A 115,343-nucleotide genomic window follows, 5' to 3' on the forward strand; every position below is an offset into this window, starting at 1 on the left:
AAATTAAGCCTGCATTTATGCAGGCTTTTTTATAGCTCTGTTAAAATGACACCGATCTCTTCATTCGAAATAAGTCATGCAAGACCAATGGAAAACTAACGCACATAACAGACAGTCAATTGTCTCCTTTAGTGGAGGTAAAGACAGCTCTCTTGCACTTTATCATGCCATGCAAACCGGTAACGTAATTGGTTTAATCGTTATGCTGGAAGAGCAAGGACAACGCTCCCGTTCACATGCTATGCCACTTGATATTATCCGGGCGCAAGCTCAAGCAATTGGCTTACCTGTATTTATGGCATCATCTAGCTGGAATGACTATGAAAATAAATTCATCAACTTACTAAATGAAGCCAAACAAAAAGGTGCTGAGGTACTGGTTACAGGTGATTTAGATATGCCGGAACATGGTTGTTGGCATGATCGTGTTACTCAAACAGTGGGCCTTAAATTAGGAATGCCGCTCTGGCTACGGCCCCATCGTGAAGTTGTTGAAGAATTTATTCAACTTGGATTTCAGAGTGTAGTTGTGACTGTAAACCTTAAACTCGGGATGAAGGTGGAAGATTTAGGTCAAGTGTTATCGTTAGAATATATACAGGAACTTGAAAACCGTGGAATTGATCCATGTGGAGAAGGTGGTGAATTTCATACCACTGTGATTGATGGTCCAATTTTTAACAAAGCTATTCCTGTAAGAAAGCTCGATATTGTTTATCATGAAGAATATGCTTTTTTACCACTTGAATTAGATCAAATTTAACTTTTAAAGGATAAGAAATGTCTGAGAATATTCAACTGCCAAATCAGGTTTTCCCAACCACACACGGCGAAGTTAATTTGGCTGAAGTCGATAATGAATGGCTGATTATTTACTTCTACCCTAAAGACTCAACGCCAGGCTGTACAACACAAGCTGTCGGCTTTTCTTGTTTAAAAGATAAATTTGATGCTTTAGGTGCTCGTATTTTTGGAGTATCACGCGACTCGGTAAAAGCCCACCAAAACTTTACAGAAAAGCAGGCACTAACAATCGATTTAATTAGTGACAAAGAAGAAGTACTTTGCAAACACTTTGATGTGATTAAAGAAAAGAATATGTATGGGAAAAAAGTAATGGGGATCGAACGCTCTACTTTTATTTTCCATAATAAAACCTTAGTTAAAAGTTACCGTAAGGTGAAAGCGGCCGGCCATGCTGAACAGGTTTTAGAAGATTTAAAAGCATTACAAACAGCTTAATTAATAAGCTTGGGTAACAAAAAAGCGAGTTGAATACTCGCTTTTTTACACGCACATAAATTGCTCAGCTATTTTAATTTGGCGTATGATAAAAATATTAAAATAACTCGAACTCAGGCATTGCTATGAATCTACTAAAAGTTTGTACTTTATTGCCTTGTAGCCTTGTTATTGCTGCCTGCTCCGTTAATTCATCAAGCACTCCTCCTACACTGAGCTCTTCTACACCACAAGTTCAAAAATCATCGATAGAAATAAGCTGCCAAGACTTACAAAATCCTGCTTACCGACAAGCTATGCTTAATGCAATTAATGAAATTCGACAACATCCTCGTCAATGTGGTCAGCAGTATTTTTCTGCAGCTAAACCTTTAAGCTGGAATAATAATTTATATCAAGGTGCAAGTGCTCACTCTAAAGATATGGCAAATAACAACTTTCTTGGACATGTTGGCTCAACAGGTTTAGATTTAAGAGCGAGATTAAAAAAATATCATATGCTGAGTAAAGCCAATGGTGAGAATGTCGCGAGTGGACAAAAAACTTTAAATGAGGTCATGGCTAAATGGATCGCCAGTCCTCTGCATTGCAGTAATATCATGAACCCTAGATATACCGAATATGCCATTGCATGTGCTTCTGACCAGTCTGCTAAACAAAGAAGTTACTGGACACAACAATTTGCAGGTTTTTAAAGTAGACTAAAAAGGCATCAAACAATTCAATCTACTTTAAAAAACAGGGATTCTTTAGTTAAATCGACTCATTCTTTATGAGATGACACGGTTTCCTCAATATTTGAATGGTCTGCCTGTAAAAACTTTTGCTGTAGCTGTAAATATAACGGTGTATTTTGGAATTCTTCCAAAAATTGAATGGTGCCTTTGGGAAATGCATCCGTTTTAATTTTGCCCTGATAGTAGGCTTCACGCATTGGAGTGGCAGAAATCGAATCTTTCAAGCTATCAAGTTCGACCATCACCCATTCTGGAAATAGTCGTAAATAATAAGATGACTCATCTTTGAAGTGGCCAATCAAACCAACTTTTGAGTTCGGTTCTATTACACCATTTACTAATGATTTAACCTGTTTTACCCACTTCTCATCATTATAAACATCAACCACATGTACAAAACGAATGCGCTTTTGCTCATCTAATGAAAAATTAGATAAAATCATTTGTTCTCGTTCAATTGCAAGAAACGGATTTTTTATATTACGTTCTATTTGGGCAGAACCTAAAGCCAAAATCACATAGCGACTTTGTTGCAGTGCAATTTCAATCGTTTGCATATGTGCCAAATGAAATGGCTGAAAACGACCTATAAAAACGAGATAGTCAAATGTATACATAATTAGTTTTTCACTTTTTATGAACTCACCAGTTACGCTCATTACAAAAAATATGCGCCATAATGAGAACCTAAAAATCAACAACGTGGTTTAAAGCAAGGATAGTACGATGACACTTAGCTGTATTCAACAACCTCATCAACATTTACAAGCAAATTTAGAAGGTGGCGTACTCACCTTAGCCATAAATCGCCCAGAAGCAAAAAATGCATTATATGGCGAACTTTACTTATGGATTGCCAAAGCACTTGATGAAGCCGACCAAAATAAAGATGTACGAGTAATCGTTCTACGTGGTGCCGAACATGACTTTACCGCTGGTAATGACATGAAAGATTTTATGGGTTTTGTACAAAATCCGAATGCTGGTCCAGCAGGTCAAGTTCCTCCATTTGTACTCCTTAAATCTGCTGCCAGATTATCGAAGCCGCTTATTATTGCAGTAAAAGGCGTGGCAATTGGTATTGGTGTTACGATTTTATTACAGGCAGACCTCGTTTTTGCCGACAATACGGCCCTCTTTCAAATTCCTTTTGTTAGCCTTGGGCTTTCTCCTGAAGGTGGTGCAAGTCAATTATTGGTTAAACAAGCTGGTTATCACAAAGCAGCTGAACTACTGCTTACTGCCAAAAAGTTCAATGCAGAAACTGCTGTACAAGCTGGTTTAGTTAATGAAATCGTTGAAGATGCTTATGCCACTGCTCAGGCAACTGCCCAACACTTAACAGCTTTACCGCTTGCTTCATTAAAACAAACCAAAGCATTAATGAAACATGATTTAGATCAGATTATTGAATGTATTGACCATGAAGCAGAAATCTTTATGCAACGCGTTCAATCACCAGAAATGCTAGAAGCTGTGCAGGCATTTATGCAAAAACGTAAACCGGACTTTTCACAGTTTAATTAAAAATCAACTTCTATGATTTGAATAAACTCAAAGGCAGGCTCTTCGTAAGGATGGCTTGCCTTTAATGCTTTTGCCACTGCACTTGCCTTTTCTTCAAGCACAATCGTTTCAACACGCCATTCGTCAACTTGCTCAAGTTCACCTAGCTCTCCTATATAAGGGTCAGCTCCTTTAACTGGCTTGAATTGCCCTATTCCTTTAACTTGCCAAGCACATTGTTCATAGTTCCCTATCCCACCTGCTCCGGCCGCAAATATAGACTGTTTAGTCGACTCAAGATGTGACTCAGGTACGTAATAAATCAGCTTTAACATGAATAGAATGACTCAAAACTAGTAAATTTGCTTTAAATCATACCCTTTAAGAAGACTCCGAATCAAAGTCAGCTCATCATTGCTAAATAATTTGCTCCAATAAAAAGTATTTGTATGGCAAGCGCCAAGCCAAATAAGCGCCAACCTTTATCTCTTGTGTACATCGTTCTTATGTGATTTTTGTTTTTCATCATTTTGATCTCCGATTTTTATCGTTGTTACAGAGAAAGCAAAAATTGAACCAACAGCAATCCAAGCATAAGGGGTTAAATATACTTATGTCTATACTCTTATAGATTTTCTTAAAGTACTTAAAAAAACGTATTTTCTTACCTTTACTTTAAGTTTAAAGAAAATTTTTCTAATTCAGTGAGCTATCATTATTCTGGATCATTTTAAACATTCGATTTCTTTAAATATCTGTTCTCATATACGGTCATCATAAATGCTAAACCACATAAAATGACAAAACCGCAAGTCATTGGAATTAGTGTGCCGTTATATAATTGCCCAATAATAGAGGCAAGAATAAGTGACAATACGGACGAAGCTGCACCAATAATAGCTGATGCCATACCAGCTACATGTCCCATAGTTTCCATTGCAATCGCGTTTAAATTACCAAATAAAGTTCCAAATAATAAAAATAAAATACAGGCATAAAGCATAAACATCCAAAATGCTACAGTCACACCTATAAGTTGAATCCCTAAGAAAATTAATGAAATTAAGCACAGACCGAGAAAGCCATAAATACAGATTGGACGCATACCAAACTTCATGACAATTTTAGAATTGGTAAATGAAGCAATGCCCATTACACCAGCAAGCACAGCAAAATAAGCACTAAACTCTTGCCCTGTTTTACCAAACTGCTGCATAAAAATTTGCTGAGAAGTACCTAAGTAACCAATAAATCCCCCAAAGCAAAAGCCTGCACATAACAAATAGCTCATGGTGGTTTTATTACTTACAACTTCTTTGAAACCCTCTTGAAATGCTTGTAAACGCATAGGTAAACGATTTTCAGGAAGTAACGTCTCTTCTAAACGTAAAGCGACCCACGCTCCAATGAATGTGGCATAGATCATGTATAAGACAAAAATATCACGCCAACCAAAGAAGTGAATAATGAGTTGTCCCAGACTTGGTGCAATCGCGGGAGCGACCATAAATACCATCATGATTAAGGACATAATACGGGCCATCTGAGCGCCGCTGTATTTATCTCGCACAATGGAAATTGAGGCGACATAAGGACCTGAAACCCCAATACCTTGAATAAAGCGACCTACTAAAAACCATTCAAAACTTTGTGTGGTAAAGCACAATAAACTTCCCAAAAAGTAGATGATAATACCGGTAAATAAAATACGTTTTCGTCCAATCGCATCGGAAAGTGGACCTGCAATCAACTGCCCTATTGTCATGCCGGAGAAAATACCAATAATGACCCACTGGGTCTGATTATTATTCTTTAATTCAAAAACTCGTCCAACCTCACCTAAAGCAGGCAACACTGCATCTATCGAAAAAGACACGATAGACATGAGTAATGCCATCAACAGTGCAAACTCACGGAAATGGATTTTTGACTTCATTTTTCTTCTCTACTATTTATTCTATTCACATTGTACTACATACAAATAAGCCACCTTACGGTGGCTTATTTCAATTTTTATATTAACCAATAAACTTACGTGCGTTACGGAACATACGTAACCAAGCACCGTCTTCAGTCCACTCTTCTGGTTTCCAAGAATGCTGGATAGCACGGAAAGTACGCTCAGGGTGCGGCATCATAATCGTTGCACGACCATCTTTAGACGTTACGCCCGTAATCGCTTCCGGTGAACCATTTGGGTTCAATGGATAATGTTGAGTCGGGTTACCATGGCTGTCAACATAACGCAATGCAACTTGATTCGCTGCATTTAAGCTTGCAATATCAGCTTCGCTAGCAACCGCACGGCCTTCACCATGTGCTACTGCAATCGGTAAAATCGAACCTTCCATACCATCAAGTAATACAGAAACTGATTTTTCAACACGAACGTTTACGCTACGTGCCTCAAAAACTTCTGACATATTGCGGTGGAAACGTGGCCAGTGTTCAGCACCCGGAATAAGCGGTGCTAATTGTGACAACATTTGGCAACCATTACAGATACCTAAGCTAAACGTACCTTCACGATGGAAGAATTGTTCAAACTGATCACGTAACTTCGCATTGAACAGAACTGATTTTGCCCAGCCACCGCCTGCACCCATTACGTCACCGTAAGAGAAACCGCCACAAGTCACTAAACCTTCGAAATCACTTAAGCTCACACGACCAGCAAGTAAATCGCTCATGTGTACGTCAATTGTGTTAAAGCCAACTTTATCGAAAGCTGCTGCCATTTCAATATGACCATTTACACCCTGCTCACGCAAGATTGCCATATTCGGACGACGGCTATTAATAAACGGTGCTTCGATAGGTTCATTTAAATCAAATGTAGGTTTAGCAATCAAACCTTGATGTGATTTATCAGTAATTAAAGCAAATTCTTGGTCAGCAGTTTCAACGTTATCACGTAAACGTTGGATCTGATGAGATACTTCAGACCAAGCCTGTTGTAACTCTGCACGCTCTAAAGTTAAGCCATTTACAGATAATTGATCCGTATTATTTACGCGACCAACTACAGCAATTGCATCTTTTAAGCTAGAAGCAGCTACTTCTGCTTGTAAAGCTTCCCAATCAGCTGCTTTGATTTGAACTACTGCACCAATTTCTTCTGCAAATAAACCAGCAGTAGTCTGATCTTCTAATGCTACACCTAAACGCGAAGCGAACATCATTTCAGCTACAGTTGCGAGTAAACCACCATCCCCAATGTCATGGTAAGCCTGAATCAAGCCACGGTTATTCCAGTCTTGAATTAAAGCAAAGAACGCTTTGAAGTCATCAAAACTATCAACATCTGGAGTGACTGAACCAATTGCTTTATATACTTGCGCAAGAATCGAACCACCTAAACGGAATTGTCCTTTAGATAAATCAATACGGACAAGTACTGAGTCTTCTAAATTCTTAAGTTCAGGTGTTAAAGTCTTACGAACATCAGCTACTGGAGCAAATGCAGTAATTACACCAGTCATTGGAGATGTTACAGCTTTATCCTCACCGTTATCATTCCAAGTCGTACGCATTGAAAGTGAGTCTTTACCTACAGGAATCGCAATTCCTAAAGCAGGACACATTTCCATACCAATCGCTTTCACACCTTCAAACAATGCTTGGTCTTCACCTTTTTGACCAGCAGCAGCCATCCAGTTTGCAGAAAGTTTGATATCGCTAATTTGTTCAATGTTTGCACATGCAATATTGGTAATTGCTTCAGCAACTGCCAAGCGAGCAGACGCTGCTGGATTTAACAATGCAACTGGTGGACGTTCACCCATTGCCATTGCTTCACCAGTGAAGCCTTGTAAGCTGGTAGTCGTTACTGCTGCATCTGCAACAGGAATCTGCCAACGACCAACCATTTGGTCACGTGCAACCATACCTGTAATTGAACGGTCACCAATGGTGATCAAGAATGATTTAGACGCAACTGTAGGATTTTTCAATACACGGAAAATCGCATCTTTCAAATCAACTTTTGAAGCGTCAAATTCGTTGCCTTTACGTTCAATTGTTTCATAAGAACGTTGCATACGCGGTGTACCACCAAGCATCACTTGCATTGGGATATCAACTGCGTTGTTTTGGAACAATGGATCTTCAACAGTTAAGTGACGAGCTTCAGTTGCTTCACCTAACACGGCAAATGGACAACGTTCACGAGCACAGATTGATTCGAACTGTTCTAAAGACTCTGGACGAATTGCAAGAACATAACGCTCTTGTGCTTCATTTGACCAGATTTCCATTGGGCTCATGCCCGGCTCTAATGAAGGAATCTTACGAAGGTTAAGAACTGCACCTAACTCATGATCGTTTACAAGCTCAGGCATTGCATTTGATAAACCACCAGCTCCTACGTCATGAATAGACACGATTGGGTTGAAGTCTTCTAAACGCCAGCAAGTATCAATCACTTCCTGACAACGGCGTTCCATTTCTGGGTTTTCACGTTGTACAGATGCGAAATCAAGGCTTTCACCCATTGTGCCGCTGTCTACAGAAGAAGCAGCACCACCACCAAGACCGATTAACATTGCAGGGCCACCCAATACAATGAGCAAGTCACCCGGTTGAATCGCATCTTTTTCTACATGGTCAGGACGAATGTTACCGTAACCACCCGCGATCATGATTGGCTTATGGAAGCCCTTCACTTCACCATTTACGTTTTGTTCGAAAGTACGGAAATAGCCATTTAATGCAGGACGGCCGAATTCATTGTTAAATGCCGCGCCACCTAATGGACCTTCAATCATAATTTGTAATGGCGATGCCATACGTGAAGGTTTACCGTAGTTTTCTTCCCAAGGTTGTTCAAAACCAGGAATATTTAAGTTAGAAACTGTAAAGCCTGTTAAACCTGCTTTCGGTTTACCACCACGACCAGTTGCACCTTCATCACGGATTTCACCGCCTGAACCTGTTGCTGCACCAGCAAATGGAGAAATTGCTGTTGGATGGTTGTGAGTTTCAACCTTCATTAAAATGTGAGCAGCTTGGCTCTTATATTTGTAAACAAAATGACCGTTTTCATCTGCTTTCGGATAAAAACGCATCGTGTCATAACCAACAATTACAGATGCGTTATCTTTATATGCTGATAACACGTCAGTTGGAGATTCTTTATAAGTGTTTTTAATCATTTGGAACAATGATAATGGTTGTTTTTCACCATCAATTGTCCATTCAGAACCGAAGATTTTATGACGACAGTGTTCAGAGTTTGCTTGTGCAAACATCATCAACTCGATGTCATTTGGGTTACGACCAAGTCGAGTAAATGCTTCAGTTAAATAATCAATTTCTTGTTCAGATAACGCAAAACCAAATTCGTTGTTGGCTTTTACTAATGCTTCTTTACCTTGACCTAAAATATCAATTGAATTTAAAGGTTTTGGTGCTGTTTCTGAAAACAGTGCTTTTGCATCTTCAATTTGTGCAAAAACAGTTTCAGTCATACGGTCATGAAGTACTTGTTTTACTTCATTAGAAATTTCAGAAACACCTTTTAAGGTAAATAAAAGACCACGTTCTAAACGGTGAACTGGAGTATTACAGTTTTTGAAAATGTCAGTCGCTTTAGATGACCAAGGTGAAATCGTACCCACACGTGGTGTTACTAAAATCTGAATCTCATCACTTGCAGGTTGACGAAGTTCAAAAGACTCACCGTCATTTAATAATTGCAAAGCAGATTGATGTTGCTGCTCGTTGAGCGCTTGATCAAACAAATAGACCCATTGGCTGTCAAAAGATTGAACAGAACTAATTGACGATAAACGTGTTAATAGTTGAGCTTTCTTAAAAGAAGAATGTGCTGCTGCACCGGCCACGATAAACATGTTGATTTTGGCTCCACGGGCAGGTCTTGTGAACCTTACCGCAATGTGACTTTAGAGAGAGCGCATATTCTACTGTGTCTTGCTAAAATCAGCTAGATGTAGAATCAGTATTCTGTAACCTAATTCTGCAAGAAGTGATGTGTTTTTTGTTCAAAATCATTTTTTTAATCATTCTCGCTCAAAATAAATTGTTTCATGTTTATTCAATAACATAATAAAACCTGAACTAAGACAAACTATGTCGCACCAAGCTAGTGCTTTTAGCATTTTTTTGGCATGATCAGGCTTTATAGTTTTGAATAATGATAAATGGAACAAATGCGTTGGTTAGAACTGCTATCTGCAGTTCGTTTAGGTAGTAAAAAAAGCAGTACAGAGCTGGCTCGAAGCCCATTTCATAAAGATTATGACCGCATTATATTTTCACAAAGTTTTCGTCAGTTAAACCGCAAGACTCAAGTTCATCCTTTAGCACAGCATGATGGCATTCATACCCGTTTAACTCACTCGCTTGAAGTTTCCTGTATTGGCCGTTCCATGGGCATGCTGGCAGCCGAAAAAATTAAAGATGAATTGCCTGTCTGGATTTCTCCCGCCGATGTCGGCGCAATTATTCAAGCGGCCTGCCTTGCTCATGATATTGGCAACCCACCCTTCGGGCATGCAGGTGAATATGCAATTCGTGAATGGTTTGACGATGCCTCACATAATGATTTTTTAAAAAAATTAACTCCCGAAGAAGAAGCCGATGTCCGTCAGTTTGAAGGCAACGCCCAAGGATTACGCCTATTAACCCGTATTGACTATCATCCAGATGATGGAGGCATGCGTTTAACTTACGCAACCTTAGGCGCTTATTTAAAATATCCTTGGCTTTCAAAAACAATCGCGTCTCAAGGTGATCGTCCATCACACCAACGAGCGAAATTTGGTTGTTATCAATCTGAAAAAGAAATTTTAAAACAAATTGCTGAGCAGCTCGGACTTATTCAATTAGGTGAATATCACTACTGCCGTCATCCACTTACCTATTTGTTAGAAGCTGCCGATGATATTTGCTATGCTCTCATCGATTTAGAAGATGGCATTATTCTAAATATGCTGAATTACCAAGAGGTTGAACCGATTTTTCTCAACTTGATTGCAGATTATGGTCAACCTGAAGAGCTATCACTTCCAAGCAGTACATGGCAACAAAAAATTTCGGCATTGCGTGGTCGTGTTATGAAGCGTCTGGTTGATGAAGTCACTACAGCTTTTGCCAAACATCATTATGAAATTATTACTGGTCAGCTCAAAGGTAGTCTTTTACAGTACTGTTCGCCTGATATTGCGGCAGGTATTGAAACAGCCAAAAATCTGGCACGTGAAAAAATCTTCGAACACCCACAAAAGTCTGGTTTAGAAATTATTGCTCACCAAAGTTTGCAAACTATTCTTGATGCATTTGTTCCCTTAACGATGCCGCATAAATCTTTAAGCTTTAAAGAACAGCGCTTGATGTCTATTCTTAACTTGTACGGTGCTCGCTTTAGTAATAACCACTACAGCAATATCATGCAGGTACTCGATATTATCAGTAAGTTTTCAGATCATCAGGCTTATAGCTTGGCTCAAGAGCTACAAGGTAATAAAATCGGCTTGTTTTAAGCTGCCTTAATATAGAAAGAAATACAGCTAGTGTCGTTTTAATACATTTAAAACGACCAGATTTACAGTTATGAATAAGTGAAATTACGCTATGATCGGATGTTTAATTGGCGAAGTGTTTGCCCTAGAAGCCCCAACTGTCTTACTGAATGTAAATGGTGTGGGCTATGAAATTGATACACCGCTTTCAACATTTTGCCAATTACAAAAAGGCCAGAAAGTTACGCTATGGACGCATTTGGTCGTCCGTGAAGATGCTCAGCAGCTTTATGGTTTTAGTGATGCTCAAGAGAAAACTATTTTCCGCACCTTACTAAAAGTAAATGGTGTTGGCCCGAAAATGGCACTAGGTATTCTTTCTACGTTAAGTGTTGAATTGCTGGTACACACAATTGAACATGACGATGTGAATACTTTGGTTAAAGTTCCGGGTGTAGGCAAAAAAACAGCTGAACGTTTAATGATTGAACTTCGTGACCGTTTTAAAACTTTGGCACAAGGAACTTCTAGCGCTGCCGCCCTGCCTCAGATTCAATTTGTTTCGAACTCACCTGTTGCAGAAGCAGAAGCAGCCTTACAGTCACTAGGTTATAAACCTCTTGAGGCACAAAAAGCTGTTGCGGCGGTTAAAGCCGATTACACTGAATCAGCCGATATTATTCGTGCTGCACTTAAATCAATGATGAAGTAAACACACCTATGCAAGACCGTCTAATCAGTGGAACAGAAAAACCTGAAGATCATTTTGATCGGGCTATTCGACCGACTTCACTTGCCGATTATATCGGGCAACCAGTCGTACGCGAGCAAATGGAAATTTTCATCGGTGCGGCTCGTGGTCGTGGTGAAGCACTCGATCACACACTGATTTTCGGTCCACCGGGCTTAGGAAAAACCACGCTTGCCAATATTATTGCGCGTGAAATGGGTGGCAATCTCAAATCCACTTCAGGGCCTGTTTTAGAGCGTGCGGGTGATTTGGCTGCAATGCTGACTAACCTTGAAGAAGGCGATGTTTTATTTATTGATGAAATTCACCGTCTTTCACCAGTGATTGAAGAAATTCTTTATCCGGCAATGGAAGATTACCAACTTGATATCATGATTGGTGAAGGTCCTGCTGCTCGTTCAATTAAACTCGATTTACCACCTTTTACGCTCGTTGCTGCGACCACACGTGCCGGCTTACTCACCTCGCCTCTACGTGACCGTTTCGGTATTGTGCAACGTCTTGAATTCTATTCTGTAGAAGACTTAACTCACATCGTGTCACGATCTGCAAACCTCATGGATGTACCCATTACAGTTGAGGGTGCAGAAGAAGTTGCACGCCGTTCACGCGGAACACCGCGTATTGCCAATCGTTTATTACGCCGTGTACGTGACTATGCACAAGTAAAAGGTACAGGCGAAGTTAACCATGAAATGGCACAACGTGCGCTTGATATGCTTAATGTCGATAAAGCTGGTTTAGATACCTTAGACCGACGTTATTTAAGTATGTTGTTAGAACGTTTTGATGGTGGACCTGCTGGTGTTGAAGCCCTTGCAGCTGCTATGGCTGAAGATAGCGGAACACTTGAAGATGTTATTGAACCTTATTTAATTCAGCAAGGTTATGTTATGCGTACTGCACGAGGTCGCATTGCAACCAACCAATCTTATTTGCAGTTTGGCATGACGCCACCTGAGCCTAAAAACTAATCAAAGGAAGAGAATTTTCTCTTCCTTTTTTTATTTAACTATTCTTTTTAACTCAAATAAAAATTGTCTTATCAACAAATTAGCCACTCTATACCTTTTAAGTCTTTCTTTATACCTTATTGATTTTTTAATATTTTTAAAAACTGAATTATAAGAAATCTAGATATTAAATCTTCTGAACAATAATATTTTTAGGATAAGGATATGTACAAAAAAGCCGCTTTAATTTTTCCACTTGCCCTAATAAGTCAATTGAGCCTAGCGGATTGGGTAAAAGATGCTACACAACAAAATGAAAATCAGGTCATTCAATTAAGACAGCACATTCATGAGTACCCTGAACTAGGCAATATGGAATTTAAAACATCTGCATTGGTTCAAAAAGAATTAAAGTCTTATGGCATTCAAGTCAAAACAGGTTATGCAAAAACAGGGGTAATCGGCATTTTAAAAGGGAATAACCCCGGCCCTATTATTGCGCTTAGAGCAGATATGGATGCGCTACCTATGGAAGAAAAAAGTGGTGTGCCATTTGCTAGTAAACAAAAGGCAATTTATCAAGGTAAAGAAACTTATGTGATGCATGCTTGTGGACACGATGCGCACACTGCAATGTTATTAGGTGCAGCAAAGATATTGGCGGCCAATAAAGATAAAATATCAGGCACTGTAGTTTTTGTATTTCAGCCAGCTGAAGAAGGTGGAGCAGATATCGATAACTTCACGCATGGTGATCAAATCGGCTCAAGAAAAATGATTGCGGATGGTGCATTTAAAGCCTACAAACCAGAAGCTATTTTTGGCATGCATGTCATGTCCGGCATGAAAAGCGGACATCTATATTATAAAGATGGTGCTATTTTAAACAGTGCCGATCACTTACGGATTCAAGTTAACGGCAAACAGGTTCATGGCTCAACTCCTTGGTTAGGCAGAGATCCAATTTATGCATCAGCTCAAATGATTAATAATTTACAAAGTCTTATTAGCCGAAGAACCGACCTAACCCAAGGTATGGGCGTTATTAGTATTGGCAATATTCAAGGCGGTACAGCTGGAAATGTGATTCCTGAACAGGTCAATATGATCGGTACTATTCGATCCAATAACGAACAGATCCGAGAAAATATCCTAAAGAGCTTACCAACTCTGGTGGAACATAACGCTCAAGCTAATGAGGTAACAGCAAAAGTTGAAATTGCGCCTTATGCTCCAGTAACCATGAATAATAAAGCTCTTACTCAACTTATCCAGCCAACATTAGCCAAAACTGTTGGAGATTCGAATCTTCATGTTTTGGACCATAATGCAAGTGCAAGTGAAGATTTTGCCTATTATGGGAAATTAATGCCCTCTTTCTTCGTTTTCTTAGGAGCAACACCTGAAAATCAGGACTTAAGTCAAGCTGCACCGAATCATAACCCTTCTTTTATAGTAGATGATAAGGCCTTAAAGACAGGAACCGAGCTACATATAAGATTCGTTTTAGACTATCCGAATATCGCTAAACAAGTTCAGGCTGCATGGAAACAGTCTTAACTTAACAATATGCTCACCATAGAGTGTTCCGTTTTAAAGAAGAAAGACAGCAGTCGCGATTGAAAGGTTGTGCCATAGGACTTAGTATGCAATCTGCTAAACTGCCCCGTATTTAAAAGCAGATGTATGGCTTTGGATAGAACTGATATTTTATTCAACAGTCATATTTTAAATATAAAGCTCTATAGTGAACTAAAACGGAATACTCTCATGGCGAATCATTTTGAATTCAACATTCGTGTTTATATTGAAGATACGGACGCAGGTGGTATTGTTTACCATGCCAACCACATTCGCTATATGGAACGTACCCGTACAGAATGGCTCCGCGCTGCTGGCGTTGACCATTACTGGCATCAAAAAGACTACAACTTTGTAGTATATAAAATTGACGTAAAATATATGCGTCCTATTTTAATGGATGACTTAATTACTGTTACAGCACGTGTAGTTTCATGTAAAGCTGCGTCATTTGTGTTGCAACAAAATATTTATCGTGGTGAAATCTTGCTTGCTTCTGGTGAGGTTGAGTTGGCATGTTTAAGTAAAGATCTAATGCCACGTCGTCTTCCGGAAGAAATACGTGATCTTATTCGTAAAGAATTGGAACAAGACTAAAAAAACAACCGGCATATGTAACTATGGCAACAAACATTGAATCAACCCTGCATATTTCTGACCTTATTTTACAAGCAAGTCCAGTCGTCCAGTTGGTCATGCTGATTTTATTGTTAGCATCAATTTTTAGTTGGTACCTGATTGCCAAGTTACATATGAGTTATAAAAAAGCACGCCAAGATGATGAACATTTCCAAAAAATGTTCTGGTCTGGTGCTGAACTCAATACGCTTTACAACAACGCACAACTCAATTCAAAACGCTCAGGCCTTGAAGATATCTTTTATCAAGGATTGAGTGAGTTTTTTAAACTCAAAAAACGCCAAGCTCCTACCTCACAAATGATCGAAGGAACAGAACGTATTTTACGTGTAGGTTTAAGTCGTGATCAGGGTAGTCTGGAATATGGTTTAGGTACTTTAGCAAGTATCGGTTCGGTTGCCCCATATATCGGTTTATTCGGTACTGTTTGGGGAATCATGAATGCTTTTATTGGTTTGGCTGCTGTTGACCAAGTGACGTTAGCGACAGTTGCGCCAGGTATTGCCGAGGCCCTTATTGCAACTGCAATTGGTCTATTTGCTGCAATTCCTGCGGTATTGGCTTTTAACCACTTTACAGCTAAAAGCGAAAGTGTCTACTCTGATCGTGCATTATTTGCCGAAGAGATGATTGCTTTATTGCAACGTCAATCTGTGGGTTCGTCACAGGAAGATGCATAATGGCCATTCAACGTTCAGGGCGCTTTGAGCGCATAAAAAAACCATTAAAAAGTGACATGAACGTCGTGCCTTATATCGATGTAATGCTGGTACTTTTAGTGATTTTCATGGTGACTGCTCCCATGATTACCAGTGGTATTAAAGTCGATTTACCTCAGGCAAATAATCATCCAATTGAATCAAAAGATATGCCAGCCATGGTCACGATTGGTAAAGATGGCAATATTTATCTTCAATATGAAGATTACAAAGATAATGAGCCACTTTCTCTTGAAAAACTTGAGTCTGTTTTAAGTGAAGCACAAAAACAAGCTGAGCAGGAAAACAAACAACTTACAGTTTTAGTGAATGGTGATAAGACTCGCCCTTATGGAGAAGTCGTATCATTGATGGCAAGTTTACAAGAAGCAGGTTTAACTCAAGTTGGCCTTCTGACAGAGCCTTTAAAATAAGCTATGAATAAAAATCAAAAGCCTCCTTTTAAACAAAATGCAATAGCATTGAGCTTCACCCTTGGAGTTCATGCAATTGCCATTGTTGGCTTGCTTTTTTTAGGCTTGAGTAAACCACCTGAACAACCAAAAAAGCTGACCACTGTTTTAGTTAAACCAGAAGATTTACCACCACCTTTGGCAAAAGAAGTTGAGCAACCAACCGTAGCAGAAAATCAGGCTGAAGAAGCTCTAAGCCCGATTGTGGATGAAACTCTTCCTCAAAATCTTCCAGCTGCCCCTCCTCCTCCAACAGCACAACAACTTGCTGCTCAAAAGCAAAAAGCTGAGCAGGCACAACAAGCAAAATTAGCTGAGGAAAAGCGTAAAGCTGAAGAAGCTGCTAAAGCAAAGCAAGCTGCAGAGCAACAACGTTTAGAGGAAGCACAAAAGCAACAGGCTGAAGCTAAGCGTCAAGCGGAGGCTAAAGCGAGAGCTGAGGCCGATGCGAAAGCTAGACAAAAAGCAACTGAGGAAGCTAAACGTAAAGCGGAGACTGAAGCAAGACTAAAACGTGAAGCTCAAAAGGCTGAAAACGCTAAACTTCAAGCACAACAAGAAGCTAAACGAAAAGCCGAAGCAGATGCGAAAGCCAAACAGCAAAAAGCAGCAGAAGACGCCAAACGTAAAGCTGAATCAGATGCTAAGGCTAAGCAACAAGCAGCTGATAACGCGAAACGTAAAGCCGAGGCCGATGCGAAAGCTAAACAGCAAAAAGCAGCTGAAGATGCTAAACGTAAAGCTGAGGCTGATGCAAAAGCCAAGCAGCAAAAAGCAGCTGAAGATGCTAAGCGCAAAGCTGAGGCCGATGCGAAAGCTAAACAGCAAAAAGCGGCTGAAGATGCTAAACGCAAAGCTGAGGCCGATGCGAAAGCTAAACAGCAAAAAGCAGCAGAAGACGCTAAACGTAAAGCTGAGGCTGATGCAAAAGCCAAACAACAAAAAGCAGCAGAAGATGCTAGACGTAAAGCCGAAATTGAGGCCGAAGAAAAAGCTGCATCTGCTAAAAAAGCTCAAGAAGAAGCTGCCCAGAAAAAAGGTGAAGCTAAAAAAATTGCATCTTCGGCTAAACGTGATTTTGAGCAGAAAATTCGTCGTGCTTGGGATGTTCCTACAGGAAGCAGTGGTAAAACTGTTAGCGTTAGATTTACCCTGTCTGACTCAGGTAGTGTTAGCTCGATTGTTATTACACGGTCAAGTGGAGATGATGCATTGGATGCAAGTATCAAAGCTGCAATTCAGGCATCTGCTCCCTACCCAATGCCATCGGATCCTGATGCAAGACGAGAAGCGCGAAGCGTTACCTCTACTTTCAGAGCACAATAATTTTGTAAGAGTTACATGCTTTAAATAGTTTGAAGCATGTAACTATGCTACAAAATCACCAGTCACAAAAAATACCTTCAATGACTTTAAACCTATGAAAACGAGCCGCAAACACCTTCTAGCCTTAACGCTACTTACAGCATTAAGTCCTCTTGCACCAACAGCTGCCTTTGCTCAATTACATTTAGAGATTGCAAAAGCACCTGATCAGGCGCCTAAAATCGCTATTGTGCCTTTTAATAACGACAATGGACTTTATCCTATTGTTGAAACTGACTTGAACCGCTCAGGACGTTTCACAAGTTCATCAAAAAATTTACCTGCGAATGCCGCTATTAACCAGATTCAAGCATCTGATTGGCAAGCTGCGGGTATTCCTTATGTTGTTACTGGACAAATTAAGCAAACAGCTGACGGGTTTGAAGTCCATTACCAACTTTATGATGTACAAAAACAGCAATATCTTCTGAATGAGTTGTTAAATGTTCCTGCTTCACGCATACGTCAAGCAGGACATATGGTAAGTGACGCTATTTATCAGGCCTTAACCGGAATTCCAGGCGATTTTAGTGGCCGTATCGCTTATGTATTACGTAATCCTGCCACTCCTGCTGAACGTTATACCTTACAAATCGCCGATACAGATGGTGAACAACCGAAAACTGTTCTCTCTTCACGTGACCCGATTTTGTCTCCGGCATGGACTCCTGACGCTAAAAAAATTGCTTATGTTTCTTTTGAAACTAAACGTCCAGCCATTTATTTACAAGATCTCTCTACTGGAACACGTGAAGTACTTACGAGTTTTAAAGGCTTAAATGGTGCACCAAGCTTTTCACCAGATGGCAAATCAATGCTATTTACAGCATCGATGAATGGTAACCCTGAAATTTATCAAATGGATTTATCAACTCGCCAAGTCAAACGCATGACAAATGACTCGGGAATTGATACTGAAGCGCGTTACACACCAGATGGAAAAGCTTTTATTTTTACATCTGACCGTGGAGGCTCTCCTCAAATTTATCGCTATGATTTTGGGAATGGCTCAGTAAAACGCTTAACATTTAAAGGGTCATTTAATGCTCGTGGCACTTTAAGTGCAGATGGTAAAAAAATTGCACTCGTGCATCGACCAAGTGGTAGTAACTATAAAGTTGCGATCCAAGATATTAATACAGGCATTGTCAATATTCTTACCCCAACCAGTTTAGATGAATCACCAAGTTTCTCACCAAATGGGCAAATGGTGGTTTATGCAACTCGTGAAGGGAACCGTGGTTTACTGTCTATCATGTCCACTGATGGTCGTTTCCGTATGAATTTACCGAGTGAGCAAGGTGAAGTACGTGAACCAGCCTGGGCACCTAAATAACTTTTTATTCCATTGATGGAGATGATGATGAAATCAATTAAATATTTGGCCTTTCCTCTACTTAGTGCAGCACTTGTCATGACAGGTTGCGCAAGTCGTAAGCCAGCAACAACGGCAACTACAGGTACAACTAACCCAAGCACAGTAAATACGACAGGCTTAAGTGAAGATGCTGCATTAAATGCTCAAAATCTAGCAGGTGCTTCTTCAAAAGGTGTAACTGAGGCAAACAAGGCTGCCCTAGCGAAACGCGTCGTTCACTTCGATTATGACAGTAGTGATTTATCTACTGAAGATTACCAAACACTTCAAGCTCATGCTCAGTTCCTCATGGCAAATGCAAATTCAAAAGTTGCATTAACTGGTCATACAGACGAGCGCGGTACACGCGAATACAACATGGCCTTGGGTGAGCGTCGTGCAAAAGCAGTTCAGAATTACCTCATTACCAGTGGTGTAAATCCTCAGCAACTTGAAGCTGTAAGTTATGGTAAAGAAGCGCCTGTTAATCCTGGCCATGATGAATCAGCTTGGAAAGAAAACCGCCGCGTTGAAATTAACTATGAAGCGGTTCCTCCTCTATTAAAATAAAACATCCCAAAAAATAAACGCCCAAATATGGGCGTTTATTTTTACATTCTTACTTTAAGAAGATTTGTTTTGCTCTTCTTCTGAATGTTGCATTGACTCAATCAAATCATGCTTATTAAAAGCTTTATATTCAGGTTTTGCCTCATAATCTTTCCAAGCTTCCTGAACACTTTCTTTCGAAATTTCTTCTAAATTGATTGGTTCACCTGCTGTTGGGGTCGCATCAAACTTCTTAGTTGTCATTTCGATTCTCCTAAATCTACATTCCTTTGTTATGCAAACAACATACCACGTAAAATGGGGCTTGTAAGCATAAATGCAACACAAATAAAGTAAGATAATTTTTATTTTTCGGCATTCTCATCTAGAATATGCCACGTATTTATCTGACTCATTTTGATGCTTGCGCACAGGAGCGTTTTTTTATGTCCAACCTCACATTGTCCCAATTTTTACAACAAGAAAAAGGGAATCTTACACCTGAGTTGGCTCAAGTCATCGACACAATTGCTGCGACTTGTAAAACTATTGATCAAGCCTTACAAAAAGGTGCCTTGGCTGGAATTTTGGGTAGCGCAGGTAACGAAAATGTTCAAGGTGAAACACAGAAAAAACTTGATGTGATTTCTAATGACTATTTAATCGATGCTTTAAAAGTCCATCCTCACGTCGGTGGTCTTGCATCTGAAGAACTTGATGATTTTACACCAGCACAAGAAAACGGTGAATACTTGGTTCTATTTGATCCATTAGATGGTTCAAGCAACATTGATATCAACATGTGTGTCGGAACAATCTTCTCGATTCTTCCTGCCAAAAATGCGGTTACACAAGCACAAGATTTCATGCAGGCAGGTACTCAACAAGTTGCTGCTGGCTATGTGTTATATGGCCCATCAACTATGATGGCTTTAACAGTTGGAAACGGTGTAGCTTTCTTTACGTTAGATCCAGAAACTCAAACATTCTTACTTACTACAGAGAATGTTCAAGTATCAGCAGATACTCAAGAATTTGCTATTAATGCATCTAACCAACGCCATTGGGAACAACCAGTAAAACAATATATTGAAGAGTTACTTGCAGGTAAAACATCTGTACGTGAAAAAGACTTCAATATGCGTTGGGTCGCATGTATGGTGGGTGATGTTCACCGTATTTTATGCCGTGGCGGTATTTTCCTTTATCCATATGACTTGAAAGACCCGAAAAAAGCTGGTCGTTTACGTTTAATGTATGAAGCTAACCCAATGAGTATGCTCATTGAACAAGCAGGCGGCGCATCAACTACTGGCCGTGTACGCATTCTAGAGATTGAACCTACAGAACTTCATCAACGTGTTCCTGTGATTATCGGTTCTAAGAATGAAGTTGAACGTGTAACAAGCTATCATTAATAATTTAAATTACACAGGGCGTCATAGTATGATGACGCCCTTTTGGATATTTCCTTATGGCGGTTATTTTTTTAGAATCAAAAGACAATGCAAAAATTAAACATTTGCGTGGTTTAATTGAACTCAATAGCGCCCGAAAAAAGCATCAACAAACAGTTCTTGAAGGTACCCACCTTTGTTTAGCTTGGCTACAACAACAGAAAAAACTCTTTTCATTGTTTACGACTGAACAAGCCTTAGAACATCCCGATTTAAAGAAAATCATTGAACTTCACCAAGGTCATGTCTTTATTATTAGCGAAGTTTTATATAAAGACTTAAGTACTTTAGGTAATACTCTTCCTTGCTTGGGTATTATCGATTTACCGAAAACTGCATCAACCATTGACTATAGCGTAGATACGTTAATTCTAGAAAATGTACAAGATCCGGGTAACGTAGGTACATTGTTACGTTCAGCGGCAGCAGCAAATATAAAACAGATTATTTGCACACAAGGCTCTGCCTCACTTTGGTCTCCACGAGTTTTAAGAGCAGGTATGGGGGCACATTTTAGCCTGTCTTGTTTTGAAAACTTTCAATTGACCGATATTCTTCCTAAATTCGATATTCCTGTTTTTGTTACAAGCTCTCATCGCTCGACTAGTCTTTATTCAAAAGACCTTTCAAAACCATGTGTTTGGATTTTAGGCAATGAAGGACAAGGTGCAAGTGATTATGCTTTAGAACATGCACAATCAGTGACTATACCGCAGCCAGGTGGTCAAGAGTCATTAAATGTAGCCATTGCAGGATCAATTTGTTTTTTTGAAATGGTTCGCCAACGCCAATAAAACGTTAATTTATTTTACATCGCTCATATTTGTGAAAAAAATCATTTACACTACTAAAAAATAGCCGATTGTTGTCAACCTCCTACCTCTTTTCAACGTTATATAAGAGATATATTGAAGATAAGGTGGGTACGTCCAATGACAGGATTTTCCATCTCCATGGATTTAGCACCGAAAAAGTCTCGATCGGAAGCATCTAGTGCTCATGCCAGCACGGCTGAGCAACGCCTAAAGGTTTTCATGCAAGATGTTACTGGTCGTGCTTTAGTGATGATGGAAAGTGCTACCCAAGGTCAACAAGGCATTGCTATGGACTTGGTTCAAGAAGCATTTATTGCTTTACACAAGTCTTACGCCGATCGAAGTACTGAAGAATGGTATCCTCTATTTTATACTATTCTGAATAACAAGCTTCAGGATTGGCGCCGTAAAGAAGCGCGTCGGGCAAACCCATTTTCATTCTTCAAAAAAGTTAGTCTAGACAATGATGATGATGAAATCATTGATATTGTCGATGAAAAAGCAATCAATCCAGCAGATTTTCTAGATCAAGCAGTGACCATAGAAGAGATCCAGGAAGCGATTGCAAAACTACCTGTTCGTCAACAACAAGCTTTTATGTTACGTGCGTGGGAAGGTTTTGATACCCATACTACAGCGCAAATTATGAACTGCACCGAAGGTAGTGTAAAAACCCATTATCATCGAGCAATTCAGGGACTTAGAGAGTATTTAGCGCATTTAAATCCCATGGGAGGTTCCAATGAATCATGATGATTTCACTAAAAAGGTGACATCCAAACTCGATAGTTTGGCTCATCACCATAAAAATAAAACAGTGGTGATGAATCATGTGCTTGACCATATCCAACAAAAACCGGCCTCTTATTATAGTGTCTGGAAAATGACTGGTTTTGCACTTGCAGCAGCCATTACTGGTTTTGTTATTTTACCAAATTCAGTAGATATGCTTGATAAGCCACAAAATCAAGTCGTTGTAAATCCTAAATTATCGCCACAAATGGTAGAAGATTTAGAAATGCTCATGGTGTTGGGTGAGGATAAAGTTCAACATGGTAGCTAAAAAGTTAGCACTTATCCTTTGTTCATTAAGTTTCTTGCAAACAAGTTTTGCAGGTTTCGAACGTTTCTGGATTTTTTCGAAAGATGCCAATACGCAAGTAGATGATACTTGGAATGCTCTATCTGAAGAAGAGCAACGAGCTGTAATTAAACGTTATCAAAGCTTAAAGGAATTACCATCTAACCAAAGTGCTAACTTGCAACAACGTATGGATTGGTTTAACCAGCTTCCAGATGCAGAAAAGCAAAAAATGCGTGAAGCCTGGCAAAAAATGAGTACACAAGAGCGTAATGATTTACGTCAACGGATGCTCAAAGCAAGTGCTGATGAAAAAACTGCTATACGCGAAGAATATATAAATAAATATTTAGAGCACTAAACCCGTATTTAACATTTATCTATTTAAAAATAAAAAAGTTACTAACAAATAAAAAGCCTCCTAGTGGGGGCTTTTTATTTTTTTCATCACTTACGATAACGTCTATAAGCAATTAAACTTAGTAGTGATACGATAGAAAGAATTCCAATACTTCCGCCACCTCCACCACCACGTGAATCATCAGTTGTGGTTGCTGTACTTACCAACTTAATAGTACCCTCATTTGAGATTTTACCATCAGCATCATATACATAATAAGTTAAGGTATCATTGAAGGTATTAAATACATTACTAGCTTGAATATAAATATTACCACCATAACAGATATTACCACTATCTTCTTTAGGACATGGGCCTTCACGATCTGCTTTAACTACCTTAAAAATACCATCCGTTGAAGTTTTATTTGGTATATAAATTGGTAACTCCACACCTTGATCATTTACCCAAAATTGAGATTTATTCGATTTTGTCCTAAGAGTATTAGTAGGTCCATCCCCTTCATCATTCGCAAATTGTAATAGATTTAAAGGAATGATCTCATTTGCTAAATATTTAAAAGTTACAGTACCCTCACCAGCTACTGGTGGAATATTATCAAATCGAGCTTCTAATAAACCAGATGTTTGCGTAATTCCATCCTTACTACTAATTGTATATTTACAATAGTTGTAGTCACCAGCTTGGGTAATAATATCATCTGAACGATAGAAGATTATTTGTTGGAGAGCAGGGTTCCATTCACAAAATAATCCATCGTCTTTTTTAATGCTTGTAGTTTTATCATCAATCAATCCTGTGCCAACAACTTCAAGGTTAATATTATAATCAGTAGTATTAAAGAACTTTAATAAATGGTTACTATCTTCATTCGGCAAAGGTAAGCCATTAGCTTTCAAATCTATATAGATAGCTCTGTATTTTGCATTTGCTTTGGTTTGATCAAAAAGATTTTTATAATTTGCAGAATCGATTTTTAATACATTTAATAAATATGCATAATCTGGATTTAATATATTTTTCTGAACCGTATCATATTGGGATTGATATTTTGCAAGTAGATCTGTAAGGGAAGTATTCCCTAAACCTTTTATATCACCAGCAGTCAGTTTCATTAGTTCAATTGAACCAATATCACAACTATTACGGTTATTTGGTTGATAGTAGAGCTTACTATCAGCAAGTCGTGATAGGCCTCGTTGATCTATAGAAGTACATGTATCTCTACCTTCTGGGTCTACATCGTAAGCGTCCGCTGAATCCCATACCTATTTTTTAATTCGATTTAGGTTTCCAGCAGTGCGGCAGTAACTCTTCAATCTGGGTCACTTTATGTGTCGGTAACCTTTTCAGCACATCACTTAAATAGGCATACGGATCCAGCCCATTCAGCTTTGCTGACTGGATTAAAGTCATGATGTTTGCCGCTCGCTGACCACTGCGCAGCGAACCTGCAAACAGCCAGTTCTTGCGCCCCAACGCCCAGGGACGCATCTGATTCTCTACCCAATTGTTGCATATCGGTAGATTGCCATCATCCAGATAGCGGCTTAAGGCTGGCCAACGCTTCAGAGTGTAATTGATGGCCTTGGCGGTGGGAGAACTCGATGGCACTGTCAGATGATGTTGGTTGAGCCATTCATATAGTTGTTGCATCACTGGTTGACTATGCTGTTGTCGGTATTCGCGGCGGTCTTCCGCTGTACCATCGGTCTTTTTCCTGAGTTCTGCTTCTATCGCATACAGTTTCTGAATCAGCACCAATGCCTGTTCAGCGACCTGACTTTTCCCGGTCACATGCAGTTCATGGAATTTACGACGTGCATGGGCCATGCAGCCGACCTCTATGACCTGGCCTGATTTAAAGCGTGCTTTATAACCACTGTAATCATCACAGACTAGATTGCCCTGCCAGCCTTTCAAGAACTCTGCAGCATGCTGGCCTGAACGACTATCCTGAAAGTCATAGATCACCGCCTGAACTGGATTGTACTGTGTGGTGGCATAGGCCCAGACATAACCTTTCTTCGGTTTTTTCTCATTCTCACCCATCCGCATGATGGTGACCGGTGTTTCATCTGCATGCAGCACCCGCTGTTGCAGCACCACCTCTTTTAAGGCATTGGCCAGAGGTTCCAGTTCTACACCGCAGCGACCTATCCAGTCAGATAAAGTTGATCTAGAAAGTTCGATTCCCGCCCGCTGATAGATCAGACGTTGACGGTACAGCGGCAAATGATCGGCATACTTCGATACCAGCACATGGCTGAGCAATTCAGGTGAAGCAATGCCTTTATCAATCACATAGGCGGGCATCGCTTGCTGAGTCAGAGTGTCACACTGATCACAGACCCATTTACCACGCACATGCTGTTCCTTATAGAACTGTGCCGGTCTGAAATGCAGTTTCTCACTGACATCTTCGCCGATACGACGGAGTTGGCATCCACAAGTGCATTGGGTTGATGCAGGTTCATGCTCAATACGGATGGTGTGTAGATGATCTGGCAGTGGTCGACGTTTAGGTTTATTGGTTTTGGCTTTCTGTGTCGCTGCATCGGTTTTATCTGCATTTAATCGTTCTAATTCCAGATCAACAGCAGCAATATCTTCTTCAACCGCTTCATCCCATAGGTGGATTTGTTTTGCCGTTAAGTGTTCATTCTTTTGGGCGAATTTGTGCTTTTTAAACAGCGCCAGTTCATGCTCGTATTTTTGATTGAGAATAGAAAGATGTTGAACTTTGGCATCCAATTGTTGGTTTGATTGTGCTAGAGACTGATGCTGCATCGCCAACTGTCTGGTGAATTCCAGCAGTTGTTCATGGGTCAGTTGGCTTAAGTCAGGCAGCGTATTCATGACCGCAGTATGCCTGAGGTCATGAAGAGAATGAAATAGAACGTTTGGAGGATGGCAGAATGGTCGAGCTTGGTTTAGAGCATATTCACCACTTGCTGCAATCCAATTCTCTGCCAGGGCAAACCTTGGATTAATGCCTGTAACTGTTCCGGGCTGAGGGCCACGGTTTCACCTTGGTGAACTTGAGCCCAGTGAAATTTACCCTGTTCCAAACGCCGGGCACACAGCCAGATGCCCAGTCCATCATGTACCAACACTTTCATACGATGACCACGTTTATTACAGAACAGGTAGGCGCAATGCGGTTTGATGTAGCCAAAGGCTCTCACCACCTGAGCCATGACAGTATCCATTCCTGCTCGCATATCCATGGGCTGGGTAGAGAGCCAAATTTCATTGATACGGATCATGTTGCCAGTGCCTTGAGTAATTCTGCCAAGGCAGGTATTTCTGATGTCTGCCATTTTAGCTGAATATCATTATTCGTATGAGGCACGGTGATACACAACGTGATCCTCTCATCAATAGGTTGGCTGATTGCAGCAGTGTAAGGCAAAGCAATAAATGCTGGATTCACATGAGTAGGATCCTGCACGGCACCCTCATGATGGCTGAAGATCCTGATCCAACGACTGACAAGGTTGGCATTAATACTATGTTGCAGTGCGACCGAAGCGATCGAGGTATTAGGATTTTTACAGGCATTGACAATACTGAGTTTGAATTCTTTGCTGTATGTTCTGCGTTTTTTAGCAACAGGAGGTGTTGCTGAATATATATCCATGTTCATGGATTAAGTCCCCACTTGTTTTTAGGTGGGAACTAAATTAAGGCTTATAGGACCGCTTGGTAAGGCTGTGTTAGCCGGATGCTTACTCTACATCTACTAAATTCTTACCACCAATATTATTCTTTGGATAGTAAATTGGTAAAAAGCCAGTTTCTGGGGCAGATGCATGTAAAGGTTCAAGCAATAAATTAAAAGCCTGTCCCGCTATATCAACCGTTCGATGCGTAGATGTAAGAGCTTCCGCCGGCAAATCACATTTTCCAGCATCATTCGTTAAATTTAATGCATTAAAGGATAGTATGAAACCAGCATTTTTTAAATCAGTGGCCGGCCCTATAAAATAATGACACGCATAAATTCCAGAATTATAACCAATTAAGTTAAATCTTAATTCTTTACTTCCTAATGTGTCATATAAAAACGTGGTATAAGCATTATTTTCAACAATAGTATTATTCTTTAAGGTTAAACTACTGTTAGAACTAAGTATGGTCGAAGGATTAGGTGTCCCGTTAGGAGTAGCATCACCAGTAAATTTCAAAATGCTACCATTTACTGTATTTGCAATATTTCGAGCAATTGTATTAATTGTAAAGGTTGCTTTCGGCTCTCCACAGAACTCAAAAGTACTATTGGAACTATTTGAACCATTATTCATAATACTAGAAGAGGTAAATGTTACTTCCCGTTTTGCATAGGCTGTACCATTCCAACAACTCATTGAAAGTACACTTCCTGCTGTTGCAGTATTACCTTGAATCAAAGAGTGAGTTGCAGATAAATTAACATTATCGCCGCCCAGGAAAATGGCACCGCCTTTAGATGCTTGTGAATTCAAAATTTGGCTATTTAATAAGGTAACATTACCACCTGCATAAATAGCGCCACCAAAATCTGGAGCTGAACCATTTTCCAAAATAATGTTTTGAAGGAATAAGGGTTGTTTATTTACTGCCGTATTAAAGATACGTGATTTACCAGCAGCATTAATTCTCGTCTGTAACGGTTGTAATGCTGGATAATCATTGGTTAAAACACTCTTCTCTGACCAATTTTTATCTTGATCTTTTTCACCAAATCCATAAATCGCTATATCTGCATTTGGAGCTAGTTCTTTATTTAAGTTATAAGTTCCTGCTTTTAGCTGGATGACCTGACTTTTAGAAGTGTTATAAACTGTACATCCGTAATCAGATCTTCGTGTTTCAGCAACTTTTATCGCCTCCCTTAACGAACAAGCATTAGGGTTTTCACCATCTTCATCTGCAAAAGTTGTTACTTCGATTCTTTGATTTGCTGTATCGGCAAAAAGAGGCATAGCCGCTAGTACAGCTAATGCTAATACTGCTTTTTTATAATTTTTCATAGTCCACATCCCTGATTATGACTTGAAACGGCGTAATGCAATTAATCCAAATAACCCTAAAATTAATCCACCACCGACACTTCCCCCACCACCCGTACTCACAGATTTATCTTCAATACCAGATACAGGTTCCTGGACTACAGTTGCTGGAATCGAGATATATTGAAAATCTGAACCATCGTTAAATCTCGATACACTTGTAACGACTTGAATACTAAAAATATCTGCACCATGCCAATTACCATTTGGTGTATAAATTACATTTCCATTTTGGTCTATAGTTACACTGCCTTTAGAAAATGGTGTATCCGTACTTTGTTTTATTTTCAAACAGCCGGGTTGCCATTCTTTACCATCAGGACGTTCACCGAATAAACGCTTACACGTGGCAGGTGTAACCAAGTCTGCTTCACTTAAAGAGTTTAAAATATTAAATCTTGCGACTTGTCCATATTTAATATCCTGCCCCACTGTACCAATTTCATTATTTAAAATATATTCAATCGCCCCTAGATCACATAACTCATCATAACCACTGCGATTTTTTCCACGTTGGTCAAGTCTCTCACAACTTGCTAAACCAACTGAGGAACCATCACTATATAAACGCCCTTTATTAATAATTAAAGAGTCGGCTAAAGTATTATAGCTCTCAAGTAACCTTGGCTTAAAGAAACCAAGAAAACTATCTTTTGGTATATTAAATGGGCATAACAAGCCATCTTTTGCTGTTACATCACATATACCTTCATCATTATCGCCAGCAATTAATTTTTCATCTGCAGGAAAGAGTATATTAGGAAGCTTTGAGGTAGCATTCCGATTACAGTCGGATATAACCAGATTACTTTGAATAATTGCTTTATCAGTTGAGCTAGCCTGACAATTAATAGTATTTCCTACTAATATACTATTTGAAACTGAGGCATTACCTTGTGGAGCTTCAAGGAATAATCCTTTGTCATTTTTAATCATCGTAATATTATTAACAAACATCCCATCCCGAACATTTGCAATAAAACCGCCTTTATTATGAAAAATTGTACTATTACTTATACCGATAGCCCGTGAAGTTAAATACCCTCCAGTACTTTCATCGGAAAACTTAGTCTGTGTATAAAATAAAGCATTATCTGCTGTTGTGACTTCATTATCACGTAAAACTGATTGAGTAATAAAATAAAGTGGCATTTCACTATATAAAATTCCCCCTTCAGCAGCTTTATTATTTTGAATTAAATTATTGACAAGAGTAACTGTGCCCGCTGTATTGAGTGTGTTAGATAAATTACCTGCATTATAAATTGCACCTCCTCGTGTTGCATAACCATTTATCAAACGAGAATTTCGAATGGTGAGTTGTTCATGGTTATAAATCAATCCACCTTCTAATATGGTATTACTAGACCGAGCTCCTTGTAAGTTAAGGTCACTCAACGTCACAGCAAAAGAAAGTTTTTCAACACTCTCATCATCAATTTTAAATAGCTGATCTGTACCTGCCATTTTGATAGTTGCATTATGAGAACCGGGCTGATCAGTATCAACTAATGTAGAATCGTTTTTTGCTGTACTAATTGTAAGGGGTGCTGTAATCGTTATTCTGCTATTTAACGTATATTCTTTATCGCGCTGTAAAATAATATTTGATGAACTATCTTTATTTCCACAGCCATGATACCCATCTTTTACTGAGGCAACCACGGTAGAATCACTTGAATTACGCTTATTTATTAGTTCTACAGCCTCACGTAATGAGCATACTGTATTATCGACATCTTCATCAATTGTAGTTGTGACTTCAATATCAGCAGAATAAGCGTGCCCAGCAGCAGCCAATAATGCAAAAGCAATGCTCCGTTTGAGCATACCCTTCTCCTTACCTATTTTTTTCATTTTTCTTTGTCAATATTGCAAAGTTTCCACTTTTGCAACCGCATCCTTTGTGCGTACTTTGTCACAGGAATCAGAATTTCTCAAGATGTTTTGATCGGTCTATAGCGTCATTTTCGATAGGGAACTTTCTAAATATTTGTACAATTAAAGATCTATTGATATATGAAAATTTTACTTATAAAAATTTAAAAGTATTTTTCAAGGTTAAAAGAATAAGTAGCTCATGATTTTTATAGTAGGGAAAGTCTACTTAGGCTAATAAATTAAAAGTCCAGAAGCTAGAAAATTATTATTGTTGATATTCATCAATTAAAGCATAGATTTGTCTTAACGTTGCATTTGAAAGTTTAGTCTTCTCACCTTTAAGGAGTTTTTCTAATTGTGCTACGGTTTGCAATAGAACAGAAGCTTGATGAGGCCCATGTAAAAGTAAATAGTCTACAATCTGCTGATCAAAATGGATCCCACGTCTAGCCATTACAGAAGTGACTAAAGCATAGCGGTCAGCATATAAACTTCCGCTCGGCACTTTTACACTCACTGCTTGTGTAAGTCGCGATTGTAAATCTGGTAACTCTAGTTTTAATTCAATCGGTGCAACACGTGAAGAGAAAACAAGTTGTCCTTCATGGTTATTCATTAAATGAAAAACAGCTTTTTGCCAGTGAGGCACCCCACTAATCGACTCAATATCATCTAAAGCCACCAGATCATAGTGCTCTAAGCAAGTAATTGCCTCAATTGGAGCATCGAGAAGTTCAAGCAAAGAAACTTTAATTGCAGATTTACCGACCTCTAAATAAGAATCACAAATCGCTGAAAGCAAATGGCTCTTGCCTGTTCCTGCGCCACCATAGATATAAAATCTATTTACTAGACCCGCATGTAGTTGTCGCACTGCATCCACTACATGCCCCCAACCTGGTCCCGAAAAATCACTGATTCGGGCATCAAGTTGAGGTTCTATATCCAGTTGGAGTTGACGCATATAATGAATTGGCCTTGAAATTATTTCTGATCTGAAAGATTCGGGGTATCTGTATCTTGCTGTTTTTTAACTTCAAGATCAAGTTTAGTATTTTCAGTTTCTACATGAAGTTGCTCAATATTACCCTCTTGGATTAATAATGTAGAAGATGGAGCATAGAATGAACTCCGTTCGTAATTTTCTCTGAGGTGTTTTAAGAGCACCACAATGACAGCCGCTACAGGTAATGCAATTAACATTCCTAAAAAGCCAGCCAATTGAGCCCCAGCTAAAACAGCAAATACAACTGCAACAGGTGAAAGACCAATTTTATCACCGAGTAGGAATGGCTGCAGAATATAGCCCTCTACTGCCTGCCCAATCATAAAGACTACGCCAACAAGTAATAAGTGTGTCCAGTCCATTCCAAATTGGAACAAACTTGCAATAACCGCTGCAATAATCCCGACTGCAAATCCTAGATAAGGAATAATACTGGCAAGACCTGCCACCATACCAATAATTAGGCCGACCTCTAGTCCAATTAATTGTAAGCCTACTGCATAAACTACACCGAGCAAAAGCATAACAAGGAACTGACCTTTAACAAATGCTCCTAACACGCTATGGCATTCACGGACGATTTGTAAGGTCGTAGCCTCATATGGCCGTGGAATGAGACGACGTAAGTTTTGTAACATACGGTCCCAGTCTAATAAGAAGTAAAAAGCAATAATTGGGATTAAAACAACTGTTCCACCAATTTGAATAAAATTAAGTCCTGATTGTGCAAGCTTTAATAAAACTGCTTGAATACTATCAGCACTGTAATTGGTCTGAACATAATCCATCACAGCTTTGGACATTTGATCGGTATCAATTTCCATTTGCTGGACATGGAAGGTCGAAGAAATCCATGGTAATAGCTCTGCATTAATCCAATGAATCCCTGCTGGAATACTATCTCGAGCGTAAACAAGTTGTTTCCAGATCAGTGGAACCAGATACCATAATGCAACGGTTAAAGTTACACCTATACCAATAAAAACAATACTAATTGCCAACCAGCGAGGTATCTTAATTTTTACTAGAACTTCGACTAGTGGACTAAATAAATAAGCCAGGAAAAAAGCACCAATAAATGGGATGACCACAGGCTTGAGCAAGTATAATACCCATACCAGCAATACAATACCTGCGAGTAAGAAAATACGGCGCAGTATACGATCTTGCATAAAATCTAGCCTTTTTTGATTTAATCGTTATAAATGGAAAAATATTTTTATTAAAGATAGCATTTTCGAGCATAAATAACATAAGAGTTTCGTATATTCAGGTTATAATCTGCCGCCAATGCGGAGACTTCATTTATGAGCAACTCAACTTCTACCCCAAATACCGGTTTAAGCTACAAAGATGCGGGTGTTGACATTGAAGCGGGCGACGCACTGGTCGATCGTATCAAGTCAGTCGCTAAACGTACAACTCGTCCAGAAGTAATGGGCGGACTTGGTGGCTTTGGTGCACTATGCAAAATTCCTAAAGGTTACGAAGAACCTGTTTTGGTTTCTGGAACTGACGGTGTAGGTACTAAATTACGTTTAGCACTTAACCTTAATCGTCATGACACAATCGGCCAAGATCTTGTCGCTATGTGTGTAAACGATCTTTTGGTTTGTGGTGCAGAACCACTATTCTTCCTCGACTATTATGCGACTGGTCACTTAAATGTCGATGTAGCTGCAAACGTAGTTACTGGTATCGGTAAAGGTTGTGAACTTGCAGGTTGCGCACTTGTAGGTGGTGAAACAGCTGAAATGCCTGGCATGTATGAAGGCGAAGATTACGATCTTGCTGGTTTTGCCGTAGGTGTAGTTGAGCAAAGCAAAATTATTGATGGCTCTAAAGTAAAATCTGGTGATGTACTTATTGGTGTTGCATCAAGCGGTGCTCACTCAAATGGTTATTCATTACTACGTAAAATCTTAGATGTTAAGAATGTAGACTTAACTCAAGTAATTGATGGTCGCCCTCTTGCAGATGTAGCAATGGAGCCAACACGTATTTATGTAAAACCAGTTCTAGAGCTTTGCAAACAAGTTGATGTACACGCGATGGCACACATCACTGGTGGCGGCTTACCAGGTAACTTACCACGTGTATTACCAAATGGTGCTCAAGCTGTAATTAATGAAGCTTCTTGGGAATGGCCAGAATTATTCAAACTTTTACAACGCGAAGGCAATGTAGAACGTTTTGAAATGTACCGTACCTTTAACTGTGGTGTAGGTATGGTCATTGCTGTTGATGCAAATGATGCAGAAAAAGCAATTGAAGTGCTTAATGCTCAAGGTGAAAAAGCTTGGAAAATCGGACATATCCAAGAAAATGCTGAATCAGTGGAAGGTGCAGACGAAAAAATTCGTGTGATCTTTGAATGATGAAAATTGCTGTTCTAGTCTCTGGGAACGGCAGCAACTTACAAGCCTTGATAGATGCAAATCTATCAGGGCAAATTGTAGGTGTACTGTCTAATAAAGCCGATGCTTATGCCCTAGAGCGTGCTCAAAATGCCAATATCGCGACAGCCGTAATCTCTCACAAAGACTTTCCTAGTCGTGAAGATTTTGATGAAGCTATGCATCAGCAACTTATCGCATGGCAAGCTGACGTGGTTATTTTAGCTGGCTTTATGCGTATTTTAACTGCTGACTTTGTCAACAAATGGCAAGGTAAAATGCTTAATATCCATCCTTCATTATTACCTGCCTATAAAGGCATTAATACACATCAACGTGTATTAAATACGGGGGATCGATTACATGGCTGTACCGTTCACTTTGTGACTTCTGAACTTGATGCTGGTCAAGCAATTGCTCAATCTGCCATTGAAGTAAAAGAACATGACAATGTTGCATCCTTGGCCGAACGTGTACATAAACTTGAGCATTTTATTTATCTCAGTTGCAGAGTGGTTATGTAATGCCAGCTCACATGGAAAATGACAAGCCTATTTCCGCATCAATTCTTGAACATTCGTTTGCATCTGTATTCTCGTCTTAATGATCATCATTTGAGGCAAACTGCTATTTTAGGGCACTGCTGACTTTGTCACAATGCATAAATGCTAATATCATTATTACTGCTATAAAGCATTAATACACATCAACGTGTATAATACGGGATCGATTACATGCTGTACGTTCACTTTGTGACTTCTGAACTTGATGCTGGTCAAGCAATTGCTCAATCTGCCATTGAAGTAAAAGAACATGACAATGTTGCATCCTTGGCCGAACGTGTACATAAACTTGAGCATTTTATTTATCCTCAAGTTGCAGAGTGGTTATGTAATGGCCAGCTCACATGGAAAAATGGACAAGCCTATTTCCGCAATCAAATTCTTGAACACCCTATTCGTTTTGCATCTTGGTAAAAGTTTGCTTAACGTCAATTAAAAAAGGACATGCATGCATGTCCTTTTTTTGCGAAAGCTTTATTAGCGTGAATTACGGTGAATAAGTTCCTTAATATAATTCACTGTATCAATCGGATGCTCTAGAGGGAACATATGCCCTCCTTCAACTACACTAAATGGAATCCCCATTTTACGTTTTGCCATTTGAGGAAAACCTCTTTTTAAGAAGGCACTCTCTTTTCCTACAACTAAATGTACTGGCATTTTCGGTTTTGGCATGGGTAACCACCACCAAGAAGGGTTTTTACGGAAAATCGCAACTTCATCTTCACGGGAAATAGTTAACGTTACACCACCACGTACCGAGTCTTCTTTCAAAGCATAGTCAATGTAGGCTTGAAAGCAATCTTCATCAAAGTCTTTATAAAAACCTTTTGGACGTAACAATGCAGCTGCTTGCTCACGTGATTCCCAATGCTCGCGACGACGTGCAGATAAACCCGCTGGTGTCATATCATCAACTATTTTGGGTTTAAATAATTTTGCCATATGAAAAGCAAAAGAATATCTACCCAAAATAAGAGGCGGATCTAACATGATCACTTGTGAGAACAGCTCAGGCCGTCTAAAAGAAGCCATTAAAGTTAAAACTGAACCGAGCGAATGGCCCAGTCCAATCACTTTTCGCCCCTTCGCTTGACGTACAATACTATCAATTACCTGATCAACCAAAAAAGGCCAATGATTGGTAATCGGATAACGTTTGTCAGGTCCAATGAGTGGAACATAAATTACGTCATACTCATCTTTTAATTGATCAAACAATTTTTGATACACCATAGATGGCACGCCGTTGGCATGCGCAAAGTGTATAACCGGTTTTACTGACATACCGTTATCCTGCTTAAATTATTGTAGTTTTGCGTCCTGACTTGTTTGTAAGCGTTCAGCAACCGACTCACTTAAACCTTTCCCCATTTCTGATCCCATTCGCCCTAGAATGGATTGTAATGGGTTACGTTCAATCGTGTAGTCAACTTTATTATCAAGCTTCAGTTCACGCATCAAGCTTGTAATGTTACCTGAACGGTCAGCTACGCCTAACTGAATTGCTTGCTCGCCAGTCCAGAAAAGACCAGAGAAAATAGCAGGATCATTAGTTTTTAAGCGTTTCCCACGTCCTTCTTTAACTGCGTTAATAAAGTGAGTATGAACATTATCGAGTACAGATTGGATATGTTGTCTTTGTACAGGATTAATCGGTTTTGTCATACTTAAAATGTCTTTATTCGTCCCCGCTGTAAGAGTTCGGTCTTCAATTCCTAGTTTTTGAGCTAAACCAGTAATGCCATAGTTTGGCATAATGACACCAATTGAACCTACCAAACTTGATGGATTCACAATAATTTCATCGGCAGCAGAAGCAATATAATAAGCACCCGAAGCACCCATATCGCCAATTACCGCATAGACTTTCTTGTCAGGATGCTCTTTTTTCAAATAGCGAATTTCCTGCCAGATTTCATCTGACTGAACAGGTGAACCACCAGGAGAATTAATATTAAGGGCAATTGCTTTACTATTCGATGCCTCAAAAGCACGTTTAAGCGCTTTGTTTGTATCTTCACTATTCACAGCCTGATTGCTTGAAGCATCAATAGTTCCAATAATATCAACTACTGCAAGGTGAGCACTGCTACTACTTGCTGTAGAGCCATCTTTAGTGGTCGAACAGCCTTTGCCCATTAAGACGATAATGAACAATAGATAAATAAAAGTAAGTGTTTTAAAGAATATACCCCAGCGACGACTACGGCGTTGTTCTTCTACAGAAGCCAGTACAGCTTTCTCAAGGATTTGCCATTCCGGTCCGTTCTGTTTAGGGGTTATAGGTTCATTTTGTGGTTTTGGTGGCCAATCGGACATAAAATTCCAATCCAAATCAATCGAAATGATGTCATTATATACGTTGATTTGATAAAAACTGTCTAAATAATATGATTTCATTTATAATATTTTTGTCTTTTTTTACTTGTTGTTTCTTCCTTACTTACTGCTATAGATGACTAGACCAGATTCAAAAAGCATGAACTATCAATTACTCAAAACATTTAGCCGCCAACCCATTCAATTTGGGCGTTTTCTTGCTCGTCTGTTAGCAGGACTTGTAAATACTCTAAAAATTACTAGAACATCAAAAAGTATTGAGCTTAACTTAAGAATTGCGCTTCCGTATTTAACACCTCAGCAGCGTATAGCGATTACAGAAAAAGCTGTAAGAAACGAATTAACTTCATATTTTGAGTTTCTAAGTATTTGGGGCTCATCAAATAGTAAAAATATCTCACGCATTCACCGTATTGAAGGTGAACATTTTTTTCATGAAGCATTGGCTGCAAAAAAAGGTGTAGTTCTTATTGTTCCACATTTTGGTACGTGGGAAGTCATGAATGCATGGTGTGCTCAATTCACATCAATGACCATTTTATATAAACCCGTTAAAAATGCTGATGCAGACCGTTTTGTGCGAGAAGCCCGTAGCCGTGAACAAGCGAATCTCGTCCCTACCGATGAAAGCGGTGTAAGACAAATTTTTAAAGCATTAAAACAAGGTGAAACGACAGTAATTTTGCCGGATCATACCCCTAATGTGGGTGGAGATATGGTGAACTATTTTGGTGTTCCACTTGCTTCAAGTAATTTAAGCGCAAAACTCATCCAGAAAACTAAAGCAAAAGCTCTGTTTCTTTATGCAATCCGTAATGAAAACGATGGCTTTACCATGCATATCGAGCCAATGGATGAGAAAATTTATGAGGGCACTGCGGACGATGGAACGTATGTCATCCATCAAGCGATTGAGCAACTCATTTATCAATATCCAGAACATTATCACTGGAGCTATAAACGTTTTAAAGCGAACCCTGCTTTAGACAATATCTATAATATCGATCCGACAGAAGCACTTAAAATTGTGGATAGGCTCAAAGCAGAAGCTTTAAAAACCTCTACTCAACCAGAGCCTATCCAAACGTCGGTCATGTAAAACTAATTTGTGGTTTTCCAGCACAAAACTTAAGGTCCCTTGTTCCAAAGTACTTTTTAGCGGAATATGCAGAGCTTTTAAACGTGCTATAACTTGTTGGCTAGGATGGCCATAACGGTTATCAAACCCTGCCGATGCAATGGCCAGTTTAGGTTTTAAGGTCGCCAAGAAATCATAAGCCGAACTGTGCTTACTTCCATGATGTCCTAGCACCAACACATCTATCTTCAAGTTAGGATAATCTTTTAATAACTCGTATTCAGCTTCCCATCCTGCATCGCCCATAATAAGAAAATTTTGGTAACCACCAACTTTTTTAAATTGAAGATATACAACACAAGAATATTGATTCTGGTTAGAAGTAACAAAAGCCAGATCTTTTTCTTTAGGCCATAAAATTTGAATATCTAACTCAGGATAATGCCATTGTTGCCCTTGATGGCAATATTGGAATGGTTGCTTTAAATCATTTGGCAATTGTTCATTCGAAATAAGCTGCTTTACAGGAATCTCTTGTTGAATAATAGGAAACGCGCCACTATGGTCTTGATCAAGATGAGATAGCACAACATGATCTAATCGTCTTACGCCTTGCTGACGTAGAAAAGGCACTACAACATTTTGTCCAATACTAAATATTTTTTCATCGTAAGAACCGCCTGTGTCAATTAACCAGTTTTGTTGGGGATGTTGTAAAAAAATGGCCTGCCCCTGTCCAACATCTAAAATATTAAGCTGAATTTGCTGACTCGTTTTGTTCATAATAACTAAGGGTAAACAGCATAATATTCCCCAAGTTTTAGGCAGAATTCCTTTAGGTAAAAATAAAATAATAATGGCACAGCTAATCGCTAATAAAGACAGTGGCGTCAAGCTTATACCTTGTAATGGTAAAGAGAGTTTTTCTAATAAGCCCAAACAACTCAGCAATATGCTGAGCAACATATCATTGAAATGAAAAAGCATATTTCCAAACGGTTTTACTATAAACCATGCGCAAGCAGCCATAATGTTTAAAGGGACAATAACACCACCAACAATAGGCACGGCAATAATATTGGTTAATGGAGCAACCCAAGAAATTTGTTGAAAGAAAAGTAAGGTTAAGGGACTCAATGCAATAAATATTTTGCCTTGAGACTCAATTAACACCTTACCCATAAAAATCATTTTTGAGCTCAGACTTAAAAAATGTTGCTCAGGTAGCTGCGCTATAGTTTGGTAAATTCTTAATAAAATAAAGCATGCCCCATAAGACAGCCAAAAACCTGCAGAAAGCACACTAAACGGGTCAATTAGCAACAGTAGACTTGCGCTATATACGAGTAATGTAAAAGGTTTAATAGGTTGTTTTAATAATAGAAATCCAATAAATATAAGGGCTGATAATAATGTTCGTAGTGCAGGAATTTCGAAACCTACAAATGCAGTATAAATTAAAACACCAAGGCAGCATGGTACAGTCATCAAAACCTGTTTCGGTTTCCATAAGTAAATTTGAGGATAATAACGACTGATAAATTGATGACATGCCCAAGATAACATAATGGCAAAAATGAGCACATGTGGGCCTGAGATCGCCAATAAATGACTAATTCCTAATTGTTTGAACTGTAGTTGAGTTTCATCTGATAAAAGGCTTTCATCACCTGTCAGCAAAGCTAAAATTAAACCCTTTTGCTGTAGAGATGAGCTGTTTAATATTTGCCTAAAAGTTAAGCGAAGTTTTTCTATATTTAAACGAAAACTATTGGAAAAAGACTGTTGTTCTTTTAAATGTTGCTGATAGCCCAATCGATAGATTTCATCGAGACTTAAAGGCTCAATATATCTCACATTAAAACCAGACATAATATTTCGCTGAATAAACCATTTTTCCTGATCAAAAGCTCCTGGGGTGGCATAACTATGCGCAGGTCTTGTTTTTCCAGATATTCGATAATAGTGACCTAATTCAAGATTCTGATTATTCTTTAATAAATTTTGATTATTACTTTTTAAATATAGCAACCAATTCACCGGTTCTTTAGAAAAATTTAGAACTTGTGCAGTTTGTTGAACCTTATTATCTTTTTCTTCACTTAAACGGTTTATATAGACAATAATGTCGAGATTTCGGGTATCCGTTTCTCTTTGTTCTAATCGTTCAATCAGTGCTTTTTCAGCATAGTGGTAACCAACCATAAAAAGACTTGTTGTACATAATAAGCAAAACACTGCCTTTAAAAATGGTCGATCAACGAACATTGGTCGTTTATAAAGATAAAAAATAAAGGCAAGTAACAGTAGAGCCTCGCCCACTTTTTCATATTGCATGATTAAAGGGAAATCTATTCCCATCAATGCAATACCGCCAATCCACCCCAATAGAATAATCTTAAACATTTAAAATTCTAGTCATTATCATTTTAGGGGCAAAATTAAAGCCCAACTCAGTGGGCTTTAACAATGTGATTTAATGACAATTTTTTAAGAACCGTTTACCCACAGCCCATCTTCCATATGCAAGATTGAATCTGCTGCCTGAGCTAATTGCTCATCATGGGTCACAATTAACATTGCCATGTTGAGTTCTTTCTTAAGATCGGTGAGCAACTCGAAAATACCTACTGCTGTTTTACGATCTAGGTTACCCGTAGGCTCATCAGCTAGTACTACCGCAGGCTTAGTCACTAATGCACGAGCAAGTGCAACACGTTGACGCTCACCACCTGAAAGTTCACCTGGTTTATGGTCCATACGATGAGATAGCCCAACTCGATCTAGCAAATATTCAGCCTGTGCCTTTACCGACTTATATTGACTGTCTGCTCGAAGCATTAAAGGCATTGCTACATTTTCAAGAGCAGTAAATTCAGGTAATAAATGGTGGAACTGGTAAACAAAACCTAAGTATTGGTTACGTTGAAAGCCACGTTCCGCTTCACCTAAATTATCAAAGCGCTGACCATTCAAAAATACCTGTCCTTTAGTCGGCTGATCTAAGCCACCAAGTACATGCAACAAAGTACTTTTACCTGAACCACTTGCCCCGACAATAGATACAAACTGCCCTGCTTCCACTTGCAAAGAGAGACCTTTAATGACTTCAACCTTAGATTTACCGTCATCAAAATGTTTATAAATATCTTTTGCTTCTAAAACGACTTTACTCATAACGCAATGCCTCGGCAGGTTGAACTTTGGCTGCACGAAGCGCCGGATAAATAGTTGCCAAGAAACTTAAGAGTAAAGAAACAATCACAATAATTGTCACGTCTTGCCATCTTAAGTAAGAAGGTAAGTAATGTACAAAATAGGCATCGAACAGATTAAGTCCGAGAACATTATTAAACCAAGAAATAATATCGCTGATCGTAAGTGCCAGAATAACCCCTAAAACCGTACCCGCAACTGTACCGATCACACCAATAACCGTACCTTGCACCATAAAGATTTTAGTAATCATAGATGGCATGTGTATAAGTCCAGTTGGTTGCGTAGAAATTGCTTGGCAAATTTTTCACAATGTCATCGGCAACTTGAGGAGCGGCAAAAATGTCATCTAATTTTAGACGAACGCCTTGAGCGCCATCAGGTAAACGCAATAAAGTTGAAGCATCATATAAAGCAATGTATCCAACCATCGAGTCAACTTCAGCACCTACACTGAAAATACCCACCACTTTAAAGCGCTTAAAACGAGGTACAACACCAGCTGGAGATGGAGTCGCTTCAGGTAAAACCAATGTCACGCTATCGTTTAAACGTAAGCCAAGCGAATCGGCCATGTCTTTACCAAGTACGATACCGAATTCACCTTTTTTAAGTGAGTCGAGACTACCGGCAACAATATGATTTTGAATGATAGAGACATTCTTTTCATATTTAGGGTCAATACCCGTCACCATAATACCTGCCACTTGCCCTTGAGCAGTTAACATACCTTGCAATTGGGTAAAAGGTGCAACTCCAGTCACGTGGGGATGATTTTCAACTCGTTTAACCAGTTCAGGCCAATCCGTAAGGATTTGCGTCGATGAAACTGTCGCTTGCGGTACCATTCCCAAAACACGATTTTTTAATTCGCGGTCGAAACCGTTCATTACAGAAAGTACCGTAATTAGTACAGCGACACCAAGTGTCAAACCGACCATCGAAACCAATGCAATAAAAGAAATAAAATGATTACTGCGTCGAGCGCGAGTATATCTCAACCCTATATACAGTGAGATTGGTTTAAACATACCTTCTAAATCCAAGGTCATTGATGGAAAAAGAGAAGTGTTCATTCACACTTCTTATTTAGCCATATCGTTAGATGCTGTATTAAGGCTTAAAAATCAGTAAGTTCTGATCTATCCTTAACAATCCTAATATTATATTGCTGCGCTATTTTCTACTACTTAAGATATGAGATCAATTTGATCATGCATTTAGCTACGAATTAGAACAATTTAATGAATAAGCTCAACAAATTACCCTCATCTTCTCCTACTTAGACTTAATATGTTGAGCAAAATTACGATTTGCTTGAATGTCTTTATAAAAATATAGAAATAGACCAAATAAGATAATGAAAGCTCCCACAAAAACCATAATCGACAATTGTTCATGGTTTAAAACAGCTCCAATGATCATTGCTAGCATTGGTGTAATTACTGTTGTAAGCGATAAAGTGGTTGGTTTTATATTCTGAACCTCTGTACACGATAAAAATAGATAACTCATTGAAATAATGTCATAATAATTGTTTTCTAACGACGAATACTATGACACATCTCAATGAGTTATATCTTATCTTAAACAAATATCTAAAATGGAACAAGTCACATTTAAAGTGCTTTGCGCTCATCATGCTTGTGATTATTTTAAAGCAAACATGTAATCTTTCTTCTGCATCTAAAGCCTTGCCCATCAAGTGCTTACCACAATCATTTTATCGACGTATGCAGCGCTTCTTTGCAGGTCAGTATTTTGATTATCGTCAAATTTCTCAGTTGATTTTCAATATGTTTTCATTCGACCAAGTGCAACTGACTTTAGATAGAACCAATTGGAAATGGGGAAAACGAAATATTAATATCCTGATGCTCGCAATCGTTTATCGTGGAATAGCGATACCTATCCTTTGGACATTGCTTAATAAACGTGGAAATTCAGATACGAAAGAGCGTATTGCTTTGATTCAACGCTTTATAGCCATTTTTGGTAAAGACCGTATTGTGAATGTGTTCGCAGACAGAGAGTTTATCGGTGAGCAGTGGTTTACATGGTTAATTGAACAAGACATCAACTTCTGCATTCGTGTTAAAAAAACTTCATTGTCACCAATCATTTAGGAAAGAATCATAAAATTAGTGATTTATTTCGCCATCTTAAAGTTGGTCAAATTGAATGTCGTAAACGACGGATTTTGGTTGGTCGGGTGAAACTATATATAAGTGCACTACAGTTAGAAAATGGAGAGCTTTTACTCGTCGTTTCTCCTCAGTTTAATGCCAATGCTATTCAGGATTATGCATTACGCTGGGAAATTGAAACCTTATTCAGTTGTCTCAAAGGACGCGGGTTTAATCTTGAAAATACGCGCTTGACAGACCCTAGACGAGTGAAAAAATTGATTGCGGTGTTAGCTATAAGCTTCTGTTGGTGTTACTTAACGGGTGAATGGCAACATGATCAAAAAAAAGCGATAAAAATAAAGAAGCATGGACGACTCTCAATGAGTTTATTTCGCTATGGTTTAGACTATGTTCAAATGGCGATTCAGCGTTTAATTGGTTTTGGGAAAAAAGAAGAGTTTAAGGAAATTTTGGCAATTTTAAGAAGGCAGAACCCTGATAGGATAAGGGTTCTGTGAAATTTGTCGTGTACAGAGATTCTGAACAAGTTTGAAGTAACAGAACATAGCCACAAGTGAAGCCATCAGAACTGTATAAATTAATGCAAATAAAGATTTAGCTTGTGGTAAATGAGTCGGTGCATATTGCCAAATAAATGGAATAAGGCAGCTTGCCAAAATTGAAGAAACCAAGATCGAACCAGTCGCCTGAGCCATTGGCTGAATTTTGGCATTCACTTTCTTTACCCAAAATATAGAAAATGAATAAACAAAAACGCTGACCAACATTAAGACAATACCAAATGGATGCATATGTTGATTTGAACCATTTAAACAAATGATCGCTAGTCCACAAACAGCAACAGCCATACCTAGCCACTGCAATTTAAAAAGATGCTGACCAAAAGCAAAACGACCAATCAACCCAGCCATAATGGGTGCTAGACCAAACATCAAGGCAATCATGCCAGAACTTAAATATTGGGTCGCAGCATAGGTAAAAATTTGCGAGCCGATTAAACTAAAAGACCCTGCAAAATAACTATGTAAAGCTTGCTTATGAGTTGGAAAAGAAGTTTTTAGAACAAGTAAAACAATAACCGACAGAGGCAAAGCTATATAAAACCGTAACAGTAAGGCCCACATGACATGTAAGTCAGATACGCTCCATACAATGGCTAAAGGTGTCGTTGCCCAGATAAATACAAGCAAGACATAAGTTGAAGCCAAGTTGGTTTGGGATGGCATAAGAGGCTCACTAAGCAGTTTTACGTTTTTGCTTTAAAATCGTTTGGTCGAGTGCACTAGAAAATTCGCGCTTATCACGTTCTGAAATAGGTGGTGGACCACCCGTCTGTACACCAGCGCCGCGCAACGTATCCATAAAATCACGTAAGTGCAAACGTGCTTTTACGTTCGCTGTGGTATACACCTCACCACGTGGGTGAATCGCAATGCCACCTTTCTCAATAACTTGAGCTGCGAGTGGAATATCTTGCGTAATGACAATGTCATTTTCAGACATACGATTCACAATTTCCCGATCGGCTTGATCGGCTCCACTTAAAACTTGCAGAGATTTAATACGCACTGAAGGGGTAATACCGACATTTTGATTGGCTACAAAAATCACTTCTAATTGATAACGATCCGAAGCTCTTAAAATGACTTCACGCAAAATTTTAGGTAATGCATCTGCGTCTACCCACAACTTGAATGGCAGCACGTTATTCTCTATTTCCACTAAAAATATAAGTCTAACAGATGCATTTCATTAGAGAATAGCGCTAAATATAAAACTTGTTTTCTAAATTTAATTTGAACAATACGTTAATGATTATTTATATGCACTCTTAACAATACATGTTTTGCTAGATGGAGAGCTTTTTGATAACTAAATACGTGCTTTTACAAGAGAATTTACATATGTTGACTTGAAAAATAGCAATTACCCTCGATTTAATATATCAAGTGAGATAAACCCAACATCAATCGTACCTATGAAAAATCAAAACAGTCCAGAAGTTATTACGGTAAACGACCAAAATTTTGGTAGTCATGGAGAGCATTGGAATCTACTGACTTCCCATCCAGAGACAGATGTACCAAAATGGCTTGGACTGGCGCTTGATGCTCCTGTAATGCCAATGGGTTTATGTCAAAATGAAGACGAAATGGATCAATCTTTTTGGCTCATTCAAGGTCCACAAGGTCAGAAGGTCACCATTAATCAAATTATTGCAGTTGAAAATCAAAAACCTCGCGCTTTAAAAACTGCCTTCCCGAGTTTTGATAGTCCATATCAATATAATGCCCAAATTGAGCGCATCATTACTTGTGACTCTGCTACTCAAGCGGTATTAAGTTTAAAATTAAATAAAAGTACAACGATTTATGCATTTGATAATTTATTTAGCGTTAATCGTTGCCAATATGACAAAACCCAAACTTACCAAGTCCAATTTAATGCATGGGCCTATGAATTAGAATCAGTGCCTAAGGGAGAAACAATTGTCGTAGATGATCCAGCTTCAATTAAACATCACCGTGCATTAAATGCGATTTTAACTGAACATAATGGGATTGCACCCGAAAACCTACAAGAACTGATTAATGAATGGCAACCAAAAACTAAAGAAGATCAAGAACCTGTAACGGTTGATTTTTCTAAAATGGTTGCATATTTATATGGAGAAAATCTTGGTCAAGAAGATGAAGCTTGGTTCCAAGGTAATATTGTCGGTAAAACTTCAATGTCATTTATGGGTGCAGAATATACCCTTTATGATGTCACTTTAGTTTTAGAAGACAACCTTCCTGCCATATTAGTGCGCATTGCTACAAAAAATGATTTGTACAAAAACTTTAATATTGGCGAATATATTCGTGGCAATATCTGGATTCAGGCGAATATTTATGCTAAAAATAGTGAAACTAATTGAATTTCACTAATATTTTAAAAATTAGGCTATTGAATGAAGATTATACCTGAACAAACCACCAGCCTCATTCAAACTAGTAACCCACGTATAAGGGTCGATACTGGTGCGTTTTGCTTTTTCGTTTTGGGTATGTTCTTAGCCGCAATGATGATACATCAATTTGGTTTTATGCCTTTTTAATTGATCATTTATATAAAAATAAAGCCCTCTTTTTGAGGGCTTTATTCATTTTATGACTTAACCATTACGTTTAGCAAAATCATCCATAAAGCGGATAAGCGCCTGAACGCCTTCTAATGGTACAGCGTTATAAATACTTGCACGCATACCACCTACTGAGCGGTGACCTGCTAAGTTCAATAAGTGATTTGCTTCAGCTTCTTTCAAGAATTGCTTTTCTAAAGCTTCATCTGCCAAAGTAAATGGTACATTCATAATTGAACGATTTGGAATGGCAATCGGGTTATTATAAAATTCGCTTGAATCGATATAACCATAGAGTAACTGAGCTTTTTCAAGGTTAACTTTATGGATAGCATCTACCCCACCCTGCTCTAGTAACCATTCAAATACTAAACCAGACAAGTACCAAGCATAAGTCGATGGTGTATTTACCATAGAGCCATTCTTGGCTTGATCAGCATATTTTAAAATGCTTGGAATCTCTGCTTTAGCTTGATCCAGTAAGTCATCACGGATAATAACAATTGTTAAACCAGCAGGACCAATATTTTTTTGCGCACCTGCATAGATGAGACCAAATTTCGAAACATCAAGTGGAGCAGATAAAATGCTTGATGAGAAGTCACATACCAGTGGTGCTTTAACATCAGGAACACCAGCAAACTGTAAACCGCCAATTGTTTCGTTATCAGCATAATGGACATAAGCTGCATCGTCAGACAAGTTCCATTCGCTTTGCTCAGAAATGGCGAACTTACCGTCTACTTTAATACCAGCTTCTACAACATTAATATCGCCATAACGTTTTGCTTCTTTTAAAGCTTTTTCAGACCAAATTCCAGTATGGATATAATCTGCTTTGTTATTTTTTCCAAGCAGGTTTAAAGGAATTGCTGAAAATTGTAATGACGCGCCACCTTGTAAAAATAGCACTTTATAGTTTTCAGGAATATTCATGAGCTTACGCAAATCTGCTTCAGCTTTTTCCGCAACAGCAACATAGTCAGCACTACGGTGACTCATTTCCATGATGGATAGACCCTTACCTTGCCAATCCAACAATTCTTGTTGAGCTTTTTCTAAAACGGCAGTAGGTAATGCAGCAGGACCAGCACAGAAATTGTACGCGCGCATGATTTTTCCCTTGTAAAAGTGAAACACAATAAAAAAAGGCATTTAACCACAGATTGCTTAAGGTTGCAGCAGCTTCTCTAGTAAATATTTCAATGCTAGGGCGTGTTTATGCCTATTTTTTCAATAACTATTTTATTTATTTCATTGCTTTCACTTATTTTTTTATAAGTTTTATTAAATAAAGTTCAACTTGACTTGTGAATATAGTTTCCCATACTGTGATGAACATATAAAAACTTGCTGTATGATTTTCCATCAAGCAAAAATAACCTCAAAATCATTTTGTGCTTTTATACAATTGTATAATAAACAATATGATAATTGAATTTAATAACAAGAAATTTAAACTATAAGGGATGATCAAAAATTGTTATATAAAATGCCAACACATCAATATCGACAGTCTAAACGTCCTTTTTTGTTTAAACCCAATTACCTTGCGTTGGTATTGGGAGTATTAATTGCAACGCCTATTTATGCGCAAAGTTTAAGTTATGCTGAAGCAGAACAACAGGCTTTAAAAAGCTCATACAGCACTCAAGCCAACCAAGCATTACAACAAGCCTCTCAGTTAGAAGCCGAAGCGGTAAAAGGTTTAGGACTCCCCAGAGTTGATTTAAATGTGAGGGCATATGCTTTTCATAGTGAAACAGATGTACCCTTAGGCTCTTTTAAACAAAAACTTGAAAATGATTTAAGCCAAGGACTCAATGATAAATTATCCCAGTGGAACAATGTCATTCCATCAGATGTTTTAGGTCAAGTTCAGGAAGGCTCAAACCAAATCATACATGACGGTATAAACCGTTTTCCTGACTACGCTAATTTGACTGTAGAAGACCAAGTAGTCCGACCATCTATTTCAGTGGTGATGCCGCTCTACACAGGTGGGTTAACAACTAGTGCAAAAAAAATAGCTAACATTCAGGCTCAACGCTCCGAGCTTTCAAGCCAACAACAACAAGATATCCAGCGCTTCGAAGTCGTACAAAGTTATTTTAATGTGCAATTACAACAACAACTGGTCGCAAGTAGTCTATTTAACTTTAATGCAATGCAAAAACATTACAGCAATGCGTTAAAGCTCGAACAGCAAGGTTTTATTAGTAAAGGGCAACGTATGCAGTTTGAAGTTGCTCGTAACAATGCCGAACGAACTCTACAAAATGCGCAGGCAAATCTAAATGCTAGCCAATTTAATTTAAACAATCTTTTGCACCAGCAAAATAATGCTGATTTAAGTACTCCTCTTTTTGTAAATACTGTTCGTAGCCAATCGTTAGAATCTCTTTTAAGCAGTTACTCTCAAAAATCTAGCCTTGTGCAAAAAATGCAGTTAGACACTCAATTGGCAAATGCAAATATTCAGGCTCAACAAGCAGCAAAAAAACCGAGTCTTTTCGCTTTTGGTGAGTATTCACTCGATGAAAATGAAAACTGGATTGTAGGTGTTATGGCAAAATACAATCTGTTTTCTGGCGTAGATAAAAATAAGAATATTCATGCTGCCGAGTTAAAACGTTATGCTTCAGAACTCATGACTGAACGAACTAAACAAGAGATTGAAGCATTATTGAATAAGTCTTATAACGAGCTCAATTCAGCACAGCAAAGTCATACGCTATTACAAAGGAATATCAGCGCAGCTCAAGAAAACTTACGTATTCAGGAACTTTCTTTCAGAGAAGGCATGGGTACAGCGACTCAAGTGATTGATGCACAAAATGCATTAAGTGCTTTAAAAACAGAAATGGCTTTAAATGCTTATAAATATGTCATGTCGCTCGCAACGCTATTACAAAGCCATGGTTCTATGGACCAGTTTAAAGCTTATGTGACTCAACCACACACTGACTATATCCGCTAATGGGGACATAACATGAATCAAGACTCAGCTCATTCAGAACAAAATTCTCCAGTTGCGGATACGGCAGAAACTAACCAAAATCAGCAAAATACTCAAACCGACAATACTCAAAAAGTAAAAACGAGTAAAAGTGATTCTCAACCTCCTAAAAATTCGAAAATTAAACTAATTATTGCGGTCGTGGTTATTGCTCTATTAGGTTTAATCATTTTCGGTTTGTGGAAAAGCTATCAACCTAAGCCTATTGAATTACAAGGCCGAGTTGAGGCTGAAACAGTTCATGTCAGTACTAAGGTTCCGAGCCGTATTGAAGAAATTTATGTGCAAGAGGGCCAGAAAATTTCCAAAGGTCAGCCCCTTGTTCGTTTAGTCAGCCCTGAAATAGAAGCTAAAAAACAACAAGCTTTAGCCACCCTACAATCAGCTTTGGCATTTCAATCTACGGTAGACCGAGGCTCTCAACAGGAAAATATTGATACTCTTTATGCCAATTGGCAGAGTATGAAAGCACAGGCAAACCTTGCTAAAACCACTTATCAACGTGGAGAAAATTTATATAGACAAGGTGTTATTTCTCGTCAAAGAAGAGATGAGATGTTAGCCGCACAAACTTCTGCTCAAGAGTTAAGTGAAGCAGCTTATCAACAATATGCTCGAGCAAAGCGCGGAAGTACCAGTCAGCAGAAATCTACAGCGGATGCACAAGTTGAGATTGCAAAAGCCGCGGTAAGTGAAGCTCAAGCACTTGAGGCAGAAACTCGTTTACTCGCTCCTATTTCAGGTACAGTTTCAAAAACTTATGGCAAACCTTCTGAACTCGTTGCTATGGGTGTACCTGTTGTTAGCATTTTAGAAGATGATGATTTGTGGGTCAGTTTAAATGTCGGTGAAAACCAATACGCTTCTGTTTATAAAAACAAAACGCTAGAAGGTTTCATTCCTGCGCTGAATCAAACTGTGATGTTTAAAGTGAAAAATATTGATGCCGAAGGCGAATTTGCCACCATTAAAACCACACGTCAGACCGGTGGTTATGACATTCGTAGTTTTAAATTACATTTGGTGCCTGAGCGTCCTGTCAAAGACTTAAAAGTTGGCATGAGTGTTCTATTTAAAATTAAAGAAGAAAAATAAAACATGTTTGCCAGCATATTACGTGAACTAAACTATTTAAGAAGCAATAAATGGGATTTGTGTATGGTGACACTCATCCCTGCTTTTATCATTTTTTTGTTTAGCAGCATGTTTTATGCAGGTAAAGCTGAACATTTACCCATTGCCATTATTGATCAAGACCAGAGTGAACTAAGCCGTAATATTGGAAAGTATCTTTCGCTAAATCATACAGTCGATGTAAAAACAATTACTACAAGCTCAAGTGAAGCCGAGAGATTACTCAATGAAACCAAAATATGGGGTTATATTTTTATTCCGGATGGTGCCGAAAAACGTTTTGTGAAAGCTCAAGATGCGCAAATCAGTATTGCTTTTAACCAATCTTTTTTTAGTGTCGGGAACACGATTTCCTCGGCGATGTTAGTCAGCACTCTCAATGCTTTAGCAGACTATGCTGGCCAGAATTATCTTGCAAATAATATTCCCTATTTAGATGTACCTACAGCACACGTCAAAATTTCAACGCTTTATAACCCAAGCATGAGCTATGAGTTCTATTTAGAACCCTTCATGGTTCCAGCCGTATTACATTTATTACTATGTTGCTGTGTGGCATTTGCCATTGGACAAGAAATTAAACGCGGCACACTAACACAGTGGGTGAACCGAGAAAGTTTTATTCAAGGCTTATTGGCTAAAAATTTGCTGTATAGCTTTATTTTCTGTTTCTGGACTTGGTTATGGATGTTTTGGCTGGTTGAAATTCGAGGCTGGTTTGTAGCAGGTTCACTAAGTTTCTTATTAGCTGCTCAGTTCTTACTTTATTTTTCTTATGCTTTAATTAGTAGTACCGTCATTCTCGCGACCAAAAATTTAAGTAAAACTTTTGGTTTTATTGCAGTATATGGCGGATCTTCTTTAAGTTTTGCAGGCGTTACTCTACCTTTAAATAATGCACCGATTTTCACTAAATTTTGGTCACTGATTATTCCGTACACCCCTTATGCAAAGCTCCAGACCGAACAATGGGTGATTGGAAGTCCACTTTTCATTTCGATGTCTCCCTTCTTAATACTTATTGGCTACTGCCTTATTTATTTCTTTTTAAGTTGTTTGCTGCTTAAAAAACTGGTTCAAGGAGCAACATCATGAAGGAATTTTTAAAGGCTTACGTTCAAACATTTAAAGATATTGTTAGTAACAGTTCAGTTTTCACAACACTTATTTTATCCGTCATTCTTTATAGCTTTTTTTATCCGACAGCCTATAAAGCTGAGCGCGCAGAATCAATTCCAATTGTCATTGTTGATGAAGAACAAAGTCTTTTAACTTCTCAAGTCATTGGTCAAACAGCCAATAGCCCGCACGTTAAAATTGTTGATGTCACTGGTAATTTTCTTGAAGCTGAACAAATGGTTCGCGAACAAAAAGCCGATGGTATTTTACTTTTACCAAGCAATTTAACGCAGAGCTTACGCCGCGGAGAAACTGGCGGAATCGGCTTATACTTAAGCACAACCAACTTTTTAAAAACTAAAGAAATTGGGTTAGGTCTGGCCACCTCTATTGAAGCAACTTTAAAGGAATATATTGAAAGGTTTGGACAACGTACACACTTCCAGCCTGCTCTTTCTATTCATCAAATGCCTTTATTTAATACGCTTTCAGGCTACGGTAGTTATATTTTTCCTGCAGTTGCATCACTTATTATTCACCAAACAATTGTGTTAGGTCTGGCCATGCTGGTTGCAAGTTACCGCGAACAACATGAAAAAATTACCCCTATTCGTTTTGCAGGAATTTTTGCCAGTATCTTTACAATTGGTTGTTTAGGAAGTTTTTATCTTTTTGGTTTTACCTTGTGGTTCAATGGCTATCCACACGGTGGAAACTTTGTCGGTTTGCTAGTCGCTGTTCCTATTTTCATTAGCTGTGTAATTGGATTAGGTATGCTGATTGGCTCACTTTTAGATATGCCGGAACGTGCCGGACATATTATTGTATTTAGCTCAGTTCCTCTTTTCTTATTAACTGGCGCCGCCTGGCCTCATCAAGCCATGCCTGAATGGTTGCAATGGTTTGCTTGGTGTTTACCCTCTACACACGGCGTACAGATGTTTGTACAACTTAATCAAATGGGCGTTCCTTTAAATGTCGTGGTCCCGAAATTAATTTTTCTTGCGACTATTGGGGTTATATTTTTAATTACTGCCTATTCACGTTTAAAAGTATCTAAATAAACTTATTTATAGGCTAATTAAAGTGTACAGATTATATTTTTATTTACTATAAAATCTTATAGTTAAAGCTTATTTCTTAAAAAAGTAAGCATCCGGCTAACACAGCCTTACCAAGCGGTCCTATAAGCCTTAATTTAGTTCCCACCTAAAAACAAGTGGGGACTTAATCCATGAACATGGATATATATTCAGCAACACCTCCTGTTGCTAAAAAACGCAGAACATACAGCAAAGAATTCAAACTCAGTATTGTCAATGCCTGTAAAAATCCTAATACCTCGATCGCTTCGGTCGCACTGCAACATAGTATTAATGCCAACCTTGTCAGTCGTTGGATCAGGATCTTCAGCCATCATGAGGGTGCCGTGCAGGATCCTACTCATGTGAATCCAGCATTTATTGCTTTGCCTTACACTGCTGCAATCAGCCAACCTATTGATGAGAGGATCACGTTGTGTATCACCGTGCCTCATACGAATAATGATATTCAGCTAAAATGGCAGACATCAGAAATACCTGCCTTGGCAGAATTACTCAAGGCACTGGCAACATGATCCGTATCAATGAAATTTGGCTCTCTACCCAGCCCATGGATATGCGAGCAGGAATGGATACTGTCATGGCTCAGGTGGTGAGAGCCTTTGGCTACATCAAACCGCATTGCGCCTACCTGTTCTGTAATAAACGTGGTCATCGTATGAAAGTGTTGGTACATGATGGACTGGGCATCTGGCTGTGTGCCCGGCGTTTGGAACAGGGTAAATTTCACTGGGCTCAAGTTCACCAAGGTGAAACCGTGGCCCTCAGCCCGGAACAGTTACAGGCATTAATCCAAGGTTTGCCCTGGCAGAGAATTGGATTGCAGCAAGTGGTGAATATGCTCTAAACCAAGCTCGACCATTCTGCCATCCTCCAAACGTTCTATTTCATTCTCTTCATGACCTCAGGCATACTGCGGTCATGAATACGCTGCCTGACTTAAGCCAACTGACCCATGAACAACTGCTGGAATTCACCAGACAGTTGGCGATGCAGCATCAGTCTCTAGCACAATCAAACCAACAATTGGATGCCAAAGTTCAACATCTTTCTATTCTCAATCAAAAATACGAGCATGAACTGGCGCTGTTTAAAAAGCACAAATTCGCCCAAAAGAATGAACACTTAACGGCAAAACAAATCCACCTATGGGATGAAGCGGTTGAAGAAGATATTGCTGCTGTTGATCTGGAATTAGAACGATTAAATGCAGATAAAACCGATGCAGCGACACAGAAAGCCAAAACCAATAAACCTAAACGTCGACCACTGCCAGATCATCTACACACCATCCGTATTGAGCATGAACCTGCATCAACCCAATGCACTTGTGGATGCCAACTCCGTCGTATCGGCGAAGATGTCAGTGAGAAACTGCATTTCAGACCGGCACAGTTCTATAAGGAACAGCATGTGCGTGGTAAATGGGTCTGTGATCAGTGTGACACTCTGACTCAGCAAGCGATGCCCGCCTATGTGATTGATAAAGGCATTGCTTCACCTGAATTGCTCAGCCATGTGCTGGTATCGAAGTATGCCGATCATTTGCCGCTGTACCGTCAACGTCTGATCTATCAGCGGGCGGGAATCGAACTTTCTAGATCAACTTTATCTGACTGGATAGGTCGCTGCGGTGTAGAACTGGAACCTCTGGCCAATGCCTTAAAAGAGGTGGTGCTGCAACAGCGGGTGCTGCATGCAGATGAAACACCGGTCACCATCATGCGGATGGGTGAGAATGAGAAAAAACCGAAGAAAGGTTATGTCTGGGCCTATGCCACCACACAGTACAATCCAGTTCAGGCGGTGATCTATGACTTTCAGGATAGTCGTTCAGGCCAGCATGCTGCAGAGTTCTTGAAAGGCTGGCAGGGCAATCTAGTCTGTGATGATTACAGTGGTTATAAAGCACGCTTTAAATCAGGCCAGGTCATAGAGGTCGGCTGCATGGCCCATGCACGTCGTAAATTCCATGAACTGCATGTGACCGGGAAAAGTCAGGTCGCTGAACAGGCATTGGTGCTGATTCAGAAACTGTATGCGATAGAAGCAGAACTCAGGAAAAAGACCGATGGTACAGCGGAAGACCGCCGCGAATACCGACAACAGCATAGTCAACCAGTGATGCAACAACTATATGAATGGCTCAACCAACATCATCTGACAGTGCCATCGAGTTCTCCCACCGCCAAGGCCATCAATTACACTCTGAAGCGTTGGCCAGCCTTAAGCCGCTATCTGGATGATGGCAATCTACCGATATGCAACAATTGGGTAGAGAATCAGATGCGTCCCTGGGCGTTGGGGCGCAAGAACTGGCTGTTTGCAGGTTCGCTGCGCAGTGGTCAGCGAGCGGCAAACATCATGACTTTAATCCAGTCAGCAAAGCTGAATGGGCTGGATCCGTATGCCTATTTAAGTGATGTGCTGAAAAGGTTACCGACACATAAAGTGACCCAGATTGAAGAGTTACTGCCGCACTGCTGGAAACCTAAATCGAATTAAAAAATAGGTATGGGATTCAGCGGACGCTTACTTAAAAAAATTGACTTAAATTTTATAAAAAATCAAATAAATTCAATAAATTAATTTACATCAATTGTCATAAAACCTTAAGAAAACTTTAAGTTGGAATTAAGGAAATTTCTCCATATTAAAAACGTATAGTTTTTCAGCAGCTAAGCAGAATAATTCTGTAACCCTGCCCTATGGTGGAATTTAGATATGGCAAAGGTGTGCTATTGCGCAGATGACTTTGCAATGAATGCAGAAATATCTGACGCAATTATTCAACTTATTGAACAAGGTGCGCTTCAAGCCACCTCATGTATGACCCAATCTGATTTATGGGAAACTGCTGCTGCCAAATTAAAACCGTTTAGTGATCGAGTTGATATCGGTTTACATTTAAATCTTACCCATACTTTCGCTTCGGGTAATCTGGTTTTTCCCTTACCTATGCTTATAGTCCGAGCATGGTCTGCAAGTCTTAATCGCGAATTAATCACTCAATGTATTGAGGAGCAATGGGACTTATTTGTTTCAGTATTAGGAAAACAACCTGACTTTATAGATGGTCATCAACACATTCATCAATTTCCATTTATACGTGATATTTTGCTGCAATTACTAAAAGAGAAAAAATTTACGGGTTGGATTCGAAATTTACAACAGCCGATCAATCCCCCTCCTTACCGTTTTAAAACTCGTATGCTCTCAGCATTAGGTTCTAACTCTTTAGCAAAAGCTTGCCAGACATATCACTTTAATCAAAATGGCCAATTTGCTGGCATCTATGATTTCAAACTGACCAATTATGGCCAACTCAATCAATATTGGCTTGCGAATGCAAAAGACCATTTACTGATTATGTGCCATCCAGCACTTGCACAATCAAAGGATCAAGATCCAATTCAACACGCCCGAATTCAAGAATATCAATACTTCAGTTCGGATCAGTTCCAACTTGATTGTCAACAATACGGTATCCAGCTCACCAGACTAGGGGCAATGCAATGAATATAAAACCCTTTTTATCCTGCGTTGTTCCAGCCTACAACGAAGCAGAGAATTTAAAAACCTTTATTCCTGCTTTGGCAAATAGTCTAAAACAGCAAAATCTTAGCTATGAAATTATTGTGGTAGATGATGGAAGTAAAGACGATACCATTCCAATTTTACAAACAATGATTAAGGATTATCCTTTAGTTGTGCTGGAGCTTTCACGGAACTTTGGCAAAGAAGCAGCTTTAAGTGCCGGTTTAGACCATGTGACTGGTGAAGTTGCTCTACTGATTGATGCTGATTTTCAACATCCATTTGAAGCAATTCCAACCATGATTAATCTTTGGAAAAATGGTTATGACATGGTCTATGGTATTCGTAATCGTACAACCGAATCATGGCTTAAACGTGTTTTAACCCAAGCTTATTACCGTATTTTAAACTTAAGTTCACCTATTGATATTCCAGAAAGTGCTGGAGATTTCCGACTTCTTGATGCAAGAGTTGTTGAAGCCATCAAACAGTTACCAGAAAAAAATCGTTATATGAAAGGCCTATATGCTTGGGTTGGCTTTAAAAGTATAGGCATTAATTTTTCTGAGCAAGAACGTCAACATGGCCGTTCTAGCTTCAACTTAAAATCTCTTTTTAACTTAGCCATGTCAGGTTTAACGGGTTTTTCTGATTTACCTTTACGCGTATGTATTTACTTAGGTGCAATTCTAGCCTTAGGTGCGATGAGCTACGGAGTGTGGATTATCATTAAAACTTTGATTGAGGGAATTTCCATTCCGGGCTGGGCAACACTTGCGGCAGGTATGACGCTATTAGGTGGCATTCAATTGTTATTCATTGGAATTTTAGGTGAATACATTGGCCGCATTTATGCTGAAGTTAAAAACCGCCCAAAATATATTATTTCTACCGAACATTCTCGTACTAAGCAGGAACATTCAATCGCCCACCAAGAAAATACGTTCTCTAGTTTCTAATGTTTGCTCATATTCTTCAGCTTGCGCGGTTTACTACTACAGGGACCGCAGCAGCACTTACTCATTATAGTGTAGCCATGCTTCTATTTAAGAAACATGTTGCACTGCAATATGCCAATTTATGCGCTTTTCTACTCGCCTATTGGGTGAGCTATTTTGGGCACCGCGTTTTTACGTTTAAAGCGCAACATCTTACGCATCGGCAGACTCTCCCGAAATTCACGTTGGTTGCGGGCTTAGGTTTTTTATTTAATGAAAGTTTTCTTTTACTTTCAAACCTCTATTTTAACGTACCTGTTTCAACCTTAGTGTGTACTGCAATTGTTCTGACATCTATGGTGACTTTTTTACTTAACCGTTTTTTTGCATTCCAACATTAAGGATTATGTATGCAGCAATGGCTTCGTAGTTCCAAATTTTTATTAATATTCTTACCAATTTGGCTATTTGTTTTGTCTTGGATTAGACCTTTATCTGTACCAGACGAAGGTCGCTACGGAGATATTAGCCGTACTATGTTCGAATCTGGAGACTGGTTAACTCCACGAATCGATGGCTTACCTTTCATGCATAAGCCTCCTTTACTACATTGGTTAAGTTCTATGTTTATGGAGCTTTTTGGTGTGCATGTATGGGTGTTACGTTTAGTACCCGTTTTAGCCGCTACACTCATGCTAGTCGGCCTATTTTTATTCGTAAAAAAGCATATTTCAGAAAGCGTTGCACAACTTACCGTTATTATTTTAGCCACGAACCTGCTTTTTTTTGGTAGTAGCCAATACATTAACCATGATTTACTGCTCGCCTCTTGGATCACCATTAGTGTTTTATGTTTTGTTGACTTCACCATTTCTGCACGGAAATCTATTTTATTTTTAGGTTATATCGCTGGTGCAGCAGCCTTCTTAAGCAAAGGTTTAATTGGAATTTTAATTCCCGGGATGATTCTTTTACCATGGTTAATTTACACCAAGCAATGGAGGAAAATACCTTCTCTTCTTAATCCATTGGCTATCTTGTTATTTTTACTCATCGTTAGTCCGTGGCTCTACTTAGTACAAAGTAAATATCCTCAATTTTTACACTATTTTTTTATTGATCAACAATTTAATCGTTTTAGTTCAAAAGAGTTTAATAACAAACAGCCATGGTGCTTTTATCTGATGATTTTATTTGTCAGTTTTTTACCATGGCTTTTTGCGAGTAGATTTACGTCTATAAAAACCATTTTTAAAGATTATAAATCATGCTCTTTACTTGCCCTATTTGTATGGTGGTTTGTTTCTGTTACGGTTTTCTTCTCTATTCCGCCTTCTAAGCTAGCAGGCTATATTTTACCTGCTGTTCCGCCTCTTGCCATTTTCTTCGCGCTTGTGATGAATAAGGTTCTTGAAAGCAGTAATAAAACCAGATTGCAGACTTGGGGTATTCCTGTATTTACTGTACTTGTTGGAATTGGGGTTAGTGCAACACCATATTTTATTCGTGTACATCAGCCCTTTTTCCAAAACCAAGCCATATTTATTTATCTCATTGGTGCCTTATTAATTGTGCTTCCACTTGTGTTAGTGGGGCTATATAAAAAACAGAAATTGAACTATTTGACCTATATTTTTATAAGTTTAATTGTTCTATGTAGTGCAGTCCCATTTGCTGTTCGTATTTTAGATACCAAAAACAATGTAGGCCAAACAGATTTTGCTGAGTACATTGCCCCATCTACAAAAATCGTTTTCTACAATTATTATTTCTATGATGTTCCATTCCTTTTAAAACTTAAGCAGCCCGTTTATATCGTAAATCAATGGGATACTGTGCATTCAGATAGTGCCTCTTTAGAAATTAAAGATGGTTTGTTATTTGAACCGCAACTCAAAAAGTACTTGTGGAGCGAACAGCAACTTCAAGATGCTCTAATGCAAAAACAAGATCTGATCGTGGTAAGTCAACCTCATAATTTTGCAACTAAAGACCCGTCAGTAAAAACTTTGCATTACAGAAACTATGATGTTTTTATTTTCCATCCCTCGAAATAAACCAGAAATAAAAAAAGGAAGCCGAAGCTTCCTTTTTTTTATTTTAAAACGTTTTACTCTTCAGAAGTATCTTCATTATTAGATACAGCTTCTTCGCTATCAGTTTCAGTCGTATCTACTTCACCTTCAAGAAGTTCTTCTTCGTCTTCTACAGCTTCAATTGAAACTACGCCAACAAGTGTTTCTTCTTCGCTTAAACGGATCAGACGAACACCTTGAGCATTACGGCCTGTCATTGCAACTTCTGCAGCACGCGTACGAACAAGCGTACCACCATCAGAAATTAATAATAACTCTTTGGTTTCATCAATAGAAACTGCACCAACTAGCTCACCGTTACGTTCACTTGTCTTGATCGCAATAACACCCTTACCACCACGTTTCTTGGTCGGGAAGTCATTTACTGGAGTACGTTTACCATAACCGTTGGCACTCGCACACAGTACTTCACCTGTTTCAGGTACAACAACAAGCGATACGATGCGACTTACTAGACTTGAATCTGCTGAGTCATCATTATCATCTGAATCATCATTTTCTACATCTGCATCTTCTTCACTTAAGGTGCTGCTTGCAAAGCTTACACGCATACCACGTACACCTTTCGCTGTACGACCCATTGCACGTACGTCAGTTTCAGCAAAACGAATTGCTTTACCTTCGTTAGAGAACAACATGATTTGCTGATTACCATCAGTAATCGCAACACCAATTAAGGTATCTTCTTCATTAAGTTCAATAGCACGTAGACCATTTGAACGAATGTTTGCAAATTGTTCTAACTCAACACGCTTAACCGTACCAGAAGCTGTCGCCATAAACACATAGTGGTTTTCCGGGAACTCGGTTAACGGCAAGATTGCGGTTACGGTTTCTGTTGCATCTAGAGGTAACAAGTTCACGATTGGACGGCCTTTTGCCCCACGTGATGCTTGGGGAACTTCAAATACTTTCAGACGATACACTTTACCCACGTTGGTAAAGCAAAGTACGGTCGCGTGGTTCGATGCCACAATCAGATGTTGAATAAAGTCATCATCTTTCATTGAAGTCGCAGACTTACCTCGTCCACCACGGCGCTGTGCCTGATAGTCTGAAAGTGGTTGAGTTTTTGCATAACCCGTTTGCGAAACCGTTAATACCACTTGTTCTTCTGGAATTAAATCTTCACGGCAGAAATCCACACGAGATTCAACAATTTCGGTACGACGTGCATCACCATATTGTTGTAAAACTTGTGCCAACTCTTCGCGAATAACACCCATTAACAAGTTGAAGTCATTTAAAATCGCAGTAAGTTCAGCAATTTGACCTAAAATTTCAGTATATTCCGCATGTAACTTGTCTTGTTCAAGACCAGTTAAACGATGTAAACGTAATTCTAAAATTGCGCCTACTTGTGTTGGTGACAGGCGGTAAATTGAATCACTTAAACCAAATGGACGATTTGGATCTTCACCTTCAATTTCATCTGGGCGAACAGAAATTGCACCAGCTTTTTCAAGTAGTGCAACAACGCCACCACCTGCCCACTCACCCGCAAGTAAACGCTCACGCGCTTCAGCAGGGTTTGCAGAAGTTTTGATGGTTTCAATAATTTCATCAATATTGGCTAAGGCAACTGTCAAGCCTTCCAAGATATGACCACGTTCACGTGCTTTACGTAATTCGAACATGGTACGGCGTGTCACAACTTCTTGGCGGTGACGAATAAATGCCGCAATAATATCTTTTAGATTCATCAATTTTGGTTGTCCATTGTCTAGACAAACCATGTTGATGCTAAATGAGTTTTCAAGCTGGGTATTTAAGAATAAGTTATTTACAACGACTTCTGCGTTTTCACCGCGTTTCAAGTCAATTGCAATACGCATACCTTCTTTATCAGACTCATCACGAAGTTCTGAAATACCTTCAAGCTTTTTCTCTTTTACTAACTCGGCAATACGTTCAATAACTCTTGCTTTGTTTACTTGATATGGAATTTCAGTAAAGACGATGGTTGTACGACCTGTCTTTTCATCTTCTTCGAAATGGTATTTACCACGAATGTGTAAACGGCCTTTACCGGTACGGTAGGCATCAACAATACCTGATTTACCGTAAATAATACCGCCTGTAGGGAAGTCAGGACCGGTAATGTATTCCATCAATCCTTCAATCGAGATATTCGGATTGTCAGCATAAGCCAAACATGCATTCACAACTTCTGTCATGTTGTGTGGTGCCATGTTAGTTGCCATACCTACAGCAATACCAGCAGCACCGTTAATTAACAAGTTTGGAACACGTGTCGGAAGTACTTCAGGGATACGTTCCGAACCGTCGTAGTTATCTTCCCAGTCAACTGTGTCTTTTTCTAAATCTGCAAGAAGCTCATGTGCCAGCTTGGTCATACGGACTTCGGTATAACGCATTGCCGCGGCGCTATCACCATCGATCGAACCGAAGTTACCCTGACCATCAACCAATAAATAACGTAAGCTAAAGTCTTGAGCCATACGAACAATGGTTTCATAAACAGCTAAGTCACCATGCGGGTGATATTTACCGATTACGTCCCCAACGACACGAGCAGATTTCTTGTAGGCTTTGTTATAGTCATTGCCCAATTCGTGCATGGCATAAAGCACACGACGGTGAACAGGTTTAAGACCGTCTCTCACATCCGGCAATGCACGAGATACAATTACACTCATCGCGTAATCTAAATATGAATGCTTGAGTTCGTCCTCAATGGCAATCGGTCGGATTTCCGATACGCTCATGCATACTCCTTCTTACAGATAGATATTTCTATCCGTTTATATGTCTTGATCTTGCAAAAAATTTAGTTCCGGAAAATGAACTAAAATCGAAAAAAATATAGCTGTATACTATAGCATAAAAGCGCTCTGTAATGTGCGGAATCTACACTGCCAATCTGGTGATATTTGTATAATTTAATTGCATATTATTCTTCTCTTTTAGCTGCAATCATTATCTTCATGCCTAATCAAAACTATGTGAATTTTATTTTATAAAAATCAAACATCCAAAGCATAAATTTTCTAATTTTTACTTCTAACTTCAGACTGTAAAACAAAAAACCCCTAGTTCAAAACTAGGGGTTTTTAACTTTAATCAATAAAGATTAAAGCTTAGATACCAACTCTGGCACTACAGCGTTCAAATCACCAACTAACCAGTAGTCAGCAACGCTGTTGATTGGCGCTTCTTCGTCTTTGTTGATAGCAACAATAACTTTAGAATCTTTCATACCAGCCAAGTGCTGGATCGCACCAGAAATACCTACAGCAATGTAAAGCTCAGGTGCAACGATTTTACCAGTTTGACCAACTTGGAAGTCGTTAGGTACGAAGCCTGCATCAACTGCTGCACGTGAAGCACCTTGTGCTGCACCAAGCTTGTCAGCTAATGGGTCAAGTACTTTGTGGTAGTTCTCACCAGAACCTACACCACGACCACCAGAAACTACAATACGAGCAGCTGTTAATTCTGGACGATCAAGTTTAACGATTTCTTCAGATACAAACTTAGAAACACCAGCATCTTTTACTTCGCCAACTGTTTCAACAGCAGCTGAACCACCTTCCGCAGCAACTGGGTCAAATGCTGTACCACGAACAGTACCAACAATGATTGCTTCGTCAGATTGAACAGTTGCAATTGCGTTACCAGCGTAGATTGGACGCTTGAATGTGTTAGCCGATTCAACAGAAATAATGTCTGTGATCATGCTTACATCAAGAAGCGCAGCAACACGTGGAAGAATGTTCTTACCAGTAGTTGTAGAAGCAGCTAAAACGTATTTGTAACCTTTAGCCAAGTCAGCAACTAAGCCAGCTACGTTTTCAGCTAATTGGTTTGCATAAGCAGCGTTGTCAGCAAGTAATACTTTGCTCACACCAGCAACTTTAGCAGCAGCGTCAGCAACTGCTTGAGCGCCTGAACCAGCAACTAATACAGTAATATCACCACCGATTTTTTGAGCTGCAGCAACAACGTTTAAAGTAGCACCGTTAAGTGTCTGGTTGTTGTGATCAGCGATAACTAAAATACTCATGATTTTATCCTTCCGTATTAGATCACTTTCGCTTCATTTTTCAATTTTTCAACAAGCTCATCTACAGATTTCACTTGTACACCAGCTTTACGTTCTGCAGGCGCTTCAACTTTAATCGTTTTAAGCTTAGTACCAGCTGTAACACCGTAATCAGCAGGAGATTTAGTATCAAGCGGTTTTTTACGAGCTTTCATGATGTTAGGCAATGCAGCATAACGTGGCTCGTTTAAACGCAAGTCAGTTGTAATGATTGCAGGAAGTGCAAGTTCAACAGTTTGTAAACCACCGTCGATTTCACGAGTCACTTGTACTTTACCGCCATCCACTTTCACTTCAGAAGCAAACGTACCTTGACCAGCGCCTAATAATGCACCAAGCATTTGACCTACTTGGTTAGAGTCATCATCAATTGCTTGTTTGCCAAGAAGGATAAGTTCTGGTTTTTCAGCGTCAACAACACCTTTTAAGATTTTAGCAACTTCTAGAGCGCCAATTTCGTCAGTAGTTTCAACTAAAATACCGCGGTCTGCACCCAAAGCCATTGCAGAACGGATTTGTTCTTGAGCTTCTTTAGGACCAATAGAAACAACAACGATTTCTGATACTGTTCCTTTTTCTTTTAAGCGAACCGCTTCTTCCACTGCGATTTCACAAAATGGGTTAATTGACATTTTAACGTTGGTAAGGTCAACCCCACTATTGTCCGGCTTAACACGAACTTTAACGTTGGCATCAACCACACGTTTTACAGCAACAAGAGCCTTCATGTAATCCTCGGCTGTTCTAGCAAAAGTAAATGTTGAGAAAAGTATATTAACTCTTCGATTAAAATTTTTTAGGTACCCTATCTTGCAATGTGTTTGGCATTTCGGTCAAGTCACAATTTTCTGGAACGGGGCAAAAAAAATGAAATCATCAGTTCATAAAAAAATTTTTATACATATCTAACTCCTATTTTATTCTTTTTAAAGTCTATTTTATACATTGATTTTTATTATCTTTTTATCTTATTTACCTTATTAGTCAGAGGCATAAGACTCTCAAAAATGAGTCAAAATTTATAGTTTTTAGACTATATATGCCGACAAAATAGGCAAAGATCAAAATGGTCAATTGGGTAATTTCATCGATTTCCTTTAAACAAATTTGTAAAAAAATACAAATGATCTCTACATTCATCTTATTCAGTGCAATCAAAGTCGCGTATTGATAAATAATTTAACTTAAATGACTTAATGCTTAGTCGCTCGCGGATGAGCCTGATCATACACTTGAGCCAAGTGATCAAAATCGATATGCGTATAAATTTGGGTAGTCGATAAGTTGCTATGGCCTAGCATTTCTTGTACTGAACGCAAATCACCACTACTTGATAACATATGGCTGGCAAAACAATGTCGAAGTAAATGCGGATGTAAGTCGACATTTACACCTGCTCTTTGTGCCTGAAGTTTTACACGTTTCTCGATTTGACGTGGAGTGAGTACACCACCTCGTTGAGAGATAAAAACAAAAGCATTTTGGTCAAAATGACCTTTCCAGATTTTATAAATTTTTAGCCAATTCAATAAGCTTTCTTTTGCCTTTTTCCCAAACGGTACAATACGGGTTTTATTTCCTTTACCTGTAATACGAACGAGTTGACGATTAAAATCAATATCTTTAATCGTTAAGCCTTGCAGTTCAGCGAGCCGTAAACCACTTGAGTACAGTAGTTCCAACATGGCTTTATCTCTTAACCAAAGCTGCTGATCAATTGGTTTTTCAGGCATGGGTTGATCTAAAATTTGATTAACCGTTTCTATGTCAATCATGCCCGGTAAAGGTCTAGGCTGACGTTTCAATTTAAAATCGTCAGTAGGATTAATTTCTAGGTATTTGCCCTGTTCAGCCCACTTCATAAACTGACGAATAGAAGTAAGATGACGTTGCATGCTACTTGAACTTAACTGATCTTGCTCAACACGTTGAGCCAAATATTCACGCAAATCTGAAGCTTCAACATTTCTTAAATCAACTTTTTTAAGCTCACAAAACTCAAGGAAGCTTCTAACATCTCGCTCATAAGCGGTAATTGTATGCTCAGACTGGTTTTGAATTTTTCTTTCTTTTAACCACATTGAGAGCAGTTGTAATGCAAAATCCAAATTGCTCTCCATTTATTTGCCCATTTTTTTGAGTGTACCAAAAACTATTTAATCAGGAAAATTTGATATCGCACAGCATAATGAATCTAACTTATATATTACAATTTATACCAAGTATCCGTTGGACCTTACACCATGACCACCATACTCATTCCTTATTTAATTGCCATTACTTTACTTACCCTTACCCCTGGTTTAGATACAACTTTAATTATTCGTACTGCAACAATTGAAGGAAAATCTAAAGCGTTTCAAGCAGCTCTAGGAATTAGTCTTGGCTGTATTGCTTGGGGAATTGTCGTGGCATGCGGTCTAGGTGCCCTACTGATGGCATCCGACTTAGCATTCAATATATTGAAATGGATGGGCGCCGCTTATTTAGCATGGCTGGGTTTAAATATGATTTTAAAACCTCGTAGTCAGCTCGCAGATATACAAGACAATCATTCAAATCGCTCTACTTCAGAGAATTGGTTTATTAAAGGTTTCTTTGGCAACTTGCTGAATCCAAAAGTTGGCATTTTTTATATTTCATTTCTTCCCCAGTTCATTCCAGCGCAAGCATCGGCTGTTACTTGGGTGATGGGGCTTGTAATGATTCATGTGGTGATTGGCGTGTTATGGTCAAGTCTATTAATTCTGGCTATGCAGCCACTTTCGCGCTATCTAAAGCAACCCAAGTTTGTAAAATATATGGACCGAATTACGGGCAGTATTTTTGTTCTATTCGCTTTGAAATTGGCGTTGAGTAAAAGGTAATAAAATCAAAAAATATTGTACATATAAAAAAGCCTCTTTTATCACGTTAACTGATGAAAAGAGGCTTCTATTTAGGCCATGCGATTAACCTTGGAAATAACGTAAATCCAAACGTCCATCATATACATGAGTTGTTGGACCAGTCATCCAGACCACATCGCCTTCTTGCCATTCAATTTGTAGCTTACCGCCAGCAAGTTCAACTTCTACAGAGTTCGCAAGTAGACCACGGCGCATGCCACTTACCGCAGCGGCACATGCTCCTGTACCACACGCTAGTGTTTCACCCACACCACGTTCAAATACACGTAAGCGAACATGTTTGTCATCAATCACTTGCATGAAACCAGCATTAACTCGCTCAGGGAAACGTTTATGTGATTCAACTTGCGGGCCAATACCAGCTACATCTGCGGTTAGTACATCTGGAACTATAGTGACCGCATGTGGGTTACCCATGTTGACCACATCAATACTAATGTTTTGGTCATTTGCCAACTCAAGGGTATATAAAGCTTCAGGTTCATCAGCCACAAATGGAATTTCATTTGGTAGAAACTTTGGGTAGCCCATATTTACGCGCACCCAACCATTTTGCCCAAGCTCTGGCTTTACAATACCCGCTTTGGTTTGTACGGTAATGTTGGTTTTATTGGTTAAATGACGTTCGTGGACAAAACGGGCAAAACAACGCACACCATTACCACATTGCTCAACCTCAGAACCATCTGCATTGAAAATACGGTATTTAAAATCAGCTTCGGGTACATCTGGTGGTTCAACAATTAAAAGCTGATCAAACCCCACACCAAAGTGTCGGTCTGCCAAACGTTGAATTGTTGCAGTATCTAAATAAGCTCTTTGGCTAATTAGGTCAACCACCATGAAATCATTGCCTAAACCATGCATTTTGGTAAATTCTAATAACATCTCATTTACTCCTCAGGCAATAAACGTTCTTTTTCCCAAAGCGACTCAACCGTTTCACGTTCACGAATTAAATAGCTCTTTTCACCTGATACCATGACTTCTGCTGCACGGCCACGCGTGTTGTAATTTGAGCTCATGACAAAACCATAAGCCCCGGCACCAAGTACAGTCAACAAGTCATTTTCTTGTAATGCGAGTGAGCGGTCTTTACCAATGAAATCACCTGTCTCACAAATTGCACCAACCAAATCCCAAGTTTTTTCTTCGGTATCTATACGTGGTACAACAGGTTGAATATCCATCCAAGCTTCATATAAAGCAGGACGAATTAAATCATTCATTGCTGCATCAATAATCGCGAAGTTACGATGCGTCGTTGGTTTAAGCAAATCAACTTTAGTTAAAAGTACACCCGCATTTGCACTGATGCTACGACCCGGCTCCATATAAACTTTCAAGCCTAATTTTTCTAAAGCCGGCTTCATAGAGTTTGCATATTCTTCAACACTTGGCGGTGTTTCATCTTTATAACAAACCCCTAAACCACCACCGATATCGATATGTTTCAGATTAATGCCTAGTTTTTTCAACTCATCAATCATCACAATGACACGGTCTAAAGCATCAACAAATGGTTTAGTTTCAGTGAGCTGTGAACCAATGTGGCAATCAATACCTACGATTTCAAGGTTAGGTAAAGATGCAGCATATTGATAAGTTTCATAAACTGCATCACTTGGAATACCAAATTTATTTTCTTTTAATCCTGTTGAAATATAAGGATGCGTTTTTGCATCGACATCAGGATTTACACGTAAAGAAATAGGCGCTTTTTTGCCTAGGCGAGCTGCTACTTTTTGAATACGGTCCAACTCTGCATAAGACTCGACATTAAAACAGGCAATACCTACATTTAATGACGTTTCAATATCAGCTTCAGTTTTACCTAAACCTGAAAAAACAATTTTAGAAGCATCGCCACCTGCTTTTAAAACACGTGCTAGCTCACCACCAGACACAATGTCAAAACCCGCACCAAGTTTTGCCAAGACATTAAGAACAGCTATATTTGAATTCGACTTCACCGCAAAACAGATTTGATGATCAATAAAGTCAAAGGCACGATCCATATCTAAATAATGTTTTTCAAAAGCTGCTTTTGAATAAACATATAACGGTGTGCCAAATTGCTGCGCAAGCTGCTCTAGAGAACATTGCTCTGCATGCAATACTCCATTAATGCGGGTGAAACTCATGAAGGTGTCCTTATTTCAAAGCTTAAGGTGATGTAGTTTGTGGTTGAGCTGCTGATGATTCGACTGACTGTTCAGCCTGTTCATCTTGTTGCACAACTTGTTTCTGTTCTTTATTACGATAGAGCAAGTATTTTGCACGTTTGTCATAATTTGGATCAGAAGGTAGCTGCAATGCTCCTGACTGACCGCAAGCGCTAAGCAAAATACTGCTGCTCAATAAACTGATGAGGCAAATGACACGACGCATCTGAGCACCTGATTTAAACAATTCGATGCAGTATACCGTGATCAGGCAAGCGGCTAAAGAGTAAACTTGAATAGAAAAACAATATGCATAAAAAACGCCAGCTTTTCAGCCAGCGTTTGATCATAACCAAATAAATTTAATTATTTTTTATGACGTGGTTTATAGAAGAAGAAATAACCAATGATCAAAATAACAAACCAAATTGGGCTGACTTTAAGCGCTTTAAAGGTGTCTGGCTCTAAAGACAATACGTAAATCATACCAATAAAGAAAATAATCGTGATCCAACATGTAAATAAGCCACCTGGCAATTTAAATGTTGATTTGGCATGCAGTTCAGGACGCGTGGTGTAATAACGGATGTAACTCCAGATAATAAGCAACCATACACAGATGAAGAGAATCGTTGAAAGTGTTGTTGCAAGCGTAAATGCTTCAACTGTATTTGGTACAAAATACTGTAATGCTGCACCTAACAATAAACACGCAGCAGAGAAATACAATGCATTTGCCGGTACTGCACGTCTGTTAAGCTTACCAAAAGCTTTTGGCCCCTGATCTTCACGAGATAAGCCAAACAACATACGACTTGTTGAGAATACACCACTGTTCATGGATGACATGACTGATGACAATACCACCAAGTTCATCAAAATTGCGGCTGCAGCTACCCCTGCTTGACTAAACAGGTTTACAAATGGACTGATCGCCGGATCAATTCTGTTCCATGGTGTTACTGACATTACAATGAGTAGCGCCAATACATAGAAAATAATGATACGGATTGGAATTGAGTTAATCGCTTTAGGCAAATTACGCTCAGGGTCTTTAGTTTCCGCGGCTGTTGTTCCCACAAGTTCAACACCCACGAAAGCAAAAATTGCAATCTGGAAACCAGCCAAGAAGCCATGCACACCTGTTGGGAAGAAACCGCCATTTGCCCAAAGATGAGTAAATGAAGCGACTTCACCTGTAGTAGACGTAAAGCCTGTAAAGATCATCCACAGACCCACTGCAATTAAAATAATAATCGCAAGGATTTTAATAAGTGCAAACCAGAACTCTAATTCACCAAACAATCGAACTGTTAATAAGTTCAATCCCATAATGAACACAATCGCGGCAACACTAATCATTGCGCCTTCAACAGGCGAGAAAGGTAAGCCATTATTGAAGAACTGTAAGTAATAAATAATTGCAGACAGATCGGCGATACCAATCGTGATCCAACACAACCAGTAGGTCCAACCCACAAAGTAACCAGCCCATGGGCCAATTAAATCGGTAGAAAAATCAATAAATGATTTATAGGTTAAATTTGACAGAAGAAGTTCGCCAAGCGCACGCATGACAAAAAACACCATCAAACCAATAATCATATAAATAAATAAGATAGAAGGTCCGGCAAGACTAATTGTTTTACCTGAACCCATAAATAATCCGGTACCGATGGCACCACCAATCGCGATCAGCTGTAAATGCCGATTAGAGAGACTACGATGGAGCTCACCTTGTTCATGAGGGTCGCTCAGATTTTGATTCGACATTTTATGAATACACTCCAGTAATTTTTTTAGTCCGTTAGCTAAAATCAAATCAAAAAGACGATATCGCACCATTTGCAGGTATCTTTTAAATGTATATTTTTTGACAACTTTTCAGCTAACCAATTTTTGTCTGTATTGCTGATAATTTCAAGATACATACAATTAAATCCGATAATACGCACAAGAACCTAGCAATACAACGCACTTTTAAGTCTAAAATTAAGACTTGAACCACTTTGATTTTTAAATTAAAAAGCCATATCAATTGATCAACTTTTTAACTACCAATTCCCTCTCGAGCTTCTAATACTTTCTCGAAATTTGACTGACTACTACGTTATCTCTCTATTTTAAAAACATGACATTTACTCTTTAATTTTGCTCACCGAAGCTTAAGCAAAATGTATTCCATATCGATTAAGTTCTCTATTGGGCTTTTTGCTATACTCTGCTTTTAATGATTATGAAGTTATCTCACTGAAGTCGAATATGAGCAAAGTCAAAACCGTTTACCGTTGCGAGCAATGTGGTGCCGATCATCTAAAATGGGCAGGTCAATGTTCAGAGTGTGGTGAATGGAATTGTCTTAATGAAGTCAAACTAGAACCCACCACTGCTCATCGTGCACGTCCTAAAGTTGGGGGTTATGCGGGTCAAGTCGCCAATATTACAACGCTTAATAAAGTCTCTGTTTCTCATGAAACCCGTTTACCAACAGGCATTAGCGAATTTGACCGAGTGCTTGGCGGTGGTTTGGTAACAGGTTCTGTAGTACTCATTGGTGGTGACCCAGGTATTGGTAAATCGACCATTCTTTTACAAACAGCAACTCACATGGCAAGTGCAAAAAGTTCTGCGCTTTATATTACGGGTGAGGAATCGCTGTCACAGGTTGCCTTACGTGCCCAACGCCTTGACCTACCAACAGACCAGTTAAAAGTCATGGCTGAAACTTGTGTCGAACGCATTTGTGAAGTTTTAGAACAAGAACGTCCTGTTGTCGCAATTTTGGACTCTATCCAAACGCTTTACACAGAAACGCTTCAATCTGCGCCGGGTGGGGTTTCACAAATTCGTGAATCTGCTGCGTTATTAACCCGTTATGCAAAAAATAGTGGCACAGCGCTATTTATTGTTGGTCACGTGACCAAAGAAGGTGCATTGGCAGGTCCTCGTGTTTTAGAACACATGGTGGACTGCGTACTTTACTTTGAAGGCCAATCAGACTCACGTTATCGAATGATTCGTGCAGTGAAAAACCGTTTTGGTGCAGTCAATGAGCTTGGCGTATTTGGCATGACCGATAAAGGCTTACGTGAAGTGGCTAACCCTTCTGCTATCTTTTTAAGTCGTTATGACGAAGCCATTCCCGGTTCAATTGTCATGATCAGCCGTGAAGGAACTCGCCCGCTTTTAGTTGAAGTTCAGGCTTTAGTCGATGATGCTCAAGGACAACCAAGACGTGTTGCACTTGGCCTTGAACAAAACCGTTTAAACATGCTGCTTGCTGTTATGCATCGTCATGGTGGTGTACAAACCACCGGACAAGACGTGTATGTCAATATTGTAGGTGGTTTAAAAATTACCGAAACAGGTTCGGACTTGGCTGTTTTACTTGCATGTGCTTCGAGTTTGCGAACAAAAGCCTTACCTCAGCAGCTTGCAGTTTTTGGTGAAGTTGGGCTTTCAGGTGAAATCCGCCCTGTACCTAATGGTCAGGAACGTTTAAAAGAAGCAGCAAAACATGGCTTTAAATACGTCATCTTACCAAGAGGTAATGCCCCGCAAAAAGCAATTCCTGGCGTACAAGTGATTGCTGTTGCCCGCCTGCATGAAGCCTTGACTGAGGCGATGCAACTCAGTGATGAATTGACATAAAAAAACATACTTTTAAGGTTGAAATTTAGAGTAAATACCTGCATAAATACTATTACAAATTAACTTTAAACAGGAATTTCCTATGGAAGTACACCAGCGTGGCTTGATTACCGGTATTTTAATGGCTGCTTTAGCAATTTCTCCGCTTGCTGAAGCTAAACGTGCAGGTGGTGGTAAAAGCCACGGTATGGCACGTTCTACTACTTCAAGCCAGTCTTATCAACAACCTCGTCAAGTGACTCCAGTTCAACAACCTGCTACAGCACCTCAGAGATCTGGTCCGGGTGTTGGTTCAATGGTTGCCGCTGGTGTGGCTGGTGCTGCCGTAGGTGCTGTTGCAGCAAATGCTTTAGCAGATGACAAATCAACATCAGCTGAACACCAAGTAACTCAACCGGGTAATGAACAAGCTGTTCAAGCCCAAGAAGAGAAAAAAGGTGGTATCCCTGGCTGGCTTTGGGTATTACTTGCAGCCGCTGTAGCTTTCTTTGTATTCCGTAAATTGGGATCAAAAAAAAAATTAGCAGCTAATAACCCTTATGCACCAAACAATGGCGGTCAAAACCCATTTGGCCGCTCGGCAGCTCCAACCAATACAGGTGACAATACCAATATCTTTGGTCAATCTGTAGGTGGTGGTGCAGCAACACAAGCTCCTTTTGGTAGCGCAACGACGAATAGTGGTAACCAATTACCAGATGGTAGCGAACCTGCTTCTTTCTTACGCGTTGCTCGTCAGCGTTTTAACCACATTCAGTCAATCAATAGTGCAAGTAACATTGAAGAAATTCGTCGTTACTTAACCCCTGAACTTTACAACTCTATGTATAACGACATTATGGAGAACCAAGATCAGGACGTTGCTGAGTTTAGTAACTTAAATGCAATGGTTGTAGACAGTGCGACTGAAAATGGTCAATACATTGTGAGCGTACGTTTCACAGGTACAGTAAGTGAAGATTTAAACAGCTTGCCACAGCCATTTACTGAAATCTGGCACTTTGTAAAACCTGTTGGTTCACAGCAAGATTGGGTTGTTGCAGGTATTCAACAAGCCTAACTTAAATAAGTTCTAAATAAAAAAGCCACATTATTGTGGCTTTTTTATTTCGTTGTTTTCAGGCAATTTCGGCTGGAAAAGCAATGACTTTTTCAATTTTAAGTTGATCGGTTGCAACCATGAGTAATCGATCAATTCCCAAAGCGATCCCTGAACATTCAGGCATATGAGGCAATGCTGCTAACAAGTGCTCATCTAATGGCATGACATGAAGTCCTTGTTTAGCTCGCTCTGCATTATCTGCTTCAAAGCGAGAACGTAACACGTCTGCATCAAGCAATTCATCGTAAGCATTGGCTAGCTCTAAGCCTTCGATATAAACCTCAAAACGCGCTGCAACCTCTTCCCCATCTTCATCTAATTTCACTTTTGCCAAAGATGCCATTTCTGGAGGAAAGTCAGTTAAAAAGACAGGTGCATCAAACCCTAAACTTGGTTCAACAAAATGAGAAAACAACAAATCCATATAAGCTAAACGGTCATCGCCCAAGTCGAGATTTAACCCAACACGATTTGCTGTGTCTTTAAGTTGCTTCAAAGTTGCTTGCAACGGGTTAATATCTAAACGGTCCTGAAAGGCATGCTTATAGCTCAAAATAAATGGACGAACTTCGCCAAAACGATGCTGCAAACAGGTTTGTAATAAATCAGCTGTTTCATACATTAACGCTTTTAAGTCCAGACCCGGACGGTACCATTCAAGCATGGTAAATTCACTGTTGTGTTTGCGCCCGTGCTCATCGTCTCGGAAAACCTTACAGATTTGATAAATCGGTCCGCTGCCACTTGCCAGTAGACGTTTCATGGCAAATTCAGGCGAAGTCTGTAAATACTGAGTCTGCAATTTGCCATTGATATGACGTAAAGCCTGAACCGAGGCTAAATGTACGTCAGTCACACCTGCTTGTGAAACCACGGGTGTTTCAACTTCCATGACACCACGTTCTGCAAAAAACTGACGGATTTGAGTATAAAGCTTGGCACGAGCCTTTAAAGCATCAATTGAACAAGTAGGTTGATAACTTAAACTCATGCCTGTGGTCCCCCGTGAGCTGCCCATTCACGGCGCAGCGGATAATTCTTACGTAATAAATCAAATGCTTTTTGCTCTACCTTGCCCTCTTTAACACAGGCACGGATGTTGGCATCATCTTGAGCAATATCATAAATTTGAGATATTTTTTGCTTTAGCACTGCTTTTAAATCATGTCCTGAAAAATAGTCTTCACATGCAGGCAACTGGGTTTCGAAACGCTTATTAATGTCATATCCAAATTTTTGACAAAACGCTTCATAAATCATTTGCGTACCACGCGCTTTTCCTTCCAAGCTATAACCCGCAATATGCGGTGTCGCCAAAGCCAACATATTTAAAAGCTCTTCAGATATCACTGGCTCATGCTCAAATACATCGAGCACCACTTTACGCTGGGTACGTTGAATATCTTCAATTAAAGCGGCTTCTTTTACGACCGGGCCGCGTGCACTATTAATCAAAATTGTGTCAGGTTGAAGCGCTGCAAAAGCTTTTTCATCAAACAGATGATACGTCGCATGTTCGCCTTTTTTGGTCAGCGGCACGTGAATTGAAACTGCATTGGCTTGTTGCAACAAGGCTTGAAAGCTTACATTTTCAATTGAATCTAACTGTACAAAGGGGTCGAAGCCAATCACTTTCCAACCAAGCAACTGAGCCATATAAGCCAAGCGCTTACCGACATTGCCAAGACCCACAATGCCTAGCGTAAATTTTTCTTGTTGTTCTAAAAGGCTAGCATCTAAATGCAGTAAAGCTGTAATCACATATTCAGCAACCGCCTGTGCATTACAACCTGCGGCATTGGCCCATGTAATTCCTTGTTTTTCTAACGCTGCAATATCTAAATGATCGGTCCCGATTGTGGCACTACCCACATATTTTAGGGCGGTATTTTGAATTAAACTTTCATTTACTGCGGTGACTGAACGGACCAATAAAGCTTCAGCATCTTGTACGTCTGTATGCGTTAAGGTGCGCCCTGCTTTATGTTGAATATCGCCAAACTCTGAAAAAAAGTAATCGGTAAACGCCAAATTTTCATCTGCGACGATTTTCATGGTCTGCAACCCATAGCTTATAAAAACGTTATTATCCTTTGAGTTGTGGCAAAGTACAATGTTAAGGGTATTAAATTAGTACAGGGTTTCAAGACTCAGTTCACTTACAAACCACCGCCAAAATAAAAGTAAGCCATCACAGCAAGTGTGAGCCAAATTAAAATAATAAGTACGGCAACCAAATAGTTTTTTGGCCGCTTTTCATGTTCATCTAGCCATTCTTTAGCTTGTTGTTCAGCATCGAAAATGACTTGTTGAGGCGTAAAACGAACTGCTAACCAAATCAGTATGGGTAAAATAACCGCATCATCAATAAAGCCTAAAATAGGAAAAAAGTCTGGAATTAAGTCGATGGGGCTAAAAGCATAAGCCACAGCCACCACAGCAATAATTTTGGGTAACCACGGCATTTGAGGATGCCTTGAGGCAAACCAAAGCATAATAATTTGTTTTTTTAGACGTTTTGCCCATTCTTTTATTGATTGTACCCAAGACATTTGGACAGACTCTGAACCTTTAGAATTTTATAATAATCTATAAAAACTAACCTTAGCTTAAAAGTGAAAGGAATATCGAATGAACCCAGCCCTAATTCCTTCACATTAAAAGATATATTTTATATTTCCGTATATAAAACAAATCCATCGCCCCTGCAAAAGCTTGCCAAAGTGAGGCCCGATTGCTTGGCTAACTGAATAGCCATACTGGTAGGCGCTGAAATTGAAGCAAGCAAGCCAATATTGAGCTGAGCACATTTTCGTATCAGTTCATAACTTGCCCGACTGGTCATCACCACAAAACCCAAACTGGTGTCGCAGTTTTCTTGCGCTAAATAACCGAGCAATTTGTCTAAGGCGTTATGGCGGCCAACATCTTCAAATAAAGCCACGATTTGACCGTCAACTACCCACGCTGCAGCATGCGCTCCACCCGTTAAAGCGGTAATTTCTTGTTGAGTTTTTAAATGGGAAATGGCACTCGGAATTTGCTCAAGCCATATTTTTGATGCATGCGTTGTAATTCTTGGCACATCTAACTGAAACTGCTCTAAGCTTTCAATTCCACATAAACCGCAGCCTGTACGGCCGACCATCATACGGCGATGTTCCTTTAGGGCAGCAAATGCTCTCGATGAAATGGTCATTTCCACCGTAATGCCTAGTTCATTTTGATGCACATCAAGGGCATATAGCTCTTTTAAGCTGGTTAAAATTCCTTCCGAGAGACTAAAACCTTTAGCAAATAAATCGACATCGGTCGGTGTCGCCATCATCACCGCATGCGAAATACCGTTATATACCAAGGCAATTGGGTACTCTTGCACAATATGATCTAAGACATTTTCAGATTCGGTTTTGTTAAACCGCTGTACTGGCAATGTTTCAACCCCATAAGCATGTGGTGTCAAAATTATTTCCTTTACTTCAAAATGGCGCTTGTTTAGAGCGCCTTTTGCTTAAATTTCATTTTAAAAAATCAGATTCACTTAAAGACTGCTAACTTTCTTATTGGCATCTTCAGGGTCAACGGCTGTTGCCAAGTTAAAATGCTCTGGCGCATTTCCGGGATGTAAAATCACAGGAACACTTTTAGAAGCCGGAATCATGGCATATTTATCATGACTGCTTAAGGCCACCAAAGGATTGGTTTCCGGATAGTAAGCCGCTAAGCTGCCGCGTGGAATGTTGTACGGCACAATACGGAAGCTGTGCACAATGCGCTTCACACCATCCGAGAAAACACTTTCAATATCAACCCACTGATTTGCTTCAAAGCCCGCTTCATCAATATCGGCTTGGTTCATAAACAACACACGGCGCTGACCAAAAACCCCACGGTAACGGTCATCCAGACCATATAAAGTGGTGTTGTATTGGTCGTGAGATCGGGTGGTCATTAAGGTATAAACCTTACTTTCGGTATATGCGGCAGCGTACTGATTTTCTTTATCCGCATAGACTTCTTCAAGTGGCGTAATTAGAAATTGCGCTTTACCACTCTTTGTATTCCAGATGTGCTGATTAGCTGGATGTTCTAAATGGAAACCGCCGGGTTTATAAACGCGTAAATTAAAATCATGGAATTCATCAAACACATCGGCAATTGAGTCACGAATGCGGTCATAGCTTTCAATGTACCATTTCCATTTAATCTGACTCTCTGGCAGCACGGCCTCAGCCATTCTTGCCACAATATCGGGTTCAGACAAAATATTTTTAGAAATTGGAGTATTACGCCCTGCAGACAAGTGGACATTACTCATTGAGTCTTCAACTGTAATAGCTTGTGGTCCATGAAGCTGCTCATCAATTTCGGTACGGCCTAAACATGGCAAAATAAGCGCATCTTTACCACACACCAAATGGCTACGATTGTAAGCATCCGGCTAACACAGCCTTACCAAGCGGTCCTATAAGCCTTAATTTAGTTCCCACCTAAAAACAAGTGGGGACTTAATCCATGAACATGGATATATATTCAGCAACACCTCCTGTTGCTAAAAAACGCAGAACATACAGCAAAGAATTCAAACTCAGTATTGTCAATGCCTGTAAAAATCCTAATACCTCGATCGCTTCGGTCGCACTGCAACATAGTATTAATGCCAACCTTGTCAGTCGTTGGATCAGGATCTTCAGCCATCATGAGGGTGCCGTGCAGGATCCTACTCATGTGAATCCAGCATTTATTGCTTTGCCTTACACTGCTGCAATCAGCCAACCTATTGATGAGAGGATCACGTTGTGTATCACCGTGCCTCATACGAATAATGATATTCAGCTAAAATGGCAGACATCAGAAATACCTGCCTTGGCAGAATTACTCAAGGCACTGGCAACATGATCCGTATCAATGAAATTTGGCTCTCTACCCAGCCCATGGATATGCGAGCAGGAATGGATACTGTCATGGCTCAGGTGGTGAGAGCCTTTGGCTACATCAAACCGCATTGCGCCTACCTGTTCTGTAATAAACGTGGTCATCGTATGAAAGTGTTGGTACATGATGGACTGGGCATCTGGCTGTGTGCCCGGCGTTTGGAACAGGGTAAATTTCACTGGGCTCAAGTTCACCAAGGTGAAACCGTGGCCCTCAGCCCGGAACAGTTACAGGCATTAATCCAAGGTTTGCCCTGGCAGAGAATTGGATTGCAGCAAGTGGTGAATATGCTCTAAACCAAGCTCGACCATTCTGCCATCCTCCAAACGTTCTATTTCATTCTCTTCATGACCTCAGGCATACTGCGGTCATGAATACGCTGCCTGACTTAAGCCAACTGACCCATGAACAACTGCTGGAATTCACCAGACAGTTGGCGATGCAGCATCAGTCTCTAGCACAATCAAACCAACAATTGGATGCCAAAGTTCAACATCTTTCTATTCTCAATCAAAAATACGAGCATGAACTGGCGCTGTTTAAAAAGCACAAATTCGCCCAAAAGAATGAACACTTAACGGCAAAACAAATCCACCTATGGGATGAAGCGGTTGAAGAAGATATTGCTGCTGTTGATCTGGAATTAGAACGATTAAATGCAGATAAAACCGATGCAGCGACACAGAAAGCCAAAACCAATAAACCTAAACGTCGACCACTGCCAGATCATCTACACACCATCCGTATTGAGCATGAACCTGCATCAACCCAATGCACTTGTGGATGCCAACTCCGTCGTATCGGCGAAGATGTCAGTGAGAAACTGCATTTCAGACCGGCACAGTTCTATAAGGAACAGCATGTGCGTGGTAAATGGGTCTGTGATCAGTGTGACACTCTGACTCAGCAAGCGATGCCCGCCTATGTGATTGATAAAGGCATTGCTTCACCTGAATTGCTCAGCCATGTGCTGGTATCGAAGTATGCCGATCATTTGCCGCTGTACCGTCAACGTCTGATCTATCAGCGGGCGGGAATCGAACTTTCTAGATCAACTTTATCTGACTGGATAGGTCGCTGCGGTGTAGAACTGGAACCTCTGGCCAATGCCTTAAAAGAGGTGGTGCTGCAACAGCGGGTGCTGCATGCAGATGAAACACCGGTCACCATCATGCGGATGGGTGAGAATGAGAAAAAACCGAAGAAAGGTTATGTCTGGGCCTATGCCACCACACAGTACAATCCAGTTCAGGCGGTGATCTATGACTTTCAGGATAGTCGTTCAGGCCAGCATGCTGCAGAGTTCTTGAAAGGCTGGCAGGGCAATCTAGTCTGTGATGATTACAGTGGTTATAAAGCACGCTTTAAATCAGGCCAGGTCATAGAGGTCGGCTGCATGGCCCATGCACGTCGTAAATTCCATGAACTGCATGTGACCGGGAAAAGTCAGGTCGCTGAACAGGCATTGGTGCTGATTCAGAAACTGTATGCGATAGAAGCAGAACTCAGGAAAAAGACCGATGGTACAGCGGAAGACCGCCGCGAATACCGACAACAGCATAGTCAACCAGTGATGCAACAACTATATGAATGGCTCAACCAACATCATCTGACAGTGCCATCGAGTTCTCCCACCGCCAAGGCCATCAATTACACTCTGAAGCGTTGGCCAGCCTTAAGCCGCTATCTGGATGATGGCAATCTACCGATATGCAACAATTGGGTAGAGAATCAGATGCGTCCCTGGGCGTTGGGGCGCAAGAACTGGCTGTTTGCAGGTTCGCTGCGCAGTGGTCAGCGAGCGGCAAACATCATGACTTTAATCCAGTCAGCAAAGCTGAATGGGCTGGATCCGTATGCCTATTTAAGTGATGTGCTGAAAAGGTTACCGACACATAAAGTGACCCAGATTGAAGAGTTACTGCCGCACTGCTGGAAACCTAAATCGAATTAAAAAATAGGTATGGGATTCAGCGGACGCTTACCTACGATTTAACTTGGTTGCCACATGTACGGTTAAATTACATTTTCTAAGCGCTTCTTGTGTATAAGCGGTGTCAGGTGTTGCAACGGCAAAGTTTCCGCCCAAACCAATAAAGACTTTGATATCACCTTCGGCCATGGCTTTAATGGTTTCAACCACACCATATCCATTTTTTCTTGGTGATTTAATACCGAACACACGGTCAATATTGTCGAGAAGTTTCGGGCTAGGGAGTTCATTAATGCCCATAGTACGATCACCTTGCACGTTACTGTGCCCACGAACCGGACAAAGCCCTGCACCCGGTCTGCCAATTTGACCACGCGCCAACAATAAATTTGCCAGCATATGTACGTTAGCAGTTCCGTGACGATGCTGGGTAATCCCCATACCCCAACAGAAAATTGAACGCTCTGACTCTAAAAAGAGTTTAGCCAGTTTTTCTAAATGTTCAGGCGACAGACCGGAGTGCTTATAAAGATCTGCCCACTCCGTTCTTTCTACCTCCGCAATCATTTCGTCGAAACCAACGGTATTGACTGCAATAAAGTTTCGGTCAAAAACGCTTGGTTTACCTGATGCAAGGGCCTTTTTATCCCACTCATGTAAGTGCTTTAAAATACCCAACATCAGTGCATAGTCGCCGCCAATTTTAGGCTGGAAATAATAGCGACTAATTGGCGTACTGCCATTGGTCATCATTTCAAGCGGTGCTTGCGGGTCTTGGAAACGTTCGAGACCTCGCTCTTTAATAGGGTTAATCGCAATAATGTTGCCGCCGCGTTTAGACACTTCACGCAAAGTACCTAACATACGTGGATGGTTGGTTCCCGGGTTGTGCCCAAAACTAAAAATGGCGTCGGCTAAATCAAAATCTTCTAAGGTGACTGTGCCTTTTCCTAAACCAATCGAGTCGAGCAAACCAACACTTGTGGTTTCATGGCACATGTTCGAGCAATCTGGAAAGTTATTTGTACCAAAGCTTCTCACAAACAATTGATATAAAAATGCTGCTTCGTTACTGGCACGGCCAGAGGTATAAAATGCCGCTTGGTCTGGATGGTCTAGCGCATGCAAATGTTGAGCGATGAGCTTAAAGGCATCGTCCCATGAAATAGGCACATATTTATCGGTTGCAGCATCATAACGAACTGGGTCGGTTAAGCGGCCTAGGTCTTCTAGGAAAAAGTCACTTTGTTCTGATAGCCAACTAACGGTATGCCCTGCAAAATATTCAGGAGTGACGGTTTTACTAGTCGCTTCAAAGGCAACCGCCTTTGCACCATTTTCACAGAAGTTAAATGCGTGAGCATCTTTCTTTTCTGGCCATGCACAGCCGGGACAGTCAAAACCTGTAGGCTGGTTAATGTTGAGTAAGGTAATTGAACCTTTACCTAAAATATCTTGTCGCTTTAAGTTTCGAGCAACACTGAGCAGTGCGCCCCACCCGCCAGCAGGATGAGTATATGGCTCAATTCGCGCAAAACCGTTATTTTCCTGTATGTGCTTTTGTTCTTCTGAATTATCCACTTTTTCATCCTCTTATCTTTTTTACACTCAACAGGCTCAGTGAAATCACAATTTAATTATGGTTTTATCAAAGCTACCCGCTGTTTACCCATGAGTAGAGTCCACTTTTTATATTATTGCCACTATGCTAAAAGCCGGCTCAACCGTTCTTATAATATGTGCCATATTCTTTACAATTACAATAATTCAAGCCAACCACATTATTTGCATAAAAACATATAAAACAAAGAGTTAAATAGATATTAATTCTATCTTTTACAGATAAAAACATTATTAGGTTTCATTTTTAACAGACTGAAAGCTTTTTAAAATTGACACTTACACGACTTTATCTATGTTTTTTTCGCATTAAGAAGTATAAAACAATTAAAAATTTATCTGCATTAGAGCATTTATGAAGGTTGTGATCGCCCCTGATTCATTTAAAGATAGCTTATCGGCTTTAAAGGTAGCTCAAGCCATTGCCAAAGGATGGCAAGCAGTATTTCCTCATGCAGAAACGATTTTGTGCCCAATGGCAGATGGTGGTGAAGGAACCATTGAAGCAGTTTTAGAAGTCTGCGATGGACAATGGCTTGTAAAAACAGTGGTTGGACCATTAGGTCAGCCTGTTCAGGCCAAATGGGGTTGGTTAGAAACACAAAAAATTGCCATGATTGAAATGGCTCAAGCGAGCGGCATACAGTTAGTTCCACCGTCTGAGCGTGATGCCTGCCACAGCACAACGTTTGGCACAGGTCAGCTCATTTTGGAGGCTTTAGACGCAGGCGCAAAAGACATTATTTTAACTGTAGGAGGTAGTGCGACCAATGATGGCGGCACAGGCTTACTTAGTGCTTTGGGTGCAGTTTTACTCGATGCTAACCAAAAGGTTCTACCCGCGGGCGGCCTTGCCCTTAGCCACCTATCCAAAATTGATTTAACACATTTCGACTCGCGTATTCAGCACACACGGTTTTTATTGGCTGCCGATGTGACCAATCCACTTTGCGGTCCAAATGGCGCATCACATATTTTTGGCCCACAAAAAGGTGCTTCCGCTGCTCAAGTCCAGTTACTCGATGCAGCCCTTGCCCATTTTGCCGATGTCTCGCTTAAGCTTTTAGGTTTCGACAAACGAGATGAAGCGGGTTCTGGGGCTGCTGGTGGTTTGGGCTTTGCCGCCAAAAGTTATTTAAATGCAGACTTTAAAGCTGGAGTTAAAGTTGTGGCTGAACTGAATCAGCTTGAGCATAAAATTTCTAACGCAGATTGGGTAATTACGGGTGAAGGTAAATTTGACCAACAAACCTTAAGCGGTAAAACCGTTTTTGGGGTAAGCCAAATTGCCAAAGCCCACAATGTTCCGGTCATTGTGATTGCAGGGACTTTAGGTGAAGACTACCAAGCACTTTATGAGCACGGTGTAAGCGCTGCTTTTTCACTAGCCAATGGCCCCATCACCCTAGAACACGCCTGCGAACATGCAGCAGAACTCATTTATGAGCGAACAGTCGATATAGCGAGATTAATTCAGTTTAGCCAAACCAGCTTAAATGATAAAAAAGCCTAATCGGCTAATTTTAAAAGACTCTCTCTACAGCTCTCCAAGATTTCATCGCTAAGGTTTGATTGGTCTGGGCATGCACGTGACAATGCAATTGCCCCTACTGACTGAGCAAGAATATTAATAGCTTGCTTTCTCAGCTCTTCTGTTTCTAAAGAAACTTGTTTTGCGCGTTCATTCATAATGAACTCAATAAGCTGCTCAATGCCCTCTTCAAACTCGAATTTTACTTCGTCGGGCTGTCTAGCGGCATCACAAGATAGCGCTGTTAAGGTACAGCCCTGATCTCGGTTGTCCCGATGTGTACGAGACACATACATTTGAATAAATTGGGTTAAGTTTAAACCTTCTATTCTTTTTAAAACCTGCTCAAGACCATGTTTGGCAGTAATAGTAACAAGGTCTGTTTTCGAGCTGAAATGTTTATAAAACCCACCGTGAGTAAAGCCTGCGCTAGACATTAATTCGGCAATGCCCACCCCGTCGTAACCTTTGCTACGAAACAGTTGAGTCGCCTTTTCAACAATTTTATCTCGGTTTTCTTTTACCTGAGTTTTACTGACTTTCATGTTGGTGCGCTCACTTTTATTCACCCTGCTCGTCATTATTATACATTGATTATGATTGACATCAAAACCTGTATATTTTAGATTATGATCGTCATCTAAAAATTAAAGCGTGGAGACATCACATGTCAGCTCAATCAAAAGTACTTATTACAGGGGCTTCGTCAGGAATTGGTTCTGTTTATGCAGATCGATTTGCTCAACGTGGCTATCACTTAATCTTGGTGGCACGAGACACCAACCGTTTAGATAAAATTTCAAAAGATCTTCAAGAAAAATACGGCGTACAGGTGGAGTTCATTCAAGCCGATTTATCAAACGATCAAGACATTCGCAAAATTGAAGATGTACTCAAAAACGATGCTGATATTGAAATTTTGGTAAATAATGCTGGGATTGCACTGAACGGAAACTTTTTAACTCAAGATCGTAATGAGATTGAAAAACTTCTAACTTTAAATATGACTGCGGCGGTGCGGTTGTCTCATGCAATGTCGCAATCCCTTATACGCAAAGGTAAAGGCGCCATTATTAATTTAGGCTCTGTACTTGGCTTAGCGCCTGAATTTGGTTCTACCATTTATGGCGCAAGTAAATCTTTCATCCAATTTTTTAGCCAAGGCTTACATTTAGAGCTAAAAGATCATGGGGTACACGTTCAAGCTGTATTACCTTCTGCCACTAAAACCGAAATTTGGGAACGTTCAGGTATAGATTTAAGCCAAGTTCCGCCATTAATGGATGTCAATGATTTGGTCGATGCAGCCCTGATTGGTTTTGATCGTAAAGAAACAATTACAATTCCTGTGCTGAAAGATGAAAATCAATGGAATAATTTTGAAAAATCGCGTATGACATTATTACCAAACTTCTCTTCGGCTGAAGTAGCCCAACGTTATAAAAACTAACGACTACGGCTACCCAACTCTCAAGTAGGAAAATCTTATGAATGTTATTGATGCTCTCCGCAAACGCCGTGCAGTTAAACGCTTCGACCCTGCTTTTCAACTCTCTGAAGATGACAAGAAGCAGTTATTACAAGAAGTTTTAGCAAATGCACCAAGCGCTTTTAACTTGCAGCATTGGCGTCCGGTCATTGTTGAAGATGCAGAGTTAAGACAAAAAATTCGCGCGATTGCTTGGGACCAACCACAAGTAACAGAGTCATCATTACTGATTGTGTTATGTGCCAAAGTAAATACATGGGAAGTTGACGCTAAACGTGTATGGGATGGAGCTTCTCCAGAAGTTCAAAATATTATGGCTGGTGCAATTGACCAGTATTATCGTGACCGCCCACAAACCCAACGTGACGAAGTGATGCGCAGTGCAGGTATTTTTGCTCAAACCCTCATGTTACTTGCTCAAGAACACGGTTTAGATAGCTGCCCTATGGATGGTTTTGACTTTGACGCAATGGCGAAGCTCATTAACTTACCTGAAGACCATGTGGTATGTTTAATGATTGCAGTTGGTAAGTCGGCTTCCGAGCCTTATCCACGTGTGGGTAAACTTCCTTACGACGATGTGATTATTCAAAATACATTCTAAGTCGTTATTCAAATTTTAGGCTTTCATATTATTTGGATATTATGAAAGCCTATTTTAAATTATTTATAAATGCTATTTGAATTGTGTGCCAACCAAATTTCCACTTCCGTAGTAGCTGAAGTGCTTAGGAAAACTAATCTGAAAAGTTCTATTATTTCATAAGAATTTTTCTATACCATTATATATTTAATGTACCCGTGCAATAAAACAATATATGTTAGCACTTAACTTAGGTAATTTATCGATCTGTAATATAATATTTTCTCACTTTAAAGTACTGTAAGAGGTTAAAATTTATTATTGCAGAGTGTTCAGCAATCTATTTATAAATACATTAATAAGAATATTTACTATTTCGGAACTTTATCTCCATCTTGAGGTTCCAAATATAAATCTAAAGGCATATGTCTTACTTTGAATACAGTTCCAACACTTGAATGTTCATGCGTTGAAAAGAGACATAGATTATTTTTATTACATATAGAAAAGTCTAAATTTGTTAAATTCTCTGGATCAATCTCTGATTGTTTCTTAAGTACATCTTTCCATTCATCCATAATCAAAGTAACCTTTTTTTTAATTTTTTTGTATAACAGAACTCCTCCATAACTAGCATTTCTTTCACCTGTTGCATATCGAGTATTTAATTGATAAAAACCCTCTAACATATATGCTGGCCCTTTATAAATTTTTGCTTCCCCCAACCACAGAAAATTATTTTTCTCTACAGAGAAGTCTACATGTCCATTTACATTTGCATCATGATGAGCAATAAAATATTCTTTTAAACGATCAACAATAATTCCTGTTAACTGATCTTCAGAAAAATCTTTATATAAATTTTTATTTCTACATAAGAAACTATAACATTCATCTATCTCATCATAAATACAATCCACAAATTTCTCATAGGTGTTCGCAGTACTAATCCTTACTAATTTTTTTAACTTGGGATCATCTAATGTCCATAAAGCTTCTAAAACTTTCAATCCTTGATCACTCACTTAAATTCTCCCGAAATTCTTTAGTAGGAGTAAAAAAAATATTAATCAATTTATTGAATTCTACCTCAGAAATTGTTTCAAAAGTAAATGGATGTACATAGTCTTTTGTAGTTAAGACTTCATGTATAAAATCATCATCAACCCCTTCAAATCTATTTTTTATCTCATTAAAAGCTTCAAAGTGTTGCTCTAGAATATTGATTCTTGAATCAACAAGGATATATAAAGCTATATTAAATTTCTCATGATTTTCTATACCGGACCACTCATATAATCTACCAAAACTCAAATGATAAATATTATTAACATCATGCTCATAAATTTTACTAATAATATTAATACAAGCCATAGAAATATCATTTGGATATTCATGTAAATATTCACAAATTCTTTTAACATACTTATCTATGGCATTATTCATTAAGCTTACCTTTTAATAAACCCAATTATTTTATCTATACAAAATTCAAAACTCTGACGGTTAGTAGCCCCTTGAATCTGTGCCTCAAATAACTGCCTAGCAGCTCTACTATTCATAGCCCTAAATGAGCCTAATAAGAAAATCTCTGGTTGCTGATTATCTAAGTCATAACGAATACTTATACGATATGGTTCTATAGGTGTAGCAGCTGAACCAGCTATATGATAAACAGCTTTTCTTACATCTGGGCATGTTTTATGTAAGCGTTCATTATGACTTGTACCTGCTAAAGTTAAAAAAGAAATACTTGTAACCTCTCCTGATTGATCTTGATAAAATCTTTCAATTGAAGGGAAAAGATTATCACCACTTTCTTTAAGGCGGGCTGTAGAGGATATCCCTCTTACACTATTATTTATTTTTCTAACTAACTTGGCATGAGCTTTATTTAAAATTGCTGAATTGGATATTTCTGCTCTATCTAAAGATAAAATAATATATCCTTTCTTTTTATTAAAAATAATAGAATCATAACATTCACGCAATACACTTTTAATAGCATAAATTTGTTGTATACTTTCATCTTGATCATCAAAAAGATTAATATCAACAGCTACTTTTTCAAAAAAAGTTCTTGTAGTTTTATAAATAAAAAATTCTAAATCTCCCATTATATTGTGACTTTCAAAATTAAGCTCTTCTAAGTTATCCGTCGAACTTTTATCTAAATTTGCATACAAAGTATCTAATTCTTGATAATTTGTATAAATTGAAACAGACTTATCTTTATATAGAAGATATGATCTTAAAATCTTACCTAAATTTAATTTTAAATCTTCTAACATATTTTCTATGTTATCGACTGTAAAACTTTCAAAATTTAAAATTAATTTATCCCAACCTGTAGCACTTGGGAAATTTAATTTAGTAAATTGATTCTTCACTTCATTAAAGCTAATTCTCGTGCGTAATTCTTCTGTTAAATGAATTATATCTTTCTTTAGATTTTCTATATTAGACATAAAAAAAATGCTCTACTTAAGTTTTAAAATTGTTTAATTATATACTTATCAACTCAACTAGACTATCATCTTTAGTAGTAATTCTAAGAATGTAAAAGGCTTTTTATGGCTGGTTTGAAAGTTTTTGTTTCTTCTACTTGTTATGATTTATCATTGGTAAGAACTCAATTGAGAACTTTTATACAAAATCTAGGCCATGACCCAATTATGAGTGATTATAATGATTTTCTTTATGATCACCGAAATCATACTCATACAAGCTGTATCAATGAAGTACAGGGAGTAGATATGGTTATTGTCTTAGTAGGTTCAAGATATGGAGGAGATGCAGTAAAAGAAACTTTTGACAATATAAACTTTGAAAAGTTAATGAGTGATAGTTTTGAGTTTGATGACCTCATAAATAAATGTTCAGTTACTCAAGCTGAAGTTTTTAAGGCTAGTGAATTAAATATTCCTATATTCGCTTTTATTGATCAAAATGTATGGCATGATCACGAACTATATTCAAAAAATAAGCAAAACGTCGCTATTATTAATCAGATTCACTTCCCATCTATTGAAAAGCAAGAAACCGCAAAATATATATTTGAATTTATAGATTTTTTACGTAAAAAATCAACCAATAATGCAATTTTTACTTTTACAAAAATTCAAGATATTGAAGAAACATTGAAAAAACAATGGGCTAGTCTTTTCCAAAAATTGCTTAAAGAAGATAAAGAACGAAGTGCTCAAGTGAAACGTATTGATGATTTAACAGAAAAATTTGAAGAACTACGAACCTCTCTTGTTAATACATTAATGAATGATCAACAAAGAGCCATGGCAGATGCTATTGTTCGTTATAAAGATCTAGTTAATTTTATACAAGCTTTTGCAAAAAAAAATGTTGATGAATTAATACAACCTGATTTACCTAATTGGCCTCAACTATTAGAGAGCATTGGTATACAAGAAACTTTAAAAATTGAAGGGAAGAAATCTTATAACTATTCACAAGAAGAATTGAATATAGTTTTACCTATACTAGAAGCTGCAAATAATCAAGGCATAAGGCCTTCATCAATAATTTTTTTAAATGCTAATAAAAATGGATTTTTCCTACTTTTAGAATCTTTGGAATATTATGAAAAAGTTATAGATAATTATGAACAATTTAAAACTGAAGATGAAAATTTACGTAAAAAAGTAGTAAAAGCTATTACTGAAATAGACTTTAATAAACCAGTAGTAAAATTTCAGCCTTTAAAGAATAATATTGGCTATACAACTATTGTTCCTCAAGATTCTTCTTCAAATATTTCTAAATCACTCTTGAATGACATACTTTCTCATCATGATGATAAAGAAGAATAATATAAAAAGGAACGCTTAATATTAAGCGTTCCTTTTTATGATTATTTATATCCTAAAGCGCAGCTGACTATCTAATTAAGAATATTGAAATACACTATTCACAATAAACTGCCTTAAAAAGCGCATTAATAATCTCTCATTTTCATCAGCCTGTTCTGACATTAAAAGCTGAAGAATTGCACCATCAATCATATATAAAAACAGTCTGGCATCAGTAAAAGAGACATCAGCTTTGAGTAATCTAAGTTGGCTATAAATTTCATTGGTCAGCCATGTTCTATACCTTACCGCGGTTTGATAGGCGTTTGGATAGCTGTTTTTAGTTTCAAAAATGGCCTTAAATAATAAGTAATACTGCCCTTCTAAGTTGGTATGTAATTCATAAAGAGTCGTAAGTTTATCGATTGTGCTTGTGTCATGGTCGTACTCCACCATTGCAACCACTTTGTCTTGGAGCTTTTCTTTTTGCACCATCAGGCAAATTTCAATAAGTCGTTCTTTAGAGTGAAAATAATTATAAAAAGTCGCTTTTGTAATCTCTGATTCTTTCACTATTCTGTCGACGCCAATAAGGTGAAATCCACGGTGATGAAACAGATCAATTGCTTTATTTACAACGTATAAGGCACGTGTTGGGAGAACTAAATTTGGCATAGTTTTACCGTTATAAATTCTTGTTGTTTGTAAATGAGATACTTTTTTGGGAGAAAAAAAGGCACAGCAAAGCCTATAAAGACTGTGCTTGGCACATCTCAAGTTTTATTGTTGCTAAGTTTTTGGTTGTGACGATTTAAAGCCTGAAAGGCCTAATAGCCCTCAAACTGCTTTAAAGCTTATGTGGTGTCGTTATAGCTTTTGGCAAAGGCTGCCAAGAAATAATGGATGTGCAAAGCCAACTCCTTTTTATTGGGAGTTCTGCCAGACATGAATAGGAATTATGGTGGCAGAACGGAAGAAGGTTGACAGACTAGTATTATCTCAAACTAGCACACCCGTAGGTGTCCCTCTCCCGTCCTACCGCTACGGGAAAGGGACGAGTAGTACACCACACAAGACTGTTCCTCAGAAGGAAAAGCTCTGATGCGGGAGATAATATTCAGCCTGTCAAAGCCGGCTGGCAATGTGGCCAGCAGGCAAAGAATAGTGCTCAACCCTTTTACAGTCAAGCACACAAAATGACATTTGCTTTAATTTAGATCATTAAAAAGTAAGGATAAATAATGGGTGAGTTATTGTTAAATGGGGGTTTATAAAGGGGTAAAAAACAGGCTGCTGATAATAAGTTACTTTGGGTTTTAAAAAGACAATCGTTTCGTCTAAGGCATATCATTAAACTTGGTAAATTTTAATTAAATCAAAATACTCAAATTAAAAACATTTGCTATTAAATGATATATACAGTTAATATATCCTTTGAATAAAAGTATCCCCCTTCTCAAAGAGGTTTATATGTTGGAGATAGTAATCATCTGATAATCACTCTCAATTTTTATTATTGAGTTGATTATCAATGTCGCAATTTTCTGTGGTCATATTTCTGATCACCTCTATTTGCACGTTTGATTATTATCAAGGCTCCAACATGAATCTTTCAAAGTTCGAACAGCGAACTCTCCATGTCCTTGCTAAAGGCGGACATATTAAATACCAACGTGACGCATCAGGCACAGTCTATTTCGTTGAATGCTATACACGAGAAGGTTTCGTGCTATCTGATTGTTCCTTAGATGTATTTAAAAAGCTAAAAGCAAAACGTTTAATCAAGTCTAAAAATAGCCAACCTTATCAAATTACATTGTTAGGACTCCAGACTGTTCGCCCTCAACTAGACAATCGTTGATATAAGTTGCTATTTATTAAGAGAAAGAAAATATGAATATTATAATTCGAGATGAACAACCCGAAGATATTAAAAATATCGAAGCGTTGACGAAAGCCGCGTTCTTAAATGAAGAGCATTCTAGCCATACTGAACAATTTATTGTGAATAGCCTTCGGAAACATAAGCAACTCACGCTCTCTTTAGTTGCTATAGAAGATGACTTAATTATAGGTCATGTGGCTATTTCACCAGTTACAATCACGTCAGGTGACACTGGTTGGTATGGTCTAGGCCCTATTTCTGTATGTCCAAAGAAACAAGGAATTGGCGTTGGTTCTCTTTTAATGAATGCAGCTCTTCAAAAGTTAAAAGAATTAGGCGGAAAAGGTTGCGTTCTATTAGGTGATCCAAATTATTACAGTCGATTTGGTTTTAAATCTTACCCTGATTTAAATTTACCTGATGTGCCTAATGAATACTTTCAAGCTTTAAGCTTCATTAACCATATTCCCTCAGGTGAAGTTACTTACCATGATGCTTTTACGGCAACTGAATAAATAAGCTCGCTTACCACACATTGAAAAAAGCCTCTATTTATAGAGGCTTTTTTCAATTCAACAATTTATTATTTATGAACCCAAGGCACAGCCGGGGAACCAATCCATGCAGATTTAGCCGGAATATTTTCACCTTTCATGACCAGTGTTAATGGACCTAACACAGCATGATTGCTCACGTTTGCGTTATATAAAATAATACTGCGCGCATTGACCACTACATCATGCCCCACGTTCACTTGCCCAATTTTCATAATACGGTCTTCAAACAAGTGAGTTTGCGGGCCTGAAAAGCTATTAAACTCGGCACGGTCACCAATGCTGACACAGTCAAACTCGGTAATATCAGCCGTATCCATATAAACATCTTTACCAATACGAACCCCTAAAATACGCAAGAAGAATGGCAACATTGGTGTTCCTCTTAAGTAGTTTAAGAAGTTAGGAATCGCAACTGATTCATATAAGCTGGTAATCCCTTCACTTAACCATACAAACATGGTCCACATAGGTGCCGAACGCGGTTGATAGCGACCAATCAAAATCCACTTTAATAGCGCAACAATAAGGAAACAGCCAACACCATAAAGCAGTCCTGCGAGCGTTAATGCAACCAGGCCCGTCTCAATATTGTAGTTATTAATCACATCAATAACGTCTAGCACGATCATATAACCCACCCCAATCGCAAGTGCGGCCGGCAATACAATACGAAGCCCTTCAATAAAACCGCGCATTAAACGGCGCTTAATACTTGGTTTAAAGGTTAAATGGTCAGGATATTTTTCAGCAGCTTCACGTGCAGGTAACAGCAACGCCGGAGAACCAAACCAAGTTTGTCCGTCATACATTTCACGGTTATCTGGTGTTTTTGATTGCACGCCAATTAAAACATTGTCTGGTAACACTGTCCCATCAGCAATATAAGCACTATTTCCCACAAAACTACGGTTACCGATTTTGGTTGCTTTTAAAGACATCCAACCGCCTTTAATCTCTTCATCACCCAGCATTACAGCATCGGCAATAAAGCTCTCTTCACCCAAAGTCAGCATTTCTGGAATGACGCCGGTTGCGGTAGAAATTTCGGTATTTTTACCTACTTTTGCTCCAAGCATACGGAACCATGTAGGCGCATAAATGGTGGCAAACAAGCCATGTAAGGTTTGTAAACTCGTCTCTAAAATTTGGGCCGCAAACCATTTACGATAATACGTGCTGCCATGAACCGCATAGGTTCCGGTTTCAAGACGCGGCAATGCAATTTTACGCAGACCTGAAGAAATCACCGCAGTAATCATCATCATCATTGCACTAGCCGGAATCGCTAAAATGAAATAGTAAAGCGCGATTTGCAAATGGTTGTTCGGGTTAATATTAAATACATTTACATCTAACCAGTCGACCAAAAGGAAGCTTGGAAAAATTGGAATAAAGAAAAGACAGGCAATGACTAATGCGCTAACGCCATAGTATCCATATTCAGCAATTTTACGTATAAACGATAGTTTAGGACGCTCTGGCAATTTAGCTTGCTCATCTATATGCCCTATTTTCTGAGCAGGTGTTCCATCCCAAATTTCGCCCTCAGGTACAACCGTGTCATATTCAATTGAAGTTAAGGCATTTACATGAGCTTGTTTTTCTAACACTGTATTTTCTTCTAATACAGCATACGAACCTACATAACTGTCTTGTTTAAGGTGAATTGAACCTAATACCAAGTGACCATGTTCAACTTTGGCATTTTCTAAATTCACCTGAGAACCGATACTCACGCCATCTTCAATAGTCAGTAAAGATGGCATACGAATATGTACGGAACTAATGGTAACGTCGTGGCCGATTTTTGCGCCAAGTGCTTTCAAATATAAGTTAAGTAAAGTCGAACCCGACAAGAGATAGACAGGTGAAATATTACTAATACGGTCTGCTAGCCACCAACGGAAATAGGTTAATCCCCATAATGGATAACGCCCTGCGCCAATTCCTAACATTAGTAGTCGTTTTACCGTAATCGACAGTACAAAACTGCTCATAATGACACTGACATACACCAATAAAGACAACGCAATCGCATACGGAATACTGTCGCGAGTTCCACCGGTAAAGTAGTGATAGGTAAAGAATGGCGCTAACCACTGCAAAATATTAATCGAGATTAAAACCGGAATAGTAACGAGCTGGGCAATACCACATAACCATTTATAAGTCTGATTACGAGGGTTATCTTGCCCAATTTGGCTATCAAATAAAGTAGGTTCAGGCTGCTCTAACATGAGTGCAGCAATCGCGCCTACTCTTCTCGCTTGATATAAGTTTTGAATGGTCAGATGGCTATATTCCGCATGCTCACGCAGATTTGAAATTAAAACAGCGGCGAGTAGTGAATGCCCGCCTAAATCATCAAAGAAATCAGAATCGAGTTTAATCGGCATGTTTGGGAACAAGCGATTCAAAATTTCAAACAAGATTTCTTCGGCTGGGTTCTGTGGCTGGTCAGATTCACTGCGATCTACCACACTCGTGAGCGGTCTTGCTTTTAAAGCTTTACGGTCAATTTTCCCAGATAATAGACGTGGAACTTCTTCAATAATCTCAAAACGATTTGGCACCATATAAGGCGGTAATCGCTGACTCAAGTTATGACGTAGTTCTTTAATTTCTATAGCTTGCTTTGCATCAATTTCTGGTGCAATAAACGCAATAAGTTGATCAATGCCGTCTTCAGGACGAAGAATAACGGCTGCCGTACCAATTCCGTCAATATCGCAAAGCGCAGCTTCGATCTCGCCAAGCTCTACACGGAAACCACGGATTTTAACTTGGTCATCGGCACGACCTAAGCAGTGTACTTGACCAAACTCATCAATTTTAGCCAAATCCCCAGTACGGTAGAGTAACTCTTCCTCTACACTCATTGCCCAAGGGTTCTCAATAAACTTATCTGCGGTTAAATCAGGTCGTCCTAAATAGCCTTGTGCCACACTTGGCCCAAAAATACATAACTCCCCTGTTTCACCTTGCTCGAGCAACTCTCTTTCAGAGTTAATGACCAACATACCGTAGTTTGGTAAGGGCTTGCCAATGGTGACAGGTTTGCCGCGTTCTAATAACTCAAGACTTGCAGAAACCGTGGTTTCGGTTGGTCCATAGGTGTTAAACATTTGATGATGAGGTAATGCCCAACGGTCAACCAGTGAATCCGGACACATTTCCCCACCTAAATTAATAATTCTTAAATTAGGTACGTCTTCAGGAAATAAGGCAAGTAACGTTGGAACAGCATGCAGTACTGTAATTTGTTCATGCTTTAAGGTTTGGCATAACCGCTCAGGGTCACTGACAAGTGACTTCGGTGCAATCCACAACGTTGCACCTACCAAATAAGAAAGCCAAATCTCTTCAAACGACATATCAAAAGCGACTGAAAAGCCTTGATAGACCTTGTCTTGCTCTTGAATACCCAAAATACTATTTTCACTACGTAAAAAGTGACAAATATTTTTTTGAGTAATCACAATTCCTTTGGGTTTACCTGTCGAACCCGAGGTATAAATAATATAGGCAGGTTGATCTGGAGTGGTTTTCGCTAAACTTACACTTTCGCTTAGTGTTTTTTGCAGCTCGGTGTTGGTCCATTTTGTTTGTGGCACTTCAGCTAAATGTTCATACCATTCATCTGTAGTAATCATTCCCACCGCTTCGGCATCTGCAAGACATACCGCAATACGGTCCGCGGGCGTATCCATATCAAAAGGAAGCCAAGCTGCACCGCTTAAACAAATGGCCAGTTGAGCTTTTAAAAGCTCAATACCACGCGGCAGCCATAGCCCTACAATATGACCTGGCTTTACCCCTTTTAAAGCCAGATGTTGAGCCATTATTAAGGCTTGCTGATACAGCTCACCATAACTCAGCGTTTTATCTGCTTCAATTAAAGCCGTTTTATCAGGAAGAGTTTGTGCAGTATGAGCAAAAATATCGGCTAAGACTTCATTCTGCAAAAATTCCGGATGATACTTTCCACGAATTACATTTTTCGTGTTCGTTACAAACTGGTTCATTTTTATACTCTCTTAATTTTCTGATTTGGCTTAAATGAAGTCATAATTTATTTTTCTGACCCATTAACGAAATCTAGATAGGCCATAAATTAATTAAGAGAACTTAAAGCAAGATTAAATTTTTTAGTTTTGATGTTTATTCAACAGAGTAAGAACCTTAGCTGTTAATTTTAATTTATAAATAAAAATCAAATATTTAATATTATTATTCTAATTTTATGATTATCTTTAAGATAAAAACGTACAAAACTAATGAAGTAAAAAGCTAGAATTCACAAGATTTATATAGTTCTCATTTTAATTAAACTAATAAAAGCCATCCTGTATACAAATTCTCCATATTTTAAACTTAATTGTTTAGTTCTGAATTATTAAAAGAGTTCTTAAAAAATAAAAGAGTGTATTTAAATTTATGCATGATGGTTGATTATTAATATTATATTAAAATTGTATGCATCAATTCTTTTTAACTTATATCTTTATCTGGATTTTATAAAAACTTAACTCCATTAAGCAGATTGAGCGAGCAGTTGTTTATCTACTTTCCTCATAACTCAACCGACCCTATTTGGTGTGGTGAGTTGTGAGGGTTAAACAAAGATACTCTTGGAAGGCGAGCTAAGATCACCTGTTTCATTTAAGCATGTCGAAGTATCTTTATTTATAATATTTGAAAATGGACTTAAAGAATTAAACAGTGGTGCTGGTATGAGTCAACACATAATAAACCCAAAAGAAATACCTTTAGCATTTCAAACCGCTTGGAATAAGCATGATATGCAGGCCTTTGCTGCTCTTTTTGATAAAGAGGCGACTTTCGTTAACCGTTTCGGTCACTACGTTAAAGGAGTTGATGAAATTATTGCAATGCATCAACCTATTCATGAAACCATTTATCGTGATTCAACACTAGAGAATGAGCTGATAGACCTCATACCTATGAGTGAGGATATATGTATTTCACATTTTTGGAGCCGCCTCACTGCAGGCGTAGCTCATCCTCAAGGGCCTCATCAGATTGATACTCTCATTCTTACTGTGCTCACCAAGAAGAATCATTCTTGGTACATTCAAGCGCTAGAAAATGTCACTTTGACGAACCCTCGTACGGGAGAGACCATACTTAGAAATATATAGAAAGGAGCACGATCATATTTTTAGTAATTTATATGCATAAAAAAAAGCCCTCGTCATTAACAAGGGCTTTTTAAGAATTTTGGCGGAAGCGGTGGTAGTCACATTAAAGTTATAATCAATTGTTTTAATTACAAAATTATTTATCATTAATATTTTTTACTACCATTTTTACTACTATAAAATTTTACTATCTTTTTTGTAACTATTCATCCAGCTTTACTCTTATTCCATGAAGTAACAAATGAGTCAGGATAATCTTATGCGCCAATCAGAACAATCATACACCAGAGACCTTGCAATACGAATTCTTCAACAATCAGATAATATTGTAAAAAATCTTGGTAAATTTACCCAATGCTTACTCTTTCTCATGATAATCTTTCGCATTCTATTTCCTAAAAAAGAAAAAAGTTGAATACTAAGATTTAATTTACATCTGTATGTGAATAAGCAAAACCATCTAACTTTTGTAATGCAAACTGAATATGCTCTGCTTTGAATAAATCAGATTTCCGTCTTGCCCAACGCTCACCTGCACTCCAATTCGCTAACCCTTCCTGAATTGATTCAACATTAGGTTGATAACCTTCCTTATAGATAAGCCAATCTACTGTTGCCAAAAGCTCCATACCGAATGGTGATTCAAAACCCTCTATCAATGTTGCAGCTCCTTCTACAGCAGCCATATACTCTTTTGCTTCACTAATCAGATAACCTTGAACTTTACTTTTTTGCTGATCATTGAACCAAATCACATCTAAGGGGTCACAATCAGGAATTCGCTTGTCCGATTTGAGATAGCTACCATCCATTGCATTCAACAAATGATCTAAATTAGAGGCATAAGGACCATAATAGTTCGCCTGAAAATTAAGCTTCAATTCATTTGGTAATTGTTTTTGCTCAATAACTCGCTGTAAAAACCATGCCAGTTTTTGGATTTCTAATAGACTACATTCAATCCCCAATACCCAATAACGACGTACTAACTCTGCAATCATGGCTCGTGCTGGCGTAAGTTGTGATACACCTATTTTCTTTGCCACGTTTTGATACTGTGTGGTTGGTTCAAAAATCAAAATATCCACATACTCTAAATCGGATAATTCTGTCTCAATTTTTGATTTAACACGACTCCACTCTAACCCACCATTACCCGCACCTAATGGTGGAATTGCAATAGATTTAACTTGATGATCAATGATGAACTTTTTAAGATCCTGCAAACCATCTTCAATCCATTGGAGTTTGGATTTATCCCGCCAATGCTGTTTAGTTGGAAAGTTAATAATCCAACGTGGGCCCATTAACTCATTAGTTTCAGTCACAAACATTTTTCCAGTTGTAACCTGTCCAGCTTTGCACGCTTGACTATAAGCTGCCATGTTTTTTGGAAAACGCTCCTTAAACATTAAAGCAATACCTTTACCCATTACACCAACGGTATTCACGGTATTTACCAATGCTTCTACAGGAGCATCTAATAAGTTTCCTGTTGTATAACGAATCATTAGAAATACACCCCTTGTCTCACATGCACAGGAATATTAACATCTGCTTGTTGTAGCCACTGTTCTATTTGAGCTTTAACTGTTTCAGTATAACATATCACCCCAATCAATACTTTTGTTGGGCAGTGTTGATGAACTAACGCTTCGGCTTGATAACGTTCAAACTTCGCAGGATCATCCATATCTCTTTTAAAATCTCTTGCCTGTAATATTGACCAATCGATCTCATTTAAGCTAGATAAATCTGTATAGAATTCAGCCCATTGGTAATAGGCATGACTATTTGTAAAAACAAAAGGAATTTGCTGTTGCTGTAGCTGATACAAACTAGAAACTAAAATAACAATTTCATCATTAGTACGCTGACGTACACCGCCACGGCCACTCTTTATATTCAGCAGCATAGGTGAAAATGGTGTGAAATAAAATGGAATATAGTCACTTAGCACACCCTTTTTCCCTACAGGAACAGGATGCAGTTGTCTTTTCTCAATCAGTTCTGGACTGCCAATCTGAACCCAATTTACACATTGTGTTGGACTATTGCTGCTATGTAAGCCATTTTCTAATATCCACGGAATATTATCACGATGCACAATACGCCAAATCAATGCCTTTTGCGGATTGAGTACATCACTATAATTACGTCCAACCATCTTGCTCTACAATTAGAATAAGCCTGCTTAAACATAGCATAGATTTAGGCTCTCCCTCTATAATTTTGATATATGCCTCCAAACCGAGGGAACCCAATGTAAGGCATAATTCAGCTTACTTTTGAATAAGCATGATTTGGTTGTCAGTAAATTTAGATGTTTTCATGCAGAATCTCCTGCTTCTATCTTAAGAGAAAACTCTACTTTTACATCCTTTTATTTTTCAGGGGATTACCATGTATCAATTGCTCAACTCTGGATGCATAATTATTTGACTTTGCTTCGTAATGAAGCAAAGTCAAATAACAAAAATATATGTAAGTTAAACTTCTAATAAATCTTCCTTAAAATCACTTTTAATATTAATTTCAGATTCTTCATCTACCCACAGTTTTTGTTCTACCTCTTGAATTAAGCTAATCATTCCATGTGTAGGTTTTATGCCCATTGCATCAAGTTTTTCCTTTAATGACATAACCATGTTTTCACGTTCAATTGACCAACTCGATGCAAAACATCTCCAGAATGTCCATCCTGCGCGTTCCAAAGCACGTTGACGAGTCATATCATCATGCCATTGTTCTGGCCCATGATAGCTATCACCATCACATTCAACAGCTAAACGCTGATCGCCATCGGACTCAACGACTAAATCAATTCGATAGCTTCCAACCTTAACCTGTGGAGTAACTGTGTATCCCATTTCATGTAATACCATGAATACAGATTTTTCAAACTCTGATTCACATAACTCTAATTTTGCTTCAAATGACGCTTTTTGATCCTCTTGCAAATCATAAAAATGATTGAGTAAATTCAGCCTTAGATCTTTTGGAGATATATGATCACGACTCACGGAGTGGACAAGATACATCCGTTCACGAGCGCGGCTTGCAGCCACGTTAAATCTCTGTTCATGATCGGATCGACTCAAAGCATGACAATTCTCAGGATCTGCTACCATAGATAAGAAAATAATATCTCTTTCTGCGCCCTGAAATGCTGAAGCATCCCCACAAGCAAATTGAACCTGCGTAAGAGTCCCTGCACCAAATTCATTTAAAGCTTCTGATTGAATGAACTCAGCCTGGGCTGGACCTAACAAAGAGATCACGCCAATTGATCTATTCGCATATCGTTCATCTTTAAGAAGTAGCTTCATTTCCTCAATAATTGCTTTCGCTTCTATTCGGTTAATATGTTTGCTGTTTTTAGATTCTCTATACCCCTGCGGTGTATAAATTGCGACTAAAGCTGGGCTTAACTGCTCAGACTTCTTCGATAGTCGCATTGGCTTAATACGGTTACCATAAAAGTTTTTATTACTATAACTAATGATTGCAGGATGACAGCGGAAATGCTCTAAAAGCATCACGCTTGACTCATAGATAGAAGAAGCCATGTCGTATAAAGACATATCTGGTGTTAAATATGCAGCATGTGGCTGGCCATGTAGATAACGATTCCTTAATACATCAATTTGAGCACTTGCTAGGCCGACATTACTTGGAGAAACCTGCTTATTATCCCCCACAACTAATAACTTTTTAGCACGCATTAAAACAGGTAATACGTCAATTGATGATTGTGATGCCTCATCCACAATCACTAAGTCAAAGAGACCTAACTCAGCAGGCATAGATTCAGATACCTGAAGATGTGACATGACCCAGCAAGGAATAGCTGCTGTTGCCTCTTTAAGGGCTACTTGAGCATCTTTTCTATAACGTGGAGCATTCTTACCTGTCCCTTTTCCATAGTGTTGTACAGCAATTTTATAACGCTGTAATGCAACTAAAATTTTATCTGAGGCATTTTCCTTTAACGCCAACCACGTCTTGTTTGCTGCCAATTGAGCATAATTTTGAGATAGATTCTTCTCGTGAATACGACGGCGCTCATACAAATTTTCAATTCGACTTGTATTGCTAATGTCCATTACAAAAATCTCAAGACGTTTCCATTCCCAAGCCTCAAGCAATGTATTACGTAATACAGGATCCTCAATTTCTTCAGCGTACGGAATCTCAAGAATATCTTTACTAAGAATCAGAGCATTTGTTTGGCTCAATTTAATACTGGCTGATTTAACTCTTTCAAAATCTTCAGTTAAATCTTTCAAATGTACCAATTGCTTTAATAGATCAGCATATTCTCTGAGTTCATTTTCATACAGCAAATCTGAATCAGTCTGAGACACAATTTTTTGCAGCCGATTTGATATTTTATTATCAAATTCCGACAGATAAAGTATTTGATCAGACAGTTGCTGTTGATAGACTTCTAAATTAAATATTTTTAACTTCTGACCTAACAATTGAATCAAGTCATCAATATTTTTAGGTAATCCATAGAAATCAAAAGATTTAGCCCTACAAAAAACTTTTAAATAATTAGCAGTAAATACATCTAAATACTTGTTTTTCAAATCCAGGCATTTTTGGGTTCTGCTAATGAGCTGTGTGAACTCTTTTAATATTGTATCTATACCACGATTATTTAATTCAATTAAAGGAATGTCTAATTGAGCTGCAATACTATTCCATTTGCTCATAAAAATATTAAGAGTCTGCCTTCTATCAATATATTCTTTAACTCTTTTCCATTCATCTGCCGTATCAGGATATTTTCCAGAAACTTTAATTGACTTAAATAGTTCTTGTAATTCAGCAGTACCAAAATGATACCAATTAAATGGTTTACCTGTATCAACAGCTCGTTGAACAGCTTGATATTCTTTTGAGTTTGGGTGTATCTCAAAATTTAGCTCTATAGGATCAGTTAATAGTGATTTTCTATATTCCAATAAAGATTGGACTTCTTGAATGAGATTGGTATAGATATCCAGCTCCATACCCTTATCTTCTGAATTTATCTTTTTGAAATAACTCAATAACCATGGTTCTGAATGATCAAGAACAAGGTTTAGATCTTCCAAATAAATCTTTAACCAATCTCTTAGCTCATTAATTTCTACTTCAGAAGTAATTTCCTTGAAAATATGTTGGTCATTTTTCTTTAAGAATTCCTCAATCTCATCCTTTTCTTTTAAGAATTCACTTAATTTCTTTAGACTGGTCGAATCTAATAATCTCTCAGGAACTGGCAGAGGACCATAATTTATGAATGGTAAATCTATACCTATTTTCTTCCTTGAGTCTCTCAGTTGAATCAACTCAATCTGGGAAAAAGGAAACTGGTCTTTATTCTCTAAAGTTAATTGATCGTTAAACCATTCGTAAGATGCTCTACTTTCTAATACCGTTTTCACGATATCCATAGGTAATTTTTTATTACCATCTACCTCAATATTCTGATAATGCTTTTCTGCAAAGTTATATATTTCTCGATCAATTAATGCCATTTCATGATGGTTATGATCTATTTGTTGTTTTAGAACCTCGATCGTTTTTCGAACTTCTGCAACATTCATCTGAGTAATTTTTTGCACGATCAAATCGATTGAAGATTCAAGCTGATTTTTACTTTCTTTGCTTGAACCAATTCGACTGACCACCAAAGGCTTTAATTCATCAGGAATCTTTTCATGTACCGTTTTAAGGACATGTGACTGCTGTGCAGTTACTAGTACTTTTTTACCATTTGCCAAATAGTGACAAATAATATTGGCAATACTATGTGTTTTACCTGTACCTGGTGGACCTTGCACCACTACACCACTGCTGGTTAGCAGATTCTGGACAATAGTAATTTGTTCTTTGTTATAAGGGAGCGGGAAATAAAGTTCTTCAACTTTTGATCCGAATCCTTCGGTACCAGAACGCCCCCTAAAACTGTAAGTCTCTTTTTGATTAATATCGCTTTTTAATTCTGTCACTAACGATAAAGGTTGTTCAGGTATAGCCACTGAAGGATCATTAAGTTTAGTTTTCAATAACTCAATGTCATCACTTAAAATAGAATTTCTTTTTGGACGACTAAACAATACAGATGTTAATGTCACCGCTAGATTTTTAGATGGTATAGCCCTATTTTCTGCCTCAATAATTACTCCTCTTGAAAAAATATTCGCAACGAATGCTTCAACTAGATCAGAGTAAGTTTCCCCTTCAAATAGTTGTAATGAGCGACCATTATTTAAGTTTTCTTTTAAAGCTAATTTTACTTGTCCTGAAGTAGGCAGATCATCCTCTAATAAGATGGCATCCATTTCTATATTGGCACGTGTATCTTTGGCACCTACACGTATTAATCCATTTTTTTCTATCTCCATTTCTAACGGGATAGTCATAAGAGGATATGAATAAGATTTTTGAGTCGTTGGAAGTACCCAGTCAACTAAACCAAAGCCTGCGACAATTTCCTCACCATCACCTGTTCCACCTAAATTAATCGCTGTATTCCATGAGAATAATTTGTCATAAACAACAATAGATTTTTTAATCTCATCGTTATTTTGTTTCCAATCTTCCCAAATATTTTGATAGCTTTCGAATTCTTTGAACAGCTTCTGAAGTATGTCAATTTTAGTAATCAAATCACATGCCACGCTACTGTAGGGCAAGCGGAATTGATGAACTTTTTTGAAAGATACAATCTTATTTAAACTAGAAAAATTAACAGTGGGTTCTTTTTCGGCATCAACATGAATGTAGGAGGAGAGTATTTGAGATGGTTTCGGCACCGATTGAAGCTGTAATCGTTCAATTTGGAACCACCAATCGTCATCATTCAGAATTTTTAAGCCACGCAGTTTTTCTAGATCATGAGAATAAAATCTATTACCACTCATTTCATATTGAATTTTTTGAGTATCCTCAGCTTGATGGGATACATAATCCAACAATTGAATTAGTTTGTTTTTAACAATATCATTTAATTCAAGTTCAGAGTTCATCATTGGTCTTTCTAAATTTTTAACTGACGGGATTATAGCTAAAGACCAACAAAAGGCTTCATCTTGTGAAAAGATATCTTTATTTTGATATAAGAAAGCATTCACTTCTTTCTTTTCAATACCAATAATTTTGGCAATTTCTCTAGCAGTGAGTTTGGGCTGTTTAACCAAAATAGCTGTTATTAAATCCTTCATGTGATTCATATTTCCTAATCATTTCAAAAGCTTTTCTCTTTAATTGATTTATACAGAATAAATTCAATCCACACCTAAAGCTTTGAATACCGCATCCACAGGATCCGCGTAGAAACTGGTCTGGAACTTGGTAAACAATTCTACAGGAATCGTGGGGATATCTGCCGCACTACTCATTGGTAAAGCAACCTTCTTGGCACCAGCATCAAAAGCAACCTGAAGACATTCAGCAATACTTTCCACTGGTGTCACAGAACCACCTAGACTCATATCACCGAGCACGACCATCTGGCTTTGTACCGATCGTCCTAACAAGCCAGATGCAAAAGCCACTAAACTTGGGAGGGCAAGATGGCTAAGTGGACCAGTATTTTGCAATTCAACTACATGTAGATGGAAATCATGTTCAAGTACCTTACTTCCACCTGATATCCGATTTGCATTGGCTTTAAAGTAATCAAAAGCAATTTTAACTTGTTCTTTTGCGCTACTTGAATTCCATAAACCAGATGTTGCCAATTTTCCTGAACCTTTGGTGACTTGCAATTCTAGGCGGTATAAGCCTGGCATGCCCTTATTACTGAGTCCGATGGTATACAGAAAACCTGGTTTAGCAGGACCTTCGAGAATCAGCCCCCCACCACCCTGCTCTTTTACTGAAACAAAGTGCTCTTCAAGTGTGTCATTGTCGATATAGCTGAAATGCACGTCATAGAATTCCATGCCACCTATTTTTTTCAGCTGTTCTTTGACTCGACGACGCACCTGAAGGGCGTATTCCAAACATTGACGCACATCTTCTTTGTTAAACTGCCCGTGGGGGTAGAGCAGCTTCATCAAACCAGATACAGTCTTACGAACCGCAATCACATCGCGTTGATTCAGGTTATTTCCCAACTTGAAGTACTTTTCAATCGAGTCGGCAAAGCTACGCTTGCGCATTTCCCGGAAGAATTCAGCCAGATAATCAACGATCAGGCCATAACGGTTGGTGAAAAACTCCGGGCGCATCTTCGGAATTTCCCAACCTGGAATATATGCATGAAAACGATCGAAGAATGCTGAATCGATCATGGCTTCAGGGAAAGGTACCAATAGATGGCTGGTTTTGACCAAGGACTCAACACTCTGGTTGATATTCCCCACAAAAACCATCGAAGCCGAGGCCTCCATCTGTTCACGACCACGTGCAAAAGATCCTGAGGCCATGTAGTCTTTCATGATCTGTACGCCATCTTTATCCTTAAAGGAAATACCAGCGACTTCATCAAAGGCCACCACATCCCATAAGCCAACCAGACCAATACGGCGACTACTCATGTTATAGAACAGGTTGGCGACAGTCGTTTGTCCACCAGAGACTAAAATGCTATTCGGTGAACATTCTTTATAAATATGACTTTTCCCAGTACCGCGTGGTCCCAGTTCACAAACGTTATAGTTATTTTCAACGAACGGAACCATACGCGCTAATAGGTGCCATTGAACGTCCTCTCTTAAAGAAGCTGGTTCCATACCAATCGAACGGATTAAACTCTCGCGCCACTGATCAGTGCTTAATGCTGCTCTGCCGCTGAAGAGTTCATCCATATTCATATTCGGCATTTGAATCGGCTTGAGTAGGCTCACACCAAATGGAGAATTTGACTGTCCTTCATCAAAATAATAACTGAGTGTTGCAATCACCCAGATACCACCAACGAGTAATTTTTCATACTCTTTGACGATGCCTGCCGAAATCTCAGCATCTTTAATACCTAGATTACTGAAAGAGGCTTCGTATTTGTCTTTACGCTCATTCAGCTTTACGGTCACCCGATCAATGACCTTATAACTGCCACGTTCACGAACCAGGGATTTTACTTTCTCCGCTTCATCAGGTCGTACATAGTTCTCTGCCAGCACGGTCTTTACGTTACGTAGTCCCTGCTCAATGATCTCAGGATCATCCGAGGCACAATACATCCCTAGCAGGTATTCGAGTACATAGACAGGAACGTTAGCCCCTTCTTTGATCAGTTTAGTCAGATCCTTACGTACCACCCGCCCAGCAAAGTGTTCATTCAGCAGCTGATCCAGTTCTTTATCGTTAGCAGATTCCATGTAGGCTACGCTCTATCGTTAATTCGTTATCAGAAGAAGTCATCGGTAAATGCCAGATCAATGGTGACCTTATAGCGCTGCATCTCGATATTCAGGTCTTTGTCCTTCAGTACTAGGAAGTAATCTTTCTTACGGTCAAAATCAGTGCCAGACAATGACAATCTGACCTGTTTGACCCGATCGGCAACAGAGTCGGTACTGCTATCAAAAGTCAAAGTTTCTTCACTGGAAACTTTGAGATCCCCATCATAAATGGCAATGGATAAAGTCACTGGCATGACCAGCTCACTGACAGCTTCAGTTTGCATCAAATCAAACTTCTGGATGTTATTGACCATCTTCAGCGTGGATTTGGTAGAAATGACCTCAACTTTACGCTTGGTCCGCTGTCCAGCCTTTTCACCACGTAGCTGTTTTACCGTCAGTACCGGCACCACAATTTCCTGAGGCATGATGCCGCCATGCACAAAACGTGAGCCTCCTACAAAATGGAAACGGTTCGCCCCTTTTGGAATCCAGAAATCAGTCGCAGATAGTGTGCCTGCCGTAGCTTGGGTTGAGCCTTTCCAGGCTTCCTTGCTCTCTGGTAAACCATGCCCAATCACATAGCGTTTTTTGCTCTTCAATGTATTGGTAGGTTTTTCAGTCAAGCTTGAACGATCCACAGATTCCAGTTTACTTTGCTGGAACAAGAAGCCATGGTCGGCTGTAATCAACAGGGTGGAAATATTGAAGTGCATTAAAATTTTGCGGCTGAGTTCGGTCAGCTCTTCAATGGCATGTTCCACCGCCATAAAGGTTTCTGATTCTGTCGAGGCGCTGTCACCGCGTGCATCAATCACGTTGTGATAAACGTAAATCAGCTCATGGTCTTTCAGCGCTTCACGGCCTTCATCACGCGACCAGCCTTTTACCATTTCAGCGGTTACTGCCAATCCATTATAGGCAGCCAGAATTTTGGATCGTGCTGCAGTCCCTTTGCTGGACTGCCCATCTACTAAAACATCATCCCCTGCACTCTCTTTGTACTCCAAAGTCTGGTGTGGCAGTAATGAGGCCATGCCGAGTGTGGTGTAACTTGGCACCACTCCCAGCTGTGAAGACAAAGTCGCTTCTGAATAACGCTTTTCATTGATACGATCACACAGCTCTACTGCAGCTTCATAGCGGAAAGCATCACTGATGATCACCACAATACGGCGTTTAGTTGGAGAATTAAGCAAAGGTCTGACATGGGTATCATAGAAGTTCTGCTGATTTGGGATATCCGCCATTTTCCAGACATTCAGACGTTGCTCTGCTTCAATCCGCTCACCCCAGTTGCGTGCCAGGTGATCGATAAACCAGTAGGAATAACAATTTTCGATTTCTTCATCGAGTTTTTTGAGAATATCGACATGAGCTCGTTGCGAGGCTGCACTGTAGTGGCGATAGGCCATATCAAAGCGATACAACTCCTGCTCGTAGGCTTTATACAAGGCTTCGCTAGAGTCGAAATAAAACCCAGAATCAAACTGCAGTCGCAGGCTGAAGAGCTCAATCGCTGACTGCAACGCTGTATAGACAGTGCGATATTTACGGCGGGTTGCATCGTCCTTATGTTTGGAAGCCCAATAGCCATCCAGACGGGTAGAAATAATCGTTCTGAAATGTTCCAGTTCAGCTTTGGCTACTGCGGGGATATGACTGGCCAAATCAACAATGATCTTTTGTTCAATCACTTCAAAGGTCATGACATCGAGCAGCTGCTCCAGATCAAAAGTCCCGACCTTCTCCTGGATCCGCAGTGCATTGGCCACGGTCTGGGAGAGTGTATCGAAGGTTGGGTAGTATTTAGAACTGTCTCTCCAGCGCGACAAAAAGGCTCTGGCTGTTGCACGGGAACTGACAGAAGACATCACCAGTTCCTGGGCCCATACCGGTACATCGCCCAAGCTTTCACAGAAACCTGTGGTCATTAACCGGATAAAGAATGTACCGAGCTTGAACTGTGTTTCCCCATTCAGCTCCTCAACCGATGCTGGATAACCAATTTCCGCCTGTAATGCGGTAACTAAAGCCGGCACTAGTTGGAACTTTTCCAGTTCAGCAAAGGATTCTGGATTGACTTCCAGAGCCAGGTTCTGCTGTACCATTTCATCTGCCAGTGCCAGAACGATATGCATGAGTTCGGCACTGTCAGCCTTGACCACAGCTGCAATCATGGCCATATCCAGATTCTGTTCATCTGCATCAGGCTGGATATAGCGTTTCAATGTACTCAGACGAGCTTTGGCTTTGAGGAATTCTTCACGTTTGGCCAGATGTTCTCTTAGACTCTGCTGCTGTAAACCCAGCTCATTGAAAATAATCGAGAAACGATCGGCATAGAAGCTGCGTGAATAGAGCTTGATGTCCAGTAACCAGTCTTTTTCGGTTTCAGGCTCAGCACTTGGGAAATACAGCAGGTATTTGCCCTGCTGATCTTGCAGTTCCAGTTTGAGCTTGATCGCCAGACTCGACTCTTCTGCCATATTCAGAATCTGGACATCATTTAGCTCTAGGGCTTTGATTTCTTCAGTAAATGACTGTTCCGCATCGTACCAGAAGACAATTCGATGTTTTTCAGTGTAGAAAGCCTGTTCCAGACCTTTTTGTAATTGATCCAGATTCATGCAACTACCTCTTTTTGATCTTGAGGAACAAATATCTGGATACTATCAAGGTGAAGTAGTTTTCGTTTAAATGCTTCATCTCCTAATTGAACGTCCCATCTTTCCTCCATAAAACGAAGTAGCTCTAGACCTCGTTCTAAGATTTCTTGTGGTGTCCAATCATTCTTAAGATTGACTTCATTTTCCGAAACAGATCCATTGTAATATCCAATACCTTCGTCATTATTTTTCTTTAAATCAAAACTGTCATTTTGTAATGAAGAATTTTTTGAACGAGATAATGGCAATAAGTTACCTAAAGAATGTGTAAGCCATTTTCGTTGTTGCCCATCAAGATGGCCAAATTTACTAACCCAGTATGGATCTGTATCTTTTTGTGGATAGATATGCTCTAAAGTTACATAACCCTCCAAGCTTTCAGTAAACTCATTCCACATTAATTTGGTTGTAGGATTCTTTCCTTTCTCTTTGAGATAATGTTCATATTCATAAAGGAAATAACGAATACCCTTCCATGAGTAGAATCCATCCCTAAACTTGTATTTGTCTTCGATATAAGTGAAATAGTTATGTGGATCAAAGAATCGTGTGATTAATCCCTCTATTGAATTAATCGTTGCATCGATTGTGTTTCTCCCCGTTAAAAGCTCACGTGCTAAACCATAAATTGCTGAGTCTCCTGTATTGGCACGTCGTTGACTCAAACTAAATAAAGTAAAAGCAAACCGCTCTGCAACTTTCAGCAATTCAGAGATCTTGGTTGCAGGAGTATTGGTATTATAAGCAGCTAAGATTAGAGGTCTAAATGCATTAAAACCCAAACGTCCTAGACGATCTAGCCATAATTGCTCATCATCAGAAAGGCTATTTCCTATTGGAAAATAAGGATTATGTAAATAGAACCAATTCATAACTGACTGCTGAAGACTCGCAACATACCCTTGAATCTCTTCAATTTTTAAAGTGTCTTCTGCATTCTTTGGATGCGTGATACAACGTGCATTAAATTTTTCATCTAACAGGAATTTTTTATAATCATCCCCTTTATCACGACTGTATTTGAAATACATAATCCAATGGTTTTTTAAGAACTCATCATCTGGTAAAGGTTTTTCAGGATTTTTACCTAGATACTCATAAATGGTTTTCCATGCATCATTGATATTTTTTCGAAGCTTAGAACGCCCCTGATTGTCACGATATAATGTAGACAGATAAATCAATCGGTTTTTCAGCAATTCCAAATTGGTTAAGGATTTGCCACGATTATTCATGGTTTCAAAAGTAACAAATACATCGATCTCATCATCAATTTCATACAAGTTAAAACGCAATTTTTGCGTCAATTTTTTATATAAAACCGTGATTTCTTCAAAGCTCAGTTCCGCTAACTTTTCTTTAAAGAATTTCTTTGCATTGAATAAATTGCGTGTATACAGCGTTTCCTGCAATTGATTAGTATGAGACTGCAAACCAAAAATTTTAGTTCTTAAAAACTCATCACTTGGATTATCTTTTTCATATCCAAAGATATAGCTTTCACGAATCCCATCCGTTGGTTTTCTTTGAACAAATTTTGCTTTTAAATCAGAAACAAACTGATTTGCGATACTTTTTCCTTCAGGAACGGTTTCAATAATCGCCTGTATTAAAATAATCGCTGTCGTTAATCGCTGCTGACCATCCACGACAAAGTAGGGCTTATAATCAAGATCATCAATCAGCCATTCATCGTCTTCCCACTTCGACCAAGTTTTACGGTCTACTGCTTCTAAGGTAATAACCCCCGTATAATGAACGCGATCTGCTTCAAGTAAGGTTAAGTCTTCCCAGAAATCTTTAAGTTGTTGTTTACGCCATGCATATCCCCTTTGATAGTCAGGGATCCGAATCAGTCGATTTTCAAAAATTTCATTTAGGCTTCTTAATTGCATTATTTCTCCCCCGTCACAGCTTTCACTTCAGCCAACAAGTCCCCAAACTTGCCGTAGTTCACTTTCACCCCATCATCTAGATCCAGTGATATACGCTGATCAGCATAGTGACGCAGTTTTTCTTCAAAGCTACTCAGTTCAGCTTGTTGCTTATGTAAATCTTGCAGTTTTTTCTCGATGCGTTTGATTTCAGCCGCAGAGTCACTGCTTTCTTTTGCTGTTTCTAGAGAATTAGCATAGGCAGCCATTTTGGAAATCAGTGGCATGACGTATTCAGTACGCATACGCGCCAAGGTACTTTCGTTATAGCGGTGCAAGTACACCAACGCCTGGAAAGCCCCCTGTTTACCACTGCTAAATAACCAGTAGATCGGACGCTTTTTATAGGTTTGCATGTGGTCTTTATAGAACTTGCTGGCGAGGTAACGGCGAATCGTGTCTTCAGCCGTTTCACTGGATTTTTTATCCAAGCTTTCAGCCAGCCATTGCATATTGGTATCCAGTGTATCTTTACCCCACACTGCAGTTAAGAACTCTTGGATACGATGTGTAGCATCATCTTCAAACCAATGCATTTCGGTCAGTGGAATAATGCCATCAGCATCCGCTGGGAATTTTTGATAACGACTCGCATCAAAGTCTTGATTGCCTGCATGGGCATAGATCAAGCCAGGTTCGTCCAGGCTATAACGTCCCATCATGCAGCCAAGTGCATAAGAGACTAAACGCTGGCTGTCTTTTTCACGGTCGGCACGGGTGAGCGTGATTTGTTCATCAGGTACATCTGGCGTCAGCTCATCCTGTAAACCATAAGCATCAATAAACAGCTTATTGTTTTCTTCTTCCAGACGTTTCATCTCAGCCACGGCGTCAGCATTTTGTTGTTGCCATGTATTAAAGGCTTGTTCTAGGTTTGGCTGCCCCGTACGGATAACAGGGTTTTGAGTAAAGTCCCATGATATCTCGTAAGAATCCCAGTCGGTTTTGGCTATTTGAATTAAATTTTCTACTCTAGAGGTATGAAGATCACCAAAAGATAAATTTAATGGAACTTTGCCTACATCTCCACTAGTAAAACTCATAGTAGGATTTAATATAGATAAAAAGTACTGTCCAGCTTTTGAATTGACAGCGGCTAGCGTCGGTAATTCATGTTCGCTGTGAGCAAAAAAAGCAGAACGTCCCGTATCATCAAAAATAAAACCTGGTGGACGGAACCTAACAGCAAAAAAAGTAGAACTTAGTTTTGTCCATGTTAAACCTTGCTTAAAGAAAAATTGCGTATTCTGCGGACGTGATTTCTGTCGCCCGTCCTCATGTCGAAAGTTTCTAATTTCTTCGCCGTCATTCTTCCAGTTAACGACTGTTTCATGATTACCATACCACTTCCTGAATTCGCCACCGCTATGGCAGGGAAACCATTTTGATGAGAGAATTTTAGATTCACTGCAACTTTTACAGTTAAATGAAATATTTTGGAATGATACTTCAAACCAAATACGTTGAAATTTAGTATTGTCACCTGTAGCTAGTCCAGCTTTAGGTTCTGCTAAAAATGATAAAGATTTGTTATCCTCAAACGTTTCAATTGTCTTAGAACTCACCCAATAAGCCACAGGACTACCTGGAATTTTATTAAAGTCATCTGGTTTAGCATTAAAGAACCAACCACAACTTGGATTTTGAATAGCTTCTAATGTTTTTGGTGCTTGGTTCTCATGCCCTTTAAAATCGGAAAGCTTAATGTAACTACCCACATAATCTTTTACATGTGCTTTGGATATCGTATAGGCGCTCACAGGAATACATGCTGGTTCAAACGCATTATATTCAAGTTGAATGAGTGACTTAATTGTATTTTGAGAAACAAGTTTTTTTCGTAATTCCTCATAAGAAGAAATAAACATCCACACATAAGGTGTTACAAACGCTGTTTCCCCAGATATTTTAGAAAGGGCTTGGCAACGCTCTATAAACATTGCGAACATATCTGACTTGCTGTCTGGGAATTTCTTTTTCGCAAAATCTTTCAATGCTGTGTTCATGCCTTTGCCACCCATATACGGCGGGTTGGCAATCACGGCATCATATTGTTTAGCAAGTAATTTAGCCTGTTGAACGAAAGGCAATAACTCTTGCGCTGACTGTTGCGCAAAAATATCCCCTGATTCTAAAGCTGTATTGAGCTTACTTTCTAATTCAGGTAGCTTTTGAGAGAATGCTGCAGGAATTTGGATCAAAGAACCAAAGGTCGAAGAGTGTTCAAATAAACCCAGTAACTCTTTTAAATCTGCCTGTGCAAGACCGGTATTTGCCAAGTCCTGACTGAATGCATCCAAACGTTCAGGCTGACTATCTTGTAGCGCAATAATATTCAGCTTCGGTGGATTGCTAAATAAACGGCGGTCATCCTCACGTGCTTTCATCAACAGCGCAAAGCTAGCGAGCTGTGCTGCACGGGTATCAATATCAATGCCGTACAGGTTATTTTCCAGAATCAAACGTGGAATATCACGGCTACGGTAACCCCGTTCCAAATAAATCGCTTTTAGGCAATCATAGGCTTCCACCAAAATATGCCCCGAACCACAGGCCGGATCCAGCACCGTAATACTTTCAGGGTTTAAAGTATCGCCATCTTCACTGATCCGTACATCAATCAGCTGTTTCAGTTGTGCATTAACTTCATCACTTTGTTCCGCTGGCTGAATATAGTATTCCCAATCAATGGATAGGGTACTTTCTGGATGTGCCATCATCCATAGACGGCCCACACTGTTCTGTACCAAATATTTCACAATCCAGTTTGGGGTGAAGAGTTGGGTTGCTGCAGGAATGTCTTCACTTTTGACGACTTTACCAATCACCTGATCTTTCTTTTCAGAAATATAGAACTGATACAACCAGCCAATAATTTGCACATCCGACCAATCCTCTTCCGGAATGCTGCTGACCAGATCACGAATCAAAGAATCGGTTTTGGTCAAATTGTCAGGTAATAGTAGTTCAGATTCATCAGACACCTGTTCGAACAGCAGTGGCATCACTTGGTTTAATGCATGACATTGGGCCAGTAACACTTCCCGATACAGTTCTTCGTCTTTATTGCCATCCAGTTTGAGTTCAGCCACACGACTGGCATTTAAACCCGGTAGCTCAATATCCAGACATTCTTCCAAAATCTGTGGCAAGCCTGCACTACCATCGGCACTGCTCAGTACACGGCGACCATGATCCAGTAAGCCTTTGCATTCCATGTAGCGAATCGCACAAAGACGGTTAAACCAGCTATAAGCGATATAATCAATCGTCTGCTCAAAACTGCTGGTTTGAATGCGTTTGATCAGCTTGTCACGTGGTTTCATGACTGATAGCGGAAAAACCTGATCGCCAATCAGCAGCAAGTCGCCTTTCTGTTCTGCCGGTAAAATGCGGTCTGCGGTGATGCCATATTTGGCCGCTTGCTTGCGCATCGCTGCGATAAAGTCGTTACGTGCTTGCGGTGCGTATTTTTTAATATTACTGGTATTCATCTTTAAACCTTTAATTAATGACTGATGCCGATATCCCTAAGCCCTGTTAGCGGATACGCACACGCTTTTTATCACTCACGATTTTTTTCAGTTCAGCTTTGAGTGCGTCTACAAACTGATCCACTGATTCTTCTGTTTCCAGATAGACACTACTGGAGGTTTTGCTGTAAATGCTGGCGACATCGACTTCGACAACAGGTTTCGGTGGCACTACGGCTGTCGCAGGCTGTACCGGACTCACAGCAGGTGTTGATGTAGCTGGGCTGGAGGTGGTTGCAGTGTTGGTTACACTCTCTGCTTTGCTCTGAGCCAGTTGTGCTGCTTTGGCCTGACGCTGAATTTCCGCCTGAACTTCGCTTTCCAACTCATACAAGGCTTCATCAAAACGCTCCACGGCGGTTTGGGTTTGCAGCATATAGATGGTGGATAGGCTGCTTTCCACTTCAATATCTGCTTTCAGCAGTTGTAGTGGGCGTAATAGCTTGTTACTCAGCTCAGCGCTAGCAATGCCACTGTTTTTAATCTCGGCTTCTAACTGCTTGATCTTGTCATCAATGTGTTCTATCGCTTGATTGCGCTTCTCAGTCAGCAATTGCTCATTGACGCTTTCCACTGTGCGAACCAAATCAGCCACTTTATTTAACAGGCCATAGGGCGATTCAAGGGTCGAAATACGGTGTAATTCGGAGAGGGCTTTTTTTGCCACATCATCACTGCCCAGCGCCTGTTTGTTTTTCTCAAAATGACGTAAGGCTTGCTGTAGTTGCTGCCAGCTCGGCATCTGGTTGCTAAAGAATTCATGAATATCACGGTAGTCTTCTTCCAGATCCAGATAGTCGTCCTTGTTCTCAACCACGGCTTTAAAGAAATCGAAGCTGTCGCTATTGGCCAGCAAGCGCTCCAAAGTCAGAATCGATTTTTCAATCACTTTCTTGCCCGGGAACTGCCCGACATCAGTTTTGCTTTTGTACGACTTAAAGTTGGCTAACCAGTTTTTAAAATGTTGGGTATAGAATTCAAACAGCTCTTTCTCTGTCGCTGGTCCCATCGCCGAGAATAGGTCTTGGGTCAGTTGGCGTGCCTGTTTCAAGACCTGATCATCAGTCTGGCGCTTTTTAATAATGGAAACATCACGGCGACGGCGGCTGTTTTGTAAGGGCTCAAAGGCATCTTTTAACTGTAAGCTGCCGCCATTTAACTGCAGTGAAATCCGCCCAATTGCCGCCAGCTGACCTACCAGCAATAAAATCTCGGCATCTGGCCAGCCATAAGGGCGTTTGGCAAAACGGTCTATCACATCTGAGACTAGAATACGCTCTGTACCGGTGGCCCGTAGTGCAATGTACTGTTCCACTTCCTGTAGGGCTTTCGGATTGCTCTGACCGCCATCCAGAGACAATCCGAGCTGCGCCATATCATCCACAGTCAAGACGGCGTTCAGTTCACGCCAGGCATCCTGCTGATAGACCTGCAAATAGCTCAGTTTGGTATAAGTGTTTTCCAGCAAATAACGACAAGCCTCATCCAGCTTGGTGGTTGGACTTGAAGATGAAAGTTGTAGATGTTGCCCCAAGGCATAACTTTCCGCCTCCAGCAACATTTCTTCGACCCGGACACGCAGACGTTTTTTACGCTCCTGATTCTCAGGACCACGGTCTGCCAGAATACGGGTGATATCGGACTGAGTGCCATCATCATTTAA

General features: G+C 39.2%; 93 protein-coding genes and 9 pseudogenes (1 of these 102 running past the window's edge). 51 read left to right on the forward strand and 51 right to left on the reverse strand.

Annotated elements, in window-relative coordinates:
- Window positions 1-76: 76 nt before the first annotated feature.
- The 3 genes from EGS71_RS07855 to EGS71_RS07865 all read left to right on the forward strand — a co-directional run bounded on the left by EGS71_RS07855 (window position 77) and on the right by EGS71_RS07865 (window position 1,937).
- Complete coding sequence (locus tag EGS71_RS07855) at window positions 77-763, forward strand: diphthine--ammonia ligase (RefSeq protein ID WP_001153972.1); 687 nt, start codon at window positions 77-79, stop codon at window positions 761-763.
- A gap of 17 nt (window positions 764-780) precedes the next feature.
- Complete coding sequence (locus EGS71_RS07860; protein WP_002010343.1) at window positions 781-1,242, forward strand: peroxiredoxin; 462 nt, start codon at window positions 781-783, stop codon at window positions 1,240-1,242.
- A gap of 125 nt (window positions 1,243-1,367) precedes the next feature.
- Complete coding sequence (locus tag EGS71_RS07865; protein ID WP_001050698.1) at window positions 1,368-1,937, forward strand: CAP domain-containing protein; 570 nt, start codon at window positions 1,368-1,370, stop codon at window positions 1,935-1,937.
- A 68-nt stretch (window positions 1,938-2,005) separates the two neighbouring features.
- Here EGS71_RS07865 and EGS71_RS07870 read toward each other — a convergent pair whose 3' ends face one another.
- Window positions 2,006-2,596, reverse strand: a complete 591-nt coding sequence (locus EGS71_RS07870; protein WP_161808440.1) for a nicotinate-nicotinamide nucleotide adenylyltransferase — start codon at window positions 2,594-2,596, stop codon at window positions 2,006-2,008.
- A 109-nt stretch (window positions 2,597-2,705) separates the two neighbouring features.
- On the opposite strand from EGS71_RS07870, the gene EGS71_RS07875 reads away from it, so the two are divergent.
- Window positions 2,706-3,506 carry an enoyl-CoA hydratase-related protein gene (locus EGS71_RS07875; RefSeq protein ID WP_002009830.1) on the forward strand — a complete coding sequence of 267 codons (801 nt, stop codon included), beginning with the start codon at window positions 2,706-2,708 and terminating at the stop codon, window positions 3,504-3,506.
- Here EGS71_RS07875 and EGS71_RS07880 read toward each other — a convergent pair.
- The 4 genes from EGS71_RS07880 to purL form a co-directional block, all read right to left on the reverse strand.
- Entirely contained in the window at window positions 3,503-3,820 is a 318-nt protein-coding gene (locus tag EGS71_RS07880; protein ID WP_000916029.1) for an NIF3 1, read from the reverse strand. The two genes, EGS71_RS07875 and EGS71_RS07880, sit on opposite strands and share 4 nt — an antisense overlap.
- A 68-nt stretch (window positions 3,821-3,888) precedes the next feature.
- A complete protein-coding gene (locus EGS71_RS22885; RefSeq protein WP_000977276.1) occupies window positions 3,889-4,014 on the reverse strand; it encodes a KGW motif small protein in 126 nt (41 codons plus the stop codon).
- Window positions 4,015-4,215: 201 nt separating this feature from the next.
- A complete protein-coding gene (locus EGS71_RS07885) occupies window positions 4,216-5,421 on the reverse strand; it encodes a multidrug effflux MFS transporter (RefSeq protein WP_002009642.1) in 1,206 nt (401 codons plus the stop codon).
- Window positions 5,422-5,503: 82 nt separating this feature from the next.
- Window positions 5,504-9,337 (reverse strand): phosphoribosylformylglycinamidine synthase, encoded by a 3,834-nt coding sequence (gene purL / locus EGS71_RS07890; RefSeq protein ID WP_000471071.1) that lies wholly within the window; start codon window positions 9,335-9,337, stop codon window positions 5,504-5,506.
- Window positions 9,338-9,646: 309 nt separating this feature from the next.
- On the opposite strand from purL, the gene EGS71_RS07895 reads away from it, so the two are divergent.
- The 10 genes from EGS71_RS07895 (at window position 9,647) to pal (ending at window position 19,353) form a co-directional block, all read left to right on the forward strand.
- On the forward strand, window positions 9,647-10,987 hold the full coding sequence (locus tag EGS71_RS07895; protein WP_000437078.1) for a deoxyguanosinetriphosphate triphosphohydrolase: 1,341 nt from the start codon (window positions 9,647-9,649) through the stop codon (window positions 10,985-10,987).
- Window positions 10,988-11,078: 91 nt separating this feature from the next.
- Entirely contained in the window at window positions 11,079-11,678 is a 600-nt protein-coding gene (gene ruvA, locus EGS71_RS07900; protein ID WP_000578663.1) for a Holliday junction branch migration protein RuvA, read from the forward strand.
- A gap of 8 nt (window positions 11,679-11,686) precedes the next feature.
- Window positions 11,687-12,691 (forward strand): Holliday junction branch migration DNA helicase RuvB, encoded by a 1,005-nt coding sequence (gene ruvB, locus EGS71_RS07905; protein WP_001154002.1) that lies wholly within the window; start codon window positions 11,687-11,689, stop codon window positions 12,689-12,691.
- Between the two features lie 204 nt (window positions 12,692-12,895).
- Complete coding sequence (locus EGS71_RS07910; protein WP_000276841.1) at window positions 12,896-14,230, forward strand: M20 family metallopeptidase; 1,335 nt, start codon at window positions 12,896-12,898, stop codon at window positions 14,228-14,230.
- A gap of 210 nt (window positions 14,231-14,440) precedes the next feature.
- The gene (ybgC, locus tag EGS71_RS07915; protein WP_001273591.1) at window positions 14,441-14,848 is read left to right on the forward strand and encodes a tol-pal system-associated acyl-CoA thioesterase; all 408 of its coding nucleotides are present in this window, start codon (window positions 14,441-14,443) and stop codon (window positions 14,846-14,848) included.
- 23 nt (window positions 14,849-14,871) lie between these two features.
- Complete coding sequence (gene tolQ / locus EGS71_RS07920) at window positions 14,872-15,570, forward strand: protein TolQ (RefSeq protein WP_000224630.1); 699 nt, start codon at window positions 14,872-14,874, stop codon at window positions 15,568-15,570.
- Complete coding sequence (gene tolR, locus EGS71_RS07925; protein ID WP_001007562.1) at window positions 15,570-16,022, forward strand: protein TolR; 453 nt, start codon at window positions 15,570-15,572, stop codon at window positions 16,020-16,022. Before tolQ ends, tolR begins: the two co-directional genes overlap by 1 nt.
- Window positions 16,023-16,025: 3 nt before the next feature.
- Entirely contained in the window at window positions 16,026-17,387 is a 1,362-nt protein-coding gene (gene tolA / locus EGS71_RS07930) for a cell envelope integrity protein TolA (RefSeq protein WP_001039134.1), read from the forward strand.
- 94 nt (window positions 17,388-17,481) lie between these two features.
- A complete protein-coding gene (gene tolB, locus EGS71_RS07935) occupies window positions 17,482-18,762 on the forward strand; it encodes a Tol-Pal system beta propeller repeat protein TolB (protein ID WP_000858386.1) in 1,281 nt (426 codons plus the stop codon).
- Window positions 18,763-18,789: 27 nt separating this feature from the next.
- Window positions 18,790-19,353, forward strand: a complete 564-nt coding sequence (pal, locus tag EGS71_RS07940) for a peptidoglycan-associated lipoprotein Pal (protein WP_000836015.1) — start codon at window positions 18,790-18,792, stop codon at window positions 19,351-19,353.
- A gap of 54 nt (window positions 19,354-19,407) precedes the next feature.
- Here pal and EGS71_RS07945 read toward each other — a convergent pair whose 3' ends face one another.
- Complete coding sequence (locus EGS71_RS07945) at window positions 19,408-19,596, reverse strand: NF038105 family protein (RefSeq protein WP_000208542.1); 189 nt, start codon at window positions 19,594-19,596, stop codon at window positions 19,408-19,410.
- A 182-nt stretch (window positions 19,597-19,778) separates the two neighbouring features.
- Here EGS71_RS07945 and EGS71_RS07950 point away from each other — a divergent pair, with 182 nt between their 5' ends.
- The 5 genes from EGS71_RS07950 (at window position 19,779) to EGS71_RS07970 (ending at window position 23,046) form a co-directional block, all read left to right on the forward strand.
- Window positions 19,779-20,750 carry a class 1 fructose-bisphosphatase gene (locus EGS71_RS07950; RefSeq protein WP_000067971.1) on the forward strand — a complete coding sequence of 324 codons (972 nt, stop codon included), beginning with the start codon at window positions 19,779-19,781 and terminating at the stop codon, window positions 20,748-20,750.
- A 56-nt stretch (window positions 20,751-20,806) separates the two neighbouring features.
- Window positions 20,807-21,583: a TrmH family RNA methyltransferase gene (locus tag EGS71_RS07955; RefSeq protein WP_000268350.1), complete on the forward strand. Its 777-nt coding sequence runs from the start codon at window positions 20,807-20,809 to the stop codon at window positions 21,581-21,583.
- A gap of 159 nt (window positions 21,584-21,742) precedes the next feature.
- Window positions 21,743-22,357 (forward strand): RNA polymerase sigma factor, encoded by a 615-nt coding sequence (locus EGS71_RS07960; protein WP_000362311.1) that lies wholly within the window; start codon window positions 21,743-21,745, stop codon window positions 22,355-22,357.
- Window positions 22,347-22,667: a hypothetical protein gene (locus EGS71_RS07965; RefSeq protein ID WP_001015075.1), complete on the forward strand. Its 321-nt coding sequence runs from the start codon at window positions 22,347-22,349 to the stop codon at window positions 22,665-22,667. Before EGS71_RS07960 ends, EGS71_RS07965 begins: the two co-directional genes overlap by 11 nt.
- Window positions 22,657-23,046, forward strand: coding sequence for a DUF3106 domain-containing protein (locus tag EGS71_RS07970; protein WP_000225916.1), 390 nt, complete (start codon window positions 22,657-22,659; stop codon window positions 23,044-23,046). Before EGS71_RS07965 ends, EGS71_RS07970 begins: the two co-directional genes overlap by 11 nt.
- Window positions 23,047-23,132: 86 nt before the next feature.
- Here the strand turns inward: EGS71_RS07970 and EGS71_RS07975 are convergent.
- The 8 genes and pseudogenes from EGS71_RS07975 to cxpE form a co-directional block, all read right to left on the reverse strand.
- Window positions 23,133-24,299 (reverse strand): annotated as a pseudogene (locus EGS71_RS07975) (CSLREA domain-containing protein); the annotation flags it as partial.
- A gap of 22 nt (window positions 24,300-24,321) precedes the next feature.
- Window positions 24,322-25,905, reverse strand: a complete 1,584-nt coding sequence (locus tag EGS71_RS07980) for an IS66-like element ISAba25 family transposase (protein WP_001094424.1) — start codon at window positions 25,903-25,905, stop codon at window positions 24,322-24,324.
- 74 nt (window positions 25,906-25,979) lie between these two features.
- Complete coding sequence (tnpB, locus tag EGS71_RS07985; protein WP_000619347.1) at window positions 25,980-26,315, reverse strand: IS66 family insertion sequence element accessory protein TnpB; 336 nt, start codon at window positions 26,313-26,315, stop codon at window positions 25,980-25,982.
- Complete coding sequence (locus tag EGS71_RS07990; RefSeq protein WP_001055589.1) at window positions 26,312-26,695, reverse strand: transposase; 384 nt, start codon at window positions 26,693-26,695, stop codon at window positions 26,312-26,314. Before EGS71_RS07990 ends, tnpB (EGS71_RS07985) begins: the two co-directional genes overlap by 4 nt.
- An 85-nt stretch (window positions 26,696-26,780) precedes the next feature.
- Window positions 26,781-28,061: pseudogene (locus EGS71_RS07995) on the reverse strand (CSLREA domain-containing protein); the annotation flags it as partial.
- A 15-nt stretch (window positions 28,062-28,076) separates the two neighbouring features.
- Entirely contained in the window at window positions 28,077-29,930 is a 1,854-nt protein-coding gene (rbtA, locus tag EGS71_RS08000) for a rhombotarget A (protein WP_000920028.1), read from the reverse strand.
- 316 nt (window positions 29,931-30,246) lie between these two features.
- Complete coding sequence (hda, locus tag EGS71_RS08005; protein ID WP_001249536.1) at window positions 30,247-30,945, reverse strand: DnaA regulatory inactivator Hda; 699 nt, start codon at window positions 30,943-30,945, stop codon at window positions 30,247-30,249.
- Between the two features lie 20 nt (window positions 30,946-30,965).
- Window positions 30,966-32,159, reverse strand: a complete 1,194-nt coding sequence (gene cxpE / locus EGS71_RS08010) for a chloramphenicol efflux transporter CxpE (protein ID WP_001153980.1) — start codon at window positions 32,157-32,159, stop codon at window positions 30,966-30,968.
- A gap of 135 nt (window positions 32,160-32,294) precedes the next feature.
- On the opposite strand from cxpE, the gene purM reads away from it, so the two are divergent.
- The 3 genes and pseudogenes from purM (at window position 32,295) to EGS71_RS08025 (ending at window position 34,360) form a co-directional block, all read left to right on the forward strand.
- Window positions 32,295-33,365: a phosphoribosylformylglycinamidine cyclo-ligase gene (purM, locus tag EGS71_RS08015; RefSeq protein ID WP_000071984.1), complete on the forward strand. Its 1,071-nt coding sequence runs from the start codon at window positions 32,295-32,297 to the stop codon at window positions 33,363-33,365.
- Window positions 33,362-33,956, forward strand: a pseudogene (gene purN / locus EGS71_RS08020) (phosphoribosylglycinamide formyltransferase). The gene purM and the pseudogene purN overlap by 4 nt, the downstream one beginning before the upstream one ends.
- 161 nt (window positions 33,957-34,117) lie before the next feature.
- Window positions 34,118-34,360 (forward strand): formyltransferase family protein, encoded by a 243-nt coding sequence (locus EGS71_RS08025; RefSeq protein WP_416240521.1) that lies wholly within the window; start codon window positions 34,118-34,120, stop codon window positions 34,358-34,360.
- A gap of 63 nt (window positions 34,361-34,423) precedes the next feature.
- Here the strand turns inward: EGS71_RS08025 and EGS71_RS08030 are convergent, their stop codons facing one another.
- Together EGS71_RS08030 and sppA are read right to left on the reverse strand one after the other, a co-directional pair.
- Window positions 34,424-35,233 carry an alpha/beta fold hydrolase gene (locus tag EGS71_RS08030; RefSeq protein ID WP_000114071.1) on the reverse strand — a complete coding sequence of 270 codons (810 nt, stop codon included), beginning with the start codon at window positions 35,231-35,233 and terminating at the stop codon, window positions 34,424-34,426.
- An 18-nt stretch (window positions 35,234-35,251) separates the two neighbouring features.
- Entirely contained in the window at window positions 35,252-36,268 is a 1,017-nt protein-coding gene (gene sppA / locus EGS71_RS08035) for a signal peptide peptidase SppA (protein ID WP_001286615.1), read from the reverse strand.
- 136 nt (window positions 36,269-36,404) lie between these two features.
- Between sppA and EGS71_RS08040 the strand changes: the two genes are divergently transcribed.
- Complete coding sequence (locus EGS71_RS08040) at window positions 36,405-37,388, forward strand: lysophospholipid acyltransferase family protein (protein WP_001984639.1); 984 nt, start codon at window positions 36,405-36,407, stop codon at window positions 37,386-37,388.
- On the opposite strand, the gene EGS71_RS08045 is transcribed toward EGS71_RS08040, so the two are convergent.
- The 3 genes and pseudogenes from EGS71_RS08045 to EGS71_RS08055 form a co-directional block, all read right to left on the reverse strand.
- Complete coding sequence (locus tag EGS71_RS08045; protein ID WP_000472707.1) at window positions 37,341-39,773, reverse strand: DNA internalization-related competence protein ComEC/Rec2; 2,433 nt, start codon at window positions 39,771-39,773, stop codon at window positions 37,341-37,343. The genes EGS71_RS08040 and EGS71_RS08045 overlap by 48 nt on opposite strands.
- Window positions 39,774-39,857: 84 nt before the next feature.
- On the reverse strand, window positions 39,858-40,544 hold the full coding sequence (gene lolD, locus EGS71_RS08050; RefSeq protein ID WP_000049406.1) for a lipoprotein-releasing ABC transporter ATP-binding protein LolD: 687 nt from the start codon (window positions 40,542-40,544) through the stop codon (window positions 39,858-39,860).
- A pseudogene (locus tag EGS71_RS08055) lies at window positions 40,537-41,614 on the reverse strand (ABC transporter permease). The gene lolD and the pseudogene EGS71_RS08055 overlap by 8 nt, the downstream one beginning before the upstream one ends.
- Before the next feature lie 137 nt (window positions 41,615-41,751).
- On the opposite strand from EGS71_RS08055, the pseudogene EGS71_RS22930 reads away from it, so the two are divergent.
- Window positions 41,752-41,832 (forward strand): annotated as a pseudogene (locus EGS71_RS22930) (PilZ domain-containing protein); the annotation flags it as partial.
- 29 nt (window positions 41,833-41,861) lie between these two features.
- Here the strand turns inward: EGS71_RS22930 and EGS71_RS08060 are convergent.
- Window positions 41,862-42,068: pseudogene (locus EGS71_RS08060) on the reverse strand (EamA family transporter); the annotation flags it as partial.
- A 71-nt stretch (window positions 42,069-42,139) separates the two neighbouring features.
- Here EGS71_RS08060 and EGS71_RS08065 point away from each other — a divergent pair.
- Window positions 42,140-43,230, forward strand: a protein-coding gene (locus EGS71_RS08065; RefSeq protein ID WP_085940413.1) for an IS4-like element ISAba1 family transposase whose coding sequence is annotated in 2 segments (ribosomal slippage) — window positions 42,140-42,680 and window positions 42,680-43,230 — 1,092 coding nt in all. Because the reading frame shifts where the segments join, the coding sequence is not laid out codon by codon here.
- On the opposite strand, the pseudogene EGS71_RS08070 reads toward EGS71_RS08065, so the two are convergent.
- Window positions 43,228-43,959: pseudogene (locus EGS71_RS08070) on the reverse strand (DMT family transporter); the annotation flags it as partial. The gene EGS71_RS08065 and the pseudogene EGS71_RS08070 overlap by 3 nt on opposite strands.
- 10 nt (window positions 43,960-43,969) lie before the next feature.
- Window positions 43,970-44,455, reverse strand: a complete 486-nt coding sequence (locus tag EGS71_RS08075) for a YaiI/YqxD family protein (protein WP_085944104.1) — start codon at window positions 44,453-44,455, stop codon at window positions 43,970-43,972.
- A gap of 256 nt (window positions 44,456-44,711) precedes the next feature.
- On the opposite strand from EGS71_RS08075, the gene EGS71_RS08080 reads away from it, so the two are divergent.
- Together EGS71_RS08080 and EGS71_RS22450 are read left to right on the forward strand one after the other, a co-directional pair.
- A complete protein-coding gene (locus EGS71_RS08080; RefSeq protein ID WP_000795876.1) occupies window positions 44,712-45,653 on the forward strand; it encodes a hypothetical protein in 942 nt (313 codons plus the stop codon).
- 33 nt (window positions 45,654-45,686) lie between these two features.
- Complete coding sequence (locus EGS71_RS22450; RefSeq protein WP_000691795.1) at window positions 45,687-45,833, forward strand: hypothetical protein; 147 nt, start codon at window positions 45,687-45,689, stop codon at window positions 45,831-45,833.
- 57 nt (window positions 45,834-45,890) lie between these two features.
- Here EGS71_RS22450 and serC read toward each other — a convergent pair whose 3' ends face one another.
- Window positions 45,891-46,970 carry a 3-phosphoserine/phosphohydroxythreonine transaminase gene (gene serC / locus EGS71_RS08085; protein ID WP_001203183.1) on the reverse strand — a complete coding sequence of 360 codons (1,080 nt, stop codon included), beginning with the start codon at window positions 46,968-46,970 and terminating at the stop codon, window positions 45,891-45,893.
- Between the two features lie 379 nt (window positions 46,971-47,349).
- Here serC and EGS71_RS08090 point away from each other — a divergent pair, with 379 nt between their 5' ends.
- From EGS71_RS08090 to EGS71_RS08140, 11 genes are all read left to right on the forward strand, one after another.
- A complete protein-coding gene (locus tag EGS71_RS08090) occupies window positions 47,350-48,837 on the forward strand; it encodes a TolC family protein (RefSeq protein ID WP_001142049.1) in 1,488 nt (495 codons plus the stop codon).
- A 12-nt stretch (window positions 48,838-48,849) separates the two neighbouring features.
- Window positions 48,850-49,971, forward strand: coding sequence for an HlyD family secretion protein (locus EGS71_RS08095; RefSeq protein WP_001070878.1), 1,122 nt, complete (start codon window positions 48,850-48,852; stop codon window positions 49,969-49,971).
- Between the two features lie 3 nt (window positions 49,972-49,974).
- The gene (locus EGS71_RS08100) at window positions 49,975-51,105 is read left to right on the forward strand and encodes an ABC transporter permease (protein WP_002015192.1); all 1,131 of its coding nucleotides are present in this window, start codon (window positions 49,975-49,977) and stop codon (window positions 51,103-51,105) included.
- Window positions 51,102-52,193 (forward strand): ABC transporter permease, encoded by a 1,092-nt coding sequence (locus EGS71_RS08105; RefSeq protein ID WP_000657716.1) that lies wholly within the window; start codon window positions 51,102-51,104, stop codon window positions 52,191-52,193. Before EGS71_RS08100 ends, EGS71_RS08105 begins: the two co-directional genes overlap by 4 nt.
- Window positions 52,194-52,363: 170 nt before the next feature.
- Complete coding sequence (locus EGS71_RS08110) at window positions 52,364-52,747, forward strand: transposase (protein ID WP_001055589.1); 384 nt, start codon at window positions 52,364-52,366, stop codon at window positions 52,745-52,747.
- Window positions 52,744-53,079, forward strand: a complete 336-nt coding sequence (gene tnpB, locus EGS71_RS08115) for an IS66 family insertion sequence element accessory protein TnpB (RefSeq protein ID WP_000619347.1) — start codon at window positions 52,744-52,746, stop codon at window positions 53,077-53,079. The genes EGS71_RS08110 and tnpB (EGS71_RS08115) overlap by 4 nt, the downstream gene beginning before the upstream one ends.
- 74 nt (window positions 53,080-53,153) lie before the next feature.
- Window positions 53,154-54,737 carry an IS66-like element ISAba25 family transposase gene (locus tag EGS71_RS08120; protein ID WP_001094424.1) on the forward strand — a complete coding sequence of 528 codons (1,584 nt, stop codon included), beginning with the start codon at window positions 53,154-53,156 and terminating at the stop codon, window positions 54,735-54,737.
- 219 nt (window positions 54,738-54,956) lie between these two features.
- The gene (locus EGS71_RS08125) at window positions 54,957-55,751 is read left to right on the forward strand and encodes a ChbG/HpnK family deacetylase (protein WP_001140946.1); all 795 of its coding nucleotides are present in this window, start codon (window positions 54,957-54,959) and stop codon (window positions 55,749-55,751) included.
- The gene (locus EGS71_RS08130; protein ID WP_001022412.1) at window positions 55,748-56,728 is read left to right on the forward strand and encodes a glycosyltransferase family 2 protein; all 981 of its coding nucleotides are present in this window, start codon (window positions 55,748-55,750) and stop codon (window positions 56,726-56,728) included. Before EGS71_RS08125 ends, EGS71_RS08130 begins: the two co-directional genes overlap by 4 nt.
- Window positions 56,728-57,108, forward strand: a complete 381-nt coding sequence (locus EGS71_RS08135; protein WP_000457363.1) for a GtrA family protein — start codon at window positions 56,728-56,730, stop codon at window positions 57,106-57,108. The genes EGS71_RS08130 and EGS71_RS08135 overlap by 1 nt, the downstream gene beginning before the upstream one ends.
- A gap of 9 nt (window positions 57,109-57,117) precedes the next feature.
- Window positions 57,118-58,764 carry an ArnT family glycosyltransferase gene (locus tag EGS71_RS08140; RefSeq protein ID WP_001188099.1) on the forward strand — a complete coding sequence of 549 codons (1,647 nt, stop codon included), beginning with the start codon at window positions 57,118-57,120 and terminating at the stop codon, window positions 58,762-58,764.
- Window positions 58,765-58,817: 53 nt separating this feature from the next.
- On the opposite strand, the gene gyrA is transcribed toward EGS71_RS08140, so the two are convergent.
- From gyrA to xerA, 4 genes are all read right to left on the reverse strand, one after another.
- Window positions 58,818-61,532: a DNA gyrase subunit A gene (gyrA, locus tag EGS71_RS08145; protein WP_000116444.1), complete on the reverse strand. Its 2,715-nt coding sequence runs from the start codon at window positions 61,530-61,532 to the stop codon at window positions 58,818-58,820.
- A 365-nt stretch (window positions 61,533-61,897) separates the two neighbouring features.
- Complete coding sequence (locus EGS71_RS08150) at window positions 61,898-62,830, reverse strand: electron transfer flavoprotein subunit alpha/FixB family protein (RefSeq protein WP_000025985.1); 933 nt, start codon at window positions 62,828-62,830, stop codon at window positions 61,898-61,900.
- Window positions 62,831-62,847: 17 nt separating this feature from the next.
- A complete protein-coding gene (locus tag EGS71_RS08155; protein ID WP_000646179.1) occupies window positions 62,848-63,597 on the reverse strand; it encodes an electron transfer flavoprotein subunit beta/FixA family protein in 750 nt (249 codons plus the stop codon).
- Between the two features lie 465 nt (window positions 63,598-64,062).
- Window positions 64,063-64,950, reverse strand: coding sequence for a site-specific tyrosine recombinase/integron integrase (xerA, locus tag EGS71_RS08160; protein WP_161795012.1), 888 nt, complete (start codon window positions 64,948-64,950; stop codon window positions 64,063-64,065).
- A gap of 162 nt (window positions 64,951-65,112) precedes the next feature.
- On the opposite strand from xerA, the gene EGS71_RS08165 reads away from it, so the two are divergent.
- On the forward strand, window positions 65,113-65,736 hold the full coding sequence (locus EGS71_RS08165) for a LysE family translocator (RefSeq protein WP_000207640.1): 624 nt from the start codon (window positions 65,113-65,115) through the stop codon (window positions 65,734-65,736).
- An 84-nt stretch (window positions 65,737-65,820) separates the two neighbouring features.
- Here EGS71_RS08165 and dapF read toward each other — a convergent pair whose 3' ends face one another.
- From dapF to EGS71_RS08185, 4 genes are all read right to left on the reverse strand, one after another.
- On the reverse strand, window positions 65,821-66,666 hold the full coding sequence (dapF, locus tag EGS71_RS08170) for a diaminopimelate epimerase (RefSeq protein ID WP_000923480.1): 846 nt from the start codon (window positions 66,664-66,666) through the stop codon (window positions 65,821-65,823).
- Window positions 66,667-66,671: 5 nt separating this feature from the next.
- Window positions 66,672-67,922, reverse strand: a complete 1,251-nt coding sequence (lysA, locus tag EGS71_RS08175; protein ID WP_000011144.1) for a diaminopimelate decarboxylase — start codon at window positions 67,920-67,922, stop codon at window positions 66,672-66,674.
- Between the two features lie 22 nt (window positions 67,923-67,944).
- The gene (gene lptM / locus EGS71_RS08180; RefSeq protein WP_001255198.1) at window positions 67,945-68,169 is read right to left on the reverse strand and encodes an LPS translocon maturation chaperone LptM; all 225 of its coding nucleotides are present in this window, start codon (window positions 68,167-68,169) and stop codon (window positions 67,945-67,947) included.
- 140 nt (window positions 68,170-68,309) lie between these two features.
- A complete protein-coding gene (locus EGS71_RS08185) occupies window positions 68,310-69,716 on the reverse strand; it encodes an amino acid permease (RefSeq protein WP_000070815.1) in 1,407 nt (468 codons plus the stop codon).
- A gap of 489 nt (window positions 69,717-70,205) precedes the next feature.
- Here EGS71_RS08185 and radA point away from each other — a divergent pair, with 489 nt between their 5' ends.
- Both radA and EGS71_RS08195 read left to right on the forward strand, forming a co-directional pair.
- Window positions 70,206-71,594 carry a DNA repair protein RadA gene (gene radA / locus EGS71_RS08190; protein WP_000048860.1) on the forward strand — a complete coding sequence of 463 codons (1,389 nt, stop codon included), beginning with the start codon at window positions 70,206-70,208 and terminating at the stop codon, window positions 71,592-71,594.
- A gap of 82 nt (window positions 71,595-71,676) precedes the next feature.
- Window positions 71,677-72,654: a Tim44 domain-containing protein gene (locus EGS71_RS08195; protein ID WP_000451848.1), complete on the forward strand. Its 978-nt coding sequence runs from the start codon at window positions 71,677-71,679 to the stop codon at window positions 72,652-72,654.
- A gap of 58 nt (window positions 72,655-72,712) precedes the next feature.
- Here EGS71_RS08195 and epmA read toward each other — a convergent pair whose 3' ends face one another.
- The 5 genes and pseudogenes from epmA to EGS71_RS08220 form a co-directional block, all read right to left on the reverse strand.
- A complete protein-coding gene (epmA, locus tag EGS71_RS08200) occupies window positions 72,713-73,687 on the reverse strand; it encodes an EF-P lysine aminoacylase EpmA (protein ID WP_000059550.1) in 975 nt (324 codons plus the stop codon).
- Entirely contained in the window at window positions 73,684-74,751 is a 1,068-nt protein-coding gene (locus EGS71_RS08205) for a 4-phosphoerythronate dehydrogenase (RefSeq protein WP_000706067.1), read from the reverse strand. Before EGS71_RS08205 ends, epmA begins: the two co-directional genes overlap by 4 nt.
- Before the next feature lie 104 nt (window positions 74,752-74,855).
- Entirely contained in the window at window positions 74,856-75,248 is a 393-nt protein-coding gene (locus EGS71_RS08210; protein WP_002010784.1) for a YkvA family protein, read from the reverse strand.
- A gap of 119 nt (window positions 75,249-75,367) precedes the next feature.
- Window positions 75,368-76,159, reverse strand: a complete 792-nt coding sequence (gene fdhD / locus EGS71_RS08215) for a formate dehydrogenase accessory sulfurtransferase FdhD (RefSeq protein ID WP_000187633.1) — start codon at window positions 76,157-76,159, stop codon at window positions 75,368-75,370.
- A 78-nt stretch (window positions 76,160-76,237) separates the two neighbouring features.
- Window positions 76,238-77,125 (reverse strand): annotated as a pseudogene (locus tag EGS71_RS08220) (molybdopterin dinucleotide binding domain-containing protein); the annotation flags it as partial.
- 86 nt (window positions 77,126-77,211) lie between these two features.
- On the opposite strand from EGS71_RS08220, the gene EGS71_RS08225 reads away from it, so the two are divergent.
- The 3 genes from EGS71_RS08225 to EGS71_RS08235 all read left to right on the forward strand — a co-directional run bounded on the left by EGS71_RS08225 (window position 77,212) and on the right by EGS71_RS08235 (window position 79,585).
- Window positions 77,212-77,595, forward strand: a complete 384-nt coding sequence (locus EGS71_RS08225; protein WP_001055589.1) for a transposase — start codon at window positions 77,212-77,214, stop codon at window positions 77,593-77,595.
- Complete coding sequence (tnpB, locus tag EGS71_RS08230; RefSeq protein ID WP_000619347.1) at window positions 77,592-77,927, forward strand: IS66 family insertion sequence element accessory protein TnpB; 336 nt, start codon at window positions 77,592-77,594, stop codon at window positions 77,925-77,927. The genes EGS71_RS08225 and tnpB (EGS71_RS08230) overlap by 4 nt, the downstream gene beginning before the upstream one ends.
- A 74-nt stretch (window positions 77,928-78,001) precedes the next feature.
- Complete coding sequence (locus tag EGS71_RS08235; RefSeq protein WP_001094424.1) at window positions 78,002-79,585, forward strand: IS66-like element ISAba25 family transposase; 1,584 nt, start codon at window positions 78,002-78,004, stop codon at window positions 79,583-79,585.
- A 33-nt stretch (window positions 79,586-79,618) separates the two neighbouring features.
- On the opposite strand, the pseudogene EGS71_RS08240 reads toward EGS71_RS08235, so the two are convergent.
- Window positions 79,619-81,145 (reverse strand): annotated as a pseudogene (locus EGS71_RS08240) (FdhF/YdeP family oxidoreductase); the annotation flags it as partial.
- A gap of 394 nt (window positions 81,146-81,539) precedes the next feature.
- Here EGS71_RS08240 and EGS71_RS08245 point away from each other — a divergent pair.
- Window positions 81,540-82,697 (forward strand): glycerate kinase, encoded by a 1,158-nt coding sequence (locus EGS71_RS08245; RefSeq protein WP_000869484.1) that lies wholly within the window; start codon window positions 81,540-81,542, stop codon window positions 82,695-82,697.
- Here EGS71_RS08245 and EGS71_RS08250 read toward each other — a convergent pair.
- The gene (locus tag EGS71_RS08250) at window positions 82,694-83,260 is read right to left on the reverse strand and encodes a TetR/AcrR family transcriptional regulator (protein ID WP_000868725.1); all 567 of its coding nucleotides are present in this window, start codon (window positions 83,258-83,260) and stop codon (window positions 82,694-82,696) included. The genes EGS71_RS08245 and EGS71_RS08250 overlap by 4 nt on opposite strands.
- A gap of 122 nt (window positions 83,261-83,382) precedes the next feature.
- On the opposite strand from EGS71_RS08250, the gene EGS71_RS08255 reads away from it, so the two are divergent.
- Window positions 83,383-84,165 (forward strand): SDR family NAD(P)-dependent oxidoreductase, encoded by a 783-nt coding sequence (locus tag EGS71_RS08255; RefSeq protein ID WP_001276032.1) that lies wholly within the window; start codon window positions 83,383-83,385, stop codon window positions 84,163-84,165.
- A gap of 37 nt (window positions 84,166-84,202) precedes the next feature.
- Window positions 84,203-84,808, forward strand: a complete 606-nt coding sequence (locus EGS71_RS08260; protein ID WP_001100695.1) for a nitroreductase family protein — start codon at window positions 84,203-84,205, stop codon at window positions 84,806-84,808.
- 350 nt (window positions 84,809-85,158) lie between these two features.
- Here the strand turns inward: EGS71_RS08260 and EGS71_RS08265 are convergent, their stop codons facing one another.
- Genes EGS71_RS08265 through EGS71_RS08275 form a run of 3 tightly spaced genes read right to left on the reverse strand, consistent with a single transcriptional unit; the run spans window position 85,159 to window position 87,255 of the window.
- Entirely contained in the window at window positions 85,159-85,812 is a 654-nt protein-coding gene (locus EGS71_RS08265) for a hypothetical protein (RefSeq protein ID WP_001283442.1), read from the reverse strand.
- Window positions 85,805-86,233 carry a hypothetical protein gene (locus EGS71_RS08270; RefSeq protein WP_001057709.1) on the reverse strand — a complete coding sequence of 143 codons (429 nt, stop codon included), beginning with the start codon at window positions 86,231-86,233 and terminating at the stop codon, window positions 85,805-85,807. Before EGS71_RS08270 ends, EGS71_RS08265 begins: the two co-directional genes overlap by 8 nt.
- A 5-nt stretch (window positions 86,234-86,238) precedes the next feature.
- Entirely contained in the window at window positions 86,239-87,255 is a 1,017-nt protein-coding gene (locus EGS71_RS08275; protein ID WP_000065143.1) for a hypothetical protein, read from the reverse strand.
- A 105-nt stretch (window positions 87,256-87,360) separates the two neighbouring features.
- On the opposite strand from EGS71_RS08275, the gene EGS71_RS08280 reads away from it, so the two are divergent.
- Window positions 87,361-88,614, forward strand: coding sequence for a DUF4062 domain-containing protein (locus tag EGS71_RS08280; RefSeq protein ID WP_000907887.1), 1,254 nt, complete (start codon window positions 87,361-87,363; stop codon window positions 88,612-88,614).
- A 75-nt stretch (window positions 88,615-88,689) separates the two neighbouring features.
- On the opposite strand, the gene EGS71_RS08285 is transcribed toward EGS71_RS08280, so the two are convergent.
- The gene (locus EGS71_RS08285; protein ID WP_001133232.1) at window positions 88,690-89,268 is read right to left on the reverse strand and encodes a TetR/AcrR family transcriptional regulator; all 579 of its coding nucleotides are present in this window, start codon (window positions 89,266-89,268) and stop codon (window positions 88,690-88,692) included.
- Window positions 89,269-90,196: 928 nt separating this feature from the next.
- On the opposite strand from EGS71_RS08285, the gene EGS71_RS08295 reads away from it, so the two are divergent.
- Together EGS71_RS08295 and EGS71_RS08300 are read left to right on the forward strand one after the other, a co-directional pair.
- On the forward strand, window positions 90,197-90,454 hold the full coding sequence (locus tag EGS71_RS08295; RefSeq protein WP_001054060.1) for a YjhX family toxin: 258 nt from the start codon (window positions 90,197-90,199) through the stop codon (window positions 90,452-90,454).
- A gap of 32 nt (window positions 90,455-90,486) precedes the next feature.
- The gene (locus tag EGS71_RS08300; RefSeq protein ID WP_002010834.1) at window positions 90,487-90,993 is read left to right on the forward strand and encodes a GNAT family N-acetyltransferase; all 507 of its coding nucleotides are present in this window, start codon (window positions 90,487-90,489) and stop codon (window positions 90,991-90,993) included.
- A 68-nt stretch (window positions 90,994-91,061) separates the two neighbouring features.
- Here the strand turns inward: EGS71_RS08300 and posA are convergent, their stop codons facing one another.
- Complete coding sequence (gene posA, locus EGS71_RS08305) at window positions 91,062-95,060, reverse strand: delta-poly-L-ornithine synthetase PosA (RefSeq protein WP_001071452.1); 3,999 nt, start codon at window positions 95,058-95,060, stop codon at window positions 91,062-91,064.
- Between the two features lie 606 nt (window positions 95,061-95,666).
- Between posA and EGS71_RS08310 the strand changes: the two genes are divergently transcribed.
- Entirely contained in the window at window positions 95,667-96,197 is a 531-nt protein-coding gene (locus EGS71_RS08310; RefSeq protein ID WP_000398200.1) for an SgcJ/EcaC family oxidoreductase, read from the forward strand.
- Window positions 96,198-96,622: 425 nt separating this feature from the next.
- Here the strand turns inward: EGS71_RS08310 and EGS71_RS08315 are convergent, their stop codons facing one another.
- The 8 genes from EGS71_RS08315 to brxC form a co-directional block, all read right to left on the reverse strand.
- A complete protein-coding gene (locus EGS71_RS08315; protein WP_002010576.1) occupies window positions 96,623-97,708 on the reverse strand; it encodes a macro domain-containing protein in 1,086 nt (361 codons plus the stop codon).
- Window positions 97,708-98,364: a DUF4433 domain-containing protein gene (locus EGS71_RS08320; RefSeq protein ID WP_000233088.1), complete on the reverse strand. Its 657-nt coding sequence runs from the start codon at window positions 98,362-98,364 to the stop codon at window positions 97,708-97,710. Before EGS71_RS08320 ends, EGS71_RS08315 begins: the two co-directional genes overlap by 1 nt.
- A 322-nt stretch (window positions 98,365-98,686) precedes the next feature.
- Complete coding sequence (locus tag EGS71_RS08325; RefSeq protein WP_002010669.1) at window positions 98,687-103,417, reverse strand: AAA domain-containing protein; 4,731 nt, start codon at window positions 103,415-103,417, stop codon at window positions 98,687-98,689.
- 63 nt (window positions 103,418-103,480) lie between these two features.
- On the reverse strand, window positions 103,481-105,520 hold the full coding sequence (gene brxL, locus EGS71_RS08330) for a protease Lon-related BREX system protein BrxL (protein WP_002010967.1): 2,040 nt from the start codon (window positions 105,518-105,520) through the stop codon (window positions 103,481-103,483).
- Window positions 105,521-105,549: 29 nt separating this feature from the next.
- A complete protein-coding gene (gene pglZ / locus EGS71_RS08335; protein ID WP_002011041.1) occupies window positions 105,550-108,174 on the reverse strand; it encodes a BREX-1 system phosphatase PglZ type A in 2,625 nt (874 codons plus the stop codon).
- Window positions 108,171-110,108, reverse strand: a complete 1,938-nt coding sequence (locus EGS71_RS08340; protein ID WP_002010861.1) for a DUF262 domain-containing protein — start codon at window positions 110,106-110,108, stop codon at window positions 108,171-108,173. Before EGS71_RS08340 ends, pglZ begins: the two co-directional genes overlap by 4 nt.
- Window positions 110,108-113,641: a BREX-1 system adenine-specific DNA-methyltransferase PglX gene (pglX, locus tag EGS71_RS08345; protein ID WP_002010858.1), complete on the reverse strand. Its 3,534-nt coding sequence runs from the start codon at window positions 113,639-113,641 to the stop codon at window positions 110,108-110,110. The genes EGS71_RS08340 and pglX overlap by 1 nt, the downstream gene beginning before the upstream one ends.
- Window positions 113,642-113,687: 46 nt before the next feature.
- A protein-coding gene (gene brxC / locus EGS71_RS08350) for a BREX system P-loop protein BrxC (RefSeq protein ID WP_002010901.1) crosses the window boundary here: on the reverse strand, window positions 113,688-115,343 show its 3' end. The gene runs 2,025 nt beyond the window's last position; 1,656 of the gene's 3,681 nt are visible here — the last part of the coding sequence; the start codon falls outside the window, past its right edge; its stop codon occupies window positions 113,688-113,690.

The sequence above is a fragment of the Acinetobacter sp. FDAARGOS_559 genome, assembly GCF_003940475.1.
Lineage (GTDB): Bacteria > Pseudomonadota > Gammaproteobacteria > Pseudomonadales > Moraxellaceae > Acinetobacter > Acinetobacter baumannii.

Bases quoted from the DNA above. Each gene is read 5' to 3' on its own strand.
- EGS71_RS07855 (WP_001153972.1), top strand. From the start codon at position 77: ATGCAAGACCAATGGAAAACTAACGCACATAACAGACAGTCAATTGTC.
- EGS71_RS07860 (WP_002010343.1), top strand. From the start codon at position 781: ATGTCTGAGAATATTCAACTGCCAAATCAGGTTTTCCCAACCACACAC.
- EGS71_RS07865 (WP_001050698.1), top strand. From the start codon at position 1,368: ATGAATCTACTAAAAGTTTGTACTTTATTGCCTTGTAGCCTTGTTATT.
- EGS71_RS07870 (WP_161808440.1), bottom strand. From the start codon at position 2,596: ATGTATACATTTGACTATCTCGTTTTTATAGGTCGTTTTCAGCCATTT.
- EGS71_RS07875 (WP_002009830.1), top strand. From the start codon at position 2,706: ATGACACTTAGCTGTATTCAACAACCTCATCAACATTTACAAGCAAAT.
- EGS71_RS07880 (WP_000916029.1), bottom strand. From the start codon at position 3,820: ATGTTAAAGCTGATTTATTACGTACCTGAGTCACATCTTGAGTCGACT.
- EGS71_RS22885 (WP_000977276.1), bottom strand. From the start codon at position 4,014: ATGATGAAAAACAAAAATCACATAAGAACGATGTACACAAGAGATAAA.
- EGS71_RS07885 (WP_002009642.1), bottom strand. From the start codon at position 5,421: ATGAAGTCAAAAATCCATTTCCGTGAGTTTGCACTGTTGATGGCATTA.
- purL (WP_000471071.1), bottom strand. From the start codon at position 9,337: ATGTTTATCGTGGCCGGTGCAGCAGCACATTCTTCTTTTAAGAAAGCT.
- EGS71_RS07895 (WP_000437078.1), top strand. From the start codon at position 9,647: ATGGAACAAATGCGTTGGTTAGAACTGCTATCTGCAGTTCGTTTAGGT.
- ruvA (WP_000578663.1), top strand. From the start codon at position 11,079: ATGATCGGATGTTTAATTGGCGAAGTGTTTGCCCTAGAAGCCCCAACT.
- ruvB (WP_001154002.1), top strand. From the start codon at position 11,687: ATGCAAGACCGTCTAATCAGTGGAACAGAAAAACCTGAAGATCATTTT.
- EGS71_RS07910 (WP_000276841.1), top strand. From the start codon at position 12,896: ATGTACAAAAAAGCCGCTTTAATTTTTCCACTTGCCCTAATAAGTCAA.
- ybgC (WP_001273591.1), top strand. From the start codon at position 14,441: ATGGCGAATCATTTTGAATTCAACATTCGTGTTTATATTGAAGATACG.
- tolQ (WP_000224630.1), top strand. From the start codon at position 14,872: ATGGCAACAAACATTGAATCAACCCTGCATATTTCTGACCTTATTTTA.
- tolR (WP_001007562.1), top strand. From the start codon at position 15,570: ATGGCCATTCAACGTTCAGGGCGCTTTGAGCGCATAAAAAAACCATTA.
- tolA (WP_001039134.1), top strand. From the start codon at position 16,026: ATGAATAAAAATCAAAAGCCTCCTTTTAAACAAAATGCAATAGCATTG.
- tolB (WP_000858386.1), top strand. From the start codon at position 17,482: ATGAAAACGAGCCGCAAACACCTTCTAGCCTTAACGCTACTTACAGCA.
- pal (WP_000836015.1), top strand. From the start codon at position 18,790: ATGAAATCAATTAAATATTTGGCCTTTCCTCTACTTAGTGCAGCACTT.
- EGS71_RS07945 (WP_000208542.1), bottom strand. From the start codon at position 19,596: ATGACAACTAAGAAGTTTGATGCGACCCCAACAGCAGGTGAACCAATC.
- EGS71_RS07950 (WP_000067971.1), top strand. From the start codon at position 19,779: ATGTCCAACCTCACATTGTCCCAATTTTTACAACAAGAAAAAGGGAAT.
- EGS71_RS07955 (WP_000268350.1), top strand. From the start codon at position 20,807: ATGGCGGTTATTTTTTTAGAATCAAAAGACAATGCAAAAATTAAACAT.
- EGS71_RS07960 (WP_000362311.1), top strand. From the start codon at position 21,743: ATGGATTTAGCACCGAAAAAGTCTCGATCGGAAGCATCTAGTGCTCAT.
- EGS71_RS07965 (WP_001015075.1), top strand. From the start codon at position 22,347: ATGAATCATGATGATTTCACTAAAAAGGTGACATCCAAACTCGATAGT.
- EGS71_RS07970 (WP_000225916.1), top strand. From the start codon at position 22,657: ATGGTAGCTAAAAAGTTAGCACTTATCCTTTGTTCATTAAGTTTCTTG.
- EGS71_RS07980 (WP_001094424.1), bottom strand. From the start codon at position 25,905: ATGAATACGCTGCCTGACTTAAGCCAACTGACCCATGAACAACTGCTG.
- tnpB (WP_000619347.1), bottom strand. From the start codon at position 26,315: ATGATCCGTATCAATGAAATTTGGCTCTCTACCCAGCCCATGGATATG.
- EGS71_RS07990 (WP_001055589.1), bottom strand. From the start codon at position 26,695: ATGAACATGGATATATATTCAGCAACACCTCCTGTTGCTAAAAAACGC.
- rbtA (WP_000920028.1), bottom strand. From the start codon at position 29,930: ATGCTCAAACGGAGCATTGCTTTTGCATTATTGGCTGCTGCTGGGCAC.
- hda (WP_001249536.1), bottom strand. From the start codon at position 30,945: ATGCGTCAACTCCAACTGGATATAGAACCTCAACTTGATGCCCGAATC.
- cxpE (WP_001153980.1), bottom strand. From the start codon at position 32,159: ATGCAAGATCGTATACTGCGCCGTATTTTCTTACTCGCAGGTATTGTA.
- purM (WP_000071984.1), top strand. From the start codon at position 32,295: ATGAGCAACTCAACTTCTACCCCAAATACCGGTTTAAGCTACAAAGAT.
- EGS71_RS08025 (WP_416240521.1), top strand. From the start codon at position 34,118: ATGCTGTACGTTCACTTTGTGACTTCTGAACTTGATGCTGGTCAAGCA.
- EGS71_RS08030 (WP_000114071.1), bottom strand. From the start codon at position 35,233: ATGTCAGTAAAACCGGTTATACACTTTGCGCATGCCAACGGCGTGCCA.
- sppA (WP_001286615.1), bottom strand. From the start codon at position 36,268: ATGTCCGATTGGCCACCAAAACCACAAAATGAACCTATAACCCCTAAA.
- EGS71_RS08040 (WP_001984639.1), top strand. From the start codon at position 36,405: ATGACTAGACCAGATTCAAAAAGCATGAACTATCAATTACTCAAAACA.
- EGS71_RS08045 (WP_000472707.1), bottom strand. From the start codon at position 39,773: ATGTTTAAGATTATTCTATTGGGGTGGATTGGCGGTATTGCATTGATG.
- lolD (WP_000049406.1), bottom strand. From the start codon at position 40,544: ATGAGTAAAGTCGTTTTAGAAGCAAAAGATATTTATAAACATTTTGAT.
- EGS71_RS08080 (WP_000795876.1), top strand. From the start codon at position 44,712: ATGAAAAATCAAAACAGTCCAGAAGTTATTACGGTAAACGACCAAAAT.
- EGS71_RS22450 (WP_000691795.1), top strand. From the start codon at position 45,687: ATGAAGATTATACCTGAACAAACCACCAGCCTCATTCAAACTAGTAAC.
- serC (WP_001203183.1), bottom strand. From the start codon at position 46,970: ATGCGCGCGTACAATTTCTGTGCTGGTCCTGCTGCATTACCTACTGCC.
- EGS71_RS08090 (WP_001142049.1), top strand. From the start codon at position 47,350: ATGCCAACACATCAATATCGACAGTCTAAACGTCCTTTTTTGTTTAAA.
- EGS71_RS08095 (WP_001070878.1), top strand. From the start codon at position 48,850: ATGAATCAAGACTCAGCTCATTCAGAACAAAATTCTCCAGTTGCGGAT.
- EGS71_RS08100 (WP_002015192.1), top strand. From the start codon at position 49,975: ATGTTTGCCAGCATATTACGTGAACTAAACTATTTAAGAAGCAATAAA.
- EGS71_RS08105 (WP_000657716.1), top strand. From the start codon at position 51,102: ATGAAGGAATTTTTAAAGGCTTACGTTCAAACATTTAAAGATATTGTT.
- EGS71_RS08110 (WP_001055589.1), top strand. From the start codon at position 52,364: ATGAACATGGATATATATTCAGCAACACCTCCTGTTGCTAAAAAACGC.
- tnpB (WP_000619347.1), top strand. From the start codon at position 52,744: ATGATCCGTATCAATGAAATTTGGCTCTCTACCCAGCCCATGGATATG.
- EGS71_RS08120 (WP_001094424.1), top strand. From the start codon at position 53,154: ATGAATACGCTGCCTGACTTAAGCCAACTGACCCATGAACAACTGCTG.
- EGS71_RS08125 (WP_001140946.1), top strand. From the start codon at position 54,957: ATGGCAAAGGTGTGCTATTGCGCAGATGACTTTGCAATGAATGCAGAA.
- EGS71_RS08130 (WP_001022412.1), top strand. From the start codon at position 55,748: ATGAATATAAAACCCTTTTTATCCTGCGTTGTTCCAGCCTACAACGAA.
- EGS71_RS08135 (WP_000457363.1), top strand. From the start codon at position 56,728: ATGTTTGCTCATATTCTTCAGCTTGCGCGGTTTACTACTACAGGGACC.
- EGS71_RS08140 (WP_001188099.1), top strand. From the start codon at position 57,118: ATGCAGCAATGGCTTCGTAGTTCCAAATTTTTATTAATATTCTTACCA.
- gyrA (WP_000116444.1), bottom strand. From the start codon at position 61,532: ATGAGCGTATCGGAAATCCGACCGATTGCCATTGAGGACGAACTCAAG.
- EGS71_RS08150 (WP_000025985.1), bottom strand. From the start codon at position 62,830: ATGAGTATTTTAGTTATCGCTGATCACAACAACCAGACACTTAACGGT.
- EGS71_RS08155 (WP_000646179.1), bottom strand. From the start codon at position 63,597: ATGAAGGCTCTTGTTGCTGTAAAACGTGTGGTTGATGCCAACGTTAAA.
- xerA (WP_161795012.1), bottom strand. From the start codon at position 64,950: ATGTGGTTAAAAGAAAGAAAAATTCAAAACCAGTCTGAGCATACAATT.
- EGS71_RS08165 (WP_000207640.1), top strand. From the start codon at position 65,113: ATGACCACCATACTCATTCCTTATTTAATTGCCATTACTTTACTTACC.
- dapF (WP_000923480.1), bottom strand. From the start codon at position 66,666: ATGTTATTAGAATTTACCAAAATGCATGGTTTAGGCAATGATTTCATG.
- lysA (WP_000011144.1), bottom strand. From the start codon at position 67,922: ATGAGTTTCACCCGCATTAATGGAGTATTGCATGCAGAGCAATGTTCT.
- lptM (WP_001255198.1), bottom strand. From the start codon at position 68,169: ATGCGTCGTGTCATTTGCCTCATCAGTTTATTGAGCAGCAGTATTTTG.
- EGS71_RS08185 (WP_000070815.1), bottom strand. From the start codon at position 69,716: ATGTCGAATCAAAATCTGAGCGACCCTCATGAACAAGGTGAGCTCCAT.
- radA (WP_000048860.1), top strand. From the start codon at position 70,206: ATGAGCAAAGTCAAAACCGTTTACCGTTGCGAGCAATGTGGTGCCGAT.
- EGS71_RS08195 (WP_000451848.1), top strand. From the start codon at position 71,677: ATGGAAGTACACCAGCGTGGCTTGATTACCGGTATTTTAATGGCTGCT.
- epmA (WP_000059550.1), bottom strand. From the start codon at position 73,687: ATGAGTTTAAGTTATCAACCTACTTGTTCAATTGATGCTTTAAAGGCT.
- EGS71_RS08205 (WP_000706067.1), bottom strand. From the start codon at position 74,751: ATGAAAATCGTCGCAGATGAAAATTTGGCGTTTACCGATTACTTTTTT.
- EGS71_RS08210 (WP_002010784.1), bottom strand. From the start codon at position 75,248: ATGTCTTGGGTACAATCAATAAAAGAATGGGCAAAACGTCTAAAAAAA.
- EGS71_RS08225 (WP_001055589.1), top strand. From the start codon at position 77,212: ATGAACATGGATATATATTCAGCAACACCTCCTGTTGCTAAAAAACGC.
- tnpB (WP_000619347.1), top strand. From the start codon at position 77,592: ATGATCCGTATCAATGAAATTTGGCTCTCTACCCAGCCCATGGATATG.
- EGS71_RS08235 (WP_001094424.1), top strand. From the start codon at position 78,002: ATGAATACGCTGCCTGACTTAAGCCAACTGACCCATGAACAACTGCTG.
- EGS71_RS08245 (WP_000869484.1), top strand. From the start codon at position 81,540: ATGAAGGTTGTGATCGCCCCTGATTCATTTAAAGATAGCTTATCGGCT.
- EGS71_RS08250 (WP_000868725.1), bottom strand. From the start codon at position 83,260: ATGAAAGTCAGTAAAACTCAGGTAAAAGAAAACCGAGATAAAATTGTT.
- EGS71_RS08255 (WP_001276032.1), top strand. From the start codon at position 83,383: ATGTCAGCTCAATCAAAAGTACTTATTACAGGGGCTTCGTCAGGAATT.
- EGS71_RS08260 (WP_001100695.1), top strand. From the start codon at position 84,203: ATGAATGTTATTGATGCTCTCCGCAAACGCCGTGCAGTTAAACGCTTC.
- EGS71_RS08270 (WP_001057709.1), bottom strand. From the start codon at position 86,233: ATGAATAATGCCATAGATAAGTATGTTAAAAGAATTTGTGAATATTTA.
- EGS71_RS08275 (WP_000065143.1), bottom strand. From the start codon at position 87,255: ATGTCTAATATAGAAAATCTAAAGAAAGATATAATTCATTTAACAGAA.
- EGS71_RS08280 (WP_000907887.1), top strand. From the start codon at position 87,361: ATGGCTGGTTTGAAAGTTTTTGTTTCTTCTACTTGTTATGATTTATCA.
- EGS71_RS08285 (WP_001133232.1), bottom strand. From the start codon at position 89,268: ATGCCAAATTTAGTTCTCCCAACACGTGCCTTATACGTTGTAAATAAA.
- EGS71_RS08295 (WP_001054060.1), top strand. From the start codon at position 90,197: ATGAATCTTTCAAAGTTCGAACAGCGAACTCTCCATGTCCTTGCTAAA.
- EGS71_RS08300 (WP_002010834.1), top strand. From the start codon at position 90,487: ATGAATATTATAATTCGAGATGAACAACCCGAAGATATTAAAAATATC.
- posA (WP_001071452.1), bottom strand. From the start codon at position 95,060: ATGAACCAGTTTGTAACGAACACGAAAAATGTAATTCGTGGAAAGTAT.
- EGS71_RS08315 (WP_002010576.1), bottom strand. From the start codon at position 97,708: ATGATTCGTTATACAACAGGAAACTTATTAGATGCTCCTGTAGAAGCA.
- EGS71_RS08320 (WP_000233088.1), bottom strand. From the start codon at position 98,364: ATGGTTGGACGTAATTATAGTGATGTACTCAATCCGCAAAAGGCATTG.
- EGS71_RS08325 (WP_002010669.1), bottom strand. From the start codon at position 103,417: ATGAAGGATTTAATAACAGCTATTTTGGTTAAACAGCCCAAACTCACT.
- brxL (WP_002010967.1), bottom strand. From the start codon at position 105,520: ATGGAATCTGCTAACGATAAAGAACTGGATCAGCTGCTGAATGAACAC.
- pglZ (WP_002011041.1), bottom strand. From the start codon at position 108,174: ATGAATCTGGATCAATTACAAAAAGGTCTGGAACAGGCTTTCTACACT.
- EGS71_RS08340 (WP_002010861.1), bottom strand. From the start codon at position 110,108: ATGCAATTAAGAAGCCTAAATGAAATTTTTGAAAATCGACTGATTCGG.
- pglX (WP_002010858.1), bottom strand. From the start codon at position 113,641: ATGAATACCAGTAATATTAAAAAATACGCACCGCAAGCACGTAACGAC.